114 protein-coding genes and 1 other RNA gene (2 of these 115 cut by a window edge) are annotated in these 115,343 nt (G+C 46.8%); 70 read left to right on the forward strand and 45 right to left on the reverse strand.

Annotation, left to right across the window (positions count from 1 at the left end):
• From ubiE to A3773_RS05740, 7 genes are all read right to left on the reverse strand, one after another.
• A protein-coding gene (gene ubiE, locus A3773_RS05710) for a bifunctional demethylmenaquinone methyltransferase/2-methoxy-6-polyprenyl-1,4-benzoquinol methylase UbiE (protein WP_067983966.1) crosses the window boundary here: on the reverse strand, window positions 1–128 show its start. 631 nt of this gene lie to the left of the window's left edge; the window shows 128 of its 759 coding nt (coding positions 1–128); it begins with the start codon at window positions 126–128; its stop codon lies off the left edge, out of view.
• A gap of 107 nt (window positions 129–235) precedes the next feature.
• Window positions 236–619 carry a gamma-butyrobetaine hydroxylase family protein gene (locus tag A3773_RS05715; protein WP_067983968.1) on the reverse strand — a complete coding sequence of 128 codons (384 nt, stop codon included), beginning with the start codon at window positions 617–619 and terminating at the stop codon, window positions 236–238.
• A gap of 14 nt (window positions 620–633) precedes the next feature.
• Complete coding sequence (gene hslU / locus A3773_RS05720) at window positions 634–1,974, reverse strand: ATP-dependent protease ATPase subunit HslU (protein ID WP_067983970.1); 1,341 nt, start codon at window positions 1,972–1,974, stop codon at window positions 634–636.
• Between the two features lie 14 nt (window positions 1,975–1,988).
• Window positions 1,989–2,522, reverse strand: a complete 534-nt coding sequence (hslV, locus tag A3773_RS05725; RefSeq protein WP_067983972.1) for an ATP-dependent protease subunit HslV — start codon at window positions 2,520–2,522, stop codon at window positions 1,989–1,991.
• 183 nt (window positions 2,523–2,705) lie between these two features.
• Window positions 2,706–3,353: an SPOR domain-containing protein gene (locus A3773_RS05730; protein ID WP_067983973.1), complete on the reverse strand. Its 648-nt coding sequence runs from the start codon at window positions 3,351–3,353 to the stop codon at window positions 2,706–2,708.
• 4 nt (window positions 3,354–3,357) lie between these two features.
• Window positions 3,358–5,043: an arginine--tRNA ligase gene (argS, locus tag A3773_RS05735; RefSeq protein WP_067984210.1), complete on the reverse strand. Its 1,686-nt coding sequence runs from the start codon at window positions 5,041–5,043 to the stop codon at window positions 3,358–3,360.
• A gap of 170 nt (window positions 5,044–5,213) precedes the next feature.
• Complete coding sequence (locus A3773_RS05740) at window positions 5,214–7,409, reverse strand: primosomal protein N' (protein WP_067983975.1); 2,196 nt, start codon at window positions 7,407–7,409, stop codon at window positions 5,214–5,216.
• A gap of 167 nt (window positions 7,410–7,576) precedes the next feature.
• Here A3773_RS05740 and rpmE point away from each other — a divergent pair, with 167 nt between their 5' ends.
• From rpmE to A3773_RS05755, 3 genes are all read left to right on the forward strand, one after another.
• On the forward strand, window positions 7,577–7,792 hold the full coding sequence (rpmE, locus tag A3773_RS05745; protein WP_067983977.1) for a 50S ribosomal protein L31: 216 nt from the start codon (window positions 7,577–7,579) through the stop codon (window positions 7,790–7,792).
• A gap of 14 nt (window positions 7,793–7,806) precedes the next feature.
• The gene (locus A3773_RS05750; RefSeq protein ID WP_067983979.1) at window positions 7,807–8,601 is read left to right on the forward strand and encodes a thermonuclease family protein; all 795 of its coding nucleotides are present in this window, start codon (window positions 7,807–7,809) and stop codon (window positions 8,599–8,601) included.
• Between the two features lie 95 nt (window positions 8,602–8,696).
• Window positions 8,697–9,944 (forward strand): malic enzyme-like NAD(P)-binding protein, encoded by a 1,248-nt coding sequence (locus A3773_RS05755; protein WP_067983981.1) that lies wholly within the window; start codon window positions 8,697–8,699, stop codon window positions 9,942–9,944.
• Between the two features lie 68 nt (window positions 9,945–10,012).
• Here A3773_RS05755 and A3773_RS05760 read toward each other — a convergent pair whose 3' ends face one another.
• Entirely contained in the window at window positions 10,013–12,355 is a 2,343-nt protein-coding gene (locus A3773_RS05760) for a penicillin-binding protein 1A (RefSeq protein WP_082800550.1), read from the reverse strand.
• A gap of 171 nt (window positions 12,356–12,526) precedes the next feature.
• Between A3773_RS05760 and pilM the strand changes: the two genes are divergently transcribed.
• The 10 genes from pilM (at window position 12,527) to A3773_RS05810 (ending at window position 26,833) form a co-directional block, all read left to right on the forward strand.
• Entirely contained in the window at window positions 12,527–13,588 is a 1,062-nt protein-coding gene (gene pilM, locus A3773_RS05765) for a type IV pilus assembly protein PilM (RefSeq protein ID WP_067983985.1), read from the forward strand.
• A 6-nt stretch (window positions 13,589–13,594) separates the two neighbouring features.
• On the forward strand, window positions 13,595–14,149 hold the full coding sequence (locus tag A3773_RS05770; RefSeq protein WP_067983986.1) for a PilN domain-containing protein: 555 nt from the start codon (window positions 13,595–13,597) through the stop codon (window positions 14,147–14,149).
• Window positions 14,146–14,742 carry a type IV pilus inner membrane component PilO gene (locus A3773_RS05775; protein WP_067983988.1) on the forward strand — a complete coding sequence of 199 codons (597 nt, stop codon included), beginning with the start codon at window positions 14,146–14,148 and terminating at the stop codon, window positions 14,740–14,742. Before A3773_RS05770 ends, A3773_RS05775 begins: the two co-directional genes overlap by 4 nt.
• 38 nt (window positions 14,743–14,780) lie before the next feature.
• Window positions 14,781–15,314: a pilus assembly protein PilP gene (locus A3773_RS05780; RefSeq protein WP_231902153.1), complete on the forward strand. Its 534-nt coding sequence runs from the start codon at window positions 14,781–14,783 to the stop codon at window positions 15,312–15,314.
• An 11-nt stretch (window positions 15,315–15,325) separates the two neighbouring features.
• Entirely contained in the window at window positions 15,326–17,437 is a 2,112-nt protein-coding gene (locus tag A3773_RS05785) for a type IV pilus secretin PilQ (protein ID WP_231902154.1), read from the forward strand.
• Window positions 17,438–17,443: 6 nt separating this feature from the next.
• Complete coding sequence (gene aroK / locus A3773_RS05790; protein ID WP_156473444.1) at window positions 17,444–17,977, forward strand: shikimate kinase AroK; 534 nt, start codon at window positions 17,444–17,446, stop codon at window positions 17,975–17,977.
• 14 nt (window positions 17,978–17,991) lie between these two features.
• Complete coding sequence (aroB, locus tag A3773_RS05795; RefSeq protein ID WP_067983996.1) at window positions 17,992–19,086, forward strand: 3-dehydroquinate synthase; 1,095 nt, start codon at window positions 17,992–17,994, stop codon at window positions 19,084–19,086.
• A 41-nt stretch (window positions 19,087–19,127) separates the two neighbouring features.
• On the forward strand, window positions 19,128–20,687 hold the full coding sequence (locus tag A3773_RS05800) for an AAA family ATPase (protein WP_067983998.1): 1,560 nt from the start codon (window positions 19,128–19,130) through the stop codon (window positions 20,685–20,687).
• A 191-nt stretch (window positions 20,688–20,878) separates the two neighbouring features.
• Window positions 20,879–25,330 carry a glutamate synthase large subunit gene (gltB, locus tag A3773_RS05805; RefSeq protein ID WP_067984001.1) on the forward strand — a complete coding sequence of 1,484 codons (4,452 nt, stop codon included), beginning with the start codon at window positions 20,879–20,881 and terminating at the stop codon, window positions 25,328–25,330.
• Between the two features lie 81 nt (window positions 25,331–25,411).
• The gene (locus A3773_RS05810; RefSeq protein ID WP_067984003.1) at window positions 25,412–26,833 is read left to right on the forward strand and encodes an FAD-dependent oxidoreductase; all 1,422 of its coding nucleotides are present in this window, start codon (window positions 25,412–25,414) and stop codon (window positions 26,831–26,833) included.
• A gap of 44 nt (window positions 26,834–26,877) precedes the next feature.
• On the opposite strand, the gene A3773_RS05815 is transcribed toward A3773_RS05810, so the two are convergent.
• Complete coding sequence (locus tag A3773_RS05815) at window positions 26,878–27,330, reverse strand: hypothetical protein (RefSeq protein ID WP_067984005.1); 453 nt, start codon at window positions 27,328–27,330, stop codon at window positions 26,878–26,880.
• 99 nt (window positions 27,331–27,429) lie between these two features.
• On the opposite strand from A3773_RS05815, the gene hemE reads away from it, so the two are divergent.
• Window positions 27,430–28,497 carry a uroporphyrinogen decarboxylase gene (gene hemE, locus A3773_RS05820; RefSeq protein ID WP_067984007.1) on the forward strand — a complete coding sequence of 356 codons (1,068 nt, stop codon included), beginning with the start codon at window positions 27,430–27,432 and terminating at the stop codon, window positions 28,495–28,497.
• Between the two features lie 48 nt (window positions 28,498–28,545).
• Complete coding sequence (gene can, locus A3773_RS05825; protein WP_067984009.1) at window positions 28,546–29,274, forward strand: carbonate dehydratase; 729 nt, start codon at window positions 28,546–28,548, stop codon at window positions 29,272–29,274.
• Window positions 29,275–29,367: 93 nt separating this feature from the next.
• Here can and A3773_RS05830 read toward each other — a convergent pair whose 3' ends face one another.
• Window positions 29,368–30,645: an O-acetylhomoserine aminocarboxypropyltransferase/cysteine synthase family protein gene (locus tag A3773_RS05830; protein ID WP_067984012.1), complete on the reverse strand. Its 1,278-nt coding sequence runs from the start codon at window positions 30,643–30,645 to the stop codon at window positions 29,368–29,370.
• A gap of 172 nt (window positions 30,646–30,817) precedes the next feature.
• Here A3773_RS05830 and radA point away from each other — a divergent pair, with 172 nt between their 5' ends.
• Window positions 30,818–32,197 (forward strand): DNA repair protein RadA, encoded by a 1,380-nt coding sequence (gene radA, locus A3773_RS05835; RefSeq protein WP_067984013.1) that lies wholly within the window; start codon window positions 30,818–30,820, stop codon window positions 32,195–32,197.
• On the opposite strand, the gene A3773_RS05840 is transcribed toward radA, so the two are convergent.
• Complete coding sequence (locus A3773_RS05840; RefSeq protein ID WP_067984015.1) at window positions 32,194–32,574, reverse strand: PilZ domain-containing protein; 381 nt, start codon at window positions 32,572–32,574, stop codon at window positions 32,194–32,196. The two genes, radA and A3773_RS05840, sit on opposite strands and share 4 nt — an antisense overlap.
• 214 nt (window positions 32,575–32,788) lie before the next feature.
• Between A3773_RS05840 and A3773_RS05845 the strand changes: the two genes are divergently transcribed.
• The gene (locus A3773_RS05845) at window positions 32,789–33,883 is read left to right on the forward strand and encodes a GGDEF domain-containing protein (RefSeq protein ID WP_082800551.1); all 1,095 of its coding nucleotides are present in this window, start codon (window positions 32,789–32,791) and stop codon (window positions 33,881–33,883) included.
• Between the two features lie 77 nt (window positions 33,884–33,960).
• Here the strand turns inward: A3773_RS05845 and ettA are convergent, their stop codons facing one another.
• Window positions 33,961–35,628 (reverse strand): energy-dependent translational throttle protein EttA, encoded by a 1,668-nt coding sequence (ettA, locus tag A3773_RS05850; RefSeq protein WP_067984019.1) that lies wholly within the window; start codon window positions 35,626–35,628, stop codon window positions 33,961–33,963.
• Window positions 35,629–35,948: 320 nt separating this feature from the next.
• On the opposite strand from ettA, the gene glyA reads away from it, so the two are divergent.
• The 9 genes from glyA (at window position 35,949) to A3773_RS05895 (ending at window position 43,265) form a co-directional block, all read left to right on the forward strand.
• Entirely contained in the window at window positions 35,949–37,205 is a 1,257-nt protein-coding gene (glyA, locus tag A3773_RS05855) for a serine hydroxymethyltransferase (protein ID WP_067984021.1), read from the forward strand.
• A gap of 199 nt (window positions 37,206–37,404) precedes the next feature.
• Entirely contained in the window at window positions 37,405–37,878 is a 474-nt protein-coding gene (gene nrdR, locus A3773_RS05860) for a transcriptional regulator NrdR (RefSeq protein ID WP_067984023.1), read from the forward strand.
• Window positions 37,879–37,920: 42 nt separating this feature from the next.
• Entirely contained in the window at window positions 37,921–39,021 is a 1,101-nt protein-coding gene (gene ribD / locus A3773_RS05865) for a bifunctional diaminohydroxyphosphoribosylaminopyrimidine deaminase/5-amino-6-(5-phosphoribosylamino)uracil reductase RibD (RefSeq protein WP_067984212.1), read from the forward strand.
• Window positions 39,022–39,687, forward strand: coding sequence for a riboflavin synthase (locus A3773_RS05870; protein ID WP_067984024.1), 666 nt, complete (start codon window positions 39,022–39,024; stop codon window positions 39,685–39,687).
• 16 nt (window positions 39,688–39,703) lie between these two features.
• Window positions 39,704–40,822 carry a bifunctional 3,4-dihydroxy-2-butanone-4-phosphate synthase/GTP cyclohydrolase II gene (gene ribBA / locus A3773_RS05875; RefSeq protein ID WP_067984027.1) on the forward strand — a complete coding sequence of 373 codons (1,119 nt, stop codon included), beginning with the start codon at window positions 39,704–39,706 and terminating at the stop codon, window positions 40,820–40,822.
• A gap of 19 nt (window positions 40,823–40,841) precedes the next feature.
• Window positions 40,842–41,315, forward strand: a complete 474-nt coding sequence (ribH, locus tag A3773_RS05880) for a 6,7-dimethyl-8-ribityllumazine synthase (RefSeq protein WP_067984028.1) — start codon at window positions 40,842–40,844, stop codon at window positions 41,313–41,315.
• Between the two features lie 6 nt (window positions 41,316–41,321).
• A complete protein-coding gene (gene nusB / locus A3773_RS05885; RefSeq protein WP_067984030.1) occupies window positions 41,322–41,807 on the forward strand; it encodes a transcription antitermination factor NusB in 486 nt (161 codons plus the stop codon).
• Between the two features lie 5 nt (window positions 41,808–41,812).
• The gene (gene thiL / locus A3773_RS05890) at window positions 41,813–42,775 is read left to right on the forward strand and encodes a thiamine-phosphate kinase (RefSeq protein ID WP_067984032.1); all 963 of its coding nucleotides are present in this window, start codon (window positions 41,813–41,815) and stop codon (window positions 42,773–42,775) included.
• Between the two features lie 13 nt (window positions 42,776–42,788).
• A complete protein-coding gene (locus tag A3773_RS05895; protein WP_067984035.1) occupies window positions 42,789–43,265 on the forward strand; it encodes a phosphatidylglycerophosphatase A family protein in 477 nt (158 codons plus the stop codon).
• 2 nt (window positions 43,266–43,267) lie between these two features.
• Here A3773_RS05895 and A3773_RS05900 read toward each other — a convergent pair whose 3' ends face one another.
• From A3773_RS05900 to A3773_RS05910, 3 genes are read right to left on the reverse strand one after another with little or no spacing between them, the layout of a single operon-like run.
• Window positions 43,268–45,040 carry a 1-deoxy-D-xylulose-5-phosphate synthase gene (locus tag A3773_RS05900; protein WP_067984036.1) on the reverse strand — a complete coding sequence of 591 codons (1,773 nt, stop codon included), beginning with the start codon at window positions 45,038–45,040 and terminating at the stop codon, window positions 43,268–43,270.
• 16 nt (window positions 45,041–45,056) lie between these two features.
• Complete coding sequence (locus A3773_RS05905; protein WP_067984038.1) at window positions 45,057–45,938, reverse strand: polyprenyl synthetase family protein; 882 nt, start codon at window positions 45,936–45,938, stop codon at window positions 45,057–45,059.
• A 1-nt stretch (window position 45,939) separates the two neighbouring features.
• Window positions 45,940–46,182: an exodeoxyribonuclease VII small subunit gene (locus tag A3773_RS05910; protein ID WP_067984040.1), complete on the reverse strand. Its 243-nt coding sequence runs from the start codon at window positions 46,180–46,182 to the stop codon at window positions 45,940–45,942.
• 182 nt (window positions 46,183–46,364) lie between these two features.
• On the opposite strand from A3773_RS05910, the gene pomA reads away from it, so the two are divergent.
• Together pomA and A3773_RS05920 are read left to right on the forward strand one after the other, a co-directional pair.
• Window positions 46,365–47,123 carry a flagellar motor protein PomA gene (pomA, locus tag A3773_RS05915; RefSeq protein WP_067984042.1) on the forward strand — a complete coding sequence of 253 codons (759 nt, stop codon included), beginning with the start codon at window positions 46,365–46,367 and terminating at the stop codon, window positions 47,121–47,123.
• A 19-nt stretch (window positions 47,124–47,142) separates the two neighbouring features.
• A complete protein-coding gene (locus A3773_RS05920; protein WP_067984044.1) occupies window positions 47,143–48,084 on the forward strand; it encodes a flagellar motor protein MotB in 942 nt (313 codons plus the stop codon).
• A 63-nt stretch (window positions 48,085–48,147) separates the two neighbouring features.
• Here A3773_RS05920 and A3773_RS05925 read toward each other — a convergent pair whose 3' ends face one another.
• The 5 genes from A3773_RS05925 to A3773_RS05945 all read right to left on the reverse strand — a co-directional run bounded on the left by A3773_RS05925 (window position 48,148) and on the right by A3773_RS05945 (window position 54,625).
• Window positions 48,148–48,453: a c-type cytochrome gene (locus A3773_RS05925; RefSeq protein WP_067984046.1), complete on the reverse strand. Its 306-nt coding sequence runs from the start codon at window positions 48,451–48,453 to the stop codon at window positions 48,148–48,150.
• A gap of 220 nt (window positions 48,454–48,673) precedes the next feature.
• The gene (locus A3773_RS05930; protein WP_067984048.1) at window positions 48,674–48,877 is read right to left on the reverse strand and encodes a hypothetical protein; all 204 of its coding nucleotides are present in this window, start codon (window positions 48,875–48,877) and stop codon (window positions 48,674–48,676) included.
• A 72-nt stretch (window positions 48,878–48,949) separates the two neighbouring features.
• Window positions 48,950–49,777 (reverse strand): polyphosphate kinase 2 family protein, encoded by an 828-nt coding sequence (locus A3773_RS05935; RefSeq protein ID WP_067984050.1) that lies wholly within the window; start codon window positions 49,775–49,777, stop codon window positions 48,950–48,952.
• A 74-nt stretch (window positions 49,778–49,851) separates the two neighbouring features.
• A complete protein-coding gene (locus A3773_RS05940; protein ID WP_082800552.1) occupies window positions 49,852–51,336 on the reverse strand; it encodes a diguanylate cyclase in 1,485 nt (494 codons plus the stop codon).
• 283 nt (window positions 51,337–51,619) lie between these two features.
• The gene (locus A3773_RS05945; protein ID WP_067984054.1) at window positions 51,620–54,625 is read right to left on the reverse strand and encodes a sensor domain-containing protein; all 3,006 of its coding nucleotides are present in this window, start codon (window positions 54,623–54,625) and stop codon (window positions 51,620–51,622) included.
• A 118-nt stretch (window positions 54,626–54,743) separates the two neighbouring features.
• Here A3773_RS05945 and A3773_RS05950 point away from each other — a divergent pair, with 118 nt between their 5' ends.
• A complete protein-coding gene (locus tag A3773_RS05950; protein WP_067984055.1) occupies window positions 54,744–55,544 on the forward strand; it encodes an ABC transporter substrate-binding protein in 801 nt (266 codons plus the stop codon).
• Window positions 55,545–56,705: 1,161 nt separating this feature from the next.
• Here the strand turns inward: A3773_RS05950 and A3773_RS05955 are convergent.
• The 19 genes from A3773_RS05955 to smpB all read right to left on the reverse strand — a co-directional run bounded on the left by A3773_RS05955 (window position 56,706) and on the right by smpB (window position 70,727).
• Window positions 56,706–57,278, reverse strand: a complete 573-nt coding sequence (locus A3773_RS05955) for a helix-turn-helix domain-containing protein (RefSeq protein ID WP_067984058.1) — start codon at window positions 57,276–57,278, stop codon at window positions 56,706–56,708.
• Window positions 57,278–57,727: a hypothetical protein gene (locus tag A3773_RS05960; protein WP_067984060.1), complete on the reverse strand. Its 450-nt coding sequence runs from the start codon at window positions 57,725–57,727 to the stop codon at window positions 57,278–57,280. Before A3773_RS05960 ends, A3773_RS05955 begins: the two co-directional genes overlap by 1 nt.
• Window positions 57,728–57,729: 2 nt before the next feature.
• Window positions 57,730–57,921, reverse strand: coding sequence for a helix-turn-helix transcriptional regulator (locus A3773_RS05965; protein ID WP_067984062.1), 192 nt, complete (start codon window positions 57,919–57,921; stop codon window positions 57,730–57,732).
• An 89-nt stretch (window positions 57,922–58,010) separates the two neighbouring features.
• A complete protein-coding gene (locus A3773_RS05970; protein WP_156473445.1) occupies window positions 58,011–58,799 on the reverse strand; it encodes a DUF6387 family protein in 789 nt (262 codons plus the stop codon).
• A gap of 58 nt (window positions 58,800–58,857) precedes the next feature.
• Window positions 58,858–60,081: a tyrosine-type recombinase/integrase gene (locus A3773_RS05975; protein WP_067984066.1), complete on the reverse strand. Its 1,224-nt coding sequence runs from the start codon at window positions 60,079–60,081 to the stop codon at window positions 58,858–58,860.
• Between the two features lie 194 nt (window positions 60,082–60,275).
• Window positions 60,276–60,634, reverse strand: a transfer-messenger RNA (tmRNA) gene (gene ssrA, locus A3773_RS05980).
• 65 nt (window positions 60,635–60,699) lie between these two features.
• Window positions 60,700–62,130 (reverse strand): hypothetical protein, encoded by a 1,431-nt coding sequence (locus A3773_RS05985; protein WP_067984068.1) that lies wholly within the window; start codon window positions 62,128–62,130, stop codon window positions 60,700–60,702.
• A 92-nt stretch (window positions 62,131–62,222) separates the two neighbouring features.
• Complete coding sequence (locus A3773_RS05990) at window positions 62,223–62,531, reverse strand: hypothetical protein (RefSeq protein ID WP_067984070.1); 309 nt, start codon at window positions 62,529–62,531, stop codon at window positions 62,223–62,225.
• Between the two features lie 9 nt (window positions 62,532–62,540).
• A complete protein-coding gene (locus tag A3773_RS05995) occupies window positions 62,541–63,119 on the reverse strand; it encodes a PASTA domain-containing protein (protein WP_067984072.1) in 579 nt (192 codons plus the stop codon).
• A 2-nt stretch (window positions 63,120–63,121) separates the two neighbouring features.
• Complete coding sequence (locus A3773_RS06000) at window positions 63,122–64,234, reverse strand: PASTA domain-containing protein (protein WP_067984074.1); 1,113 nt, start codon at window positions 64,232–64,234, stop codon at window positions 63,122–63,124.
• 10 nt (window positions 64,235–64,244) lie between these two features.
• Entirely contained in the window at window positions 64,245–64,892 is a 648-nt protein-coding gene (locus A3773_RS06005; protein ID WP_067984076.1) for a hypothetical protein, read from the reverse strand.
• Window positions 64,893–64,919: 27 nt separating this feature from the next.
• A complete protein-coding gene (locus A3773_RS06010; RefSeq protein ID WP_067984078.1) occupies window positions 64,920–65,810 on the reverse strand; it encodes a coiled-coil domain-containing protein in 891 nt (296 codons plus the stop codon).
• A gap of 12 nt (window positions 65,811–65,822) precedes the next feature.
• Complete coding sequence (locus A3773_RS06015; protein ID WP_067984080.1) at window positions 65,823–66,380, reverse strand: hypothetical protein; 558 nt, start codon at window positions 66,378–66,380, stop codon at window positions 65,823–65,825.
• Window positions 66,381–66,408: 28 nt separating this feature from the next.
• On the reverse strand, window positions 66,409–66,981 hold the full coding sequence (locus tag A3773_RS06020) for a hypothetical protein (protein WP_075109493.1): 573 nt from the start codon (window positions 66,979–66,981) through the stop codon (window positions 66,409–66,411).
• 28 nt (window positions 66,982–67,009) lie between these two features.
• Entirely contained in the window at window positions 67,010–67,501 is a 492-nt protein-coding gene (locus A3773_RS06025; protein WP_067984084.1) for a hypothetical protein, read from the reverse strand.
• 14 nt (window positions 67,502–67,515) lie between these two features.
• On the reverse strand, window positions 67,516–68,148 hold the full coding sequence (locus tag A3773_RS06030) for a hypothetical protein (RefSeq protein ID WP_156473446.1): 633 nt from the start codon (window positions 68,146–68,148) through the stop codon (window positions 67,516–67,518).
• Window positions 68,149–68,286: 138 nt separating this feature from the next.
• Window positions 68,287–68,817, reverse strand: coding sequence for a hypothetical protein (locus A3773_RS06035; RefSeq protein ID WP_067984090.1), 531 nt, complete (start codon window positions 68,815–68,817; stop codon window positions 68,287–68,289).
• A gap of 4 nt (window positions 68,818–68,821) precedes the next feature.
• Window positions 68,822–69,949: a hypothetical protein gene (locus A3773_RS06040; protein WP_067984092.1), complete on the reverse strand. Its 1,128-nt coding sequence runs from the start codon at window positions 69,947–69,949 to the stop codon at window positions 68,822–68,824.
• Window positions 69,950–70,253: 304 nt separating this feature from the next.
• Window positions 70,254–70,727: an SsrA-binding protein SmpB gene (gene smpB / locus A3773_RS06045; protein WP_067984095.1), complete on the reverse strand. Its 474-nt coding sequence runs from the start codon at window positions 70,725–70,727 to the stop codon at window positions 70,254–70,256.
• 189 nt (window positions 70,728–70,916) lie between these two features.
• Between smpB and A3773_RS06050 the strand changes: the two genes are divergently transcribed.
• From A3773_RS06050 to A3773_RS06060, 3 genes are read left to right on the forward strand one after another with little or no spacing between them, the layout of a single operon-like run.
• A complete protein-coding gene (locus tag A3773_RS06050) occupies window positions 70,917–72,281 on the forward strand; it encodes a sodium-dependent transporter (RefSeq protein WP_067984097.1) in 1,365 nt (454 codons plus the stop codon).
• 16 nt (window positions 72,282–72,297) lie between these two features.
• Window positions 72,298–72,729, forward strand: a complete 432-nt coding sequence (locus A3773_RS06055; protein ID WP_067984098.1) for a type II toxin-antitoxin system RatA family toxin — start codon at window positions 72,298–72,300, stop codon at window positions 72,727–72,729.
• A 9-nt stretch (window positions 72,730–72,738) separates the two neighbouring features.
• Window positions 72,739–73,050, forward strand: a complete 312-nt coding sequence (locus tag A3773_RS06060) for an RnfH family protein (protein ID WP_067984099.1) — start codon at window positions 72,739–72,741, stop codon at window positions 73,048–73,050.
• A 9-nt stretch (window positions 73,051–73,059) separates the two neighbouring features.
• Here the strand turns inward: A3773_RS06060 and A3773_RS06065 are convergent, their stop codons facing one another.
• Entirely contained in the window at window positions 73,060–73,404 is a 345-nt protein-coding gene (locus tag A3773_RS06065; protein ID WP_067984100.1) for an outer membrane protein assembly factor BamE, read from the reverse strand.
• Between the two features lie 117 nt (window positions 73,405–73,521).
• Between A3773_RS06065 and fur the strand changes: the two genes are divergently transcribed.
• Window positions 73,522–73,947, forward strand: a complete 426-nt coding sequence (gene fur, locus A3773_RS06070) for a ferric iron uptake transcriptional regulator (RefSeq protein ID WP_067984105.1) — start codon at window positions 73,522–73,524, stop codon at window positions 73,945–73,947.
• 88 nt (window positions 73,948–74,035) lie between these two features.
• Here fur and recN read toward each other — a convergent pair whose 3' ends face one another.
• The gene (recN, locus tag A3773_RS06075; RefSeq protein ID WP_067984106.1) at window positions 74,036–75,700 is read right to left on the reverse strand and encodes a DNA repair protein RecN; all 1,665 of its coding nucleotides are present in this window, start codon (window positions 75,698–75,700) and stop codon (window positions 74,036–74,038) included.
• A gap of 195 nt (window positions 75,701–75,895) precedes the next feature.
• On the opposite strand from recN, the gene grpE reads away from it, so the two are divergent.
• The 26 genes from grpE to A3773_RS06205 all read left to right on the forward strand — a co-directional run bounded on the left by grpE (window position 75,896) and on the right by A3773_RS06205 (window position 102,297).
• Complete coding sequence (gene grpE, locus A3773_RS06080) at window positions 75,896–76,492, forward strand: nucleotide exchange factor GrpE (protein ID WP_067984107.1); 597 nt, start codon at window positions 75,896–75,898, stop codon at window positions 76,490–76,492.
• A 156-nt stretch (window positions 76,493–76,648) separates the two neighbouring features.
• Entirely contained in the window at window positions 76,649–78,574 is a 1,926-nt protein-coding gene (gene dnaK / locus A3773_RS06085) for a molecular chaperone DnaK (protein WP_067984108.1), read from the forward strand.
• A gap of 140 nt (window positions 78,575–78,714) precedes the next feature.
• Window positions 78,715–79,848, forward strand: coding sequence for a molecular chaperone DnaJ (gene dnaJ, locus A3773_RS06090; protein WP_067984112.1), 1,134 nt, complete (start codon window positions 78,715–78,717; stop codon window positions 79,846–79,848).
• A gap of 73 nt (window positions 79,849–79,921) precedes the next feature.
• A complete protein-coding gene (gene cysE / locus A3773_RS06095; RefSeq protein WP_067984113.1) occupies window positions 79,922–80,725 on the forward strand; it encodes a serine O-acetyltransferase in 804 nt (267 codons plus the stop codon).
• 12 nt (window positions 80,726–80,737) lie between these two features.
• Window positions 80,738–81,544, forward strand: a complete 807-nt coding sequence (dapB, locus tag A3773_RS06100) for a 4-hydroxy-tetrahydrodipicolinate reductase (protein WP_197462729.1) — start codon at window positions 80,738–80,740, stop codon at window positions 81,542–81,544.
• 164 nt (window positions 81,545–81,708) lie between these two features.
• Complete coding sequence (locus A3773_RS06105) at window positions 81,709–82,815, forward strand: 4Fe-4S dicluster domain-containing protein (RefSeq protein ID WP_067984115.1); 1,107 nt, start codon at window positions 81,709–81,711, stop codon at window positions 82,813–82,815.
• A complete protein-coding gene (locus tag A3773_RS06110) occupies window positions 82,812–83,654 on the forward strand; it encodes an FAD/NAD(P)-binding protein (protein ID WP_067984117.1) in 843 nt (280 codons plus the stop codon). The genes A3773_RS06105 and A3773_RS06110 overlap by 4 nt, the downstream gene beginning before the upstream one ends.
• The gene (locus A3773_RS06115; RefSeq protein ID WP_067984119.1) at window positions 83,654–84,433 is read left to right on the forward strand and encodes an NADH-quinone oxidoreductase subunit B family protein; all 780 of its coding nucleotides are present in this window, start codon (window positions 83,654–83,656) and stop codon (window positions 84,431–84,433) included. Before A3773_RS06110 ends, A3773_RS06115 begins: the two co-directional genes overlap by 1 nt.
• On the forward strand, window positions 84,426–85,721 hold the full coding sequence (locus A3773_RS06120; protein ID WP_067984120.1) for a Ni/Fe hydrogenase subunit alpha: 1,296 nt from the start codon (window positions 84,426–84,428) through the stop codon (window positions 85,719–85,721). The genes A3773_RS06115 and A3773_RS06120 overlap by 8 nt, the downstream gene beginning before the upstream one ends.
• Window positions 85,718–86,206 (forward strand): hydrogenase maturation protease, encoded by a 489-nt coding sequence (locus A3773_RS06125; RefSeq protein WP_067984122.1) that lies wholly within the window; start codon window positions 85,718–85,720, stop codon window positions 86,204–86,206. The genes A3773_RS06120 and A3773_RS06125 overlap by 4 nt, the downstream gene beginning before the upstream one ends.
• A 19-nt stretch (window positions 86,207–86,225) precedes the next feature.
• A complete protein-coding gene (locus A3773_RS06130) occupies window positions 86,226–86,537 on the forward strand; it encodes a YqfO family protein (RefSeq protein WP_067984124.1) in 312 nt (103 codons plus the stop codon).
• A gap of 36 nt (window positions 86,538–86,573) precedes the next feature.
• Window positions 86,574–87,947 (forward strand): V-type ATP synthase subunit B, encoded by a 1,374-nt coding sequence (locus A3773_RS06135; RefSeq protein ID WP_067984126.1) that lies wholly within the window; start codon window positions 86,574–86,576, stop codon window positions 87,945–87,947.
• A gap of 18 nt (window positions 87,948–87,965) precedes the next feature.
• Window positions 87,966–88,568: a V-type ATP synthase subunit D gene (locus A3773_RS06140; RefSeq protein WP_067984127.1), complete on the forward strand. Its 603-nt coding sequence runs from the start codon at window positions 87,966–87,968 to the stop codon at window positions 88,566–88,568.
• The gene (locus tag A3773_RS06145; protein ID WP_067984129.1) at window positions 88,565–90,361 is read left to right on the forward strand and encodes a V-type ATP synthase subunit I; all 1,797 of its coding nucleotides are present in this window, start codon (window positions 88,565–88,567) and stop codon (window positions 90,359–90,361) included. The genes A3773_RS06140 and A3773_RS06145 overlap by 4 nt, the downstream gene beginning before the upstream one ends.
• The gene (locus A3773_RS06150) at window positions 90,349–90,795 is read left to right on the forward strand and encodes an ATP synthase subunit C (protein ID WP_067984216.1); all 447 of its coding nucleotides are present in this window, start codon (window positions 90,349–90,351) and stop codon (window positions 90,793–90,795) included. The genes A3773_RS06145 and A3773_RS06150 overlap by 13 nt, the downstream gene beginning before the upstream one ends.
• A gap of 9 nt (window positions 90,796–90,804) precedes the next feature.
• A complete protein-coding gene (locus A3773_RS06155) occupies window positions 90,805–91,488 on the forward strand; it encodes an ATPase (protein ID WP_067984133.1) in 684 nt (227 codons plus the stop codon).
• Window positions 91,488–92,177 carry a DUF2764 family protein gene (locus A3773_RS06160; protein ID WP_156473447.1) on the forward strand — a complete coding sequence of 230 codons (690 nt, stop codon included), beginning with the start codon at window positions 91,488–91,490 and terminating at the stop codon, window positions 92,175–92,177. The genes A3773_RS06155 and A3773_RS06160 overlap by 1 nt, the downstream gene beginning before the upstream one ends.
• Window positions 92,177–93,988, forward strand: coding sequence for a V-type ATP synthase subunit A (locus A3773_RS06165; protein WP_067984136.1), 1,812 nt, complete (start codon window positions 92,177–92,179; stop codon window positions 93,986–93,988). Before A3773_RS06160 ends, A3773_RS06165 begins: the two co-directional genes overlap by 1 nt.
• 190 nt (window positions 93,989–94,178) lie before the next feature.
• Window positions 94,179–97,031 carry a bifunctional diguanylate cyclase/phosphodiesterase gene (locus A3773_RS06170; RefSeq protein ID WP_075109494.1) on the forward strand — a complete coding sequence of 951 codons (2,853 nt, stop codon included), beginning with the start codon at window positions 94,179–94,181 and terminating at the stop codon, window positions 97,029–97,031.
• Window positions 97,032–97,203: 172 nt separating this feature from the next.
• Window positions 97,204–97,998, forward strand: coding sequence for a hypothetical protein (locus A3773_RS06175; RefSeq protein ID WP_067984140.1), 795 nt, complete (start codon window positions 97,204–97,206; stop codon window positions 97,996–97,998).
• Window positions 97,995–99,053, forward strand: coding sequence for a 4Fe-4S binding protein (locus tag A3773_RS06180; RefSeq protein WP_067984142.1), 1,059 nt, complete (start codon window positions 97,995–97,997; stop codon window positions 99,051–99,053). Before A3773_RS06175 ends, A3773_RS06180 begins: the two co-directional genes overlap by 4 nt.
• Window positions 99,050–99,769, forward strand: coding sequence for a sulfite exporter TauE/SafE family protein (locus A3773_RS06185; RefSeq protein ID WP_231902155.1), 720 nt, complete (start codon window positions 99,050–99,052; stop codon window positions 99,767–99,769). Before A3773_RS06180 ends, A3773_RS06185 begins: the two co-directional genes overlap by 4 nt.
• Window positions 99,769–100,377 carry a MotA/TolQ/ExbB proton channel family protein gene (locus tag A3773_RS06190; protein WP_231902156.1) on the forward strand — a complete coding sequence of 203 codons (609 nt, stop codon included), beginning with the start codon at window positions 99,769–99,771 and terminating at the stop codon, window positions 100,375–100,377. The genes A3773_RS06185 and A3773_RS06190 overlap by 1 nt, the downstream gene beginning before the upstream one ends.
• Window positions 100,367–100,768 (forward strand): ExbD/TolR family protein, encoded by a 402-nt coding sequence (locus tag A3773_RS06195; RefSeq protein WP_067984144.1) that lies wholly within the window; start codon window positions 100,367–100,369, stop codon window positions 100,766–100,768. The genes A3773_RS06190 and A3773_RS06195 overlap by 11 nt, the downstream gene beginning before the upstream one ends.
• Window positions 100,768–101,478, forward strand: a complete 711-nt coding sequence (locus A3773_RS17680) for an energy transducer TonB (RefSeq protein ID WP_067984146.1) — start codon at window positions 100,768–100,770, stop codon at window positions 101,476–101,478. The genes A3773_RS06195 and A3773_RS17680 overlap by 1 nt, the downstream gene beginning before the upstream one ends.
• A gap of 558 nt (window positions 101,479–102,036) precedes the next feature.
• A complete protein-coding gene (locus A3773_RS06205) occupies window positions 102,037–102,297 on the forward strand; it encodes a hypothetical protein (protein ID WP_067984222.1) in 261 nt (86 codons plus the stop codon).
• Between the two features lie 184 nt (window positions 102,298–102,481).
• Here A3773_RS06205 and A3773_RS06210 read toward each other — a convergent pair whose 3' ends face one another.
• Both A3773_RS06210 and A3773_RS06215 read right to left on the reverse strand, forming a co-directional pair.
• A complete protein-coding gene (locus tag A3773_RS06210; protein ID WP_067984148.1) occupies window positions 102,482–104,644 on the reverse strand; it encodes a TonB-dependent receptor in 2,163 nt (720 codons plus the stop codon).
• 143 nt (window positions 104,645–104,787) lie between these two features.
• On the reverse strand, window positions 104,788–105,327 hold the full coding sequence (locus A3773_RS06215; protein ID WP_067984150.1) for an NUDIX hydrolase: 540 nt from the start codon (window positions 105,325–105,327) through the stop codon (window positions 104,788–104,790).
• A gap of 147 nt (window positions 105,328–105,474) precedes the next feature.
• Here A3773_RS06215 and A3773_RS06220 point away from each other — a divergent pair, with 147 nt between their 5' ends.
• Genes A3773_RS06220 through A3773_RS06235 form a run of 4 tightly spaced genes read left to right on the forward strand, consistent with a single transcriptional unit; the run spans window position 105,475 to window position 107,135 of the window.
• Window positions 105,475–106,092, forward strand: a complete 618-nt coding sequence (locus A3773_RS06220; protein ID WP_067984151.1) for a CoA pyrophosphatase — start codon at window positions 105,475–105,477, stop codon at window positions 106,090–106,092.
• Entirely contained in the window at window positions 106,092–106,616 is a 525-nt protein-coding gene (locus tag A3773_RS06225; protein ID WP_067984153.1) for a gamma carbonic anhydrase family protein, read from the forward strand. The genes A3773_RS06220 and A3773_RS06225 overlap by 1 nt, the downstream gene beginning before the upstream one ends.
• Window positions 106,617–106,619: 3 nt before the next feature.
• On the forward strand, window positions 106,620–106,811 hold the full coding sequence (locus tag A3773_RS06230) for a DUF1289 domain-containing protein (RefSeq protein ID WP_067984155.1): 192 nt from the start codon (window positions 106,620–106,622) through the stop codon (window positions 106,809–106,811).
• Window positions 106,812–106,829: 18 nt separating this feature from the next.
• On the forward strand, window positions 106,830–107,135 hold the full coding sequence (locus A3773_RS06235; RefSeq protein ID WP_067984157.1) for an MTH1187 family thiamine-binding protein: 306 nt from the start codon (window positions 106,830–106,832) through the stop codon (window positions 107,133–107,135).
• Window positions 107,136–107,206: 71 nt separating this feature from the next.
• Here the strand turns inward: A3773_RS06235 and A3773_RS06240 are convergent, their stop codons facing one another.
• Together A3773_RS06240 and A3773_RS06245 are read right to left on the reverse strand one after the other, a co-directional pair.
• Window positions 107,207–108,478, reverse strand: a complete 1,272-nt coding sequence (locus A3773_RS06240) for an HlyC/CorC family transporter (RefSeq protein ID WP_067984159.1) — start codon at window positions 108,476–108,478, stop codon at window positions 107,207–107,209.
• A gap of 124 nt (window positions 108,479–108,602) precedes the next feature.
• The gene (locus tag A3773_RS06245; protein WP_067984160.1) at window positions 108,603–109,388 is read right to left on the reverse strand and encodes a cytochrome C assembly family protein; all 786 of its coding nucleotides are present in this window, start codon (window positions 109,386–109,388) and stop codon (window positions 108,603–108,605) included.
• A 238-nt stretch (window positions 109,389–109,626) separates the two neighbouring features.
• On the opposite strand from A3773_RS06245, the gene ffh reads away from it, so the two are divergent.
• From ffh to xerD, 7 genes are all read left to right on the forward strand, one after another.
• A complete protein-coding gene (ffh, locus tag A3773_RS06250; RefSeq protein WP_067984162.1) occupies window positions 109,627–111,030 on the forward strand; it encodes a signal recognition particle protein in 1,404 nt (467 codons plus the stop codon).
• 154 nt (window positions 111,031–111,184) lie between these two features.
• The gene (gene rpsP, locus A3773_RS06255) at window positions 111,185–111,433 is read left to right on the forward strand and encodes a 30S ribosomal protein S16 (protein ID WP_067984164.1); all 249 of its coding nucleotides are present in this window, start codon (window positions 111,185–111,187) and stop codon (window positions 111,431–111,433) included.
• Between the two features lie 27 nt (window positions 111,434–111,460).
• Window positions 111,461–111,994 carry a ribosome maturation factor RimM gene (rimM, locus tag A3773_RS06260; RefSeq protein WP_067984166.1) on the forward strand — a complete coding sequence of 178 codons (534 nt, stop codon included), beginning with the start codon at window positions 111,461–111,463 and terminating at the stop codon, window positions 111,992–111,994.
• 3 nt (window positions 111,995–111,997) lie between these two features.
• On the forward strand, window positions 111,998–112,747 hold the full coding sequence (gene trmD, locus A3773_RS06265) for a tRNA (guanosine(37)-N1)-methyltransferase TrmD (RefSeq protein WP_067984168.1): 750 nt from the start codon (window positions 111,998–112,000) through the stop codon (window positions 112,745–112,747).
• Between the two features lie 17 nt (window positions 112,748–112,764).
• Window positions 112,765–113,121 carry a 50S ribosomal protein L19 gene (gene rplS / locus A3773_RS06270; RefSeq protein ID WP_067984169.1) on the forward strand — a complete coding sequence of 119 codons (357 nt, stop codon included), beginning with the start codon at window positions 112,765–112,767 and terminating at the stop codon, window positions 113,119–113,121.
• A gap of 185 nt (window positions 113,122–113,306) precedes the next feature.
• Window positions 113,307–114,737, forward strand: coding sequence for an LSm family protein (locus tag A3773_RS06275; RefSeq protein ID WP_067984171.1), 1,431 nt, complete (start codon window positions 113,307–113,309; stop codon window positions 114,735–114,737).
• 47 nt (window positions 114,738–114,784) lie between these two features.
• A protein-coding gene (gene xerD, locus A3773_RS06280; protein ID WP_067984173.1) for a site-specific tyrosine recombinase XerD crosses the window boundary here: on the forward strand, window positions 114,785–115,343 show its 5' portion. The gene runs 368 nt beyond the window's last position; only the first 559 of its 927 coding nucleotides appear in the window; its start codon is at window positions 114,785–114,787; its stop codon lies beyond the right edge, outside the window.

The raw sequence follows: 115,343 nt of genomic DNA on the forward strand, positions 1-115,343 counted from the left end.
AGGTCATTCATCAGGTCATATTTTCCGGCCACGCTGTGGAATACATCGGCAACACGCTGTACCTTTTCTTCTTTTTTTACGTCTTCGAAGCCAAAGTGTGTTGTGTTGTCATTGTGCTGGTCGGTCATTTTTAGATGTCCTGATGGTGGTCTGTAATAGGGTTGTTGGAATTGTACCTATATGGATCAGTATTGTCTTGAAAATGTCTTTAAGAATTGTCGTAACGAGCGGGGTGTTAGCCCCGTCCGATGGCGATTAATCCACCATCGCGACTTTCACCGGCCGCTTTAAGTTTAGCTAAATAGGTTTCCCAGTACTGGTCGTAATTGTAGGCGAGGTCGTGTAGGCAGTCCCAGGTATAAAGGCCGCTGTCATGCCCATCGTCAAAAACGATTTTTAGGGCATAGTTGCCCGTGGGGATGAGTTCTTTAATCCCGACGAGCTTTTTGCCTGTTTGTAATACGCCATTACCTATCCCGTGACCTCTGACTTCGGCGGAAGGTGAGTGCACACGAAGGTATTCTGCCGTTAACTCGAAACGGTCGTCACCGTAGGTGAGTTCCAGCGTGCGAGATTTTTTGTGTAGCTTTATCTCGGTAGGTAATGGCGCTTTGGACATGGTTATCTCCTTGTTTACAGGATGTAGTGACTTAAGTCTTCATCCTGACTCAACTCACTGAGTTGTTGGTCAACAAAGGCTTTATCTATTTTGATGGATTGGCCGGAACAATCAGACGCCGAGAATGATAGCTCTTCTAGTAGGCGCTCCATCATTGTGTGCAGGCGACGAGCCCCAATGTTTTCAGTGCTTTCATTCACTTGGAATGCGAGCTCCGCAATGCGGTGTATACCCTCGTCAGTAAATTCAACATTCACGCCTTCGGTGTTTAACAGTGCGATATATTGTTCTGTCAGTGAGGCGTTAGGTTCTTTGAGTATGCGGCGGAAATCATCCGGTGTCAGTGCTTTTAATTCAACACGGATGGGTAGGCGGCCTTGCAACTCAGGAATGAGGTCTGAAGGTTTGGATAAGTGGAAGGCGCCTGAAGCGATAAACAGAATATGATCGGTTTTAATCATGCCATATTTAGTGCTTACCGTGCAGCCTTCAATCAGAGGAAGCAGATCTCGTTGTACGCCTTCGCGAGACACTTCGCCGCCACTGCTGTTTGAGCCGTTTTTGCACACTTTATCAATCTCATCGAGGAAGACGATGCCGTGCTGTTCGACGAGTTCAACTGCATTTTGTTTGAGTTCATCCTCTTTAACCATGTTAGCCGCTTCTTCATCGGTTAACATTTTAAAGGCTTCTTTTATCTTCATGCGGCGCGATTGTTTTTTGCCGCCGCCCATGCCGGAAAACATGCTTTGTAGCTGGTTAGTCATCTCTTCCATGCCGGGAGGGGCCATGATCTCGACGCCAACTTGAGGCTGGGCTACATCAATATCGATCTCTTTGTCGTCAAGCTGGCCTTCGCGTAGCTTTTTGCGGAAGACTTGACGTGTTGCGCTATCTTCCCGTTCGGCGGGCTGTTGATCATTAAGGTTGGCTGGGCGAGCGGGCGGGAGTAGTGCGTCTAATACGCGCTCTTCTGCCGCTTCTTCTGCGCGGAAGCGGACCTTTTCCATCTCTTGTTCGCGCAGCAGTTTGATCGACATATCGACTAAGTCGCGGATAATGGTTTCTACATCACGACCTACATAGCCAACTTCAGTAAATTTTGTCGCTTCTATTTTGATAAACGGCGCATTGGCGAGTTTTGCTAGGCGGCGAGCAATCTCGGTTTTACCGACACCGGTTGGGCCAATCATTAAGATATTTTTAGGCGTTACTTCAGTGCGCAGCTCATCGTTTAGCTGCATACGGCGCCAGCGATTTCGTAGGGCGATGGCTACCGCTCTTTTTGCTTCGTCCTGTCCGATGATATGGCGATCCAGCTCGGAGACGATTTCACGTGGGGTCATGTTAGACATAGGTTCTTAGTTCCTTAGCTGGCGACAGAATCAAGTTCTTCAATGGTTAGGTTGCCGTTGGTGAAAACGCAAATGCCTGATGCAATGAGTAGGCTTTTTTCAACAATCTCTTTGGCGTTTAGCTCAGTGTTATCAACGAGTGCGCGGGCCGCTGCTAGGGCGAAATTACCCCCTGAGCCGATTGCAATCACGCCGTCTTCTGGCTCAATAACATCCCCACTACCGGAAATAAGGTAGGTTTTTTCTTTGTTCGCGACCAGCATGAGTGCTTCTAGGCGACGTAGTACTCTATCGCTGCGCCATTCTCGCGCTAAATGGATAACGGCATTAACAATGTTGCCTTGGTGTTTCTCAAGCTGTTGTTCGAATAGGTCACGGAGGGTTATCGCATCAGCGGTAGAGCCTGCAAAGCCAGTAATTACGGCATGTTTAGCCAGAACGTTGACTTTTTTGGCGCTGCCTTTCATGACCGTGTTGCCTAAAGAGACCTGGCCATCGCCGCCGACTACTACTTTGTCTCCACGACGTACGGATACAATCGTTGTCATCTTCTGCTCCTAATGGGAGATTTAATTACCAATAACACGCAAAAAAACGATGTAGCGGGCGTGATATTGCTTTCTTTAAGGGGTTTACAGAAAGATGGTGACGCTGAGATGAATTTCAAGGCTTAATTGACTAAAAAGCCCAGCTTTATCGCTGGGCTTTCTCGTTTGTACCTGTATTGCGCCTTATTGCTTGATGCGTAGGGGTTGGATATTGAGTTGCACCAGTTTGTCATAGGCTTTTGAAAGCTTGGAGCGGTTATCAAAAGGCCCTAAGCGAACACGATACCAAAGGGTGCCGTCTTTGTTTTTACTGGTGTCCGTATGGACGCTAGGTAAGCCTTGTAGAATGAGTTGAGCGCGCATTCTTTCTGCGTCGGCTTTTACTTTGAAAGAGCCGGCCTGAAGTAAGTATGAGTGTTCAGATTTTGCGTTTTTGGGCGTGGATTTATACACATCCACTTTAGCCGTTTCAACTTCGCTCTCTTTTAGCATCTCGTAAAATTCAAAACGGTTGGTGTTTTCGGTCGTTGTGGATTTTTCGATGACGGGGGGGTTGCTGGCAGCGGGAGTTTTAGGCGCTACTTTGGGGCTGCTCTTGGGTGCGGCTTTAGGTGCAATATGAGTGATCGGGGTTGCTTCTGAGCCCGGTGTGACTTGGGTTAGTTTGAATAGCCCATAACCAAGGCCTCCCAATAAGATAAGGGTGAGTGCAAGTAGACCTGTGGGAAAGCGCTTTTTAACTTTTGCAGGCGCTTTCTTCGGTGTCGGTCTTGAGCGGCTAGCGGATGCTGCGCCGCGTTTGTTTTTTGCATAGTCCTTACGGGAGGCCATAGTGTTACATCTGCTCCGGTGCGGTTACGCCGAGTAGGTCTAAGCCGTTGGCTAAAACGTGGCGTACGGCTACCGCAAGCGTTAGGCGGGCATTACGCACATTGTCATCATCGACTAAGGTTTTTTCCGAATTATAGTAAGTATGGAAGTCCCCTGCGAGGTCTCGAAGGTAGTTAGCAATTTGATGTGGCTCACGGGCATCGGCTGCATTTTTAACGACTTCAGGGTAACGGCCTAAATTGATAATCAGATTTTTTTCTGAGTCTAGCTCTAAAGCCGAAAGGGCGGCTTTACCGGTTTCAATATCCCACGTTCGGTTGTTTTCAGCCAGTTTGCGGAAGATTGAACATACGCGAGCATGGGCATATTGAATATAGTAGACAGGGTTGTCTGCCGACTGTGAACGTGCCAAGTCGATATCAAAGGTTAGGTGACTGTCTGACTTACGTGCGGCTAAGAAGTAGCGAGTTGCGTCACGTCCTACTTCATCGATGAGATCGCGCAGTGTTAAGTAGCTGCCTGCACGTTTGGATATTTTTACCTCTTCACCGCCGCGCATAACGGTAACCATCTGGTGAAGTACGTAATCAGGCCAGCCTTGAGGGATGTCTGCCTTGAGGGCTTGAAGGCCTGCGCGGACGCGGGTAATTGTACTGTGATGGTCGGCGCCTTGTTCATTGAGTACGCACTCAAATCCACGCTGCCATTTGTCTAGATGGTAAGCAACATCAGGTACAAAGTAGGTATAACCACCATCGGTCTTGCGCATTACGCGGTCTTTGTCATCCCCAAAATCGGTAGTACGTAACCAGAGTGCGCCACCGTCTTCATAGGTGTAACCGTTTTCGATCAGTGTTTGTACTGTGCGTTCTACTTTTCCTTCCTCATAAAGGGAGGATTCAAGGAAGTAAACATCAAAATCAACGGCAAACGCTTTGAGATCGAGGTCTTGTTCGCGTCTTAAGTAGGCAACGGCGAAATGGCGAATGGCTTCTAAATCATCAGCATTTTTCGTTCCAGTAAATGACTGGTCTTCAGATTCAACGGTGTCACCGCGCATGAAACTATCAGCAAGTTCGATAATATAGTCGCCGCGGTAACCATCGGCGGGCCAGCTTGCATCATCCGGTGTTAACTTTTTGCAGCGCGCTTGTACAGATAGCGCCAGGTTGTTGATCTGTTGGCCCGCGTCGTTGTAGTAAAATTCGCGGGTTACATCCCAGCCATTCGCATCCATGATACGGCAAAGGCAATCACCGACAGCGGCTCCGCGACCATGACCTATATGAAGCGGGCCTGTTGGGTTCGCCGATACGAATTCCACTTGGACTTTGCGTCCAGCGCCTTCGTTATTACGACCATAATTCTCTTTTTGCTCAAGAATCGTGGTGAGTAGACTGCTGGTTGAGGCTTCACTAATGAAAAAGTTAATAAAACCCGGTCCGGCTATTTCGGTACGCGTCAGGTTGTCTGATTGAGGGAGGGCTGCAACCAGTTTCTCGGCGAGTTGTCGAGGATTACAGCGTGCGGGTTTTGCCAGCGTTAGCGCGATATTGGATGCATAGTCGCCGTGTGACTTGTCTCGTGTGTTTTCAACCATAATGTTTGGTTGCACGTCGTCAGGCAAAGTGCCGTTTTCAATCAATGTTTTTAGGGCAGAATCGATAAGTCCTGCAATAACTTGTTTCATTAGCGTACATACTACCGTTTGAATGATTCGGTGGGCCTGAAGGCGTTTCTGGTTTTGGCTCGGGCGATCTTCTCCCTTGCTTGTTGCCGTCATCGAAGTTAGGCCGCTGAAGAACCGCGTATTATCCCTGTAAATCGGAATTTTGTTAAGGGGCAGAAGGGCTCTTCTGTTTAAAAAGTGTCTGCTGGATCGACATCTATAGACCAGCGGACCTTTCTAGACTCTTTATTTTGCTCTAAATACCAGCATAGGTTGGCTAATAGCTGGTGAAGTGCCTTTCTGTTTTCAGCATAGATCATGAGCTGCGCTCGGTGCATCCCCGCTCGCTTTTCCATCGGTGAAGGAAACGGGCCTATCCAGTGAACGTGTTCAGGGAGGAGTAAATCATCTTCCAGTTGCTGTCTGAGCGCCCCTAGAAAAGACTCGGCGCGGTATTTTGTGGTTGTTTCGGCGCGTAGCAGGGCGTAATGGGTGTAGGGGGGGAGTTGAGCCACTTTGCGGTTATGGAGTTCCTCTTGGGCGAAGGCGCTGTAGCCGTGTTCAACCAACGTTTGTAAAGTGGGGTGATCGGCGTGATAGGTTTGCATTAAGACGGTGCCTGGGTCTTCAGCTCTGCCCGCCCGTCCTGCGACTTGGAGTATGAGTTGCGCGGTTCTTTCCATGCCTCGGAAATCGGCACTAAATAAACCACTATCGGCGTTGATTATGGCCACTAAGGTGACTTTGGGAAAGTGATGCCCTTTTGCCAGCATTTGGGTGCCCACAAGGATGCAGGGTTCACCGGAGTTAACGCGGTCCATAATGTCATGCATCGCATTTTTGCGTTGGGTACTGTCCCGGTCAACGCGGATCACTGGGGTATTAGGGAATAGTTGTTGTAGTGCTTGTTCGCTACGTTCTGTGCCGACACCTACTGGTTGGAGCTGGTCGCTATTGCATTCAGGGCAGTGGCGAGGGATGCCGTGCTGTTTGTCACAGTGATGGCAGTGCAGATGAGGAGGCTCTCTATGCAGTGTCATGTGTGCGTCGCACCGGTCGCAATCGGCGATCCAGCCGCAATCATTACAACTCAGTGTAGGTGAATAACCGCGACGATTTAAAAATACCAACACTTGAGTGCCATTGGCCAAGTGTTGGCGCATCGCGGTAATCAGTTGTGTGGAAAGTCCTTCGCTTAGTTTTTCTTGGCGAATATCCAGCAGCTTAAACGTGGGGGCGAGTGAGGTGCCAGCTCGCTGGGTTATTTTCAACCATTGGTAACGCCCCTCTTTGGCGTTGTGTAACGTTTCCAATGAGGGGGTTGCGCTGCCGAGTATGATTGGTGTTTCCTCTGCTCTAGCGCGCATAACGGCCAGATCCCTCGCGGAATAACGGAACCCGTCTTGCTGTTTGAAGGAGGGGTCGTGCTCTTCATCAATGATGATAATGCCGGGATGTTTTAGCGGGGTGAAAATAGCGGAACGTGTGCCGATCACTATTTTTGCAATACCTTCTCTGGCCTGTAGCCAAGCATCCAGTCTTTGACGGTCGGTTAGGTTGGAGTGCAGCACAACGATAGGATTATTAAAACGTTGCCTGAAACGCGTTACCGTTTGCGGCGTTAAACCGATCTCAGGGACTAAGATTAAGGCTTGCTTCCCTTCATTGAGCTTTTTTTCGATCGCTTGTAGATACACTTCGGTTTTACCCGAGCCGGTAATGCCTTCGATCAGGTTGGCGGTAAAGCCTGGTAACTTATTGATTTGGTCCAGCGCGGATTGTTGTTCTGCATTAAGGGTTAAAGGCGCTTCGTGTAGGACTTGTTCATGATGAGATGGGTGTGTGCGTTGAAAGGATTCAACGAGTTGTTTCTCTTCAAGCGCCCGTAAGGTCGTGGTATTGCCTCCTTCCGCTTTGATGGCGTCGAGGCTTATGCCGGATGGGTGTTCGTTAACTAATGCTAACAGCTCAATTTGACGGGTCGCATTACTTTTGAGTGTATTCGGGTCTGCATCAGCGACAGCACGCCAAAGTATTTCGTGTTGGTATTCACAGGCATGACCCTTTCTGAGCAGTACGGGAAGAGCTTGTTGTAAAGCATCGCCTTCAGGATGTTGATAATAGGACGCCGCCCAGCGTGCGAGTTTAAATAAATGGGCGGGTAGTGGAGGCTGTTGGTCGAGAATTTTTTTTGCCCGTTTGAGCTTGCTTCTCTCAAACTGCGTCTCGTCTGTTATTTCGACTAAAATGCCAATTAGGTCGCGGTTACCGAAAGGAACGAGCACCCTGACGCCTAGCTCTACTGTAGCCAGTTCAGTTGCTGCGGGAGGCAGGTAATCGAATAATCTGCGCAGTGGGCTAGGTATGGCGAGGCGTAATATGGTCATAATTGTTATGGCTGCTCATTTTTTAAGCGTTATTATGTTGATTAGCTGTATGTGCATGCGTATAATCCGCCGCCTACTTAACATACCGGTGATTTTCGCTGGTAGTTTAAATCAATGCGGTACCTGGCAGAAGATCAGGTGGCGGCATGAATACTATGAGGTTTACCATGAAAGCGGATATCCATCCTAATTATGTTGAAATTTCTGCTACTTGTTCTTGCGGAAATGAGATTAAAACCAAGTCTACTCTTGGTAAAGATCTTCATCTAGACGTTTGCTCTTCTTGCCACCCGTTCTACACAGGCAAGCAGAAAGAAGCAACTTCTGGTGGTCGTATCGATCGCTTCAACAAGCGTTTCGGCGCTCGCGGCGTGAAAAAATAAAAAACGCTTAGCCAATGAGAATTCTAAAAAGGGCGCTTCCGTTATGGGGCGCCTTTTTTGTTGTCTTTAGTTTACCTGTTTACTCCCAGTGCGGTTCTGACTTGGCGCTTGAGCCGGTGACTGTGGCCTATGTTTATGATGGGGATACCGTTCGGTTAAGTGATGGGCGTCATGTGCGTTTAATTGGTTTGAATGCGCCTGAGGTGGCGAAAAATGGGGCTGGTGAGCCGTTCTCGGATGCTGCTGCCGCTCGATTGGAGGCACTGTTACAGCGGGGTGATGTGTTTCTTGCGTTAGGTGAGGAGCCTCAGGATCACTATCAGCGCTGGCTTGGCTATCTTTATGTGAATCAGCAGTTGGTTGCTGAGCAGTTAATACGGGAGGGGTTGGCGTTTCATATTGCTCTACCGCCGAACGTGCAGTTTTTGGATTGTTTGAAGCAAGCAGAGCGTGATGCAGCGAAGGCGGCACGAGGGTTGTGGCGTACCTTTCCGTGGCGCGATGTTACTCAGCTAAGTCTGCGCGATGTGGGTTTTAAGTTGGTGAAGGGGCGTGTTTCTTTGGTTAAGGCCGTTAGAACTGGCTGGATTTTAGAACTTGATGGGCTGCTAGCGTTAAAGATAAGTCGCTCTATCGGTGATGATTTATGGGTGGGTGGGGATATAAACGCACTCGAAGGTAAGCTTGTTTATGTGCGTGGTTGGGTCCGCCCTAAGCGATCATCGGCGCCTTCTCACTACTTACCTTGGTCAATGACACTAAGTCATAAGTCGCATATTCTGTTTAGTGCTTTAGGTTTGGTTGAGTGAAAAAAGATCGATAGAGTAGGCCCTAAGCTTGTCCGATACAGGGGTTTTCTATATAGTTCTGGGTTCGAAATTTTAACTAGATTGGAACAGCAGCTATGTCTGATGATATGAAACAAGCAGCTCTTGATTACCATGAGTTTCCACGTCCAGGTAAGATCAGCGTTGAGCTGTCTACACCAGCTGAGTCTCAGCTTGATCTTTCTTTGGCATATAGCCCAGGTGTAGCTGAGCCGGTTCGTGAAATCGCGAAAGACCCTGATAACGCATACCGTTACACAGCTAAAGGTAACTTGGTAGCGGTTATTACAAACGGTTCAGCAATCTTAGGTCTTGGTGATCTAGGTCCGTTAGCGTCTAAGCCTGTAATGGAAGGTAAATCATTACTGTTTAAACGTTTTGCTGGTATAGACTCAATTGATATTGAAGTTGATGCAGAAAGCCCGCAGGCATTTATCGATACGGTTGCTCGCATCGCTGAAACGTTTGGTGGTATTAACCTAGAAGATATTAAAGCACCTGAGTGTTTTGAAATTGAGCGTGCGCTTATTGAGCGTTGTAATATCCCCGTTTTCCATGATGATCAGCACGGTACAGCGATTGTTACGGCTGCAGGCATGATCACAGCATTGGAAATTGCGGGCAAAACGCTTGAGGAAGCTCAGATTGTTTGCCTAGGTGCGGGCGCTGCCGCAAACGCTTGCATGAAGCTACTTGTAAGCATGGGCGCTAAGATTGAAAATATCTTTATGATTGACCGTACGGGTGTTATCCATTCCGGTCGTGAAAACCTAACGCCAGAAAAAGCAGCCTTCGCTTCAGAAACTGATAAGCGTACGCTGGATGACGCAATTGATGGCGCTGATGTTTTTGTTGGTCTATCAGGTCCGAACCTACTTTCTGCTGAGCAGTTAGCTAAAATGGCAGCAAACCCAGTTGTGTTTGCATGTGCGAACCCCGATCCTGAAATTCGTCCAGAGCTTGCTCATGCAACGCGCGATGACGTGATTATGGCGACAGGTCGTTCTGATTATCCTAACCAGGTTAACAACGTAATCGGCTTCCCATTCATTTTCCGTGGTGCTTTGGATGTACGTGCTTCTGCGATTAATGAAGAGATGAAAGCTGCTGCGGTTCGTGCATTGGTTGATCTGACAAAACAGCCTGTTCCTCAGGATGTGTTGGATGCCTATGGATTAGATTCATTGGAGCTTGGTCCGGAATATATTATTCCTAAGGCGACTGATTCACGTCTGCTTGGTGCTGTATCTACAGCTGTGGCGCAGGCGGCGATTGATTCTGGCGTTGCGCGTTTACCGCTACCAGATAACTACCCGCTTTCTTAAGCGCGTTGTTATGATAAAAAAAACCGGCCTAGGCCGGTTTTTTTGTGTCTGGAGTAAGCTTTTCCGCTTTAGAATAACTCTTCAGTTACGTTGCTTTTACCAGAGCCTGCTGGTGCCGCATAGTTTGTAGGTACATTTTTTCTTCTGAAAAACTCATAGATTGCATCGCTTTGGCCGGGGTACGCAAGCTTGCCGCTTTGTGGATCTATTTTGACACTTACAATACCTGCAGGAGGCTTAGGTGGATTCTCCGGTGTGTCCTTCAGTGCTTCGCGCATAAAATCTATCCAGATAGGCAGTGCGGCGGTTCCACCAAACTCTCGTCTGCCCAGTGTCTTGGGTTGGTCAAATCCGACCCATGTTGTTGTAACAATAGATTGGTTGAAGCCAGAGAACCAAGCGTCTTTTTGATCGTTGGTCGTGCCTGTTTTTCCTGCAATGTCTTTGCGGTTGAGTACCAGCGCTTTTCTGCCGGTACCCTTGCGAATCACGTCTTGTAAAATGTTATAGATCAAAAAGGCGACTTGCTCGTTAAATATTCTTGGGGCTATGTTTTCTGCGCCTTCTGTTTCTGTACAGGGGTTGCATGCGGCTTTGGGTTGAGCGGTGAAAAGGACTTCGCCAAAAGCGTCTTCAACACGCTCGATGAAGAACGGCTCAACTTTAAAGCCTCCGTTTGCAAAGGCGGCATAACCCGCTGCCAGTTTTAGTGGGGTGACATCAGCGCTGCCTAGGGAGAGGGATAGGTTGTTGGGCAGTTTGCTGCGATCAAAGCCGGCGAGTTCGAGGTAGTCCTGTGCTGCCGGTATGCCTATCGCTCTGAGTAACCGGATTGATACTAGGTTACGTGATTTATAGAGTGCTTTGCGAAGGCGGGTAGGCCCGTAAAATTTTCTGCTTGAGTTTTCAGGTCTCCAGTTGCCCTCTAGGGAGGTGTCGTGGAAAACAATAGGTGCGTCATTTATAAGCGAGGCGGGTGAGTAGCCTTTATCTAATGCGGCAGCATAAATAAACGGTTTAAAGTTAGAGCCTGGCTGTCGAACGGCTTGGGTACTGCGATTAAATTTATTATGTGTGAAGTTGAAGCCGCCAACAAGGGATACGATTGCACCTGTTTTAGGGTCGAGCGCTATGAGAGAGCCTTGCACGTTAGGAACTTGTGATAGGTGAAACGTGCCCTCTTTTTCGCGTACTCTAACTAAATCCCCTATTTTCAAAACGTCAGCCGCTTTTTTGGGTGCTCGGCCTGTGCGGTTAACGCTTTTATAGGGTTTGGCCCACGACATGCCTTCCCACGCTAAAGTAATTGTTTGCTTATCTTTTAGTAGTAGCTCAGCACTTTTTTCGGACACGTTTAGGACGAGCGCAGGTTTGAGTACGCCATAGCTAATAATACCGTTTAGACGTTTCTGTAATGTCGCCTGTGGTTCAGTGATATCCCAGCTATCTTCTGCGCCTAAGTAACCATGTCTTTCAGAGTAAGCAATTAGGCCATTTGAAACCGCATTGTTTGCTGTGGTTTGAAGATTGCTCTTGAGTGTTGTATATACTACATAACCGTCGGTATAAAGTGCTTCACCGTATTGTTCGTAGAGCTGCTGTCTGACCATTTCTGCTACATAGAACGCTCTTAGTTCAATATCGCTCGTATGGTATTTTGCGCTCACTGGCTCGTTTTTTGCGCTCTCTAGTTGCTGATCGTTAATGAAACTGAGTGAATGCATACGTTTGAGTATCCAGTTTCGGCGCTCAATCGCTCTATCTGAATTGGTGATTGGATTGTATGCGGAGGGTGCCTTTGGCAAGCCAGCGATCATGGCGAGTTGAGATAAGCTCAAGTTTTTTATATCGGTGCCGTAATATACATTAGCGGCTGCTTGAATACCGTATGAGCGGTGCCCCAGATAGATTTTGTTAATATAGAGTTCGAATATCTCTTCTTTAGAGAGTTCCTGCTCTATACGGAGTGCGAGTAGTATCTCCATGAACTTACGGCTAAATGTACGTTCGCGGGTTAAGAAAAAGTTTTTTGCTACCTGCATCGTTATAGTAGAACCGCCACTTTGTATATGGCCGGTGGTAGCTAACTGAAAGGCTGCGCGGACAAGACCTTTGATGTCGATGCCGTGGTGATCAAAGAAGCGACTATCTTCTGCGGCGGTGAGTGCTTGAACAAATTGAGGGGGTATATTCTCAAAGGTGATAGGTGTTCGACGCTTTTCGCCAAATTCAGCGATTAGCTTATGATCTTGGGAATAAATACGCAGCGGGGTTTGGAAACGTATATCCCGTAATGTCTCTACATTAGGTAATTGTGGAGAAAAATAATAATAAGCGCCTGCAGCGGATATAAGGCCGATGAGGAAGCAAAAAATACCTAATTTAAACAAAAGTTTGAAAAGCGAAAACATAGGTGACATGCTAATCTGATAGTTGAGGATTTTAGTAAGGGTCTATTATATAGGCAGCTTACCACTTTGCTCTAGCGTATATTGAATTTTAATTTGTTCTAATACGGGTTAGAGTTAGGGAATAGAGTAGTAAACACACATTAACGCAGTATTAAGTTAGGGAATATATTTGTGTTTGGCTTATTGGGGAATAAATCGGGAAGCTTGGTTGGGCTAGATATTGGCTCGTCTTCGGTTAAGCTGGTTGCGTTGTCTAAAAATGGACAAAGCTATTCGTTGGAAGCTTATGCCGTCGTGTCTTTGCCTCCTACTGCTGTTATTGATGGAAATATACAGGATGTAGGTGAAGTTGCTGCTACCATCGAAAAAGCGATGAAGGTTGCAGGGGGGCGAATGTCGTCTGCCATTGCTGCTGTGCCGGCGTCCGCTGTCATCACTAAACGTATAGAGATGAGTAATGCCTTTTCTGAGTTTGAATTGGAAGATCAGATAAAAGTAGAGGCTGATCAGTTCATTCCATATTCTTTAGACGAGGTCGCATTAGATTTTGAAGTGCAAGGACCTGTTGAGAATAACGATCACTTGAATCGAGTATTGCTTGTTGCCTGCCGTAAAAGTGATGTAGAACAGCGAGAAGACGCAATCAACAGTGCTGGTTTGAAGTGCCAAGTGGTCGATGTTGATACTTACGCGGTAGAGCGTACCTTTCCTCTTATCTCCTCCGAACAAAGAAGCACTGATTATTTAATTGGTGTTGTTGATATTGGCGCTGCCACCTTGACCTTAAATGTGTTTAAGGGCGGTGAGATTGTTTATAGCCGAGAACAAGCCTTTGGCGGTAATGATTTGACGAACTCTATTCATCAGCAATATGGGATGAGTATCGAAGAAGTTGAACAGTCATTACGCCTTAATGATCTCTCGCCAGAGATTAATGAGATGGTGGTCCTTCCTTTTAGGGGAACGGTAGCACAGCAAGTATCTCGTTCATTACAGTTTTTCTATTCATCGGGTGCACATAGTGAGCTTTCAGCGCTTTATCTTTCAGGCGGTACAGCAACTATTGATGGGCTTGCAGAGCAGCTATCGGAAGAGTTAGGTATAGCGACTAAAATGGCTAACCCTTTCAACTCAATGGCTATTAATTCGAGAGTTAATCGATCTAGACTTGAACGGGATGCGCCTTCATTAGTGAAGGCTTGTGGTCTGGCGATGCGTGGATTTGAGGGTTAGGGACAGATGGCAACTATCAATTTAAGACCCTGGCGTGAAGAGCGCGCAGAAGAGAGAAAGAAAAATTTCGTGATGAACCTGTTAGGAACCGCGTTGTTTGCGGGGCTTATCGTGTTTGCGGTGGGTTACTATTTTGATGCGATGAAAGATCGTCAAAATGATCGAAATGGTTACTTAAAAGCGGAAACGGCAAAGTTGGATCGTGACCTTGCTGCGATTAAAGAGTTAAAGGAAAAAAGAGCAAAGCTTTTGGAACGCTTGACGGCGATTCAGGAGCTACAGGGTTCAAGGCCGCTTATTGTAAGGAATTTTGATGAACTGGTGAGGGTGATGCCTGATGGCCTCTACTACTCGTCGTTATCACGTAAGGCTAACAATGTGGTTATAGCGGGTTTGGCTCAAGATAATTTAGATGTATCTACTCTGATGAGAAACTTGGATACCTCAATCTGGTTTGGTGAACCTAACCTCAGTGGTGTTGGTAAAGGAAAGGATAGTTTGAATACATTTAACCTTTCGGTTCCTATTGCTAAACCTAAAGCGGATGAGGCTGGCAAATGAGTGCGTTACAGAATGCGTTTAAAGGATTTGATCCTAATGATATGGACTTCAACGCCGCAGGAAATTGGCCGATTGGGGTGAAAATAGTCTGCTATCTGATGGTGATGATTGCTATCGGTGCTGCGGGGTGGCATTTCTATATTACAGACAAGCAAGTGGCTCTCAAAAAAGAGATTGCTAAAGAGAGCGGCTTAAAAGCGGTGTATGAGGAGAAAGCATTCCAGGTCGCTAATCTTGCTGCACTTAGAAAACAGATGGAAGATGTAGAAGATAAGTTCACTGAGCTGAAAAAGCAGTTACCGACTGAAAAAGAGGTACCTGGACTTTTAGACGATATTACCAACCTAGGCACGGATAGTGGTTTGGATATTGGGTCGATAAAATTGGCCGCAGAGTCGAAAAAAGAGTTCTACATTGAGCTGCCTATTAATATTAATGTTTCAGGTTCGTATCATCAGCTTGGGCAGTTTGTAAGTGGTATTGCTGGGCTACCACGTATCGTAACCTTACATGATTACACAATAAAACCCTCAGGAACGACGGTCTCTATGCAGATTAGTGCTAAGACCTATCGTTATGATGAAACTAAATAAGGGGGGCAAGGATGACGCATCATAGTAGGATTATTATCTTGTCATTATTACTTTCTTTACTCACTGGCTGCGTTGAGTGGGTAGAGGATGACAGTGATTTAAAGGAATTTGTCACTGCCGTTCAGGCAAAGCCTGCCGGCTCAATTAAACCACTCCCTGAATTCAAACCGTACCATAGCTTTGTCTATAAAGGTGCGTCGATGAGGGAGCCGTTTGTTCCGCTGATTCCATTTTCAGTGAGTGCTGATGAGGATGAAGAGGTTAATGCTCAATCTGATAATGGTATAAAGCCTGATGAAGTGAGGGCGAAAGATTATCTTGAATCGTTTGCTGTAGATCAATTGGATATGGTCGGCACGATTAATCAAAAAGCGGATAATACATTATGGGCTTTAATTCGTGATCCTAATTCAGAAATTCATCGGGTTACTATCGGTAATCATATGGGTTTGAATTTTGGCGAAATCGTTTCGCTGGATGAGCGTAAAATAGAGTTAGTTGAAATTGTAACGAATGGGCGTGGTGGTTGGATGAAACGATCACGAAACCTTGCCTTGGCTGAGCAGGAATAAGGGATATTATTGTGAAAATTCGGGTCCCCATGATGACTGATATTAAAGTACGTGTTTATAAAAACCTCCGTTGGTTGAGCATCGCTTTGGTCAGTCTTTTATTGTCGGAGTGGGCGGCAGCAGATGTTTTGATGAAAAATGCTAATTTTGTGGCCCTGCCGGGAGGGAAGATAGAACTTCGTTTTGATTTCGATTCAGCACCTCCTTCTCCGCAAGCTTATATGATCAACCAACCCGCCCGCATAGTAATGGACCTATGGGGTGTTGAAAGTGATTTAGCCAGTCGTTCACTGGATGTTAAAACAGGTCAAGTGGATGGTGTCAGCTTCGCGCAAACGGATGGTCGTTTGAGAATCGTTGCTAATCTCTATGAGCCTTCTAGTTACAACACCTTCGCTGAAGGTAATAGTTTATTTGTTGTTGTTCAGAGTAAGAACGCTGGACTACCGGTATCAACATCGGAAACATCAGATAATGTAGTCGCTAAATCAGCGGATGCAGGGGCTAAAACGTCATTCGAAGAGACTCGCTCGAAAGTTCAAGGTATGGATTTTGAACGCATCGAAGGGGGAGCCGGTCGAGTAACCATTACGATGTCTGATGATAAAGCAGGCGTAGATATTCAGGAAGAAGGTAATAACGTTGTTGTTAACTTAGTCGGTGCGGATCTCTCTCGGGCGTTGGAGCAGCGGGTTGATGTGCAGGACTTTGTGACGCCGGTCATGTTTATCGACTCGATGGCGAACGGTGGCAATACCAGTATATTGATTAAGCCCAGTGCTGAGCCTTATGAATACCTTGCTTACCAAACTGACAACCAGCTCATTCTCGATTTTAAACCGTTAAGCCAAGCTGAAAAAGACGAAAGAGCGAAAGAGTTGTTTGAGTTTACGGGTGAGCAGATAGACCTTAATTTCCAGAATGTTGAGTTACGCTCGGTTTTACAAATTATTGCAGAGGTTGCTGAGTTAAACTTAGTGGTGAGCGATAGCGTGGGCGGAAATATCACCCTGCGTCTTAAAAATGTTCCTTGGGATCAGGCACTTGATATCGTTTTGAAAACGGAAGGCCTTGATCAGCGTACGGTCGGTAATGTTTTACTAATTGCACCTGCCGATGAAATAGCACAGCGAGAGAAGGCGGAGCTTGAAAGCTCTCAGCAGGTTGAGCAGCTTGCGCCATTACGGACTGAGTTTATTCAGGTCGATTACCGCAAAGCATCCGAGATGATGGGAACGATTCAGGGCGCAAAATTGGTTTCTGAACGCGGCTTTATCATGGCGGATGATGAAACAAATGTCCTAATGGTTCGAGAGACGACTAATGCCATTCAGGAGATTCGTGATACATTGCACCGCTTTGACGTCGAGGTTGAGCAGGTATTAATTGAGGCACGCCTTGTTAATGCTACGTCCAATGTAACGAAAGACTTAGGTATTAAATGGGGCTTTGGTTATAACGATGTTGATAACGGTAAAGGCTGGATTGTAAGCCAAGATCAGAGCTCAATTGATTTCTCCAGTACATCGCCGACCAGTGGTTTGAACGTGGATCTTGGTGCTACAGCAACTAATGTAGGGCAGATTGCAATTGGCTTTGCGCCAGGTGCAAGTACATTGATCGGTTTAGAGTTGAGTGCATTAGAAGCGGACGGTAAAGCTGAAATTGTTTCTCAGCCTAAAATTCTTACAACTAATGGTAAGAAGGCATTGATTCAATCGGGTTCTGAAATCCCTTATCAAACCGTTGAAGACGGTGAAGTGAGTATTGAATTTAAAGATGTTGTACTTAGTTTGGATGTGACGCCCCGTATAAACCCGGGTGACCGGATCGCAATGGAACTTGTTATTAAGCAAGACTCTATCGGTCAGGTTTTGGCTAACGGTGAGCTGAGTATTGATAATAATGAGTTGCAAACAACCGTGGTTGTGCCTGATGGGCAAACCATTGTGCTTGGTGGCGTGTTTAAAAATGAAACGAGCGATAGTGTTAACAAAGTCCCACTGTTGGGTGATCTGCCAATTATGGGTGCGCTATTCCGAAACAAAGAGAGCACTTCTGAGAAAACGGAGTTATTGATCTTCATTACACCGAAGTTAGTACGTAATTCCTTATCTCAGTAGTTATGGTTGTGTGATTTGAATATATTTCTTGTTGGGCCTATGGGTGCTGGAAAAAGCACCATAGGCCGTTTGTTGTCCCAGGAACTTAAGCTTGAGTTTGTGGATTCTGATCGCGAGATTGAGAAGCGCGCTGGTGCGGATATTCCGTGGATCTTCGATGTTGAAGGGGAAGCGGGTTTTAGAGACCGAGAAGAGGGTGTGATTGAAGCGCTCTCTTTACGTAAGGACGTTGTCTTATCTACCGGTGGCGGTGCTGTTTTAAGGCCTGAAAATCGGTCGGTGCTTCAAGCTAATGGTACGGTGGTCTACTTAGAAACATCGGTTGAGCAGCAATTAGACCGAACATCTCGGGACAAAAATCGGCCATTATTACAAACAGAAAACCCACGGGCTGTTCTGGAAGAGTTAATGTCTATTCGGCACCCTTTATACTTGGATACCGCAGATATTGTTGTAGTCACCGATAAACGTCATCCTAAGACCGTCGTTACAGAGATCATTCGACAGCTAAAGGCTAAGTCCCCTCTCGAAGTTGAGTAGTTTAAGTAGGTAGTATGCAAACGTTGAAAGTAGACCTAGGGGAGCGTAGCTACCCTATTTTTATTGGCCAAGGATTATTAGATAGAGGGCTGATGACGCCTTATATCTCAGGTAAACAAGTTCTTATTGTTACTAATGACACCATCGCACCCTTATATCTTGAACGGCTTAAGGCCACCCTAGATAAAAAGTTTCAGGTTGATGAGGTGATTCTGCCGGATGGTGAGCAGTATAAAAATTTAGAACAGATCAATACCATCTTTAATGCTTTGCTGGATAAACGCCATAACCGTACGACAACGTTGATTGCCCTCGGTGGAGGTGTGATCGGCGATATGACCGGGTTTGCCGCTGCGTGTTATCAGCGTGGAGTCGATTTTATTCAAGTGCCGACCACATTGCTATCGCAGGTGGACTCCTCTGTCGGGGGGAAGACGGGTGTTAATCATCCAAAGGGCAAGAATATGATTGGGGCCTTTCATCAGCCTCAGTGTGTTGTGATCGATACTGATGTACTTAATACCTTACCGGAACCTGAGCTTTCTGCCGGTATGGCTGAAGTGATCAAATATGGCCTGATCTACGACGAGGCTTTTTTGTGCTACTTGGAAGATCATATTGATGGCCTTATGGGGCTACAATCAGATCTTCTTGAGCAGGCGATCTTTAGGTCGTGTGAAATCAAAGCGGAGGTTGTTGCTTTGGATGAGCGCGAAGAGGGTATTCGTGCCTTGCTTAATTTAGGTCATACCTTTGGCCACGCGATTGAAGCGGATCAAGGTTATGGTGAGTGGTTACATGGTGAAGCGGTAGGTGCTGGCACCATGATGGCGGCAGATATGTCTTACCGTCTAGGCAATATTTCGGCGGCTGATGTGAAGCGTGTGAAAGCTATCCTTGAAGCGGCTAACCTTCCTATCTATCCGCCAGAGTCCATGAGTCCTGAGCGCTTCATTGAGCTGATGGGTGTGGATAAAAAAGTAATCGATGGCAGTATTCGTTTGGTGCTCTTAAAAGATGTTGGAAAGGCGGTAGTCACATCAGACTTTGCCGCCTCAATTTTGTTGGAAACATTAAGCGCTGGAAAGAAACTTGCTACCTGTTGTTAGTATTGGTTGGGCGTTAGTTTAATGGATTTCGAACGGATAAAATGAAGAAAAATATATATTTTGAACCGCCAAGTCGTCTTCAGCTTTTAGATAAGCTAAAGCATTTTATCCGTTTTTCTGATTTTTTGTTGCTGGTTTCTGGCGATAAAGGTACAGGTAAAAGTACGCTGCTGGCTCAGCTAAAGCCGGATACAGAAGACAGTACGTTGTGTTGTTGCTTTATCTGTCCTGATGCTGGATTGAATGAACAGCAGCTCTTGTCGCTTCTGATGCAGCAATTTCCCTCGCATGAACAAGAGGGTGCCAGTTTTGCTGACCAGTTAAAAATTTTTCATCACCAGTTAAAGTCGATAAAAGCATCAGGCCAGAAGTGTCTAATTGCGATTGATGATGCTGAGCATTTATCAGAAGACGCGCTGGTGCTACTGCTTAACTTACATGTTGCTGATGCACAAGTGTTGCTGACATCAAGCAATAGCTTTGTTGAGCAGCTGTTTGAGACTGGCGGGCTTAAGCATTTGGAAGGTAGGATCCATCACCTTAAGATTGATCCTATGAGTGCGATTGAAACGGCTGAATACCTCGAACTCTGCCACCCCGCAGTATCCTCTCTTCCTGAGAAGAAAAAAAATGAGCTGATCCGTTTGTCTGAAGGCGTGCCGGGCCGGGTAGAAACCTTATTAGCCGGCGGTAAAGTCTCACTCTCTTCCGCGCCGGCTAAGCGTTCACCTTTTCCTCTTCCTGCGTTACATATGCTCGGAGTAGGGGTGCTTCTAATTGGGATTGTTGCGGTTTCTCTATGGCAGTTTCTGCCAGAGAGCGCGCCACCCGCGCCAGAGGTCGTTTCCGATGAACGGGTGTCCGTACCGCTTTCTTTAGCGGTAACTGCATCGGTTGAGGGGCAAAAGGTTGATACATTAGCCGTCGATGAAGGGGAGGGTTCAGCTATCCCCACTGATGGTCCTGAAAACGGGGAAGTAGAGCCCCCGTTAAATGAAAATGAGCTTAATGAAGCGGTTGTTAAGACTGATTTAGCGCTACGGCTACAACAGCAAGAAGCGAAAATTAATAGTGAAAATCAGATCGCCTTGCAAGAAGCATCGCCGTCTATAAAAGCTAAGCCTTCGCCGCTTGAAGCGGAGCTTAGGGCCGTTGTCACTAATAATAGTTTAGCGGTTAACGAGGCGCCAAAGGTGGCGAAAGAGCAGTCACCTTCTGCTTCTCCAGTTATCAAAAAAACGGTGCAGTCCGCACCTGCTCAGGCTAGTCCTGTGGCGAAGAAAAAGGTGTCGAGTTCCGTATCGTCTGAGCGTGATCTGTTAGCGTGGAAATCATCTGATTATACGTTGCAAATGACAGGTGCTCGATCAAAACAGAGCGCGTTAGCGTTTATTGCCGCTCAGTCGGATCCTAGTAAGTTTTACTATTTTGAGACTATTTATAAAGGATTGCCTTGGCATGTGGTCATATATGGGCAGTACCCTAATCGTGATATTGCCAATGCGGCTATCCGAAAATTGCCAAAATCCCTCCAAAATGTAAAACCTTGGGCAAGAAGTGTTCAGGGTGTTCAGCTCGACATAAGAAAGAAAAAATCCTGATAAAACAACAAGCTATGCTTGATTAGGTTTCTTCTTTTAGTGATTTAATCTTTCCTTATCGTTGTTTGGAATTTGTTCCGGACAGACTTCGCGTGTAGAATAGCTGTCCCTTTTTGCTGACTGGCGTATATATTGCAGCAGAAAGATTATTAAGATGTTGATTTCGAAGTATTTTTAAGTGGGAATGGCTTATGAGCAAAGGTCTTTATTGCCCCGGTGAATTTAAAGATAACTGCGGCTTTGGCCTGATGGCGCACATGCAGGGTCAAGCTAGTCACGATTTGCTAGATAAAGCAATCGAAGCGCTTGCCTGCATGACACACCGTGGGGGTATAGCTGCAGACGGTAAAACAGGTGACGGTTGTGGCCTGTTGATGCAGAAACCTGATAGCTTCTTGCGCACAGTTGCACAAGAAGAGTTAGGCACCGAACTAGGCGAATTTTATGCAGTGGGCATGGTGTTTTTGCCGCGCGAAGCTGCCAAAGCAGAAGCCGCGCGTGCAGCGGTTAATACTGCGATTACTAATGAAGGTCTAGGGGTTGCGGGTTGGCGAGTGGTGCCAACGGATGACTCATGTCTGGGCCCTATAGCAAAAGATACGCTTCCTCTTATTGAGCAGGTCTTTATTACGGCTGGCGATAAGAGTGAAAGAGAACTGGCTATTAGTCTGTTTATTGCTCGTCGTAAATCTGAAATTGCGATGGTTGCAGATCCTGATTTTTACATCTGTAGTTTCTCTGACAAGGTTATCTCCTATAAAGGGCTTACCATGCCAGTCGATCTGCCGGTGTTCTATCAAGACCTAGCAGATCCGCGATTAGAAACCGCGGTATGTACATATCATCAGCGCTTTTCTACTAACACAGCGCCACGTTGGCCGTTAGCTCAGCCGTTCCGGTTTTTAGCACATAATGGTGAGATCAACACAGTTGAGGGTAACCGAAACTGGGCTAAAGCACGTGCAAGCAAATTTGCTACTGACCTGTTGCCTAACCTTGATGAGCTGCAACCTATCGTAAATACGACCGGTTCCGACTCCTCCAGTATGGATAACATGTTGGAGTTCTTGCTCGTTGGTGGCATGGATATCTATCGTGCGGTACGCATGATCGTTCCACCTGCATGGCAGAACGTTGAGACGATGGATGCAGATCTACGTGCTTTCTATGATTTCAACTCTATGCATATGGAGCCTTGGGATGGTCCTGCTGGCATGGTAATGACCGATGGTCGTTTTGCTGTCTGCATGCTTGACCGTAACGGGCTGCGTCCATCTCGCTGGGTGATGACGAAGCAGGGTTATATCTGTACCGCTTCTGAGATTGGTGTATTTAGTTATAAGCCTGAAGATATTGTTGCTCAAGGTCGTGTAGGGCCAGGCCAAATTTTGGCGATAGATACGGCGACAGGCGATGTGTTGCATACGCAAGATGTGGATAATCGTCTGAAAGCGGCGCAACCGTATAAAAAATGGCTGAAAGAGAACGCGCTTCGCCTAGAACAGACAATGAACTTGGATGAGGAGTCTAAATCATTTGTAGAGATGTCTGCAGATGAAGTTAAGACCCACATGAAAATGTTCCAAGTGACATTTGAAGAGCGTGAACAGATTTTACGCCCGCTAGGTGAAAGCGGAATGGAAGCCATAGGCTCGATGGGTGATGACAAGCCGATGGCTGTTCTGTCCCATCGTGTGCGCTCCGTATATGACTATTTCCGTCAACAATTTGCCCAAGTAACCAATCCGCCTATCGATCCTCTTCGTGAGTCGATTGTGATGTCCCTAGAGACATGTATTGGTGCTGAGCGAAATGTATTTGAAGAAACGCCTGAACACGCACACCGTGTGATTTTAACGACACCGGTTCTATCGGCGAGCAAATTTAATCGTTTGCGCGATAACCGTGAGCCTGGCTTTGACGTTATTCAGATCGATCTTAATTACAACCCTGAAAAGCTCTCATTAAAAGAAGCGATTGAAGGGATTGCAGATCAAGCTGAGCAAAGTGTACGTGACGGTAAAGTTATTCTTATCCTAACTGATGCCAATATTACACGCGGTCACCTGCCGGTTCATGCGGCTTTAGCGACGGGTGCTGTACACCACCGTTTAGTCGATAAAGGGTTGCGCTGTGACGCGAACCTTATTATTGAAAGTGGTACGGTCCGTGACCCACACCACTTTGCTGTTCTATTTGGTTTTGGTGCGACCGCCGTTTACCCGTACCTTGCGTACCGTGTGTTGAATGACCTGTGCTCTACTGGCGAAATCCAGATGGAGACGCTGCATTCCCATGAAAATTACCGCAAAGGTATCAATAAAGGTTTAATGAAGATCCTTTCTAAGATGGGTATCTCAACGGTAGCGTCTTACCGTGGTGCTCAGCTGTTTGAAGCGATTGGTTTAAGCTCTGAAATTGTTAGCTTATGTTTCAAAGGCGTAACAAGCCGTATTGAAGGGGCTCGCTTTGAGGACTTCCAATTCGAACAAGGCTTGTTGGCGAAAGAAGCTTGGACTGCGCGTAAGCCGATTCAAGCGGGTGGTTTGCTGAAGTATAAGCACGATGGTGAGTATCACGCATACAATCCAGATGTGGTGCGTACCATTCACGAAGCGGTACAAACCGGTAACCCAGAAGCCTATCAGCGCTATGCCGCGTTAGTAAATAATCGTGGTTATGCAACGCTGCGTGATATGTTGGGGCTACGCAAAGACGTGACCCCTATCTCTATTGATGACGTAGAACCGGTAGAGAATATCTTTAAGCGATTTGATTCAGCTGCGATGTCTTTAGGCGCCTTGTCGCCAGAAGCTCATGAGGCGCTGGCTGTGGCAATGAATGAACTGGGTGGCCGCTCTAACTCCGGTGAGGGTGGGGAAGATCCTGCGCGTCATGGCACAATGAAACGCTCTAAGATTAAGCAAGTTGCGTCTGGCCGTTTTGGGGTTACACCTGAATACCTGTCGAATGCTGAAGTATTGCAGATCAAAGTGGCGCAAGGTGCTAAGCCGGGTGAAGGCGGACAGCTACCAGGGGGTAAGGTGAACAGCCTTATTGCTCGGTTACGTTTCTCTGTACCGGGTGTCACGCTTATTTCACCACCGCCTCATCACGATATTTACTCTATCGAAGATTTGGCTCAGCTGATTTTTGACCTTAAACAGGTTAATCCAGAAGCGCTTGTGTCGGTAAAATTAGTGTCGCGTCCTGGTGTAGGTACTATCGCCTGTGGTGTTGCTAAGGCCTATGCTGATTTAATTACCATCTCTGGTTATGACGGTGGTACAGCAGCCTCGCCAATTACCTCTATCCATTATGCGGGCTCCCCTTGGGAGTTAGGTTTAGCGGATGCGCATCAGTCGCTTCGTGGAAACCAGTTGCGGGGTAAGATTCGTCTACAAACCGATGGCGGCCTTAAAACCGGCTTAGATGTCATCAAAGGTGCAATCTTAGGTGCTGAAAGCTTTGGCTTTGGTACCATGCCGATGGTTGCGTTAGGGTGTAAGTATCTGCGTATTTGTCACCTTAATAACTGCGCAACCGGTGTCGCAACACAAAACGAAAGACTACGTGAAGATTATTTCCGTGGTACGGTTGAAATGGTTAAGAACTTCTTCCGTTTTGTTGCAGAAGAAACCCGTCAGATTATGGCTCAACTTGGTGTACGCACTATGGAAGAGCTGGTCGGTCGAGTGGACCTGCTTGAAACGTTGGAAGGTGAGACGCCTCGCCAGAAAAATTTAGACTTGAGCCCTATTTTAGGCTCAGCCGGTGATGAATTCCCGAATACCTGCCAAGTTGAGCGTAACGAGCCTTATGATACGGCTCTGTTAAACAATCAAATGATTGAGTTAACTCAGTCCGCGATTGATGCGAAACAAGGGGGTGAATGGGCATTAACGATTACCAACTGTGATCGTTCAGTCGGTGCACGTACGTCCGGTGCTATTGCTAAAAAGCATGGCAACCTAGGTATGTCGGACAAGCCTATTACCTTTAATTTCAAAGGTCATGCTGGACAGTCGTTCGGTGTATGGAATGCGGGTGGTCAACACTTGTACCTTGAAGGCGATGCGAATGACTACGTCGGTAAAGGTATGGCGGGCGGTAGAATCGTTATCCGTCCATTTGATGAAGTAACCTTCAAATCAAATGAAACAGCCATTATGGGTAATACCTGTTTGTACGGCGCGACGGGCGGCAAATTATTTGCTGCTGGTCAGGCGGGTGAGCGTTTCGGTGTTCGTAACTCCGGCGCTCATGCGGTTGTTGAGGGGGCAGGTGATCACTGTTGTGAATATATGACAGGTGGTCTCGTGACGGTTCTCGGCGCGACAGGGTATAACTTCGGTGCAGGTATGACCGGTGGTTTTGCATATGTGTTGGATGTTGATAATAACTTTGTGGATAAATATAACCACGAGTTAGTTGAAATTCAGCGTATCCATACTGAAAGTATGGAAGCATATAAAAACCATTTACGTTCAGTCATTATCGAATTTACTAAAGAGACTGGCAGTGCTTGGGGTCAAGAGATTATTGATAATCTTGATGACTATATTGGCCGATTCTGGTTGGTTAAACCGAAAGCCGCTAGCTTAAATGACTTACTGACTAGTATTCGTACACGCCCTGAATAAGTGTTACGTACCGCTTGGTATATGAAGAATAATCTGCAACCACCTCGTTTATTGGGTGGTTGCTTTTGAGAGGTGAGGATTATGGCTGACCGTTTAAATAACGATTTTCAGTTCCTCGATGTAGGTCGTAAGGGGCCTCAGAAAATTGATGCAGATATCCGTAAAAAAGGATTTGGTGAAATATACGAATCATTTGATAAAACGGATGCATCTGAGCAGTCGCATCGATGTTTAGAGTGCGGTAACCCGTATTGTTCGTGGAAGTGTCCGGTACACAACCATATTCCTGATTGGTTAAAGCTAATTTCGGAAGGCAATATTATCGAAGCGGCTGAACTGAGCCATCAAACAAACTCATTACCTGAAGTTTGTGGTCGCGTATGCCCTCAGGATCGTCTATGTGAAGGGTCATGTACCCTGAACGATGGTTTTGGTGCAGTGACCATTGGTTCGGTTGAAAAGTATATTACAGATACTGCCTTTGCTATGGGCTGGAAGCCTGATATGTCTAAAGTTACAGCGACCGATAAAAAGGTTGCCGTGATTGGTGCAGGCCCAGCAGGCCTAGCTGCCGCAGATATTCTAGCGCGTAATGGTGTTAAAGCTGTCGTATTCGATCGCAACCCAGAGATAGGCGGACTATTAACATTTGGTATTCCAGAATTTAAACTGGAAAAAGATGTAATGTCTCGTCGTCGTGAAATCTTTACTGGCATGGGTGTTGAGTTTCAATTAAACACTGAAGTGGGTAAAGACGTGCTTATGCAAGACCTCATCGATCAATATGATGCGGTTTTCTTAGGCATGGGTACGTACACCTATATGAAAGGTGGTTTCCCAGGTGAAGAGCTGGAGGGTGTTTATGACGCACTTCCTTTCTTGATCTCGAATGTAAACCATTGCTTAGGGTTTGAAAAAGACCCTGCTGACTTTATCAACCTTAAAGGTAAAAAGGTTGTTGTGTTGGGTGGCGGTGATACGGCTATGGATTGTAACCGTACCTCTATCCGTCAAGGCGCTGAAGCGGTTATCTGTGCTTATCGTCGTGACGAAGAGAATATGCCTGGTTCTAAGCGTGAAGTTGAAAATGCGCGTGAAGAGGGCGTACAGTTTCAGTTTAACCGCCAACCTATAGAGGTTGTAGGTGAAAACGGCAAAGTCACTGGTATTAAAGTGGTTAGCACTCAAATGGGTGAGCCGGATGAAAACGGTCGTCGCCGTGCTGAGGTTGTACCGGGTTCTGAGGAAGTGATTCCGACAGATGCGGTATTGGTTGCCTTTGGTTTCCGTCCAAGCCCAGCACCTTGGTTTGCTGATTTTGGTATCGATCTGCATGATGATGGTCGAGTCAAAGCACCTGAACAGCACGCTTATCCTTTCCAGACTACCAATGAAAAGGTATTCGCAGGGGGGGATATGGTGCGTGGTTCTGACTTAGTGGTTACAGCGATTGCTGAAGGTCGTAAAGCGGCTGAAGGTATCTTGGATTATTTAGAAGTGTAAACTTATCTATGATCTAAAAAAGGCCGCATTAGCGGCCTTTTTTATTAGAAGTAGGTACCTGCGGTGACGATTTTTTGATGGATCGACATTAAAAACTGACTAATGGCGACCTCATCTCCTTCCGGTGTATTGGGGTAAGTCCCTCTAATTAACTCCCTATTTTGCCGGAGTATCGACAGTTGGTACGTGCGTTTATCACTGTCCGTATTAATTTGGCTGACAATAATCAGCCCATCGGTGGGCTGGTTGGCCGGATTAACCGTTTTAATATTATGAGCACCATACATCTTAAGGCGATCTTTCAGTTTAAGATTGAAGCGTTTAATTTGTTGGCTTTTAGCCGTATTAGCACTTGATGTCGTTAACCATACCGTTTCGTGAGCAAACACAGCTAAAGGTGCTGGCGCCAGCGGCGGCGCTTTTGTTGCTTGGCTTTGGCAGCCTGTTAAAAGGCTCAAGAGTAGTAAAAAATAAAGTGACTGCTTAATCTGTGTCATCAGTTATAAAAATTGTTTATTCATTTGCAGGTAATTCCTGTCAGAAATCGTTAGAATATCGGTCAATTCGAATTTACAAGATATAAGTGGCTGACACAAATGGCTGAACTCAAAAATGATCGTTTTTTACGTGCTCTTCTTAATGAACCTGTAGATGCAACGCCTGTATGGATGATGCGTCAAGCTGGACGTTACCTCCCAGAATATAGAGAAACGCGTGCTAAAGCAGGTGATTTCTTAAGCCTTTGCAAAAATAAAGAACTTGCTTGCGAAGTCACTATTCAGCCATTGGAGCGTTATGATCTTGATGCCGCTATTCTTTTCTCGGATATCCTAACCATTCCTGATGCTATGGGGCTAGGGCTTTATTTTGAAGTAGGCGAAGGGCCGCGCTTCAAAAAAATCATCCGCACCGAAAAAGATGTCGCAGACCTGCCTGTACCTGATGCAGTCACCGATCTAGATTATGTGATGAATGCCGTAAAAGAGATTCGTCGTGAGTTAAATGGACGTGTGCCATTGATCGGTTTCTCAGGTAGCCCGTGGACATTGGCCACGTATATGGTTGAAGGTGGTTCCAGCAAAGATTTTCGCCATGTAAAACAGATGATGTATGCAACGCCAGAGGTTATGCATGGATTATTGGATAAGTTGGCTCAATCGGTGACGACCTATTTGAATGAACAGATCCGCTCAGGTGCGCAAGCGGTACAGATTTTTGATACATGGGGTGGTGCGTTAAGCGGCCCGTGCTATCAAGAGTTTTCTTTAAAGTACATGAAGCAGATCGTTGATGGCTTGATTCGTGAGCATGACGGTCGAAAAGTCCCTGTTATTCTATTTACCAAAAATGGTGGGCAGTGGCTCGAAATGATGGCCGACACCGGTGCTGATGCATTGGGTCTAGATTGGACGACAGATATAGGTAATGCCCGGGCACGGGTAGGCGATAAAGTTGCTTTGCAAGGTAATATGGACCCAAGTGTCTTATATGCACCGGCAAGCCGTATCGAGCAAGAGGTTGAATTTATTTTAGGCCAGTATGGTAATGGGTCTGGGCATGTATTTAACCTTGGTCATGGTATTCACCAGTTTGTTGACCCGAAACAGCCTAAAGCGTTTGTTGATGCAGTACATGAACTAAGTGCTAAATATCATCAACAATAATCAACATTTTAAGAGGGCTTCGGCCCTCTTTTACTATCAGATGTGACGATGAAACGGCTAACTGAACTATTAGAAAGTAACCGCCAGTGGGCGGATAAGATCAACAAGGAGGATCCACTCTTTTTTGAAACATTGGCGCAACAGCAGGCACCTGAATATTTATGGATTGGCTGTTCTGATAGTCGTGTTCCCGCCAATGAGATTGTGGACATGTTGCCCGGTGAGTTGTTTGTTCACCGGAATGTTTCAAATTTAGTAATTCATACGGATATGAATTGTATGTCTGTCATTCAGTATGCGGTTGAGGTACTGAACGTTAAACATATTATGGTCGTTGGTCACTATGGTTGTGGTGGTGTTAAGGCAGCAATAGAAACAGAGCCTCATGGTTTAATTGATAACTGGTTACGCCATATTCGCGATGTGTATAAAAAACACCGTGAGCTGTTATCGGTATGGGATCATTCACATCAGCAGCTTGATCGCTTATGTGAGCTAAATGTTATTGAGCAAGCCAGCAATGTTTGCGAAACAACGATTGTTCAGGAAGCATGGTCGAATGAGCAGGAGTTGACGGTGCACGGTTGGATTTATGGGCTAAATGATGGTCTTGTTAACGACCTTGAATTTAACGCATCGTCTGCGGATGAAGTTGATGAGCAATATGGTTTAGCGATCAGTAAAATTGAGAAGCTGAAAGAACTTGCCCAAGGCTCAGACAAAGATAATCAAAATGCCCGCTCTTTGTGGGATAAGTTACGCGCGATCTTTAATTAAGCGTTGTTTGTTAGGTTATAAAAAAAAACGGTTGGCGCTTTTGCTCTCAACCGTTTTTTTTGTGCTTAACTGCGGCGAATAATCGCGCGCTGTTTAGCTATCTATCGCTGCCAGTGCTTGATCTAAGTCTGCAATTAGGTCATCGATGTGCTCAATACCTATAGATAAACGAATCATTTCAGGAGATACGCCTGCTGAGGCAAGCTCTTCATCATTTAACTGGCGGTGAGTTGTTTCTGCTGGGATCGATGCCAATGATTTACAATCCCCAATATTCACTAAGCGTAAAAATATTTGTAGCGCATCATAGAATTTACGTGTGCCATCCCGGCCGGCTTTGACGCCAAAGCTAAGAATGCCTGAGGCTTGGCCGTTCATATATTTTTGAGCGAGCGCGTAGTCTTTGTGGCTTTCGAGTCCTGCGTATTTTACCCAGCTAACCGCATCGTGGCTTTCTAAAAAGTTAGCGACTTTACGTGTGTTTTCATTCACGCGTTCCATACGAAGGCTGAGTGTTTCGAGGCCCTGCAATAATAGGAAAGCATTCATTGGGCTGAGCGCGGCGCCCATATTACGAAGCGGCACAACTCGGCAGCGTCCAATAAACGCGGCGGGGCCAAACGCCTCGGTATATATCACGCCATGGTAGGAGATGTCCGGTGTGTTTAATAAGGGGAAACGGTCGGCGTTGTCGGCCCATGGGAAGTTACCCGAATCGATGATAACACCCCCGATAGAGTTGCCGTGACCACCGATATATTTAGTGGCGGCCTGTACAATGATATCTGCGCCGTGTTCGATCGGACGCCACATCGCGGGGCTCGGCACTGTGTTATCAACAATAAGCGGGATGCCGTTACGGTGAGCGATCTCAGCTAAGGTTTCTATGTCTGCAATACCACCGGATGGGTTACCAACGGATTCACAATAGATACCTTTAGTACGTTCATCAATTTGTGCTTCGATAGCGGCTGTATCGTCTTTATTCACAAAACGGCATTCAATGCCTTGGCGTGGCAATGTATGGGCGAATAAGTTGTATGTGCCGCCGTAAAGTTCGCTGGTTGATATAAAGTTATCACCCGTTTCGGCTAACGTTTGTATGGTGTATGTAATAGCCGCCATACCTGATGCGACAGCCAGTGCTGCAACGCCACCTTCCATCTCTGCTACGCGTTTTTCAAGCACATCAGTGGTAGGGTTCATAATGCGGGTGTAGATGTTGCCGGCTACTTTGAGATCAAACAGGTCTGCACCATGTTGAGCATCATCAAAGGCATAAGATGTGGTTTGGTAAATCGGAACTGCTGCAGATTTGGTGGTTGGATCTACTTCATATCCGCCGTGTATCGCTACCGTTTCCAGCTTCATGTTTGTCTCCTAGGGCAGGCCTGAATTATTGTTAGGCCACTGATTGTAGTGCATCTATTAAATAAATGAAGTTTGCGCGCGTTATTTTTGTCTGTCGCGTCAATGATCAGTAGGTGATAGACGCGAGGTTGGGTAAAATTCATCAATAGGTTAACAGCGATGGAGAGTATAAATGGCACGTCAAAAAACAGCTTACGTTTGTAATGACTGTGGAGCGGATTTCACCAAGTGGCAAGGGCAGTGCACTGAGTGTCATGCGTGGAATACGTTGACGGAGGTCCGTTTATCGACGGCTAAGTCGAGTGCAAATGATGCGCGTAACGTCCGTTTTGATGGCTATGCGGGCGGGGCTAAGCAGCAGGCGGTTGTTAGTCTGTCGGAGGTTGCTCTAGAGGAGATGCCTCGCTTTTCATCGGGTGCTGGGGAGTTAGACCGTGTGCTTGGTGGTGGATTAGTACCCGGTTCTGCCGTATTGATGGGCGGGCACCCCGGTGCCGGTAAAAGTACCTTATTACTGCAAACTATGTGCTATTTGGCGGAACAGATGCCTGCCTTGTATGTCACCGGTGAGGAGTCGTTGCAGCAGGTGGCCATGCGTGCGAGTCGGTTAAACTTACCGACGGGGCAGTTAAAAATGTTGTCGGAAACAAGTGTAGAGGCCATTTGTGAAACCGCGCAAGCTTTAAAGCCAAAAGTAATCGTGATCGACTCTATACAAGTAATGCACATGGCTGAGGTGCAGTCGGCACCCGGCTCGGTCTCACAAGTAAGGGAGTCAGCGGCTTACTTAACGCGTTTTGCAAAGCAGACGGGGACGGTACTGTTTTTGGTTGGGCATGTAACCAAAGATGGCTCGTTAGCTGGCCCTAAAGTGTTAGAGCATATGATTGATTGCTCGCTTCAGCTTGAGGGGTCGGCAGACTCCCGCTTTAGAACCCTGCGCTCCCATAAAAACCGTTTTGGGGCTGTGAATGAGCTCGGCGTGTTTGCCATGTTGGGAAATGGTTTGAAGGAGGTCAAAAACCCGAGTTCTATCTTCTTGAGCCGAGAAGAGGGGCCAAGCCCTGGTAGTGTGGTCATGGTGGTTTGGGAGGGGACGCGGCCTTTATTGGTAGAGATTCAAGCGCTGGTAGATCAATCCCATATGAACAATCCACGACGGGTAGCGGTCGGTCTTGAGCAAAATCGCATGGCGATGTTGTTAGCGGTGTTGCATCGTCATGGTGGTTTAATGACAGGCGATCAAGATGTGTTTGTTAACGTGGTAGGCGGTGTGAAAGTATTGGAAACCAGCGCAGACCTTGCGTTGTTACTTGCCGTTGTCTCTAGTTTTCGAGATCAAGCCTTGCCCCATGATTTGATGGTCTTTGGTGAGGTGGGTTTATCCGGCGAGATACGGCCTGTACCTAATGGGCAAGAACGGATTAGGGAGGCGGCAAAGCATGGTTTTAAGCGTGCAATTGTGCCTAAGGGTAACGTGCCCAAAGACGTATTGGCGGGAATGGAAATTGTGCCCGTAACTAAATTAACAGAGGCTCTCGAAGCACTTTAGCGGGCGTCAGTGGCAAAAAAATGATCTAGTTCCCGCTCTAATAGGGTGGGATCGCCTAGATTTAGCTCAACGAGCCTACGTAATAGGGTGAGTGAATCAAGGTCTAAGTTTTCAATTAAAAAACCGTACTCCTGTTCATTCTGGTGTGTCAGTATTACCGGGGTACGTATGGCAACATCATCGCCCTGTAAGCGGATGGTTGCGAGTGCCTCATCACCTAGCGCCAACTTCAGAGGCGTATCACTTTTGACTAAAATGCCATTAAACGAGATATCCACCAAGGTGACCATGTAAAGGTGATCACCCTTCTGTAGTTCTGTGCTGGCATCAAAATCAATGCGCGTAAAGCGGCGACGCTCGTTATCAGGTGTAGTCACAATATTGGTTCCCTATGGTCCGTAGTGATAATGTCATCTTAGTATAGACATAAAGAGAAAAGAAACAGGTGGTGTAAAAGTATTAGGGCGGATCAACAGCGTATTGCGCGTCTAGTTGTTGAATAAGTGCTTATAAACTGAGCTATATCATAGTGGTTGGGCGTGTTTGTTTTTAAACTTCCGCACTCAAAACCATAGATTAAGTAAGGTTATCATGTTTTTAGAAACTCTGTTGGATGTGTCTAGTGGCAGTCGTCATTCGCGGTATTTTAATCAAACGCGTAGCTATTACTTGTTTCGGCGTATACGGGTTATCGCCCTATTGCTCGCGCTTATTCAGCCTGCCTGGTTTGTTGTTGATTACTTCTTGTTACCTGATGATATGCTGGACGCGATCGCGCTGGCCCGCGCTATAGGTGCATTGGGTTGTTTGCTTTTAGCATTGTGGACCTTCAAACGTTATAGCTTACGATTGGCGCAAGTGCGTTTAGCGATTCTTGTCATGCTGCTGTCAGGCTTTCAAACAGCGTCGAGTTCGCTGTTGTTGATACATGGTTATGAGTCGAATGTGGCGGGCTATCACTTTTTCCCCTTTATGATTATTACGATGATGGCTATTTTTCCACTCGCCATTAGTGAGGCCTGTTGTTTTACCTTAGGTGTGTTGTTCATTGAGCTTGTTACCCAGCTATTGAGAGGAACCGCAGGGAGTGTTGAGGCGATCAATAGTTTGTGGTTACTGGCGGTTTTGGGGTTGATCGCTGGCTGGGCGGCAGTGAACCAGTTGAATATGTTACTGGGTTTGTATCGGCAAGCGACCCGAGACCCATTGACGGGGTTAGCCAATCGTCGTCAGGCGCTGGATCAGCTATCCCTTGATATATTGCAGAGTCGCGAGCAGAAACAAGCGTTAAGTGTGTTGCTGTTTGATCTGGATAAGTTCAAGCACTTTAATGATAACTACGGCCATGCGGCGGGCGACCTTGTTTTAAAGTCATTTGCCAAAGTTATGCGCAAACAAGCCCGTAAACGTATCGACTTAGTGTGTCGGTATGGTGGAGAGGAATTTTTGATGGTGCTGCCGGGCCTGAACGCGATGCAAGCTAAAGAGGTGGCAGAGGTTATTCGGTTAGCGTGCCATGATGAAAAAGTGACCGCGCCTAATGGTAATAAAATTGGCTTTACTACCAGTACTGGGGTCGCAGAATTGACGGCCAATGATGATATAGAGTCGTTGTTAAGGCGTTCAGATGACGCACTTTATGCCGCCAAAGATTCAGGGCGAGATCAGGTGTTGGTGGCGGGCTGAGCGGCGGTATGGGGCTCCGAACCTTGTTACAAAAAAAAACCGAGACAGTGCCTCGGTTTTTTTAGGTGCGTCGTGGACTAGCCTAGATCAACCATACGTTTGTATTTAATACGCTCAGGCTGGTGCTCTTTACCATAACGACGTTTGTAGTCGTCTTGATACTCCGTGTAGTTGCCTTCAAAGAACTCAACTTTAGAGTCGCCTTCGTACGCCAACATATGCGTACAAATACGGTCAAGGAACCAACGGTCATGGGAGATCACTACGGCGCAACCAGGGAAGGCCAGAATCGCTTCCTCTAATGCACGTAAGGTTTCAATATCCAAATCATTGGTTGGCTCATCGAGGAGGAGAACGTTGCCACCCTCTTTGAGCAGTTTGGCCATATGTAAGCGGTTACGCTCACCACCGGATAGATCTTTGACAAATTTCTGCTGATCGCCGCCTTTAAAGTTAAAACGACCGCAATAAGCGCGTGATGGTGTTTGGTAGTTGCCGACCGTAATAATATCTTGGCCATCAGACAGTTCTTCAAACACTGTTTTGTCGCCATTTAGGTCACGGGACTGGTTAACGTAAGCGAGCTCAACCGTTGAACCAATTTCGATCTCACCGGAATCAGGTTTTTCTTCACCGCTAATCATTTTAAACAGTGTTGATTTACCCGCGCCGTTACCACCAATAATGCCGACAATCGCCCCTTGGGGAATCGAGAAGCTTAGGTTTTCAAACAGTACTTTGTCGCCATAGGCTTTAGATATGTTGACGGCATCGATAACTTTTTCACCTAAACGCGGTCCAGGTGGAATGTAGATCTCTTGGGTTTCGTTACGTGTTTGGAACTCTTTTGAGTTCATCTCTTCAAACTGTTTTAAGCGCGCTTTTGATTTTGACTGGCGCCCTTTTTGTCCTTGGCGAACCCACTCTAGCTCAGAAGACACCGCTTTATGATGAGCAGCTTCCTGTTTGGCTTCTTGCTCTAGGCGCTGCTCTTTCTGCTCAAGCCAAGAGGAGTAGTTGCCCTCGTAAGGAATGCCGCGTCCGCGGTCAAGTTCCAAGATCCAGCCCGCCGCGTTATCAAGGAAGTAACGGTCATGGGTGATCGCAACAACGGTACCCGGATATTCCTGTAAAAAACGTTCAATCCACGCAACGGATTCAGCATCCAGATGGTTAGTTGGCTCGTCTAGTAGCAGCATGTCTGGCTTATCTAAAAGCAAGCGGCACAAGGCGACACGGCGACGTTCACCACCGGATAAGTTTTTAACCTCAGCATCCCAAGGGGGAAGGCGCATCGCATCGGCGGCACGTTCAAGTGCGGTGTCTAGGTTATGGCCATCTTTGGCTTGAATCAGGTCTTCAAATTGTGCCTGTTTTTTGGCTAATTCATCGAAGTCTGCATCCGGTTCAGCATAAGCAGCATAGACCGCCTCTAAACCATCAAGTGCTTCCTTGACATCAGAAACCGCTTCCTCGATCACTTCACGCACGGTTTTTGTTTCGTCTAGCTCAGGTTCCTGAGGCAGGTAACCGATGTTTAGGCCAGGCATTGGCTGCGCTTCGCCGATGATCTCAGTATCCAGTCCTGCCATGATCTTCAGCAGCGTTGACTTACCGGAGCCGTTTAGGCCGAGCACACCAATTTTGGCGCCTGGGAAGAAAGAGAGAGAGATGTCTTTTAGAATTTCGCGTTTTGGCGGTACAACTTTACCAACGCGGTTCATTGAATAAACGAACTGAGCCATGCAGTAACCTGTCTGTTTTGTCAGAAATTAATGATGTAATTTTAACGGAAATAGACGGTAGAAGGCTATTGTCAGAGTGAATCAATAGGGAAAAGTAGAATTTATATTTATCTTTGGCTAAGAATCGCCCTAGATGTCTGCAAGTTGAGTGTAATTGAAGTGTTTTTGAGTCTGTTTCAAGTGTAACCCCGTAAATGTTTCGTTATAATACGCGCTTTCCCAATTCTTAACGTGTTCGTAGCTGTAATTAATCAGCGGTTTTACCGTTGCTGTTTTCAGTTGAACAGAGCCCATATTGTATTCAGGGGACATAAAGTACAATGTTTAGCAAAGATATGACAATCGCTGATTTCGACGCGGATCTATGGTCTGCCATGCAGGCTGAAACTGTGCGTCAAGAAGAGCACATCGAACTGATTGCATCAGAAAACTATACCAGTCCTCGCGTTATGGAAGCTCAGGGTTCTGCGCTTACCAATAAATACGCTGAAGGTTACCCTAACAAGCGTTACTACGGTGGCTGCGAACACGTTGATGTTGTAGAGCAGTTAGCGATTGATCGAGCTAAAGCGTTGTTCGGTGCAACATACGCTAATGTTCAGCCCCATTCTGGTTCGCAAGCAAATGCGGCTGTGTATATGGCACTTTGTAAGCCTGGCGATACTATTTTAGGGATGAGCTTGGCACACGGTGGACATTTGACTCATGGTGCAGCGGTATCGTTCTCAGGTCGTATCTACAATGCTGTTCAGTATGGTTTGAACCCAGAAACGGGCGAGATTGATTACGATGAGGTTGAGCGTTTAGCGCTTGAGCATAAGCCAACTATGATTGTTGCAGGTTTCTCTGCGTATTCTCGTATTGTTGATTGGCAGCGTTTCCGTGATATTGCGGATAAAGTTGGTGCATCTCTGTTTGTTGATATGGCACATGTTGCAGGCTTAGTGGCTGCGGGTGTTTACCCATCACCAATCGGTATTGCCGATGTTGTAACAACAACAACGCATAAAACGCTAGGCGGCCCACGTGGTGGTTTGATCTTGTCGGCTCGTGCTGATGAAGAACTACAGAAAAAGCTTAATTTCGCTGTCTTCCCTGAGTCTCAGGGTGGTCCTTTGATGCATGTTATCGCGGGTAAAGCGGTTTGCTTTAAAGAAGCGATGGAGCCTGAGTGGAAAGAGTACCAAGCGCAAGTGGTTAAAAATGCACAGGCGATGGCGGCTGCCTTCATGAAGCGTGGTATTAAAATCGTGTCTGAAGGGACAGACGATCATCTTTTCCTTGTTGATCTGATCGATAAAGAGTTTACCGGTAAAGATGCAGATGCGGCGCTAGGCCGTGCAAACATCACCGTTAACAAAAACTCTGTGCCTAACGATCCACGTTCACCGTTTGTAACATCAGGTTTACGTATTGGTACACCTGCGGTTACTCGCCGTGGATTCAAAGAAGCTGAAGTGACTGATCTAACAAACTGGATTTGTGACATTCTTGATGACATTAATAACGAAGCCGTGATTGCTCGCGTTAAGTCTCAAGTAAAAGAGATCTGTGCACGCTACCCTGTTTATAAGTAATCTGGGTAACTGGCTATAACTTATAGCCGGAAAAATGTACAATCGCGGGGCTGTCCTGAACTTGTTTACATGTTCATTAGGCAGCCCCTTTTTATTCCCTGAATTTTTTATAGAGGGGAGTAAATAAACGCACCTATATTCGGAATATGACTGCCTTTATTATCGGTTATATTCCTCGCTCTTTACGCAGGAAAAGTTGATGCATTGTCCGTTTTGTAATGCCAATGAAACCAAAGTAGTCGACTCTCGTCTGGTGGCAGAAGGCCAGCAGGTGCGTCGTCGTCGTGAATGCGTAACCTGTAGTGAACGTTTTACCACCTACGAAGCTGCCGAGCTTCTCATGCCCCGCCTAATTAAAGCCGATGGTTCACGCCAACCCTTTGATGATGAAAAGTTACGTGCCGGTATCCACCGTGCACTTGAAAAACGACCTGTATCCATTGAAGAAGTCGAGGCGTCAATCAGCCGTATCAAACACCGTTTACGCGCGACAGGTGAGCGAGAGCTGCCTTCTCGACAGGTGGGTGAAGAGGTGATGTCTGAACTGCGAAAACTAGATGAAGTTGCCTATGTGCGCTTTGCTTCCGTGTATCGTAGCTTCCAAGATATAAATGAGTTTAAAGAAGAGATCGAGCGCCTGTCTGAACAACATAAATCAGAAGGTGAAGGCTAAGTGTCGGACGAATCTCAGTGGTCAATTGCTGATCGTGAATATATGTCGCGGGCCATTCAATTGGCGCGTAAAGGTATGTATACAACCCATCCCAACCCCCGTGTAGGCTGTGTGTTAGTTAAGGATGGGGTCATTGTGGGGGAGGGCTTTCATCTGCGCGCAGGTGAGGGCCATGCTGAAGTGAACGCGCTGGCCCAAGCGGGTAGTGATGCCAAGAGCGCCACCGCTTATGTCACGCTGGAACCCTGCAGCCACTATGGCAGAACACCCCCCTGTGCCGAAGGGCTGATTGCGGCGGGTGTTACGCGGGTTATCTCTGCAATGGTGGACCCAAACCCACAAGTAGCGGGACGTGGCTTAGCGATGTTAGCCCATGCGGGTATTGATACCTCTGCCGGGCTGCTCGAAAGTGAAGCGCGGGCGCTTAACCCCGGATTTATCAAACGTATGGAGTCTGGCAAGCCCTTTATTCGGCTGAAGCTGGCGTCCAGCCTTGATGGGCGTACCGCAATGGCGTCCGGTGAATCCCAGTGGATAACGGGGCCTGCAGCACGCAGTGATGTACAAAAATTAAGAGCGCAGAGCTCAGTTATCATAACCGGTGTTGAATCGATTATTCATGATGATTCTGCGTTGACGGTACGTGCTGAGCAGCTTGCGCTGCCTGAGGCGCTTGAGATCACAAAGCAGCAACCTTTACGTGTGGTTGTTGATTCAGCGTTACGCACGCCGCTGAGTGCTAAAATTCTCAAGCAACCCGGACGTACACTAATAGCAACATGTTCAACGGATCAGTTGTTACAGCGCGCCTTATCCGATGCGGGGGCTGAAGTGATCAGCCTGCCGGAAGCGCAAGGGCGAGTCTCATTACCTGCCTTACTTGATTGGTTAGTCAGCAGTGGACAGTGTAATGAGGTGTTAGTGGAAACGGGGGCGACCCTCGCGGGTGCGTTTATGGCACAAGGGCTTGTCGATGAGTTACACCTGTATTTTGCCATGAAGCTGCTAGGAAGTGATGCTCGGCCCGCATTCTCATTACCTTTTGCTAAAATGTCAGAGCAGATCGAACTGAAACAGATCGATAGTCGAATGATTGGCAGTGACCTGAAACTGGTATTAACACCTGTTTATGGAGAGCAATAGATGTTTACCGGAATAATTGAAGCGGTGGGGTCTATCGCCTTAATCGAACAGCGGTCGGGGGATATGCGCTTATATGTGCGTACCGGCAGCCTAGACCTGAGTGATGTTAAGCTAGGCGATAGTATTGCAACCAACGGTGTGTGTTTGACTGCCGTTGAGTTACCCGGTGATGGTTTTATTGCCGATGTATCGCGTGAGACGCTTGCCCATACCCGTTTCCATACATTACGTGTGGGAGAGCGGGTTAATCTTGAAAAAGCCTTGATGCCGACCAGTCGTTTAGGTGGGCATATTGTCACAGGGCATGTCGATGGCTTAGGCGAGATTATCTCCCGTAAAGAAGATGCCCGTTCTATACGTTTTACGGTTAAGGCACCGTCGAACTTACAACGCTACTTAGCGGCAAAAGGGTCAGTGACGGTTGATGGTATTAGTTTGACGCTGAATGCTATTGACGGTGAGTACTTTGAATTGAATATTGTGCCTCACACTGCGCAAGAAACAATTATGACCGAGTATGTTCCGGGACGTTTGATCCATATTGAAGTGGATATTATTGCGCGCTACTTAGAGCGTTTGCTCGGGCATACTCCGGCGACTAATAATGAACAAAGCGATCAGGGTTTAACAATGGAAACCTTGATGGCTTGCGGCTTTAACCGCTAACGATGGTATAAATTAGATGAAACTGAATACACCCGAAGAGTTATTGGAAGATATACGTCAAGGTAAGATGGTTATCTTGATGGACGACGAAGATCGTGAAAATGAAGGTGATCTGATCATCGCTGCCGAAATGGTTCGTGCTGATGATATTAACTTCATGGCCACACATGCGCGAGGGCTTATCTGCTTAACATTGACCCGTGAGCGCTGTGAGCAATTAAAGCTTCCGCTGATGGTCCAGAGTAATGGTGCCCAGTTTGCGACCAACTTTACGTTATCCATTGAAGCCGCTGAAGGTGTGACAACGGGTATCTCAGCAGCGGATCGTGCACACACGGTAAGAACTGCAGTGAAAGCGAATGCAACCGCCGATGATATTGTGCAGCCGGGTCATATCTTTCCTTTGATGGCGCAACCCGGTGGCGTATTGAGCCGAGCGGGACACACTGAAGCGGGTTGTGATCTTGCGCGTATGGCGGGTTTCACGCCCGCGGCGGCCATCGTCGAAGTGATGAACGATGATGGCACTATGGCACGTCGTCCTGATCTAGAAGAGTTTGCGCAAAAGCACAATTTGAAGATCGGTACGATTGCAGATTTGATCCACTACCGTACAGCGAACGAACATACCGTACAGCGTGATGAGGCGGGTGTTATATCTACAGAGTATGGTGATTTCAACTATATTACCTACAAAGACGAGATTCAAAACTGCACACACTTAGCGATGACGCTGGGTGAGATCAAAGAAGACCAACCTACCTTTGTACGTGTACACAACCGTAATGAAGTCTTGCGCGATGTGGTGGGTGCGGTAGCGCCGGGTGAAGAGCCTAAATGGACGATGCGTAAAGCATTGGCGCGGGTAGCGAAAGAAGGCCAGGGTGTTGTGTTGTTGCTCGATAATGGCGAACTGGTTGATATGGGTGATTCACTTGAGCTTATGCTTAAAGGTCATCAAAAATCAAAAGTAGATGTGAGCGCATCGGGCGCCTACTTAACGGTAGGGACTGGTTCGCAAATACTGCGTGACCTGGGTGTCGGTAAAATGAACTTACTCAGTGCACCAATGAAGTTTAATGCGATCTCTGGTTTTGACCTTGAGATTGAAAAATATATTCCTTGTGAAGACTAATTAGACCGGTACTTGAATCATGGCTGTGAAAACCATTGAAGGTGATTTTGTTAACGCTGACGGCAACTACGCTATTGTAGTGGGTCGCTTTAACGCATTTGTTGTAGAAAGCCTATTAGAAGGCGCAATCGATACACTTAAACGTCACGGCGTAAGCGAAGATAAAATTCGTGTTATCCGTGTTCCTGGTGCTTTCGAAATTCCTTTGGCTGTTAAACGTATTGCTGCACAGAAAAAAGATGATGCAATTATTGCATTAGGTGCGGTTATTCGTGGTGGCACACCGCATTTTGAATATGTATCAGGTGAAAGCTCTAAAGGTGTTGCTCAAGTATCCCTAGATTACGATCTACCGGTTGCTAACGGCATTCTGACGGTGAATAGTATCGAGCAAGCGGTTGAACGCTCCGGTACTAAAATGGGCAATAAGGGTGCTGAAGCTGCGCTATCTGCCATTGAGATGGTTAGCCTGCTTAAGCAGCTTGAGGTTTAAGTTTACATGAGTGACAACGACAACAAACCGGTATCAAAGAAAAAAGCCTCCCTAACGACTCAGCGTCGTAATGCCCGTAGTTATGCGCTACAAGCGCTCTATCAATGGGAGATTGCAGGGCAGCCGGTACATGAGATAGAAGCACAGTTTAGAGTGGATAACGATATGCGTGATACGGATATCAAACTCTTTTCTCAGCTTTTACATGGCATTGCCGGTGCTAAGAGTGATTTGGATAAATCATACTTAGATTTTCTTGATCGCCAAGTTGAAGAGCTTGATCCTATCGAACTAACCGTACTTCGTATCGGCGCGTTTGAGCTGGCTCAACGCATCGAGGTACCTTACCGTGTTGCTATCAACGAGAGTGTTGAACTAGCGAAGAAGTTTGGCGCGACTGAAAGTCATCGTTACGTTAATGGTGTGCTGGATAAATTGGCTCAGCGTGTACGTATGGCTGAGATTCGAGATCAACGTCAGCGTAAGTCTTAAGCTTCATGTCACTGAGTGAGTTTGAGCTGATCCAGCGCTATTTTGCAGAAGCATCTACGGATGCTTCTGTTGCGTTGGGTATAGGTGATGATTGTGCCGTGCTGTCGGTGCCGACAGGGCAGCAACTCGCTGTCTCCATTGATTCCTTAGTGCAAGGGACTCACTTTCTTGAAGGAACCCCCGCCGATCTGCTGGCCAGCCGCCTTTTTGGTTCGGCATTAAGTGATCTAGCGGCGATGGGGGCGACACCGGCATGGTTGACCTTAGCCCTCACACTCCCAGAGCCCGATGAAGACTGGCTACAGCTATTTAGTAGCCGTTTAGCGCAGCTGTGTAATGAATACCATGTGTCGTTGGTGGGAGGGGATACCACAAAAGGTCCGTTAACATTATCGGCACAAGTACATGGTTTTCTACCGCGTGATCATCGCTTAACCCGTGCGGGGGCAAAGGTCGGTGATCTTATCTGTGTCAGTGGTTGTTTGGGAGATAGCCGAGGTGGTTTAGACGGTTTACTGAATGGTTTTGAGAATCATACAGAGGCTGGCTATCTGCTCGAACGCTTTTATGCGCCGACACCACGTATTGAGCTGGGAAAAATACTGTTAGGCAAGGCCAATAGCTGTATTGATATCTCCGATGGGCTATTGTCTGATCTGTCACATATTCTAAAAGCGAGCGGTGGTTTAGGGGCGCGTTTACAGTTAGAGGCTGTGCCGATCTCCTCTCAGCTTATCGCTACGTTTGGCGAGGAGAGTGCTCGACAATGGGCGCTGACGGGGGGAGAGGACTTTGAGTTGTGCTTTACGCTTCCGCCTAACTACCTCGCCCTTTTGTCGCAGCTACCGGTTCCTGTTACTGTCATAGGCAAAGTGACGGATCGGGCGGATATCGAACTATTTCTTCGTGGCGAGCCTTGTCAGATACAGGGCTCCGGTTACGATCATTTTCAGCGAACAGATGACTAAATGAGGAGTGTACGTGAATAAAGTACCGGCCAGTGTCTGGAAAAACCCTATCCATTTCTTAGCGTTCGGTTTGGGGAGTGGGGCAGCCCCTTGGGCGCCGGGCACGTTTGGAACACTTGCTGCCGTTATTCCTTATTTCTGGTTTCAACAGTTAAGCCTGCCGTGGTATCTGTTGATGTTAGTGGTAACGACGTTGATCGGTATCTGGCTGTGTGACCGTACCAGTAAAGATATTGGTGTGCATGATCATGGTGGTATTGTCTGGGATGAGTTTGTTGGGTTTTGGATTACGATGACATTAGCACCGGCGGGTGTGTTGTGGATTGTGATTGGTTTTGTGCTCTTTCGACTATTCGATATTATCAAACCGTGGCCGATAAAGTGGGCTGACCAAAAAGTGTCAGGCGGGCTTGGCGTGATGCTAGATGATGTTATTGCCGGTATTTTTGCCGCGATTGTCTTGCAGTGTATCGCTTTCTTCTGGTTGTAAACTTAGCGGGTCAACGCTTTCTCTATCGCTTGCGCTATGCCGGCTTGATCTAAACCGCATTCAGCCAGTTGCTCTTCTCGGGTAGCATGGCCTATCCATTTATCAGGGATACCTAAGGTTAACAGTAGCGTATTGCTTTGTATATGGTGTAAATGCTCACTTACCTCTGATCCTGCTCCACCTATAATGCTGTGATCTTCTAATGTGACTAGAAGCTGGTGGTTGTTCGCCAGTTTTTCCACCATCTTGCCATCAAGGGGCTTAACAAAACGCATATCCACTAAGCTGTAATTCTGGCTGTCGGCAACCGCCTGTGCTGTTTTGAGTAGGGGGCCAAAATTAAGTAGCGCGACCTTTTCTCCTTTACGTATTTGCAGGCTACGGCCAATCTCGAGGGGCTCCATTTCGCCTTCGACATGGGCGATCGCGGACCCTCTAGGGTAGCGTACAGCGGCCAATCCCTTGTAAAGAAACCCGGTGTATAACATGTTGCGTAGCTCTTGCGCACTTGAGGGCGTCATGATCACGGCTTTAGGTAAGCCGCGTAGCATACTGATATCGAGGACGCCGCTATGGGTTGCACCATCCTCACCCACTAAGCCTGCTCGATCTATGGCCAGTAGAAGGTCCAAGTCTTGAATCGAGATGTCATGGATTAACTGGTCATAGGCCCGTTGTAAAAAGGTAGAGTAGATCGCGACAACCGGTTTTATCTTTTGGCATGCCATACCTGCGGCAAGGGTAAGCGCATGTTGCTCTGCGATGGCCACATCAAAAAAGCGATTAGGGTATTGGGTGGCAAACGCAACAAGGTCAGACCCCTCTTTCATAGCGGGTGTGATCGCTGTTACGTGTGGGTTTGATTGCGCGATCTCACAGATCCAACGGCCAAAAATGTTGGAGTAGGTGACTTTTTTCTCTTTTGGCTGGTGGATAGGGCTTATTTTAGTAATTGCATGGTAACCCACAGGGTCATCTTCGGCGGGTTTAAAGCCTTTACCTTTTTTGGTGATGAGGTGGAGAAATTGTGGGCCGTCTTTGCTCAGGACCGCTGAAAGTTTTGACAGTAGCGTTGGTAGATCATGGCCATCTACGGGGCCGGTATATTCAAAATCTAAAGCTTCAAAGAGCGCTGCGGTGGTTTCGCCTTCACTTTTTTGTTTGATGTTTTTTGCTAAGTAGGTCGCCAAGCCTCCCTCATTATGTGATATCGACATATCATTATCATTGAGGATAACCAACAGATCGGTGTCGGTATGGGCGGCATGGTTGAGGGCTTCAAATGCCATCCCAGCGGTCATGGCACCATCACCAATGACGGCAACTGTTTTACTTTTTTGCCCGCGGAGTTTGTCCGCGATCGCCATACCCAACGCGGCGCTAATCGAGGTGCTTGAGTGGCCTACACCAAAGTCGTCATAGGGACTTTCTGATCGTTTCGGGAACGGGGAAGGCCCTCCTTTTTGACGGATATGGAGCATGTTTTCCCGTCGTCCCGTTAGTATCTTATGGGGGTAGCATTGGTGTCCTACGTCCCAAACGAGATGATCGTCGGGTGTGTTTAATAGGTAATGTAAGGCGATTGTTAATTCGACAACGCCTAAGCCCGCGCCAAAATGTCCACCACTTTGCCCAACGCTATAGAGTAAATATGCCCTCAACTGTTCTGCGAGCTCAGGTAGTTGGTCCGCAGGGAGTTGGCGAAGTTGTTTTGGATCATTAACCTGATCTAGTAGTGGAGTACTAGGACGAGACGCGGGGATCGTGAGAAACATAAAGGGTCTTTTAAAGTTAATGATCGCGGTGAACGATAAAATCAGCCAGTGCGTTTAATTCCGATGCGGATGAACCGAATGGGGCTAAGGCTTGGGTCGCATCGTCGTGTAGCTGTTGTAGTTTCAGCTTAGCACTTTCAAGCCCTAATAGGGCAGGATAGGTCGGTTTTTTTTGTGCTAGGTCTGAGCCTTGGGGTTTGCCGATAACTGCAGAGTCGCCCTCAATATCAAGAATGTCATCTTGCACTTGGAATGCTAAGCCTATGGCTTTTGCATAATCGGTTAACGCGCTGAGCTGGGCTTGGCTCGCTTTACCGCTGATGATAGCCCCCATAATAACTGAGCATTGTAAAAGCGCACCGGTTTTGTGTTGGTGCATGGCTTCTAATTGCACCAGATTCAACGGTTTTCCTACATTACGCAGGTCAAAGGACTGGCCTACCGCCATGCCTTGATAGCCCGAGGCGATACTTAGCTCTTTCACTAACGCGACTTTATCCTCAGCGTTAAGGTAGGGATCAACGGCGATCAGTTCAAAGGCGAGGCTCTGTAGTGCATCACCCGCCAGAATTGCGGTTGCCTCATCATAGGCGATATGACAGGTTGGCTTACCCCGTCTTAGGTCGTCATCATCCATAGCAGGCAGGTCATCGTGAACGAGGGAGTAGCTATGGATACATTCGATCGCGGCGGCGGCACTGTCAGCGTGACGCATATCGCCACCTAACATTGAATTTACCATGTGCACTAAGGTGGGCCTAACGCGCTTGCCGCCATTAAAAAGTGAATACAGCATCGACGCCTGTAAAATGGGGTCGATACTTTCTTGGCTGATGCATGTTTTAAGGTAACTATCGACACGCTCGCTGTATTGGTTGAGCAGGCTGCGAATGTCCAAGTTAGCTACCCTCTTCAGGATCAAAGGGTTCGGTTTTTAGCTCACCGCCTGATTCCATCAATAGTTGAACCTTTTGTTCTGCTTGGGCAAGGATATTTTGACATTCGCGTGTGAGGCTTACCCCTTCTTCAAATGCTTTAAGAGAGTCCTCTAAAGACAGCTCACCTTGTTCCATCTGTGTAACGATTGATTCGAGATCTTGTAAAGATTGCTCGAAATCGGTTGTTTTCTTTTTACGAGGCATGGGAATGAATCCACATTGAAAGGGCTAAACTTACCGAAGCATCGGTCTAGAATCAATTATACCTAAAGAATAACTGTTAAACCTATGAAGAGTGGGTGATTGTTTGTGCTTTTTTGCTATGATAAGCAGTTCGTTAGATAGGGCATGAACAGTGTTCATTGGCTGGTATGAGGGAGTACTGAGTGGATATAGCTACGCTCGTCGGTTTATTAGGCAGTTTCGGTATTGTCATCGCTGCGATTGTCACGGGTGGTGATCCAGGTGTTTTTATCAATCCACCGTCATTATTGATTGTTATTGGCGGTAGTATTTTTGTTGTGTTGATGAAGTTTACCTTAGGCCAGTTTTTAGGTGCAGGTAAAGTGGCCGCTAAGGCCTTCATGTACAAGTCTTTAAACCCTGAAGATATTATTGCTGAAACCGTTGAGTTAGCGGATGCTGCGCGTAAAGGCGGGTTGCTTTCGTTAGAAGATAAAACGGTTAGCAGTGATTTTATGCAGCGGGGTATTCAGTTATTGGTGGATGGCCATGATCCTGAAGTAGTTAAAACACTGCTCAAAAAAGAAGCGAAACTTACCAGTGATCGCCATGAATTTGGTGCGTCGGTCTTTTCTGCCGTTGGGGATGTAGGTCCTTCGATGGGGATGATCGGTACACTCGTTGGTTTAGTGCAGATGCTATCTAACATGAGTGACCCAAAATCCATTGGTCCCGCCATGGCGGTTGCGCTGTTAACAACGCTTTATGGGGCCATGCTCGCAACAATGGTTGCGCTTCCTATGGCAGATAAACTCAATGTCAGAAAAAATGAAGAGGCGCTCAATGCGTCTTTAGTGATTGATGGCTTATTGGCTATTCAAGCAGGTCAAAACCCGCGCGTGATCGAGCAGATGTTGAGAAACTATCTGCCAGAGAAAAAACGTGTGGCGGCTGAAGGTTAATTCGGTAAGGAGCTGAGCAATGAGTGATGATACCGAAGAGCAAGAATGCCCCCCCTGTCCTGCAGGGTTACCTGGTTGGTTAGCAACCTTCGGCGACTTAATGTCGCTGTTGATGTGTTTCTTTGTTCTACTTTTATCCTTTTCGGAAATGGACGTCTTAAAGTTTAAACAACTGGCGGGCTCCATGCGTGAAGCGTTTGGTGTGCAAAATCAAATTAAAGTTGAAGACATACCTAAAGGCACCTCGATTATTGCGCAGGAGTTTAGCCCCGGTCGTCCTGAACCTACGCCCTTGAACGAAATCCGTCAGATGACGGTCAATAATGATATGAATACATTAGATGTTCGTTCAAAAGAGGGGGAGAGTGATACACCGGATCAAGAAGCAGGCATTGATCAAGCACTGCAAAAAGAACAAGAGCAACAAGCAAAAGAGGATGCGGTCGAGTTCGCCGCCGCTTTAGCCGAAGAGATTGGCGAGGGCAGTGTTGAAGTTGAAACGGATGGTAAGAAAATTATTATTCGTATTAAAGAGAAAGGGTCTTTTGACTCAGGTTCTGCCGAACTGAAATATGAGTCCATTCCTGTCTTGGCGAAAATTAGAGATGTATTGCTGGATGTGAAAGGCAATGTCGCTATCGAAGGCCACAGTGATAATATTCCCTATGCGGGGCGTCGCTTTGAGTCTAACTGGGACCTTTCTGTTGCCCGTGCTTTAGCGGTGGCGCATGAGTTATTTGGTGACCCTCGGATTGAACAATCCCGCTTTAGGGTGTTGGGTTATGCGGATACAAAACCTTTAGTGCCAAACAGCACGCGTGAAAATAGAATCAAAAATCGCCGTGTAGAAATTATTGTGCAGAAAGGAAAAGACCAAGAGTTGTTAGAGAAATTGCAGGCGAGTCCCGAGGGCGATCCTAATGGTCAGTTGCGAGACTTATCGCCAACCGATATTTTTTAACAGTACTATAGAGACAAAAAAAAACCGCCTATTAGGCGGTTTTTTTATGCATGTAAATAACGCTTATTTAGAGTTATCTAACATGTACTGGATGGCTGCTTTAAGTTCGTTATCGTTACAGTCCATGCATAGGCCTGAAGGAGGCATAGCGCCTTTACCTTTTTTAGCTGTTGCCAATAGTGTATCAATACCCTGAGTCGCACGTGCGCCCCAATCCGCCGAATCACCTAGTTTAGGTGCGCCAGCATTACCTGAAGCATGACATACGCCACATTTAGTGTTGTATACCGTTAGACCATCACGCTCAGCCATGGCTGCTGCAGGTAACATCAGAGTCGCAGCAGCTGCTGCAATAAGTACTTTTTTCATTGTAATTTTCCTATAAGTGCTCATCAATTTTTTATTGGGACTAACGGGCTTTCCCCACAAAAATCAGCCTGCTACATCGTTAGGGATGTGTTTGCTTGTCCCTAGTAGCTAACATTAATACACCAAACAAGGTGAATTGTATCTGAATGAAATCAATAGAAGAAATGAATAATGCTAAAGAATATAGGAAAATGGTTCATAGGTAGGGTAGGTGGTTAAATTAACCACCTAAGCGCATAGCAAAATTTGCTTGGTTATGCTGTGTACGCAATGTTTGATCTTGAATCCGCTGATCTGCGTTGTATTCTGAAATAGCTTGATCGACTAAATGCTTGGGTGCAATGCCTAGATTAAGCACATCAATTTCTGAGTAACCACGATTCAGCAACTGTTTCAGCTGAGTTTTTAACGTATTTTCTGTCATTTATCTTCGCCTCTTTGTAAGTGAGGCTAATGATGCCAACGGATTGTTACAAAATTATGGCAGTGGCGCGGGTTAGTCTGATATCTTTATGCCTAAGGCTTGATAAGCCTCGCGAATCACGTCTGGGTCCACCGGTGGTGGGCTAATATCCATACCGTCGGATAGTTGAGCCGCGATGGTTTTTAAAACCTCTGTACGGGCATACCATTTATGGTTGGCGGCGATAATATGCCAAGGTGCCGCTTGGGTGGAGGTGTATGTGAACATATCGTTCATTGCCTCATGATATTCAGGCCACTTCATGCGGTTTCTAATATCTTCTGTGGTGAGCTTCCAGCGTTTAACCGGGTTGTTGAGTCGTTCGTCAAAGCGTTTAAGTTGCTCGTCTGGGTCGATATGCATAAAGATCTTAATGATCTTTGCGCCATCATCAATCAGGCTACGTTCAAATTCGTTAATCTCTTGATAAGCCCGCTGCCATGCGTGTTCTGATGCAAATCCTTCTACGCGCTCGACTAATACTCTGCCGTACCATGAGCGGTCAAAGATAGCGATGGTGCCGGCTTCAGGTAAGCGCGCTTGAAAACGCTGTAAGTAATGTTTGCTTTGCTCTTCAGGCGAGGGGGCGCTAATGGGGTACACTTTAACGCCGCGAGGGTCTAATTTTTCTGTTAAACGGCGGATGGCTCCCCCTTTACCGCTGGCATCCCAGCCTTCAAACACCAAAATAGCTCGACGTTTTTGATGGTAATAGGCTTGCTGTATGCTCAATATCTTCTTTTGTAGTTTTTTCTGTGTCTTTAAGTAGGCTTGCTTATCGGTTAACAGTGCATCGGTAAAGTCGACAGTATTCAACGAGGGCGGGTTTTCTTGCAGAATGATAGGACTAGGTTGATGCATGTTATGACTCCATAAAGGGACATCGGCGCTTGTTCAGGGTGCGTGTTTTATTTTACTGAAGAGTTTACGGCGCTTCAGCGCGTTGGTGTCTCTTTGTCTTTGTACATAGAGATATCCGCGTGGGATATCCATTGTTGAATATCAGTGATGCTGGAGTCGATCTCATAGACCCCATAGGAGATCCCGATAGAAAGTGGTGTACCTGAGAGGTTACAGGTCACGTCAATACTATTGCCCACTCGTGTATAAAACTCTTTAGCGTCACTGGCTGAGCTGTTATTTAACAGCACAACAAACTCATCACCGCCATAGCGCCCTAATACATCGGTCTGTCTAATGTTAGCGGATAATACCTTCGCTAACGTGACCAAGGTGTTGTCGCCGGTAATATGCCCGTGATTGTCATTAATCTCTTTGAACTGATTCAGGTCGATAAAAATTAAGGTTGCTGGGGTTTGATAACGGTTAAAGCGCTCATAAGCATCGCTTAAGTGCTCAATAAAGGCTGAGCGGTTTAAAGCACCCGTTAAGCCATCTTTCTGAGACAGTTCTTCTAACGCTTTGTAGGCCGCTTCCAATTTAAGTAGGGACTCATCTAGCTGCTGCTGACGGTTCATAATATCGGTGCGGTCGACCGCGGAACCAACCAGAAAGAGGGGTTCGCCATTTTGTATAATACCAAAACCGACATTATGGATATGGCGTATCTCACCGTCGTCACGAACAATACGGAAATCGATATTCCAGTTGCTGTCAGGGCTGAGGCTAAAGATCTCTTCGACGGCCTGTTTGTCGTCGGGGTGAACAATATCTAAAAAGCTTTTTGGGTCTTGATAGAGGGAGTCGACCGAGCGTCCCCACTGTTTCTCATAACCTTGGTTTACATAAAGCATCTCACGCATGCCGGTGGTCGACATCCAGATGACAACTTCATCAGAGACCGCCTCTACGATCGTTTTAAATTTCTCTTCTGATTGGCGAAGAAGCATCTCTGTGCTTTTTAGCTCGGCTATATCTTGAATGGAGGAGACAAAGTAATCGGGTTCGCCGCGCTCATTTTTAACCAGTATTGTAGTGAGTTTTGCCCAGATTAAACGTTTATCTTTATGGTAGTAACGCTTGATTTTAGAGAACTCCTCAACCTCTTCCCCCGCCAAAGCCGCTCTTATCCAGCGAAAACTGTCTTCTAGGTCTTCCGGTAATGAAAGGGCTTGAAACGTTGTAGCGAGTAGTTCGTCTTCGGTATAGCCTAAAAAACGACAAAGGTTGTTATTAACACGGATGAAACGGCCTTTTTTGTCAACATGGGCGAGCCCTATAGCCGCCTTCTCGAAGGTGTCTTGGAAGGATTTGTCGGGTTGTTGTTCTGTGTTGTTGGAGAGTAACCGGCGCGTTTTTTTAGAAAAATAATAATGGGGTAATAAACTGCTAGTGCCAGCAGCGATCAGTATTAACGAGGCGAACGAATCTTGGTGACTGATGTTTAAATACAGTCCCGCCATGACCATCAAAGCGCTCATTAGGATAAATGTGAAGCTTACAATGCGTCCACTATCCATGGTTTAACCGGGTGATTAACCTGCTGTTATTACTCAACGAGATATGCATCCTGTATATCTGATTTATCTACAATAATTATATTGTAGTAGCGGTTCAATAATTATTAACGAATACGTCGTTAATATGTGGGGTTAAGCGTGTTGATCTAGTGTGCCATGCTGAGTCAATGGTGCCCTACTCAATAGGCTTTCAGCCTGTTAGCTAGCTGAGAATATCTATAGGGCGATGACTAAGCTCGCGTCGTGCTGGTTTTAGTCATCATAATGTATCACTTAGTTTACGTTATACATTGTTTCTTAGTAGCTCAAGCATTTGTTCTTCTTTAACCGGCCGTGAGAAGAGGTACCCTTGTATCATTGGGGAGCCTAATTTTTTCAGTGTGGCTAATTGTGCTTGGGTTTCGACCCCTTCAATCACCGTTGATAGGGATAACGAATTGGCTAACGATAAAATGCCCGACACTAAGGCCAGATCATCAACATCAGTGACAATCTCATCGATGAATATTTTATCAACTTTTAGTCGTTTAATGGGGTATTTTTTTAGATAACTGAGTGATGAATAACCCGTTCCAAAATCATCTATGGCCAGCTCAACGCCCAGTGCAACAATGTTTTTAAGTTGCAAATAGATATCTTCCTGGTCGGAAAGTAAAAGATTTTCAGTAATCTCAGCGATTAAGTTGGCCCCTTTTAGGTTATTGTTTTCGAGTTCTCTTTTAATGATTTCAACAACGCCCCCTTTCATAAACTGAGCGCTTGAAATGTTGACGCTGATTGAGGGAGGGGTACCGCCTTCTAAGCTAATTTTGCGCGCAAACTTACAGGCTTCTTTAATGACCCATTCGCCGATTGCGATGATCTGTCCGGACTCTTCTGTGATCGGTATAAAGTCAGCGGGGGAGATGAGTCCACGGGTCGGGTGCTGCCACCTAATTAGGGCCTCAATTGAGTGTATATGCTGCCCATCAATGGACCAGATAGGCTGGTAGACGAGGTGAAACTCGTTTCGTTCGATGGCGCAGTAGATATCTTTTTCAAGTAAATTACGCTCTCTATTTTTGGCATTTAATGCTTCATCAAAAAATTCGTAGCGATTGCGGCCTTTGGTTTTGGCTTTGTACATTGCGCTGTCGGCGTTATAAATCAGCTCTTCCAATGAAATGTTGTCATTTGTATGCACCACGATACCAATGCTGCATGAGATGTATGCGTGGTTGCCATCTAAGACAAAGGGTTCGGTTAAGCTTGATAATATTTTCTTGGCAATCTTTTCAACCAGAATGGCGCTGCTGAGCTCGGGGATAATAATTGCAAATTCATCGCCGCCTAATCGCGCGACGGTATCACTTTTACGAATACAGGCGGTGAGGCGGGTTGCGACTAATTTAAGGAGCGTATCGCCTGCAATATGACCGAAGGTGTCATTCACATACTTAAAACGATCTAAGTCGAGAAAAAGAAGGGCGGCTTCTGTTTTATTTCTATCGCAGAGGGTTTTAGATTGGATTAGCCGGTCTTCAAAAAGGTTACGGTTCGGTAAGCCCGTTAGGGCATCGTAATTGGCTTGGTGGGTAATGACCGCTTGGTCACGTTTTCGTTTCGTAATATCACTAAAGAGAGCAACATAGCCCTCGATATTACCGTCTAAATCAAAGCGGGAGGAGATAACCAGCCATTCGGGATACACTTCACCGTTTTTACGCTTATTCCAAATCTCACCTTCCCAGAGGTGATGGGTCTTGAGTTGGTTGTAAATATTTTCATAAAACTCGGGGCTATGTTTTCCTGATTTTAACAGTGAGGGTGTTTTACCCAGAACGTCGGCTTCAGAGTAGCCCGTAATTTTTTGGAACGAAGGGTTCACCATCTGAATACGGTTATTCTTATCCGTAACTAATATCGCTTCGGCCGCCGTATTGAAAACATCAGAGGCTAAACGTAGCTTGTCTTGGAACTCTTTTTCTTCGGTGATCTCTTGTTTTAATGCAATAAAATGAGTGATCTCGTTATGATCATTAATCAGAGGGCTGATGGATGCCCTTTCCCAATAAAAGCGCCCGTCCTTACGTTTGCTCTGTAGCTCTCCGTGCCAGCTGTTACCGGTGTTAAGTGTGCGAGACATTGCCGCGTACTCTTGTTCTGACATCTCGCCGGACTTAAACATACGCGAGGTTTGACCTAGCACCTCGTCCTTTTTGTATCCGGAAATCGCTTCAAAACTATTGTTCACATATTGAATCTGGCCTTCGCGGTTTGTAATGATAATAACCGTAGGATTATTCTCGACCACCTCCGATAACAGGTGTACTTCCTCTTTCATTTCTAGCGCACTGTTATTGATTCTGACGATGTAGACCGTGCCAATAATCAGTGTTGCGATTGCCGCGCCTAATATTAATAAAAAGATGCGTTTTTGCTCGATCCATACAGCAAATGAACCCTTAAAATCGGTGACAATCGATACGGCGAGAGGGTACTTGGTTAGTAGACGAGTCGTGGTGATGTTGAGGGGGAGGATATCGTATGCCGTTGTACTGACGCCTTCATCCTTTCCGCTATGTAAAATAGTCGTTAAGTGAGCGATAACATTCTCTCTATTCGGGCCATACAGGCCTGTCTGGAGAAGAGCGTTTCCCTGAAAATCGGTTAAATACACCTGATTGTTATCATCGAGCTGTAAGTCAGTGATATAGCGTTTTACGTAGTGTGAGTTAAATGCTGCAACGATAAGTACCTTTTCACCCGCGTTAGTTCGGGTCCAAAAGCCAATGGGGATAAACTCTAGTTTTATTGACTCGTCTGGGTATGAATCGCGTAGGGGTAAAAACCGACCATGGAGGGCGGTGCCAATATGAAGGCCTAACGAATACGCATGGGGTGAGGGGGCTTGTAAGCCTAAGATACTTAAATTGATATTTTGAGGCTGGGACTGCTGAGTATCAATGAGGGTGTTGCTATCTTTAACGATGACGATCTGCCTAAGCTGGGGCGCAAAGGCTAAAATTTTGAGGGCTTTCTCACGAAGGCTTTGTAGATGAGAGGGGCTTAACTCGCCACCTTTTAAATCATCAGATAACGAGTGTAAACTGATCTCCAGTGCCTCAAAGGTTCTTGTCACTGTGCTTTCAATCATGCGAGCGTGAAGGACTGAGCGTTCAGTTCGTTCAGTGATGCTTTGAATGAGGCTAAACCAAAGTACACTGCCAATTAATAAGATTGAGCTTAAAACACCTGCAAAGATCCAGTTTGAAATGGATTGAGGGTTTATGACTTTATAATCTTTCATGCAGACTGAGCTCGCTAATAACTACCTTGGTAGTATAACGAAGAAATATCTTGTTGTGTTTACCAAAAGCAGTGAGCGCTAAAAAATATAACCTAAGGCTATTTGGAGCTAAGTTGTAATGTATTTCGGGCATAAAATCATTCATCTGGTGGTACTCCTGACTATCCTGTTATTCACACATACGACTGCCGCCAGTGTTCGAAGTGAGCAGATAATCGAACGAGGGGAGCTTAACGTTTGTTACTGGCCTGACTACTTTGCCATTAGTTACAAGAATCCTCGGACCGGTCGTTTAGAGGGGATCGATATCGATATGGCGAGGGAATTCGCCGTCTCAATGGGGGTAAAGCTGACGTTTGTTGAGAGCTCTTTTTCAAATCTAATAGAGAACTTAGCGAACAATGCCTGCGATATCGCCATGCACGGTATTGGGATAAGAGACAACCGTAAACCCTATATGACCTTTTCTACCCCTTACCTGGTGAGTGGTATTTACGCGGTTGGGGTAAAAGATAACCAGTATATAGCGAGCTGGGATGATATCGATAAACATGGTCATGTGGTGGTTGTGCAGCAGGGCACCTTTATGGAGCCCGTTATAAAACGCTATATTAAAAACGCCCAAGTGACCGTTGTGGATAGTTTTAAAGCGCGGGAGCAAGAGGTGCTGAGTGGCCGGGCCGACGTATTTATGGCGGACTACCCCTACGGAAAACGCATGACACAGCTCACCTCATGGGCGGTGCTATTTAAACCGAAGCAACCACTCGCACCCACTGAATATGCCTATGCTGTACCTAAAGGTGAACTAGATTGGTTGGCGGAGGTTAATGCCTTTTTGTTAACCATGAAACAAACCGGCAAACTTGCAGCGTTCGCTGAAAAAAACGGCCTGAGTGAAATTGTTGTGAATGATTAAAAGGTGATGGCCTAACCGCATTAAGCGTAGAACGCAGTGTGTGAGATAGGATCACCTCATTCCCATGCTCCTGCGTGGGAATGCACGTCAGCATCGGCTACCACGCAGAGCGTGGGAGACAGGTCGAAATTCAGGTTCACCTCGTTCCCATGCTCCTGCGTGGGAATGCACGTCAGCATTAGCTACCACGCAGAGTGTGGGAGCTAGGTCGAGATTCAGGATCACCTCGTTCCCCTGCTCCTGCGTGGGAATGCAAGTCAGCATCGGCTACCACGCAGAGCGTGGGAGCTAGGTTGAGATTCAGGTTCACCTCGTTCCCATGCCCCTACGTGGGAATGCACGTCAGTATCAGCTACCACGCAGAGCGTGGGAGCTAGGTCGAGACTCAGGTTCACCTCGTTCCCATGCTCCTGCGTGGGAATGCACGTCAGTATCAGCTACCACGCAGAGCGTGGGAGTCAGGTCGAGATTCAGGTTCACCTCGTTCCGGTGCTCTTGCGTGGGAATGCAAGTCAGCATCGGCTACCACGCAGAGCGTGGGAGCGAAGTTGTGTGTGAGTGTTTGAGATAGGCTAGATAACAAAAAGCCCCGATTAACGGGGCTTTTTGCGGTATTTGGTGGGATGGCGTCTAACGAATAACCTTTATAACTACATGTTTTAAAATAGATATGCTTGTTTTTTATTGTGCTTGTACCCCCAAATGTACCCCCAGCTTTGTATGGCTACCTACTTATTAGCTGCTTTCTTTTTAAAAAATGAATTCGCTGGTGGATGTCACAAAGTCTTATAAATTTACTGACTGTATCCGCTGGGCGGGTCTACGCCCTCGCATGGTTTTAAGGTTGTAGGAAGAACCTACTAGGGGGCTGGTGTTAATGTTGCATTGCTAGTGCTACGTTGCTTTGGTCTCGTTTGGATTTAATTTTTAATTTTGTCCATGTAAAAATCTATCTACAGTGGCGGTGTCCGAGTTGTAAGCGTATAGAGATTCTATCCCCCCCCATACCTTATTGTGTACGCTCGCTGATTCTATGTGCCTATGTGTTTGTAGATGATCGGTTCCTCATGTTGAGTAACCGTTATTACGTTTTGTTTTAGTTGGTTGTATAGAGTAAAAAGCACCACGAACCTGAAACGCTTGAAAGGCAGGCTGTAGCTATTAGAGAGCCTTCTTTAGTTCGTCCCATGACGGTGGTGCCGTTTTCTTTTGTACTGTGTTTGATGTCTCTGTCGGTAAGTGTATGGATTCGTTTTGTGGCTGGTGCTGAACGACTTCACTTATCGATTCTATTCTTGATTCTATTCTTGATTCGGGTGACATGGTGTCAGGGCAGGGATGACAATTTGTCACCCCTTCGGACATACTGTCACCCCTTAAAGACAAATTGTCACCCTTAGATTTGTTTGCCTGAGTTGGTGAGGGATGACATTTTGTCATCCCTACAGCACCCGCTGATTCACGGTAATCTATATTGAGTTTGTATCTTGTGGACCTCTTCCCCTTTCCTTTTTCAAGGACATCAATATATTTTAGCTTTACTAGCTCTTTGAGTATCCGAGGGATATTTCTCTCACTCATTCCGGAAAGTTTGGCAAGTCTTGAAGTGCTAGGCCAGCATTCAAGGTGTTCTCTTTGATCGTTCACATGTTTGGCGATGGCTAATAAAACCATTTTTGGTCCATGTTTAAGCCTAACGTTTTCCATGATGTGATCTTGTGATAAATAGCCCATCAAAGCAGGTCCTTAGCTGTTACGGATAGGGGCAGTTCGGGATTTGTAAGGGCGGACGGGTATTGAGCTAATAAGCTCGTGGTTTCAGCCCTATCTAAATGGGGTTCTCCACGCTTGCTTCGTAGTTGATTTAACATCTCTAAAGCCTGCTCTGCTTCTCTTTTACTTGGGAACCAGTACCAGCAAAATGGGCTATTACCACCAGATGTATTTATATGTGGTCGTTTCTCGCGTTCAATTATTAGCTTTCGCTTTAACCCAAGTTCAGAAATTGTCGTGTTTAGACAGGTATCATGATAAGTGTTCAGGACTATCAGTTGATTGATACCATTAGTTCCGGCCCTCAGTAATTCATGAATACATAGTTCATGCTTAGTAGGGGTTGAGGTAGACTTTTTTTGATTGTTTTTTCTGGTGGCACCTGTGGTAGGAGTTGCTGGCTTATTCATCGTTACGCCCCCCCTGCTTCTTCAATGCGTGCTTTGATCCAATCCTGAATATCTTGCTCAAGCCAGCCAACTAATCGCCCACCTAAAGGTACTGGCTGAGGGAATGTTCCTTGCTCGAGTCTTGAATAGATAGTGCTTCTGGATAATCCCACCAGCTTTTCAACTTCAGGGCGTCTTAGAATTCGAATAGTCATGCTCTGCTTTCCTATGTTGTTATCGGAAGAGAGCTAATACTAAAATATCTAAACTGTATGGATGTACAGATAAAAAGTGATCATTTTTTTTAGGTATGTATTTGGTTTATAGATATATGACTGCGTAGGTCGCTAAGAAACGGCTCGCTGATAGCCTCTCGAGCAAGAGATATGTAAACATCATTAAGCTTGTCGTAATCCACGCTCAAAAGCCTAGCAACTTCACTAGGTTTTATTGTGTGATTTTGTGTTTCTTGCCATATGAGTAGATCTAAAATAGGTAAAACATAGTATCGGCTAAGGTTTTGCAGTTTGTTGCCAATTGAAGGGGTTTTTGCTTTTGGGCCTTTTGACTTTAATTGTCTAATATATTTCTTAAATGCTTTTTCTAAAGTTGTATTTGGAAGTGATAAATCAACCTTCATGTAGTGTTCGTCATACGGGTAGCACATATAGCCTATGCGCATGCTTCCGTGCTTAGCGTGTTCATAAATATAATCATCAATACATTGTCGTCTATCGTGCCCTCCGTTATCTCTATAGGGGCCTTTATTTGTAATCCCTTCGCTTTCTGTTTCGCCTCTTTCCTTGATAATATGCTGTCCCATAACATGAACGAAACTAGTTCGAACGGGTTGAATTGGTGAAGTAAAAAAAACATCGTGCTTTTCAGGGTTTCTGGTTATAACTTCGAATTGTAATGGGTTGTTTAAATGATTCAGGAACCCTTCCACAAAGATTCCCTGCGTCCCAGTTTCTACTTCCCTTAATGCTGATCGCCTGTCACTTAAGGCAAAAAACCAATCCACTGGCGTATAGCTTTTTAGAGCATCATATTTAGATAAACTGAACCAGTCAGGAATAGATAAATATTCCATACTCATTTTCCATGCTTATTTTTTGGTAACAGCTTTGAGGTGGTTTTACGTTTCATCGCTAAGCCTTCCTAAAGTTGGCAGTAATAACGTTACCCGCCAACGCTTGAGCTTTAAGCTGATCTAAGTAATCGGCCCAACGTTGCATCATTTCGGTACGTTGTTCTAAGTGTTTAGTTCGGTTGTAGGCTCGCCCGTTGGCGTCTTTAACCGCATGGGCTAATTGCTGCTCTATCCATTCCACACGGTAGTTCAATGCTTCATCTAATAGCGTTCGGGCCATTGCTCTGAAGCCGTGAGGGGTCATGGTGTCGTTGTCATAGCCCATTGATCTAAGGGCAACCCTGATTGCGTTTTCAGACATACAGCGACTACGGCCACGGGCGGATGGAAAAATATATTCTCCCTTACCTGTGATGGGGTGGAGGTCCTGAAGTATTGAAATAGCCTGTTCACTTAATGGGATAATATGTTGCTGGTGGGTTTTCTCTGCCACCAGCTCAATGCGTAATTCATCATGGTTTATATCGGACCATTTGAGGTGACGAAGTTCGCCAGGTCGACAGAAGAAGAGAGCTGAAAGCTTTAGTGCTGAACGGACTACCTCAGTGCCTTGAAATAGGTCGATAGCGGCCATTAACTGACCAGCTTCTTTTGGTGTGGTGATCGCTGAAAAGTGTTTGGTTTTAGCTGGTTTTAAGGCCCCTTTTAGATCGGGGGTGGGGTCTCGTTCAGCTCGTCCGGTAGCAATGGCATACCTGAACACTTGCCCAGCAATTTGTTTATCTCTGTGGGCGGTTTCTATTGCGCCTCGATCTTCGACCTTTCTAAGGGCTCCAAGTAGCATGGGTGCTGTTACTTCGTTTATGGGGGTATCGCCAATAGAAGGGAATAGGTCGTGTTCTAGGGCGCGTAAAACTCGTTTTTGGTATCCAAGGGTTTTATCGCTTTGTTGTGTTTCAAACCATTCAAGAGCAATAGACTGAAAAGAATTAGTGGCTCGTAGTTTCTCAGAGGCTTTGTTTGCTTTCTTGTGGGCGGATGGGTCAATACCGTCAGCTAACAGTAAACGGGCTTCGTCACGCTTTTCTCTGGCTTTCTTTAGTGTTATTTCAGGGAATACGCCAAATGATAAAAGCTTCTCTTTCCCTTGGAAGCGGTACTTCATGCGCCAGTATTTAGCACCGTTAGTTTTGATCAGTAAAAACAAGCCTTTTTCGTCAGATAGCTTGTATTCCTTTTCTCTTGGAGTTGCTGCTTGCGCTTCTTTTACTGTCAGCGGCATACCCACGCCCTCTTGTGGAAATATCCGATTTTGGGGGTACCAACTTTTGGGGGTATAAAGTACCCCCAGATGTACCCCTAGATACGTGTTGTAGTTGGGGGTATAAGATGGAATTCATAGGAAGAGAGAATAGACCGCAAGCCTTGGTATTTCAAGGCCTGCGGGACCTGTTTGGAAGTTACAGGATTTGCGTTTGGTGGAGATGGCGGGGGTCGAACCCGCGTCCGTCAATCCTCCGCCTCAAGATCTACATGTTTAGGCTTCTCTATTTAATTAACCCGTCACGACCCGAGAGCCAGGGTGTTATGGGCGAGCTTCTTTAGTTTTAACCGTTCGGCTTGAAGCAAAGCGTCCGGGCGATTCTGTCTCGAATGATACCGCAAAATCCTTTAGTTACAGACACCTGAAGGAGCGGCACAAGCCGGCTTAAGCGGCTAGAGCGTAGTTATCGTCGTTTGCAACTATAACTGTGTAGTGAGGGATTTACGAGAATCACTACATTCTCGACATGCACCTAAGGTTTTGTAATCAGCGTCGAAGCCAAGTCATCCCCAGATGTGCGTATTATAGCGGTTGTTTCCGTTTGTGCCTAAGTCTTTCTTTAATAAATTTATTTATCTATTGCTGACGACCTAATTGGTCGCAATAGCTTTCTAGGTCTTTACTCGCTTTTGATGCGGTTTTATCCAGTGAGGCTAAGTTATTTTCAACAAAGGCGGCAAGTACCGCAGGTCTGGCGCTTTGTGGAATATTTTTCTGTTCCATAACGGTATCGAAGGCGGTTGAGAGCTCTTCGCGCTTTTCGGGTGTCATCGAATTAAGCTTTTCCCAAAGGGCAGTGAAGCCTGCGCTTTCGCGGCTTGAGGGGGCCAAAGCGCCGACCGCTTCTAGAATAGTAGATAAGGTCGCGCCGGCAATCTGGCCTCCTACATTTGATGTTTGGCCAATGAAGCTTCCCACACCGTTAGGAATTAATATGCCGGCTATGTAAGTACCGGTAGACCAGTTTTGAGACGAGGTTGCGCGCTCTATGGCTTGGTCGTCCATGATACCAGAGGCTTCGCCAATGCGGGCTTCATCGACTGCGCGGATAGATTGCAGTAAACCGGGGAGACCCATGACAGCACTGGTGCTAGCCCCTGCGAGTAGGCCTAGTACTAAAGGCGTGCTTGCCCCTCCTGTAATGATACCTACCGCTATGCCGGCCGTGATACCAGAAATTGACCGTACCCAACTTTCGGTACTGAGTTGTGATTCACCTCGGCTGACGGCTTGATTGATACAGAGAACAATAAAGCTGCTTTGGCTCGCGCCGAGTGAGCGGATAAGGCTCTCTTTTGCGCCGGGAAGCTGGGAGATAGTTTTAAACAAGTTTTGCGGGGCGATAATACGAAAGTTTTCGAGGGTGTCAGTTATAAGGCGGCTGGTGGCGCGAATGCCGCTTGCCATTCTATCGCTGCTGTCGAGGGCGACGACTGATTCTATTCCTAGCCCATCCATCAGCTGTTGTCCTGCTTGTTGCGTGGTTGGGTTGGATGAGGTGACCATGGCTCTTAGACGGTCTCTCCATGTGCTGAGTTGAGCTTCATTAGATGCCAGCGCATTGAGTGATCTAACTGCTTGATCCATCATGCTGACCGCTTGGGAGTGGGTTTCCCAGGCGAGTTGACCGCTTAACGAGTCTCTAACTTTATCGCGTAGGAATACATTAAGGGTGCCCCGATGATCTTGACTCATGTTCGCGTAGCGGCGTCCGATGGCATTCCAGATGTTATTGTTGACTTGGTCTTGAGTGTGGCTGGCCGCAAAGGTTCTAAATGCTTGGGCGCGAAGGGCTCGGTTAAATGAATCGGTATGGTCGACGTAGTGTTCAAGGCTGTTAACCGAATCCCAGAAGTAACCCTCATCAATAGGGTGCGCACTAAGCGTGGCGACAATGCGATCAAATGCATTAATCGTGAGTGATTGTTGGGGCGTAATTCGGTTGTTTAAACCATCGCTACCGGCGCGGGATAGGGCGGCCGAAACGTCGTGTCCTGGATTGCACATGTTGCCTCCTTATGGCGATTTATAGCCAAAATTTTTATCGTTTTTTACTGCATTTGATCCATCAATGTTGTGCTGAAAATGTTTCGTTTTAGCTAGTCAGTTATCTGTCCATTATTAATGGCGCGCTCTATGCTCGGTGTTAATTGCTCAGACAGTGAGCTGAGTTGGGACGCGTCTAAATTACTTAAAGCACTTAGTTTATGTAGGGAACCCTGTAAGGCTGAGCTGTCGGCTACGTCGTTTTGTCTAGGGTCGGAAAATGTAGTGCCAAGTGAACTTAATAGTTGTTCGACATTGGGTGTTGGCGGGCTCGATCCGTTTGGGCTTTGTGCGGGTTGCTGCGATGGGTTGGCAAGGCGGCGTAGCAGGTTAGCGAGCTGAGGGGCTGAAATATTCATCATATACACTCGCTAAATCTTTAGGGTTAAGACCTGATCAGCTTCTATCAGTTCACCTGCCTGAGGATCGGTGGTGGTGACGATTTTGCTATCAGATACGTTTTTAGGGCTGAAGTTGTAACTAATACCTAAGCGTTGGAGTAGCACTTTTGCGGTGGCTAAAGGTTGCCCGATTATATTCGGGACAATGTTAAGATCATCCACCTGTGTGGGGGCGGGCACCGGTAGGAATTTAATGGTTAGTTTGCTACTGGCCTGTACATTAAAATCATATTGATTCTGGTAGCTTGCATCGACCGTGGTGCCTTGTAGTTCAGTAGTTGTTTTACCATTGCTGTCTAAGGTTTGTCTAAGTGAGAGCGCCATATTGATCTCAGCGGTGGCCTCTGGAATGACATACCATGTTGGGCGATAGCCGATGTTTCTTAACTCAGTGATGGTTTCGTCATCACTGCGGTAGATTTCCTTCATGTTCTCAAGTGTTCTAGCATCGATGGCGTACTGAGCATTTGCGATGCCTGTACCAATTTCGGCGACCATGTCACCAAGGGGTGCTGCTAACACATCCTGAAAGATATTCTTTTGTGACATGTTTAAGCTCCTGTACTGGGGGAAACCCCGATAATTAACATGATTTCAGTGTCGGGATCGATTGCAGCGCCTGCTTTTGGCGCTTGGCTAATAATTTTTCCGGTTTCACTTTGTTGCTCTTTTGTCAGTTGCTGGTTGTACCACTGGGCATCGAGCTGCATCTCTTCGAGTCTTCGGTTTGCCAAGCTGCGGGTGTAGCCTGTTAAATCCGGCATTTTGGTTTTGTGTGGCGTAACCGTTTCTTGATGGCCTGGCACGTCTAAGTCGAGTATCAGTGTTGAGAGCATGGCGGGGTCAATTAGGGTCAGGCTGTTCGAGTCTTTAACCAGTCGTATTTTGTCTTTGCTGCTGCCGGGCAGTACTTTTAGATCCATGCGTGCACTTTTTAACTGGAAACGCCCGTTATTGTCATGGTCCGCTTTGTTCAGGGCGGCCATGGCGGATGAGATCATTTCGTCTTTACTGAGCTCTTCTGTTTTTAAGGTTGCTTTGGCATTGGGGTCGATTCGTTCGAGCTCTTTAATACGGTTCTCTTTGCCTTTGAGCTGTTCGGTTAGGTTTTTGTTGTGTAGCTGAAGCGTCGACAGTTGCTTTGTTAGGGCAGGGTCTATTTTTGGGTTTTGAGTGACCTTTCGTAACTGGTCAATTTCAAGTTTTAGCGTAGATTCCGCTTTTTTACTGGCTTGTAGCTGTTTTTCGAGTGTTTGATTAGAGACTTTAAGCGTGTTTAGTTGTTTTAGGCTTTCGGGGTTAGCTTTAGTTGTGACGCCAGTTATTGATGATGGAATCGTATGAAAGATGGTGTTGGCAACGGTTAGAACGGGGGTGAAGCTGACTTTTACGTTTCCAAAATCCAGTTTGCTGCTGCTGTAGCTTTTAGGTGTGTTGGTGAGATTTAACCAGTTGTTCTTATGCAAGGTACGAAGAAGTACACGTGGTAAGTAATCACTTACTTTCGTGCTGCTTTGGGCTTTAAATTGACCATTTGCTAGGGTTTTTCCTGAGGCTATACTTTTTATACGGCCGTTTGCCGCGTAGAAACAGACATCTACTGTGGCATTGTTTAAGGCTTTGCCGTTACTATCAAGAAGTTTGGCTGTAATTGTCAGTGCCATTATTTATCTCCTATTGATGTCTGTATAGCAGTGTTTCGGTTTGCGAAAACAGGTCGGCGCTGATGGCGATAATCTGGTTTTTGGGTTCGGTCTTGGCTATGTTGAGTTGGCATGAGGCGTAGCCTTGGGCGTCCAGTGTTAATGTGGCCAAACTGAGCTGAGTCCCTCTATTTAGCCCGCCTCGCTGCTCCTGTTTGTTGAGCTTTGCGGAGAGTTCGCGGTCGATATTTATTTCGACCACACTGTTACTTAACGGCTCTCCTAAACTGTTGCGGCCACGTACTTCTAATTTGACGCGGGAGGTGGATGATTTTTCCGCTGATAATATGATGACCGGGGTTGGGCGACCTGAGTCTATAGGGGTGGCGACCATGACGCCGCGAATGACACTGCTGGCGCTTTGGGTCTGGTTTGTGGGTGATGATGGCCTAAACGCCAGTTTTGTTTTACTGCTTTGTTTTGCGCTCGATGATGAGGTTGAGGTCATATCTAGCTTTAGCTCAAATTCCATTTTGGGAATATGGTAAACCAGTGCCTCTTGACCGTATGCATTGAGTACAGGTGCGCGATTAAGCCGACTTTGCGCTTGGGTTAGGCCGTCAGCCAAGTTGATCAGGAAATCATCTAAATTTTGCCCTTGGGCAACCTGATTTGACATGTTATCTACTCCACCAATTCATTGGATCTAAAATCCCCAGCGGGCACTTTCAGCTCGCTTGTCCATGTGTTTTTGCAGTGCGCGTTGTCGCCGTTTCTCATCGTTTAGCTGCTGTTGGCGCTCTTCTTCTTTTCTGCGAGCTACGCGTTCTTGATGTCTGTTTTGCCGTTGTTCGAGTTCTTTATCCGCCGTCATTTTTTTAGTGTCGAGTGCAGAATCGATCGGTTTTTGTTTGAGCCTTTCTTCCCGTAGTAGGTAGTCGGCTAAACGTTGTTTGTTTTCTAATGCCACTTTTTGCGCTTGCTGTTTTTGCATCTCTATACGTTGTTGCTCAGCGGCAATACGTTTTAATGCGTCCTGTCTTTGTTGCGCGAGGCGTTGCTGCCGTTCTCGCTGTAATGCTTCGTTGCGTTGTCGTTGCAACTGTTGTTGACTTAGGGCCTCACGTTTTAGCTGATCCAGTTTTTGCTGGCGCTGTTGTTTGTTTTTATGCTCAATTTTTTTGCGAATGAGCTGGTCCATCTTTAGGGCTTTCGCTTGGTTCTCTTTTTTCTCTTCTTGCTTACGTTTTAGCTTTAATTGTTCCAGCCACCTTTTTTTCTGCTCGGCTTGTAGTAGTTCTATTTTTACCGCTTGCTTGTCTTTTAGGCGTGATTTAGCTGTGTGAACGGGCATGGGGAAACGTAAGCTGTCCCAGCTGTTCTCCTCTGCTTTTGATCGGCCTAATAACTGACCCATCTCCTGCTCAAGGGTTTGGTGGTGAGCGATGAGTTGTTTTAGCTCATCTGAAACCTGATCCAGTTGAAGTAGGTCTGAGAGTGACTTTTTATCGCTGTCGCCAGGTAGTGCAGGCGAAGAGAGAGGGGAGGGGGTACCCTCCTCTTCCAGCAGGTCGTTCCAGTCTAGATAATCACTCATCGTTTCGACTTCTTACTCTGCGTCAGGTTTGTTACGTTCAACAATCGCCCTAATGCGTTCTTCTAAAACGGCAGGGGGCGGTGTCGGCATAATGCGGCTTCGCATTAAGCTAGAGCCTTCTGCCGAGTAGTTGTATTTGTTGGCATAGCGAGCACTGACGGAGGTGGTTCTCACTTTGGCATGTGCGCCTATGATAAAACCGGTCGCTGTCGCGCTTACCGATTTGCTCGAACTCTTACGTTCGAACTCGGACTGTTCGGTAAAACTGATCGAGATTTTTATCTCTATGGTGGTGTCGGTAAATTGATAAAATGTTGGGGTGAAACCAAGTTCAATTAAGGACATTTTCTGGCCATCAAAATGAACAAGGGATTCCTTTTTGGTGACGGATGTGGTGCCTGTAATGGGATCTATTTCGGTGACTTCATATTCACCGCTCATCATCTGGGCAAGGCGTAGACCGCTTTCATCCATGGCATATTGTGCTTCTGCGATCGCCATTCCCATACCGGTGATCATTTCACCAAAAGGGACATCACTCAATTCACGTCCAATGCTTCTGCGAGGCATAATCTATTGCTCCTATATTAGTTTGACATTAGGTCTCATCGGATAGGTTGTCATTATCGAGTAGCGCACGAACACGCTCTTCAAACATAGCCGGTGCAGGAATTGGGACTAAGTTACAGCGCAGTAAACTGGCCCCTTCAGCGCTGTAGTTGTATTTGCTTGAGTAGGTGGCATCGACGGTGGTTGTCCCCACTTTTGTTTTACTGCCAAATAAGCGACCAAAGAAACTTGAGCTTTTTTTGTAGTTGTCTCGGCTGCTATTGGTTGTGGTTGTACGTTCAATTTCACGGGACATTTTGATCGCAATTTTTACTTCAATAATATTGTTGGTGAACTGGTAAAAGGTCGGCGAGAAACCGAGCTCCATCATGCTGAGTTTTTGTGATTTACCCTCTTCATCTTTACCAAAATAAACCCGCGTATCTTCTGTGCCGGTGATGTTGCCGTTGTCATCGAGTATAGGTAATCGTCCGCCCATCATTTGGGCTACATGTACACTGGCTTGGTCGAGTTCATATTGTGCATCGGCAATGGCGAAAGCCATCTCTCGGATCATCTCCCCCATGGGGACATTTAGTAGATCTCTTCCTATGTTTGACATGATTTAACTCCTGTAAATATGCGCTAATTTATTCGTTAGTATCATTATTGGTTGAGGTTGATTGCCGACTGGCAAGCCAGTTTTGAAAAGCGTTTGGCGGTGGAATGGATGAAATACGTGCTGTAATTGAGCTGCTTGCTTCAGAAGAAAAGCTGTACTTGCTACTGAAGGATGCGCTCACGGTTGCAGCAAACATGACGAAATAGGCGGTTCCTCCGGCCATAACAGAGGTGCCAAAACTGGCTTCTGTGGTGGTTGAAGAGGAGAGGGATACTTTTAGATCGATGGTGGCTTCGGTGAAGTGATAAAACACGGGGGCAAAGCCAAGGCTAATCAGCGATTGTTTTTCGCCATTACCGACATCGACACCGTGACCTTCAGCATCGCCGAGTTGCATCGCCATATTAATGGAGTTGAGATCAAGCTCACGCTGCGCTGATGCGATAGCCGTACCTAATTGGTTAAGGAGACCGGGCAGTGGAGATTGTTCTAAACTTGCCATCACTTTGTTATGTGACATTTTAGTGCTCCAGGTTAGCCGTCGGTATCCGTGTCGCCATTGTCGGTCGGTGTGTCGTTATCTGCAGGTGTATCACTATCAGCTGGGTTAACCGGAATAGGGTCAACTAATGGCGCAGGGTTTGGCTCGGCTGAAATACGGCCACCGCCGTTGGCTGCGTGTGTTTTTATCGCATCCAAAAATGCTTGTGGAGGTGGTACTGAGCGCATGGTGGTTTTAATACGGGAGACGGCTTCCATATCAAACTCATATTTGTGGTGTAGGTCGAAAGAGATGCTGCCTGCAAATGCGACAGGGAAGCTTGAGTTTTCTTGTGTACCTGCTTCGAGCTCACCACCAATATCTATCCCAGATTCAACGCGTACTGAAATGGTAACTTTGAACTCCATCTCTGTTTCAGTGAAGTGATAGAACTGTGGGATAAAACCGAGCTCAAGTAAGCTCCTGTCGCGAGGTACGCCTTGGGCATCGTTAAAGGTGACTTGTGTTTCACTAAGGAGCGTGGCGGCGCGTACTGAGGTTGCGTCAAGCTCATATTGTGCGGAGGCAATTGCTTTGGCTGTGTTCTCTATCAGTTTAGGGATAGGCACGTCCATGAGGGCCTGCCCCGGTGTCATGCCGGCGACTTCATTATCAAAATTCATCATACTCTCCCTTTCTTGATCAGCGCGGAGCTAATCGCTTGATCTATACAGATCAATTGCGTTTGTTACTGCGGGTATGCAGTAAGAGAAATCCTTTCTACAGCAATGTATACATTCGTTTCAGCGCAAAAGCTGATAGGGCTAACTAAATGCTTTTGCGCCCTCCCGAACAAGTTGGTCGGAGAGATGGAATAGCCCCAAGCTTTGTTGTTCTTGTGTTAAACGGCCAGAGGATGCACTGCTATATCGGTTGATACGATTGATTACGGGTTGCAAACTGGTTTGTTGTTGAGCATTGCAGAGCGACAGAAGGTGTTTGTTTTGTGTGCTGAGTTGATTACGCATATCAAGTTTTATCAGCAAACACAGTTTTCTCATCTCAAGTGCAATGAGGTCTTTTTGGGCTTCGGCTGACAGTTCATCCGGCGCGTCTGTGTATTGGGCTAGGCTGTGTTCACAAATGTCGAGCGCGGTGTTCAGCTGCCCGCACAGCTCTAAAGATTCCATGCTCAATTCGGCCAAGTAGCGTTGCAATATTAGTTGAATGTTTTGCCGCATTGCCGCTTGGCTAAGTACATGAATGGCTTGTACTGCGGGCTCGTACTGTCGTCTTTTTAACAGCGAGGCGATCTCTTCTAGTGCCTTCGCGAATGTATTGGGTTTGGCATCCATGACACTATCTCCCTTTTTTCTCATTGGACGGAATTAAGCGCGCCTGCAAGCCGGTTTTTTTAGCTTCATGGGTAATCCAAAGGCCTTGGTGGGTATTGGCGGATAACGGAATGAGCTGCGGGCTTTCGCCTGTTTTTGTTATAGGGATTGTTCGTCCCATGATGCTATTGCATAAGTGCTCTAAGGCTGGCTTTACCTCGGGGGGTAGGGCTTTAAGTTCGATATTGTATTTCTCGCCTGCGACCGATATGGCGCTGCCTTTACAGCCGAGGGTATGCATTTCGGCAAGTCGTTGTTGTGCTTTCTCAAGGGGAATTGAGCGTTCTAATATAATGGGCAGGGCGTTTATCAGTTTGTTATGTATTTGGGTCGGGATCGAAAAGCTGTCGGTTAACCATTGGGATAGTTGTTCAGTGTTGATGTCGGTTGATGTGCTGTCCATCGATAAGTTGAACCGGAAGTAGTCATGATTTTGAATAATGACGGGGAGGTGAAGTGCGCTTGCTTTTTGCCATATAGCTTGCGCTGAGGCGTAACTTAAATTATTAGCCGACCATTGTTCGCAGGTGATTTCGTTGTTGTTTGGTTTAAGGCCGAGGCTAATGTATTGGCTTCGGACCGACTCGTTGTAGCTGGGCATAAAAGCCATCACGGTATAAAGCGCGGTTGCGGGGGCGGATGCAATGAGTTCTATGCCCGGCCTACTGAAGCGCTCTATGAGGTCATCAGCCACGGTTTTGGATAGTCGGCCTAAAAGGATGGCGGGGACTTGGGTTAAGCTTTTAATGATCTCTTCGCCGGTTTGCCCTGTGAAGGCTGCTATCTCAGCGGCAAATTCGGCGGCGTAATCAAATTTTGTGATGTGTGCTGCGAGTTCGTAGCGCGCGTTGTCTGTGGTAACGGTGGCATCATTGTCGACGATCTCGCAAGGGAGCTTAAAATCGCTTAGGGCCGCTTTTAGTTGTAGTGCGCGCTCTTTGCTTAAGTTTGACTGCAAGATTGAAGGTGAGGTGAGAATGCGTTGGATACACTCTTGTTTTGATAGGCCGAAGTGATCATGGGCTGCACTAATCGTAAGTGCATTGGCGTCACCTATTCCGTTGACCTGTAATTGGTATCCTTGTGATTGCACAGTATTCTCCCTGAATTCCCGAGTGCAGTCAGCCTGCTGGGGTGCTCGTTATGGAGTAAACTATTGCACTAGAAATAACCAATATCAAGAAAGGTAAACGTTTATTTAAAACAGGTGTTTTGTTTTTTTGTGAGGTACTTTTAACGAAAGCGGAAGGAGATTTTATTAAGTTGTTGATTATTCGACGGGTTGTAGATTGTTACGTTGCAGTGCAGCGTGACTCGTCTTCATTAGATCGGAGGATGACGTGAGAAAAAAGATACTTGGCAGATGTTAGGTGCCCGAGTGAGCACCTTGACCGATTTTATCGTGCAGACATGAGGCGTTGTTTTTGCAGAGCCCAGTCTTTATCTTTATCCGCAGCACGTTTGTCATGCTGCTTTTTACCTTTGGCTAAGGCGATTTCACATTTAATGTGATTACCTTTCCAATAGAGCGCAAGCGGGACGCAGGTAAGGCCCTTTGCATTGATTGCGCTAATGATCTTAACCAACTCTCGGTGATTTAAGAGTAGCTTTCTTTGACGTGTAGGATCAGCGACCACATGGGTGCAGGCTGTCTTTAACGGTGTGAAATGGGCGCCAACAAGCCACGCTTCTCCCTTATGAATATTCACATAAGATTCAACGAGCTGTGCGCGACCTTCGCGTAAACTTTTTACTTCCCATCCGGTCAGCACTAAACCCGCCTCGAATTTATCCTCAATAAGGAACTCGTGACGTGCTTTTTTGTTTTGACAGATGGTGTTGCCTGATGGGGCTTTTTTCTTTTTAGCCATGGCGGGCGATTATATAGTGAGGCTCACAGCAAAGAAAGCAGTTCTAATAATATTTACCGTTGTGTTAAATGGCGTTGCTGTACTTTATTTAATGGATGGCAGTGATTATTTTTCGTTGTGCTTTTGAGGTATAGATGAAAGAATTTCGCTATCTGTTGATCATAAGAAGAAATAGAGAGCTATCAGCTTATGCAAGACAAAACATCTATTCATGGTGCTTGGACATCTCGTTGGATCTTTATATTAGCGGCTACGGGATCGGCTGTAGGCTTAGGTAATATTTGGAAGTTTCCCTATATTACGGGTGAAAACGGGGGTGGGGCGTTTGTTTTAGTTTACCTCTGTTGCATTCTGCTGGTGGGGGTTCCCATCATGATGGCCGAAGTGCTTGTGGGCCGTCGTGGTCGTCAAAGTCCTATCAATGCAATGAAAGATGTTGCCCTTGAGGCGGGGCGCTCCCGTTACTGGTCGTTGGTGGGCTGGATCGGTGTGCTGGCGGGCTTTATGATTTTTTCTTTCTATTCGGTTGTCGCTGGTTGGGTGTTGTACTACATCGCCGGTATGGGTGTGGGCGATTTTATCGCTATCGGTAGTGACGATGCGAACGGGGTGTTTAATGATCTTTTAGCTAATCCGCAGACCTTAATTATCTGGCATTCTATCTTCGTTATGATGGTGATGTTGGTGATTGTTGGGGGGGTTAAAAAAGGATTAGAAAACGCTGTTAAGTTTCTTATGCCTGCGCTATTTGTGCTGCTGTTGGTCATGCTTGCTTACTCCTCTCAAACCGAGGGTTTTGCCGCAGGTTGGGATTTTCTGTTCCATTATGACCCTTCGGAGTTAACTGCAGAATCTGTGCTGGTGGCGCTAGGGCACTCCTTCTTTACCTTGTCTTTAGGTATGGGAGCGATCATGGCCTATGGGTCATATATGCCGAAGAAAACATCCATAGGCAGTGCCGTCATCTGGATCGCCATCATGGATACGCTTGTTGCGTTAATTGCCGGGTTGGTTATTTTTCCCATTGTCTTTACCAATGGCATGGACCCCGGCAAAGGCCCTGGCCTGATGTTTGTTACCTTGCCTGTTGCGTTTGGGCAGATGCCCGGCGGTCAGATCTTTGGTTTTGTCTTCTTCCTGTTAGTGGGGGTTGCCGCATGGACGTCCGCGATCTCTTTGATGGAGCCCGCAACGGCTTGGTTGGTCGAGAAGTTTAACTGGCACCGAGTGCCTGCCTGTATTGTCCTTGGTCTTATTGTCTGGGGCTTAGGTGTTGCGGCGTTGGGCTCATTTAACTTTATCTCCGATGTGAAATTGGCCGGATTTAGCATCTTTGACTTCTTAGATTTTGTGACGGCGAATATCATGCTGCCGTTGGGTGGTCTGTGTATTGCGATCTTTGTTGGTTGGATTATTACACGTAAAATGGCCGCCAATGAGTTGGCAATCTCTTCCCCTCTGCTGTTTAATGCGTGGTATATTGCGCTGCGTTTTATTGCGCCAGTAGGCGTGTTGGTGATCTTTATTTTCAGCTTAGTTGAGAAGTTTAAGTAAGGGGCGTTTTGCAGGTATGGCTCAGGTAGATCGCAGTGCATTGGTATTGCACACAGCAGAACAGATGTTTGATCTTATTAATGATGTAGAACGATACCCTGAGTTTTTACCTTGGTGTGCAAAGACCGAGGTTGTTAGCCGCTCTGATGATGCAGTGGTGGCAACGCTTTACTTAGCTAAGGCGGGACTTAAATACAGTTTTACCACACGGAATCAGCTAAAGCGGCCTGTTCAAATGACGCTGGAGTTGGTCGAGGGGCCATTTTCTTCTCTTGTCGGCGTTTGGGACTTTAAAGTACTCAGTGATGAGGCTTGTAAGGTCAGCCTTAATCTTCAGTTTGAATTTTCTGGTAAAATTGCGGCGATGGCGATGGGAAAAGTCTTTAACCAAGTAGCGACCACGCTGGTTGATGCGTTTGTCAGTCGCGCTGATGAAATTTACGATTAAGAGCTCGATATGATTGTAGAAGTTGCGTTTGCCCTACCTACCGAACAAAAAATCATCTCTTTGAATGTGCCGGACGAGTGCACCGCTTATGAGGCCGTGATTAAATCCGGCATTGTTGATTTTTTTCCTGAGATCGACCCCGAAACAGCGCCTATGGGGATTTTTGCTAAAGCGATTAAAAATCCTAAGGAGACTGTTCTGCGTGAAGGACAGAGAGTAGAAATTTATAGGCCGTTAATTGCCGACCCCAAAGAGGTGAGAGCAAAACGCGCAGCTAAGATGAAAGCAAAAAAAGAGGCTGAAGAAGCCGCTGCGCGTTAGTGTGTGAAATTAGTTTTCGCTTTTACCACCTGGGCGGAAGTCGCCATTTAGGCCGGATAGTTTGCCGTCAGTGAAGTAAAGGGATATACGTTCGCGGATATAACCACCATCGCCTTCTGACCCGCCTTTCTTGCTATATAAATAATCCCAGCGGCCTTCGTGGAAGGTGTCGGTCATAAGCGGGCTGCCCATAATGAAACGGACTTGGTTTTCAGTCATTCCAGGACGTAATTGGTCAACCATCTCTTGGTTCACAACATTGCCTTGTGGAATATCAATTTTATAAACCCCAGGAAAACCGGAACAGCCAGACAGTGCTATAGTGAGTACTGCGACAATAAGTAATTTTTGCATCTGTTTTTGCTTCCACATTTGTGCGTAAATGCGGATAATAAAGTTTCGTACGCATTTGAACAAGTTATTAAGCTTGTTATGCCTACTTGTTATCACCAAATAGCCTAGAGAATTATTATGTCACTTGAAAATCAGGAACTTCGAAAAGCAGGCCTTAAAGTTACCCTGCCTCGTGTAAAAATCTATCAAATACTGGAAAAGGCAGGTGAGGGCGATCATTTCAGTGCTGAAGATATTTATAAGTTGCTGATGGAAAAGGGGGAAGATGTTGGCTTAGCGACGGTTTATCGAGTACTCACTCAGTTTGAAGCCGCCGGTTTAGTGACACGCCACCATTTTGAAGGTGGGCACTCTGTCTTTGAATTAGCGCGCGATGAAGCCCATGATCACATTGTGTGTGTTAAAAGCGGTATGGTAAGAGAATTTAACGACCCTCGTTTGAATGTTTTATTAAACGAAATCGCCGAGTCTATGGGATTTGTTGTGACAGATAGAACACTTTATCTTTATGGCATCCATAAAGATTCTATCGGGAAAAAATAAGCAGCAAGCTCTCAGCTACGGTGAACACTAAAAGACCAGCGATTATGCTGGTCTTTTAGTATCTACTATAACCTTCTATTTCATAAGGTTAAGATTGTAGGTCTAGCATCTCTCTCGCATGTTCTATTGAGCGTTCCGTAATGGATATGCCGCCCAGCATGCGTGCGATCTCTTCTATCCGTCTTTCTTCTGTTAATTGATCTATCTGTGTATGGGTCTGCTGCTTGTCGCTACGCTTGCTAACAAACAGGTGCTGATGCCCTTGGGATGCAACTTGTGGTTGGTGTGTGACGCACAGGATCTGAGCGCTCTCCCCAAGTTTTTTCAAAAGCTTCCCGACAACTTCAGCGATCGCGCCGCCGATACCTACATCCACCTCATCGAAAATGAGTGTTGGCGTGGTGGATGTTTGTGCGGTGATGACTTGAATAGCAAGACTGATACGGGATAACTCACCGCCGGACGCTATTTTTCCTAGCGGTTTAGCGGGCTGACCTTGGTTGGTTACGATTAAGAACTCCACATCTTCCATACCGTGGGCGGTTGGTCGCTCAAGGGGTGATAGTTGCACGGTGAGGGAGGCGGCCGGCATACCTAAGCTATGAAGTTGTTGGTCTACTAATTTGCTGAGCTGTTTAGCCCCTTTGCGTCGTTTTTCACTCAGTTTATTTGCGCACTCAATCAGCTGGGCATAAGTGGTTTCGACCGCTTTCTCTAACTGCTCAAGCTCTTCATCGGTGCGGCTAAGGGATGCAAACTCCTGTTGGAGAGTTTGGTGGAGTGTCGTAATCTCGTCCGGTTTAATGCGATGTTTGCGCGCGATCTCAAAAATGGTTGAGAGGCGTTCTTCAACCTCCAGCTGGCGCGTTGGGTTAACCTCTACTCTTTCTAAGTAGTGGCGCATCTCAGTGCTAGCTTCCTCGACTTGGATTAGTGCGGAATCGAGCATCTCAGCAGCTTGGCGTACGGAGGGTGATTCTGATTGAATATTGGCAAGAAGTTGGCGGCACTGGTTGAGTGACTGAACGCAGTTACTGCTTTCGTCTTCGCTTGCAAGACTAATAAATTGGTGGCCCGTGCTGAGGATCTCGCCAGCATTGGCTAAGGTTTTTTGTTCTTGCTCAAGCTGCTTTAGCTCATTCTCGTGTAACGCCAGTTGATCGAGTTCTTCAATTTGGTAGCTGAGTAATTGAATGCGTGCTGTCTGTTCTGTGCTTTGTTCAGAAAGATGGGTGAGCTCTGTATTGAGCTTTGACCAGTGTTGAAACGCCTGACGGGTTTGTTCAGCGAGCTTTGTGAGCCCAGAAAAGTCGTCAAGGAGTGTGCGGTGGTGATCTTTCTTTAATAGCCGCTGGTGCTCATGTTGTCCGTGAATAGCGATTAAGTGTTCCCCCAAGGCTTTAACGCTATTGGCCGGTGAGGGTCGACCATTAATGTAGCAGCGAGAGCGCCCCTCTTTTGTGATGACGCGTCTTAATATGCATTCGCCGCAGTTATCAAGATCATTATCACGTAACCACTGTTCAGCACTTGGGATCTCAGCAATATTAAAGCTTGCTGTAATGTCCGCTTTTTCGGCGCCTAAACGAACGGTGCCGGTTTCTGCGCGGTTGCCCAGCGTGAGGCCTAGCGCGTCCAGCATGATGGATTTACCGGCTCCTGTTTCTCCGCTCACCACGGTCATGCCTTGGTTAAGTTCTAAGTCAAGGCTTTCAACAATTGCAAAGTCACGAATAGTCAGTTGATTCAGCATAATTAATTACATGTGTTTTTATACAGTACTTTTATATAAGCTTTTTTTGATAGTGATGCAATATTTATCTGTTTTTTACTTAAAAAAAGCGCTTTTAAGTGTTGAAAGGTGTGTTTATGACCCCATATATGCTGCAAATGAAATTAATACCTAGACTTCCCGTGGTATTAACACGGAGCTGGCTGGAGAGTACCAATGGCACATGAAGAAAAGACACCACAAGATGAACAGCAAGCGAAACCGGTAAACGATGAGCAGGCTGATGCCGTAGAGGCTTCAGCTGAAGCACCGGCTGAGGAGGGCGCAGCAGCCGACGAATCAATGGATGCTGAGCAACTGGCTAAAGAGTTGGCCGCTGCGGTTGCAGAGGTTGAGTCTTTAAAAGATCAGATGCTTCGTACCCATGCTGAGGCTCAGAATGTTCGCCGCCGTGCTGAACAGGATGTAGAAAAAGCGCATAAGTTTGGTGTAGAAAAATTTGCCAATGAGATGCTGCCTATTGTGGATAGCCTTGAGCGCGCAATAGAAGCGTTTGGCGATGATGAAGCATTGCAGCCTATGCGTGAAGGCGTTGAGATGACGATGAAGATGTTCTTGTCGGGGCTGGAAAAGTTCAAGATGGAACAGGTTACTCCGTTAGGGGAAACGTTTGATCCCGCATTACATCAAGCAATGTCTATGGTCGATGCACCCGATGCAGAGCCAAACAGTGTCATTGCAGTAATGCAGAAAGGCTACACATTACATGGTCGTTTAGTACGTCCTGCAATGGTTGTTGTTGCCAAAGGATAATAATTTTTTCGTTTTGTGCCCTTGAAACCTCACAAAACGTACTTATATAGATTGCATAGCATGAGAGATAGTTGGGAGCACATATGTGCAACTATCTATTACACGTATTAAAGACTGCTCGTCATACTCGGGCAGCGCGAATTGGAGCAGATACAAATGGGTAAAATCATCGGTATTGACTTAGGAACCACAAACTCTTGTGTTTCTGTTTTAGATGGTGACACAACTAAAGTTATTGAAAACGCTGAAGGCGATCGTACAACACCTTCAGTTATCGCTTATACAGAAGATGGCGAAATCCTAGTAGGCCAGCCGGCTAAACGTCAGGCGGTTACTAACCCAAACAACACATTGTTTGCGATCAAGCGTTTAATCGGTCGTCGTTTCAAAGATGAAGTTGTACAGAAAGACATCAAAATGGTGCCGTACAAAATTATCGAAGCAGACAACGGTGATGCTTGGGTTGAAGTAAAAGGTGAAAAACTAGCTGCACCTCAGATCTCTGCTGAGATTCTGAAAAAGATGAAGAAAACAGCTGAAGATTACTTAGGCGAAGCGGTAACTGAAGCCGTGGTTACAGTACCTGCGTACTTTAACGATGCTCAGCGCCAAGCTACTAAAGATGCGGGCCGCATTGCCGGTTTAGACGTTAAACGTATCATTAACGAACCGACTGCCGCTGCACTCGCTTACGGTATGGATAAGTCTAAAGGCGATAAAACAATCGCGGTTTATGACTTAGGTGGTGGTACGTTTGATATCTCTATCATCGAGATTGCTGAAGTTGATGGCGAGCACCAGTTTGAAGTGCTATCAACCAACGGTGATACATTCCTTGGTGGTGAAGACTTTGACTCTCGCTTGATCGAGTTCTTAGCAGCAGAGTTTAAGAAAGACACAGGTATTGACCTGCACAATGACCCTCTAGCGCTACAGCGTCTTAAAGAGGGTGCAGAGAAAGCTAAAGTTGAACTGTCATCTGCACAGAGCACTGATGTTAACTTGCCATACATCACAGCGGATGCATCAGGTCCTAAGCATCTTAATGTTAAAATTAGCCGTTCAAAACTTGAATCTTTGGTTGAAGAGCTGGTTGAGCGTTCACTTGAGCCTTGCCGTCTAGCACTTAAAGACTCTGGCTTGAGCATGTCTGAAATCGACGAAGTTATCCTTGTTGGTGGTCAGACACGTATGCCAATGGTTCAGGCGAAAGTATCTGAGTTCTTCGGTAAAGAGCCACGTAAAGATGTTAACCCTGATGAAGCAGTCGCTATGGGTGCTGCAATTCAAGGTGCGGTACTTGCGGGTGATGTTAAAGACGTTCTACTACTTGACGTAACACCGCTAACACTGGGTATCGAAACAATGGGTGGCGTTGCTACGCCAGTTATTGAGAAGAACACGACTATTCCTACGAAAAAGTCTCAGATCTTCTCAACTGCAGACGACAACCAGAACGCTGTGACAATCCATGTTGTTCAGGGTGAGCGTAAGCAAGCGGCACAGAACAAATCACTAGGTCGCTTTGACTTGGCTGAGATTCCACCGGCACCACGTGGTGTTCCACAGATCGAAGTAACATTTGATTTGGATGCCAACGGTATCTTGAATGTATCGGCTCAGGATAAAGCAACAGGCAAGCAGCAATCGATCGTGATCAAGTCGTCTTCAGGTTTGAGCGATGATGAAATTGATCAGATGGTTAATGATGCTGAAGCGCATGCTGAAGAAGATAAAAAGTTTGAAGAGCTAACTCAGGCTCGTAACCAAGGCGATGCCATGGTTCACTCCGCTAAGAAAACAATGGAAGAAGCGGGTGATAAAGCGACTGAGGAAGAGAAAGCGGCTGTTGAAGCAGCGACTGCTGAGTTGGAAGAAGTCTTGAAAGCGGATGATAAAGACGCGATCGAAGCTAAAACCACGGCATTAACTGAAGCGGTCTCCACTGTTGCACAGAAAATGTATGCAGAAGCAGCACAACAAGCTGAAGCAGCTCAAGGTGCGGCAGGAGAGGAACAGACCGGCGGTAACGATGATGCAGTAGATGCTGAATTTGAAGAAGTGAAAGACGACAAAAAATAAGTCGTATTGACGCTGATTTAAAGGCTCTATTTAGCATTGGCTTTCCGGTTTTTATAGCCGGAAAGCAGATTTACTCGGCACCGCGGGCTTTATGCCCGCGTTGTCATATCCGGCATTAAGCCCTGACAAGTGTTGTGACCATGTCGAAACGAGATTATTACGAAGTATTAGGTGTTTCCCGAGATTCATCTGATCGGGATATCAAAAAAGCTTTTCGCCGTATGGCGATGAAGTATCACCCGGACCGTAATCCGGATGATAAAGAGTCCGAAGATAAGTTCAAAGAGGTGAACGAAGCCTACGAAGTCCTTTCGGATGCGCAGAAAAAAGCAGCTTATGATCAATACGGTCATGCGGGTGTCGATCCGAATATGCGTGGTGGTCAAGGTGGCGGCTTTGACGGTAACTTCTCAGATATCTTCGGTGATGTCTTTGGGGATATCTTTGGCGGCGGTGGTGGCCGTGGTGGTCGTAGCTCCGTGCAACGTGGCGCTGATCTACGCTACAACATGGAGATGACACTCGAAGAAGCGGTACGCGGTGTTGAGAAAAGCATTCAGATTCCTACGCTGGTGGCCTGTGAAACTTGTGACGGTACGGGTGCTAAACCAGGAACCTCTGCCAAAGTGTGTGGTACCTGTGGCGGCCAAGGCCAAGTGCGTATGCAGCAAGGCTTCTTCTCAGTACAGCAAACCTGTCCTACCTGTCATGGTGAAGGTAAGGTTATCTCTGATCCATGTAATGACTGTCATGGTCATGGCCGTAAAGAGAAAACTAAAACCTTATCCGTTAAGATCCCAGCAGGGGTTGATACCGGCGATCGTATTCGCTTAGCGGGTGAAGGGGAAGCGGGTACACATGGGGGCCCTGCGGGCGACCTATATGTACAAGTGCATGTTAAAGATCATCCGATCTTTGAACGTGACGGTAAGCACCTTTACTGTGAAGTGCCGATCAGTTTTGTTGATGCCGCCTTGGGTGGCGAACTTGAAGTTCCAACCTTAGATGGCCGTGTTAAGCTGAAAGTGCCGACCGAAACTCAAACCGGAAAAATGTTCCGTTTGCGTGGTAAAGGAATTGCACCGGTACGCGGTGGATCTGTTGGTGACCTATTGGTTAAGGTTGTTGTTGAAACACCGGTTAAACTAAGTAGTCGTCAAAAAGAGTTGTTGCGTGAGTTCCAAGATGAGATGGAGCAAGGTACACGTAAACACAGTCCTAAAAAGCATGGCTTCTTTGATTCCGTGAAGAAATTCTTTGAAGACATGACCTAATGTTGTCCTAAATACTCAAGTGGGTAGACGTTGTTCTACCCACTTGAGTATTTACTAGATCATCGGAGATGGCATGAGCCTGAATCCAGAATGCCGAGATTGGCTTTGGCAAGAGATTACCGCAGAAGCCGAACAGGAAGTTATTGATGAGCCTGTTTTAGCGGGTTACTACCACGCCAATATATTGGGCCATCAAAGCTTATGCTCTGCACTTGCCTACCTATTAAGTCGAAAACTCTATGACGACGCAGTACCTGCAGTCACGTTCCGTTTAGTCATCGAAGAGGTTTTTCGTGATGCGCCGGAAATTATCGCGGCTGTTTGTGCTGATATAGCGGCGGTACGTACACGTGACCCTGCTATCGATAAATATTCTACTGTTTTACTCTACCTTAAAGGGTTTCACGCTATCCAAGCCTACCGTGTTGCGCATTATATGTGGAAGCAGGGGCGTAAGAGCATGGCAATGTATATTCAAAGCCGTGTCAGTAGTGTGCTTCAGGTGGATATACACCCCGGTGCAATCATCGGCCAAGGGGTTATGTTTGACCATGCAACCGGTATTGTTGTGGGTGAAACGAGTGTGATTGAAAACGATGTATCGATTTTACAGTCGGTTACTTTAGGTGGTACGGGTAAAGCTACGGGCGATAGGCATCCTAAGATCCGCGAAGGTGTCATGATCGCTGCAGGTGCAAAGATTTTCGGTAATATTGAAATCGGTGCAGGTGCTAAAATTGGCGGCGGGAGTGTTGTGCTTGATGATGTCGCTGCACATACCACTGTTGTTGGCGTACCCGCACGGGCTGTCGGTCATCCATCCTGTGATAAGCCCGCACTGGATATGGATCAAAATATTCTGCATGACAAAGACTAATGGAATTAACGCATGATTAAAGTAGCAGTGACTGGCGCAGCTGGTCGAATGGGTAAAGCGAATATTGAAGCTATCCAAATGACTGAGAATGTAGAATTAGGTGCGGCGATTGTCGAGCCTACAAGTACATTGATCGGTGCGGATGCCGGTGAAATGGCCGGTGTAGGTAAATTAGGCGTCACCATTAAAGGCTCTTTGGCTGATGCGGTCGATGACTTTGATGTGCTTATCGATTTTACGGCACCTGAAGTAACACTGCAGAATGTGGATTTTTGTGTCGAAAACGGTAAACAGATTGTTATCGGGACGACGGGTCTAAACGATGAGCAAAAAGCGATATTACAAGATCGCTCGAGCAAGGCTGCGATTGTTTTTGCACCGAACATGAGTGTCGGCGTGAACTTATGCTTTAAGCTGCTAGAAGTTGCCGCTCAGGCATTAGGCAATGATGATTATGATATTGAGGTGATCGAAGCCCATCACCGTCATAAAGTGGATTCCCCTTCCGGCACTGCATTACGTATGGGTGAAGTGGTAGCCGACGCACTCGGTCGAGATTTAAAAGAGTGCGCAGTTTATGGTCGTGAAGGAATTACCGGTGCGCGTCCTCGTGGCGAGATCGGCTTTGAAACCATCCGTGCAGGTGACGTTGTGGGTGATCATACAGTGCTGTTTGCTACGGAAGGTGAGCGTATTGAAATTACTCATAAAGCCAGCAACCGACTGACCTTTGCGAAAGGTGCAGTACGTGCCTGTAAGTGGTTAGAGGGTAAAAAATCCGGCCTGTTTGATATGCAGGATATTTTAGGCCTGAAATAAAACAGACAGATAATAGATAACGAAAACCGCTTTTTAAGCGGTTTTTTTATGCCTGCTGATGGGGATTTTAAAAATTAGCTAAATCTAATCTTCTTGCGCTTAATTATGGCCAATGGGGTAGGAGTAGTTTACTCTCAAAGAAGATACAAACTTGGGAGTCGTTTATGGAGAGGCAAGCCCCACGTTTTTTAGCCCGTCAGAATTTTCCACTACTGCTTGAGCAACTGGTGGAACATGGCTATCGCTTACACGGCCCTCAAGTGCGTGATGGCGCGATTGTGTATGATACCTTTCACTCGGTTGATCAGCTGCCTAGAGGGGTTCAAGATCAGCAGCAGGTTGGCTCATATCGCCTTATAACATCCTCCAATAAGCGCCTCTTCCATTGGGCCAACGGCCCGCAAGCGTTAAAACCCTTATTGCAGCCCGCACGTGAGGTCTTATGGCAAGCGAAGCGTGATGCCAACGGCGCTTTGGCGTTTATGGTTCCTGAATCGTCTATCGCTAAGGTTGCTGTTATTGGTGTTAAGGCCTGTGATATGGCGGCATTAGCGTTACAAGATCAGCACTTTTTACAGGGTGAATATGAAGATCCCGGGTACAGAGCGCGCAGGGAGGGTTTGTTTCTTGTAGCGGTTGATTGTAGCTATGCCGCAGACACCTGTTTTTGTGCGTCAACGGGCGATGGCCCCTCCGCTCAGACCGGTTTCGATCTGGTATTAACGGAGCTTGAAACGGGCTATCTCATCGCCGCAGGGTCGGATAAAGGCCTGTCGATTTTACCTCATCTACCTTTACTCGATGCGCAGCCTCAAGATTTGGATATAGCACAACAGCAGCATGCCGATGTTGTCGCGATGCAGTCCCGTGCCCTTCAGCCTATCCCCATTGGTGGGCTTGATCGTCAGCGTGGGCACCCGCAATGGCAAGATATTGCAGATCGTTGTTTAGGTTGTGGTAACTGCACTATGGTTTGTCCTACGTGTTTTTGTCACCATCAAAAAGATGAGTTGGCGATAAAAGGGGATGAAAGCCAGCATGTGCGTGAGTGGGATAGTTGTTTTGGTGAGTCCCATGGTGAACTGACGGGGTTTCAAGTTAGAAAAACCATTAAACATCGTTATCAACAGTGGATGATCCATAAACTCGACAGTTGGCAGGAGCAGTATGGACGTTCGGGTTGCACAGGGTGTGGTCGTTGTATGAGTTGGTGTCCCGCTGATATCGACTTTGTGAAAGAGGCAAACGTGCTGGGGGGTGGGTCGGAATGAGTCGCGACTATCAGACGCAGACGCCTATCGCTGCCCGTGTGGTGGAATTTATCCAAGAATCGGACGCTATTTTTACCTTACGTTTACAGCTAGAGGATGCCGCTGAACGGGCGCGTTACCAGTTTATGCCGGGGCAGTTCAACATGTTGTATCTGTTTGGTGTAGGCGAGGTCCCCATCTCTATTGTGTCTGATCCGTTAGATGACGACATTATTGATCATACTGTCCGCGTTGTTGGTCGTGTTACACGGGGTTTGGCACAGTTAAAAAAAGGGGATCGCTTAGGTTTGCGGGGACCCTTTGGTCATGGTTGGCCGTTAGCACTTGCGAGGGATAAAGATCTTTTAATTGTGACGGGTGGCTTGGGGTGTGCGCCGGTGGTATCGGCGATTAATTATGCCCTTAAACGCCCAGAACATTATCGAAAGCTAAGTATTGTGCAGGGGGTTAAGCATGCGAATGATCTTATTTGGCAGCACCGCTATGATGATTGGCGTGAACGGGAGGGTGTTGAGGTGCTACTTGCCGCAGATGAAGCGGGGCCCGCGTGGCCGTTTCATGTAGGACGTATCACGGAGCTGCTGGATCATGTGACAACGGCGTATGACAACTGTGTGGTGATGATCTGTGGACCGGAAGGGCTTATGCAGCGCGCGGCTGAGTTGTTGCTTGAAAAAGGGGTGCCGCCTTACAGTATTTACCTGAGCATGGAGCGGAATATGCAATGTGCTGTTGGGCATTGCGGCCATTGCCAGTTAGGTGCTGATTTTATCTGTAAAGATGGCCCTGTGTTTGTCTATCCGGATATACGTGAACGGCTATTACAGGAGGGCGTTTAATGGCGACAAAACCCACCGTTGCGATCCATAAGTTCAGCTCCTGTGATGGCTGTCAGTTAGCCCTATTAAATATGGGTGAGGCATTGGTCGATCTTACGGGCAGGGTGGATATTAAACATTTTGCCGAAGCGGGGGTGTTGGATGAATCCGCCCATGTGGATATCGCTTTTGTTGAGGGCAGCATCGTTACAAAATTGGATACCCAACGTATTCAACAGATTAGAAAAAACGCCCGTTACCTCATCACTATGGGGGCGTGTGCCACATCGGGTGGTATTCAAGCACTTAAAAATCTAGCCAAACATCCGGCCTCCTGGCCTGCCGATATTTATCCACAACCTGAATTTATTGACAGCCTTGACCGTTCCGAGCCGATCAAAGCCCATGTGAAAGTTGATTTTGAACTGTGGGGCTGTCCGATTAATAGCCGTCAGATATCGGCGGCAATTGGCGCTATGTTAGAAGGTGTCATGCCTCGAGATGATCGGGAAAAACTCTGTATTGAATGTAAGCGTCAAGGGCATGTCTGTACTTTGATTACCCAAGGTGAGCCGTGTATGGGACCGGTGACACGTACAGGGTGTGGTGCGTTATGTCCTGAGTTTGGGCGGGCTTGCTACGGCTGTTATGGCGAGTCTGAACTGCCGAAAAATGCAGTTTTAGCACGTCGTTTTTTGGGACTTGGTTTGTTAACCGATCAGGTTGAAAGGCGATTCCAGCTGATTCACCCAGAGCCTGAGCGGACGCTGGGTTTAGGTCATGGGGGGCAAGATGACTGAGCGACGAGTAACAATAGATGTGCCCTCATTGGCCCGCGTGGAAGGGGAGGGGGCGCTTCATCTAAAAATTGAACAAGGGACGTTACAGCACCTGCAGTTCAAAATTTATGAGCCACCACGCTTTTTTGAGAAGTTTTTAGAAGGGCGTCACTACTCTGAAGTGCCAGATATTGTTGCCCGTATCTGTGGTATTTGCCCCGTGGCATATCAGGTCAGTGCCGTGAATGCGTTGGAGTCACTCTTTGAGGTGGAGCTGACACCGTGGATAAAGCAGATGCGCCGTTTGCTCTATTGCGGGGAGTGGATTCAAAGCCACAGTCTGCATATTCACCTGTTGGCTTTACCCGATTACTTTCATGAAACCACTGTATTAGGTTTAGCTGCTAAGCAGCCGGATGCGGTGAAACGGGGCTTTTTTATTCAGGAGGCGGGTAACCGGTTAATTAAATTTTTGGGTGGCCGCTCTGTACATCCGATTGGTTTACAAGTGGGCGGCTTTCATAAAGCGCCGAGCCTTGCTGAGGCCGCAGAGTTACATAGGTATATTGAATCGGCCCTGCCAGAAGCGATCGCCATGGCGGAATGGGTGGCACGTCTTGATATGCCGGATGAGCAGCAATCGTTTACGAGTGTGGCTTTAACCTCTCCACATTACCCGTTAGAAACGGGGCGCTTAAAAAGTGATAGGGGACTGGATATAGGGGTCGATGATTATGAAACCTACTTTACTGAGTCTCAATGCCCCCATTCCACTGCCTTATGGAGTTTATTAAAGGGCGAAAACTATCTTGTTGGCCCGTTAGCGCGTTTAAATCTTAATGTTAACGGCTTGCCGCCATTTTTAGATAGGTTATTAGCGAAACTCGGTAACCCTTTCCCAAGTCAGAATATGTTTCATAGCATGTTGGCTCGGGCTGTTGAGATCTGTTTTGCCCTGCATGAGGCCTCTGAGCTCCTGCGTAACTATAAGGTGCCTGATACTCCCTCGGTTCCGGTTCGTGTTAAGGCGGGGGAATGTTGTGGTTGGAGCGAGGCGCCTCGGGGCTTGTTGTGGCATCGTTATCAGGTGGATGCTGAGGGTATTATTCGGGCAGCAAAAATAGTGCCGCCAACCAGCCAAAATCAAGCGCGCATTGAACAAGATCTCGCTCAGTCATTACAGGCGTTTGGGTTAGAGCACTCGGACGAGGCGTTGCGTTTACACAGTGAGAAAGTGATTCGTAATTATGACCCCTGTATCTCATGCGCAACGCACTTCCTGCGCTTTTCGGCGGAGCGAAGCCCTTGACTATCGGTGTAATTGGGGTGGGTTCTGCCCATGGGGATGACCAAATCGCTTGGTATCTTATTGATCAATTAGCCGCGCGAGGGGTGGCCGATAATATTCACTTAGAGAAGGTGCTTGCGCCCGCTGTATCCCTTATCCATAGTTTGCAGTGTTATGAGCGGGTCATTCTTATTGATGCGGCTGATATGGGGTTAGGCGCGGGTGAATGTACCGTTATCTGTGATGGCGCTAATGTTTTATCAAGCCAACTTCAGGGCGCTGAGTGTCATTTTAGTAGCCACCATATGGGGGTCGCTGAAATGTGGCAACTCGCGCAGCAACTTGAGTTATCAATGCCGCAGATCAATTTGTTTGCTGTCCAGATCGAGCACACTGAGACCCTATCGCCTATCTCTCATACGTTGCGTGATAGGCTTCCTCAGTTAGGGGTTGAATTAGACGCATTATTGGGTAGCTTACAAGCAGGGCTGGCCCATCAACGTTGAGATAAAAAGGTAACGATGCGTGTATAAACTGAGTTTTTTTGTACCAGAAGATTATCTTGAAACCGTTAAATCGGCCATATTTGCAACCGGTGCTGGTCGTATTGGTAACTATGATCACTGTTGTTGGCAGGTGTTAGGTCAAGGGCAGTTTAGGGCCTTAGAGGGGAGCGATCCTTTTCTTGGTCAGCAGAATAAGTTAGAAATAGTAGCTGAATGGAAGGTTGAACTGGTGTGTAGTGATGAGTTGATTCAACCGGCCGTAAGGGCACTCAAACAAGCACACCCTTATGAGGAACCGGCTTATGATGTGTGGAAGCTGGAAGTATTTTAACCTCATTATTTGTACAGTCGTTATAGGGAGAGCGCGGTGACGCAATTACTGGTTAGGTACTCACGAATTCTTGAAATCGTGGGCGATATAGTCAAAGTTCATGTGCCGTTGTCTGACGAAGGGATATCGCCTATCTGTTTCGGTGATTTGGCGTTGATCGAAAATGATGAGAATCGCGGTCAGCACACCAGTTTGGCGCAAGTTATTTTACTTGATAGGGATGAAGTCTCCCTTCAGGTGTTTAGTGGCACCAAAGGCCTGTCTACCCACTCTGTTGTTCGCTTTCTCGGTCGCTCAATGGAGGTGACTTTTTCACCCAATATTCTGGGCCGTGCGTTTTCGGGCACAGGCCGGACGATCGATACCGGCCCTGCGTTAACGGAAGAGCCAAAAATTGAGATTGATGGGCCAACGGTTAATCCTGCGCGACGCGTATTAGCGTCACATATGATTCGTACCGACGTGCCGATGATCGATGTATTTAACTGTTTAGTTGAAAGTCAGAAGATCCCTATTTTTTCGGTAGCGGGTGAACCTTATAACCAACTGTTAGCGCAAATCGGCACCCATGCTGATGCTGATATCGTTGTGTTTGGCGGTATTGGTTTAATCTTTGACGATTATTACTACTTTCGCCAAGCCTTTGAAGAAGCGGGGGTGCATGCGCGCACGGTCATGTTTGTGCACCAAGGGTCGGACCCTACCGTTGAGGCGTTGCTTGTCCCTGATATGGCGTTAGCGGTAGCGGAGCGCTTTGCCGTTGAAGAGGGTAAACGGGTACTGGTCTTACTGACGGATATGACCGCTTATGCCGATGCATTAAAAGAGGTGGGCATCTCTATGGAGCATGTGCCTTCTAACCGTGGTTATATTGGTGATCTTTACTCACAGCTCGCGCGTCGTTATGAGAAAGCATGTGATTATAAAGGTGCAGGCTCTGTGACAATCTTATCGGTAACAACGATGCCCGGTGATGATGTGACTCACCCTGTGCCTGATAACACCGGTTATATAACGGAAGGTCAGCTCTATTTACATAATGGGGTGATTGATCCATTTGGCTCCTTATCACGCTTAAAACAGCACGTTATCGGCAAAGTGACCCGTGAAGACCACAGTCAGATTATGAATACGATGGTGCGTTTTTATGCCGAGGCCAAAGACGCAGCTCAGAAGCAGGCCATGTCATTTGAGCTGAGTGAATACGATGAACGCCTGTTGAAGTTTGGCGACCTTTTCCGTGAACGGTTTATGGGTATCGATGTTACGTTGCCGCTAGAGGATGCGTTAGATCTTAGTTGGGCAACCTTAGCTGAATGTTTTCATGACCACGAGCTGCTCATGAAGCAGGTGCTAATTGATAAATATCTTCCGAAAACGGCCCCTGTGCCTAATCGTGAAACCCTTTAAGCATCAGGTGGATAGAGAGTGGCAAAGTTAGCGCTGAATAAAACCACGCTTAATAATGAGGGGCGACGCCTAAAGGCGTTTAAACAGTTTGTGCCTGCGCTGGATCTGAAGCGTAAGCAACTGTTATCGGCTCGACAAGAAGCGGTTGCCGCGTTAGCGCATAATCAAGCGCAATTGGCGCAGTTACAGCAGGAGGTTGTTGAACAGTTGCCTATGTCTGCTGACTCCGCCATCGACCTTAATGCGTTGATCCAGATTAAAACGTTAGATATTCGTTATGCCAACCTTGTTGGGCTGGAGCTCCCTAAGCTGGCGGCATTTGAGGTTGAAATCGCTAATTATTCAACGCTGCTCCTTCCCCATTGGGTTGATGCCTTCTTAAATCTACAGAAAAAAGCATTAAAAACAGAGATCGAAGTTCAGGTCTATCAGCAACGGTTAGCACTATTGGAGGCGGGGTTACAAAAAACCACTCAACGCCTAAACCTGTTTGATAAAGTGCTGATCCCTGAAGCACAAAAAAATATCCGCAAGATTCGCATCGCCCTCTCCGATGCAGAAAGGGCGGGGGTTGTTAGAGCAAAAATTGCGAAGAACAAGCGCAGGAGAATACAGCTATGAGTATTCTGGCGTTAAAGAAAGCCACCTTGGTTGGGTTAACAGAAGACAAAGCTCAGATATTGGATCAACTCCAAGCGTTAGGTGTAATGCATATTATACCGCTGCAAAAGCTGACATCGTCGACCCCCTCTTCACACCTTAATACCGACGGATTAAACGTAAGCCCAGAGCAACTGTATGAAAGTTTACATTACCTCTTAAACTGCAAACAAAAGCGTAAGCAGGTGATGAGCGAACGTCATTTCAATCTGCTATCGGTGATTCAGCAGGTAGAGAAAAACCGTCGTCTTCGTCTGGACCTCGTTGAGCGGTATGATTTTTTACAAAAAAGGATCGAGGATTTAACCCCGTGGGGCAGTTTTATCTTACCGGCTGAAAACGAATTTTATGGCCAGCGCTTTTGGTTTTACTTAGTGCCTAATTTTCGGATGAAAGAGGTACAGAAAGTCGATCTTCCTTGGCAGTTGGTACATCGCGATAACCGGCATAGTTATATTGCGGTGATCGCAGAACATGAACCGGGGATCAATGCGCTGCCTGTCGTTCGGACACACACCGGCGCGATCCCTCTTGCCCAGCTCAAACGGGAGTTAGAGGACATTGAAATTGAGCTTGAAACCATTGAGGCAGAGCGTGAAGGTTTTACACGCTGGATCTATCTATTGCAGCGCTCAATCGCCGGTACCGATGATGCCGCACAGTTGGCTGAAGTCTCTAGCCAAACCTTAGATCGGGATGAAATCTTTGCTGTTCAGGGGTGGTTAGCTGAAGAGGATGTGGAGCAGTTGGCCTCGTTGGCTAAGGCGCAGGGGCTTGTGCTTCAACTTGAAGCACCTAGCGAGGATGAGCTTCCCCCCACGTTACTCGATAACCCTACGGCTGTGGCAGGCGGCGAAGAAGTCGTTAATTTTTTCCAGATGCCAGGCTATCGCAGTTGGGACCCTTCGCGGGTTGTGTTCTTCTCCTTTGTGTCGTTTTTTGCCTTGATTATGTCGGATGCTGGCTATTCCTTATTACTGGCCGCCATCCTGCTCTTTTACTGGCAACGTATGGGTATGACCGAGAGCGGTGTGCGATTACGAGCGATGGGGTGTGCATTAGCCCTCGCTGGTTTTATATGGGGTGTGCTGGTCGGGAGTTATTTTGGTGCCCACGCGCCATTTGAGTGGTTACAAGGTTTGAAAATGTTAGACCTTAATGACTTCGATAGCATGATGTTGCTGTCTATTACCGTGGGTGCTCTACATCTCATTTTAGGTAATTTAATGATGGCGTGGGTGCGCAGACGCTCCCTACAGGCGTGGGCTGCAATCGGCTGGGCAACAAGCCTAGCGGTGGCATTAGCGGGATGGATTCAAGGGTTTACGCCGGCGCATTGGGTGTTTTTTGCCGCAGGACTGGTGCTTGTTTTATGTTTCTCTTCCGCCCGCAGCGGTTGGAGCGGGATGCGCTTGGTGGATGGTTTGTTAGCGTTGACCGGTATTACTAAGCTGTTTGGTGATGTACTGAGTTATCTGCGCTTATTTGCCTTAGGTCTGGCCAGTGCTTCACTTGCCATGACCTTCAACAAGCTGGCGGTGGATGTTGCCGCGGCGTTACCGGCCATTGGGCTTCTTTTTAAGGTGTTGATTCTATTGGTCGGGCACCTTTTGAATTTCGGGCTGACGGTGATCAGTGGAGTGATCCACGGTTTACGTCTAAATTTGATTGAGTTTTATAACTGGAGTTTGGCTGATGAGGGATACGCCTTTCAGCCGTTCGCTAAACAGGAGGTTTCACCTTGGATAACCTAATCATTGCTTTGGGTTGGGCTGGTTTATATGGGCCTATGGCGTTGGGCGCTATTGGTAGCATGATAGGTTGTGCCCTTGCAGGACAGGCTGCATGCGGTGCGCTGTTAGAAACAGAAACGGGGCATGGGCGATACATTGGTATTGCTGCGATGCCGTCATCGCAATCGATCTACGGTATTGTGGTGATGTTTGCCTTAAATCGAGAGATTACCGTTGCGAATGCCCCTGGTTTAGCCGCGATTGGTCTGCTGTGTGGTTTAGCGCTGTTATTTAGTGCTGCGTGGCAAGGGCGCTGCTGTGCGTCGGCTATTAATGTCGCAAAAATCCGACCGGAAATTTTTGGTATGTCGTTAGCGCCCGCTGCGATTGTGGAAGGCTTTGCTGTTTTCGCGTTTATTTTTGCATTAGTTATCAGTGCCGGTGTGCCAGCTTAGGTGGTCAATATGAATGACGAGCATAAAACACAGGCCTCCTCCGGTGTTGAGGAGCTGATTGAAAAGTTACGCCTACAAGGTGTGCAGAAGGGTCAGCATGAAGCGGAACAGCTGGTGGAAGAAGCTGAACGTCGCGCCGATTGGTTGTTAGCTCAGGCCAAGCAGGAAGCTGATCTTATTGTCACTCAGGCGAAGAAGGAGGCTGCCCAGCTTAAGCAAGCGGGCGAGGATGCCCTACGCATTGCTGTTAGGGATATGCACCTTGAAGTCAGGGAAACGCTGTCCCACACCTTTACTGATCAAGTCGAACGCTTAGTCTCCACTCAAATGGATAATGCCGCATTTATGCGTAGTTTGATCTTAGAGCTGGTGGCGAAGGTCAGCCATGACCAAGGGATTGAGCAAGCGAAAAATATCGATGTGTTACTGCCGGAAGACTTTATCGGTTTAGATGAGCTGCGCCGTAACCCTAAAGAGTATCGGGAAGGTAAGCTTAGCCAGTTTGTACAGTCGTTGGCGGCTGAGCAGATGCGAGAAGGTATTAATTTTGAAATCCATGATGGCAAAGGGATTCGAGTTTGCCTAAGTGGACAAGAGGTTGAAATTGATCTCAGTAGTGAAGCGGTCGCTCAGCTTCTGTTAAAGCATTTGCAGCCTAGGTTTAGGGCGATCATTGAGGGAGTGATTCGATAGTGTCGGATTACTACACGCTAATGACTGCACTGCCGTGGCTGCCGGATCTGGAGCAGTGTACTCAGCTGCCGATTTCGCGCATCGCTTTAGATCGTCGCCTAACGATGCTGTCAGAACATGACAGTGAGCAGTTAAGTAAAATTGAAGCAGTTTTTAACCCTATTATTGATCAGCATATTAGTTTGACGGATAAGGATTTTATAACCCAGTGGAAGGCGACGGTACAGCAGGTTGAGTCGCCGAGGATGTTGGCATTAATCAATGATCAAATGGAGTTAAAAACCTTGCTGGCGGCTTTAAGGTGTCGGGCTGGAGGCTTAGAAGATCCCTCTCAATTTTATGGTGCAGGGCGTTGGGTGCAGTTAATTAAGAAACATTGGTTTGAACCTGGTTTTGGATTAGATCGTGTGTGTCCGCAACTGTTGCAGTTGCAACGCTTAATGGCGAAAGAGAAGCCGATGCTGGTTGAAGACTATTACAATCAGCAGCTCTGGACGCGTCTGCGCCAAGCAGAACATTGTGTTCAGTTTAGTTTTGAGGCCTTGGTCTGTTTTGTCCTACGTTGGTCAATTGCGGAACGCTGTCTTCGATATGATGGCGATAAAGCCGTTGATACGTTTAATCGTTCGCGCAGTGCATTGTTAGATCGTTCGGGTTTGAATCAGCAGTTATTACAGGGGAATCGTTAGTGAGTCAGCATATTACAGCGCAAGTTGTGGCCGTCAGGGATGATATTGTTACTGTCAAACTGCTCAAAGGGAGCGATGGCGATTATTACCCTATTTTAAAAAACGAGATGGTTCATATCTGTCCGACACGGCGCGGAAAAAAGGGTCGGCAGGAAGCGCTACAAGCGGAGGTGCTCCGTGTACGCCATGGTGAAGCGGATGTGCAGGTCTTTGAAAATACGCGTGGGGTTGCTGTCGGGGATGATGTAAGGCAAAGCGGCCATATGCTCTCTGTGACTTTAGGACCGGGCCTATTGGGCCAAGTTTATGATGGTTTGCAAAACCCGCTTGAGAAGATAGCGTCACAGCATGGCTTCTTTTTACCGCGAGGTTTAGAGGTTGATGGGATTGATCGACAACAGCATTGGGCATTCCAACCGAGTGTCAAAATTGGTGATTACGTAGACGCCGGCGATGTTATTGGGCATGTCCAAGAGGGGCGCTTTAAACATCATATTATGACGCCTTTTGATTTGCAGGGACGTGCGGAGGTGAGCTGGATTCAGGAAGGCTCGTTCACGGTGGATACCCCCGTTGCGCGTCTGCGTATTGAGGGCGAGGCTGAAGAGATCGAAGTCTCTATGCAACAAAAATGGCCAGTCCGTGTACCGGTTAGCCAGCCCCTATTGAGAAACGGTAAAAGTGTACGCCAATACCCAGATGAGCCGTTGCTAACATCAATACGGTTGATCGACACCTTCTTTCCAATCGCACGGGGCGGCACTGCCTGTATCCCGGGGCCATTTGGTGCGGGTAAAACGGTATTACAAAGTTTAATCTCTCGCTTCTCTGATGTGGATATTGTCGTCATTGTTGCCTGTGGTGAGCGTGCGGGTGAGGTGGTCGAGACTATCACTGAGTTCCCCAATATGCCCGACCCTAAGGGCGGCTCTCTTATGGACCGTACCGTTATTATTTGTAACACCTCCTCTATGCCGGTGGCCGCGCGTGAAGCCTCTATTTATACCGGTATCACCATCAGCGAATACTATCGACAGATGGGGTATAACGTCTTAGTGATTGCCGACTCAACCTCCCGTTGGGCGCAAGCTATGCGAGAGACGTCCGGTCGTTTAGAGGAGATCCCAGGTGAAGAAGCATTTCCTGCGTACTTAGACTCTGCTATCCGTGCGCTTTATGAACGCGCTGGGGTTATCCAGAATAATGCAGGGGATTTAGGCAGCCTAACGTTGATCGGAACGGTTTCCCCTGCGGGGGGGAACTTTGAAGAGCCGGTGACGCAATCTACACTACGTACCGTAAAAGCCTTTTTAGGTTTGAGTGCGGAACGTGCTTATAAACGTGCTTATCCCGCCGTTGATCCTTTGATCTCATGGTCACGTTACTTAGATCAGGTCTCTGGATGGTATCAAACCCACTTAGGTGAAACTTGGGTGGATCAAGTTAAGGAGATGCAAGGGCTACTGCAAGAGGGCGAATCGGTTCAGCAGATGATGCAAGTTACCGGTGAAGAGGGGGTTACGTTAAGTGACTATGTGCTCTATCACAAATCCATCTGTTTAGATCAGGTCTACCTGCAACAGGATGCATTTGATCCGGTTGATATCTCTGTGCCACTGTTAAGGCAGAAAGACACGTTCCAGCTTTTGCGGGCCTGTTTGTTTGCACCGGTGACGTTCAACGATAAAGATGAGGTGCGTGAGCACTTTGTTAAGTTGACCAGTTTGTTTAAAAACTTAAACTACAGTCGCTCGGATGGCCCCGATTTTCGCCGTTATTATGCAGAGATAGAGCACTTTACAAAGGCCTAGTCGGCTTTCGTTGATCTATATCAATAAACAAACCGACCATTCATCCTTAGTGTGGAGCGCTTCTGATAGAATCGCAAATTCGGGCCTGCATAAAGCAGATCTTAAACGCGCGCAGGAAGCGTGTTTAATAAGGCTGTTATCGTAGAAACGACATTAAGCTGCCTTTATTGGATCGGTGTTCTATTAATTTATGCCTCAAAGTCAATTACATACTTTTCCCCGATTCCTAATGCTGGGTACTGTGGCGATCGCCGTCGCACTATTGGTCATTGTTGCGTCCCACTTTCTGCTGAAAAATCATGCGGATAATAGCCAGCGTTTAGCTGCGCTGGAGCAGGAGTTTCTGCAAAAGGGACAAGACCGTGTGGTGCAGGAGGTAGAGAGTGCGCAGGACTATATACGTTACTTTGTTGCCCAAGCCGAAACGGTTCTGAAAGAGCAAGCCCGTGCTGAGGTTTTAAAAGCCCATACCATAGCAACCACCATTTATGCGCGCGAGCATGACCGCCGACCTGAAGCGGAAGTTAAAACGTTAATTACCGAAGCCCTACGCGGCATTCGCTTTTTTAATGGCCGTGGTTATATCTTTATAGATGATAGCGCTGGCACCTGCATCCTATTACCGACCTCGCCTTCGGTTGAAGGCACCTCCCTCTACGACAGCCAAGATGATACGGGCCATTACATTATGCGGGGGTTGCTGTCTGCGGTTGATAATACACAAGGCGAAGGTTACTCCCGTTACCGTTGGTATCCCCCTCAAAGCGAAGAGCAGATGCTTGAAAAGCTGACGTTCGTGAAAAAATTTGAACCTTATGGTTGGGTGATGGGGGCGGGTGATTATCTTGCCCATATTGAAGGCGACCTAAAAAAACAGGCGATAGAACGTTTGCAGGCGATCCATTTCGGTAAATATGGTTATATTTTTGTCATGAGTCAGCAGGGGGAAATACTGTCGACGTCAGGGGTAAGTTATCAGGTTAGTGAACCTTTGAATAAAGAAGCCCAGTTATTAGAAAAACGAATTATTGCTAAGATCCGCAATAAGGCAAAACAGGGCGGTGGTTTTATTAATTACGACTGGTTTCTGCCAAATGGTGAGGGGCCTTACCCTAAAATATCCTTAGTAAAAAACATTGAAGCATTGGACCTGATCCTTATTGCAGGCTTTTATCCACAAGAGGTTAAAGAGCTGCTTCAGGAACAGGTGGAACTTCTATCCCAAACTCAGCAAGAAGACCGGGATCAGTTATACCTTTTCCTCATCATTGTCGCCGTTATAACCTTAGCCTTATCGTTTATTTTTTCCCAATGGATGAAGCAAAAGTTTGCGCAATACCATCAAGATATAGAGCAAAAGAAGCGCGAACTTTACCGAAATGAAGATCAATTACAGTTAGCCTCACGGGTGTTTGATAATGCCAGTGAGGGGATTATGGTGACGAACGCGTATAACCGAATTATTGCGGTTAATGACGCCTTTGTGGCGATTACCGGCTATTCGTCCCATGATGTGATGGATAAAAAACCTAACTTTCTTGGCTCAGGCCGACATGATGAAACCTTCTATAGCGATATGTGGGCACGGTTAGAGCGCGATGGGCAGTGGAGCGGTGAGATCTGGAACCGACGCAAGAACGGTGAAGTATTTCCACAGTGGTTATCGATTAGCACCTTTTTAGATGAGAAAGGTCAGGTACGTAACTACATTGCCTCGATTGCCGATTTGACGGAACGCAAAGCGGTTGAGAAAAAGTTAGAGTTTCTGTCCGATTACGACCCTTTAACCAACCTCCCTAATCGACGCTTGGTGGGTCATCGGGTTGATCAAACGATCAACGTGAATAAGCAGAATAATGCGAAACAGTTTGCACTGCTCTATATAGATTTAGACCATTTTAAGAATATTAATGATAGTTTGGGCCATGGCTTTGGGGATGCAATCCTACAAAAAGTGGCTAAACGGTTAAAATCTCTGCTTAGAGAGGGGGATACGGTCAGCCGTTTAAGTGGGGATGAGTTTATGATCCTCATGTCTGATTTAGACTATGTGGAATTAGCGGTTAATCTCTCTGAGCGCATTCTGCACGAAGTGTCTAGACCATTAGAAAATGATAGCCATTTAACGGTGACGCCGAGTATTGGTATTGCGGTTTATCCTAATGACGGTTTAAGTTTTGATGAGCTATTAAAAAATGCAGATGCAGCGGTTCACTTTGCTAAAATGCAAGGCCGTAATAACTATCAATTCTTTACCACCGAGATGAATCATCAGGCCTCACAGCGCCTGCATATAGAAACTGAACTTCGTAAAGCGATAAAGAACAACGAGTTTGAGCTTTTTTATCAGCCCCAGTTTGATTTAAAAAATAATCAATTAGTTGGCTGCGAAGCGTTGATTCGTTGGCAGCACCCTGAGCAGGGGCTTGTCTCTCCCGATGCGTTTATTCCGTTGTCAGAAGAAACCGGGCTGATTATTCAAGTGGGTCGTTGGGTCTTACAGCAAGCGTCTATGCAGGGGGCTAAATGGATCAGCCTGTCCCAAACGATGGTGACCATGTCTGTCAACGTTTCGGTGCGCCAGTTTAGACCTGAGCTGGTGGATGAGGTACGCAGTGCTTTGATGGAATCAGGGCTTCCTCCCCATGCATTGGTGATTGAAATTACAGAAAGCACCTTGATGCATGATGAAGAAGCGACCTTAGTGCTACTACAAGAGCTGAAAAATATTGGTGTACAGTTATCCTTAGATGACTTTGGAACAGGCTATTCAAGTATGGCGTACTTGAAGCGCTTTAATCTTGATCAGCTTAAAATTGATCGAGCCTTTATCAGTGACCTACCGAATGATAAAGATGATGCGGCGATTACCTCTGCGATTATTGATGTTGCACATCACTTTGGATTAGTGACGGTGGCTGAAGGGGTTGAGACACCTGAACAGGTCGCGTTTCTTGCTAATGTGGGATGTGTCGAAGGCCAAGGCTTTCTGTACGAAAAACCTATCCCTGTAGGGGTATTTGAAGAGAAATATTTCGCGTAGTAATACGTCGCCGTATGACTCACTGTTATAACTCGCCACACCGCTTCCTGCTATCGCGGAACAGCGTTTAATGTTGGCTGTGACCAATTGTCACATGTGGCATTGGGTCACATTTCTAATGGATGATCTTTAGTTAAAATCGCCGCAACTTAACTGTTGTGGTTGTTTTTCTATGGGTCAATATCTTGCGTGTCTTCTTCTTTTTGTAACAACGTCTTCCATGGCCAATATCTATTGGCAGCCGATCAAACAGGATCATTCTGGGGGGCATGGGCGTCAGGCTAAACAGTTTCAATTAAAGGGAGAGCAGCCTGCGCTTAACACCACCATTGAGTTTATCCACTCGGACCTAGAATCCGCAGCGTTAGAACAGCAGGATGGAATCGTTACGCTGAAACCGACCGGTAAAAATAACTACCATGCCCTTATCGCACGTCAAACGAGCGCTGATTTTCAGGGGTTAGCGGTGCGTTATATTTACAATAATGGCCGCCCAGTTAATACCTCCCCCTCAGATCTTTTAGCGCTTGAATTAGGTGGACTACAGATCACTCCTTCGCCGCTACCGCGAGAGCACTGGGAGTATGAGAGCCTTAAAACCTATTATTTTAAGGTGATGCTAAACGGCCGCCCTTTGGCTAATCATCCGCTGTTAGCGACCACCGCATTGGGCAGCAATAAGGTCGTGCATACCGATGAGGGCGGTGTCGTAGCGCTGCTGATTCCTGAAGATTTCCCCACCATTACTCCCCAGCGACGGGCCACCCCGCCTGCCGAGTTGCAGTTGTTTAGTTCCCTCGAAAAAGATGGAATAACCTATGAAACAAGCTTTACGTCGGCCTATCACGCCAGTGAAACCAGTTGGAAAAGTGTCAGTTTAGGGGCCGGTGTCGCGTTTGCTGGGCTGCTGTTTGGTTTTGTTGTTAATCGCCGCTTACCTGAGCATAGCCGGAGAAAAGCGAAGTGAATGCATTGAAAAATTTAACCGTACTGCGCCGTTTTGTGCAGTTATTCATGTTTGTTTTTTTGGTTTATGGATCGACGGTCGTTGGCTTTTACGCGGCAGACAAACTGTCGGGTGCGCTGCCATCGTTGAGTTGTGCTTATGACACAATGAATGCGGATTACTGTGCTTTGATCCCGTTGCAGCATCAATTTCATCATCGCTTAGGCCCTGCGGTTGATAGCGGTGACTATTTGAAATTATTGCTACCGGTCGGCACTACGATTGTGACCTTCCTGATGATGTTTGTCCTTTTAAATAAGGCGTTTTGTGGTTGGGTTTGCCCGTTAGGTTTCTTCCAAGAGGTGATGCAACTGATTGGACAAAAACTCGGGCTACGCAAAGTGGATAGTTTGTCCCATGGGGCTGTGGATAAGGTTAGGCCGATCAAATGGTTGATGCTGGGCGGGCTTGTGTTTGGCTTACCCGCGCTGACCAGCTTGGGCTTTCTTAGTGATGAGTGGGGTGACCCGTTCTGCCAGATATGCCCCAGTCGGATTATGACCACGCTTTTTACCGGCAGTGATGACGAGTTATTTGTGGATACCTCTACGCCGAGTTATATGGTGCTGTCTATTTTAGGTGATTTTCTGTTTGGTCTGGTTATCGCGATGTCGATGACACTGCGCCAGCCGTTTTGCCGTATCTGCCCTTTATTAGCGATGCACGCGGTATTTAGGAAAATAGGGTTTGCGCGGTTGGTTAAAAAAGGCAGCGCTCGTTGTGATAAATGTGGCCTGTGTGCTGAGGCTTGTCCTATGGATATTAGAGAGCTGCAGACCGACCATAACGCAACCGATAAGGTTAAGGACATTACACTGCCCGACTGCACCTTGTGTGGCCGGTGCGTAGAATTTTGTCCCGATAAAGATGTATTGCAGATTCGTTATCTAAATATTCCTGTATTTAGTGCTACGCCCCAGTATTTTAAACGACGTAAAAAGGCTCAGACCGAATGGGACAAGGTTAAGCTCATTGGTTTTGATCATCGTTTGGCTAAACCGGTAAAAGTAAAATGATGAGTACAGAGCTGTTGCAGTTAGGCTTTGTCGCGGCGACCTTTTCCGCTTTTTTAATAGGCCTTAGTTTTGGTACGGGGCCATGTAACTTAAGTTGCTTACCTTATTTGGGCCCCGTGTTACTCGGGCCTGGGGCGCAGCGACCGTTTGTTGAAGTTGTACTGCCTTTTATGTCAGGTCGGCTTTTGGGTTACCTATGCATGGGGACGAGCGCCGCACTGCTTGGCAGTATCATAAAGAGCTACCTTGCTCACCCCTTAGTACCCATTTTCGCGGCGGTGGTTAGCTTATGGCTGGCCTTAAAGATGTGGCGACAAGCGGGTGAAAAGCGCTGTTCTAGTGAGAAAGTACACCGCCCCTCTCCCTCTAAACAGAGCAATCTTATCGCCTCTGATGCACAGCCAGTAAGTGAACGTAACGCATGGCAGTTAAGTATGCTCGGCTTCTCCTTGGCCTTAAATCCTTGTATCCCCTTGTTGGGTTTGCTGGCGGCGGCTGCGCAAAGTGCCGATCCGGTTTGGGGTGGGGCGATCTCTCTCAGCTTTGGTTTAGGCGCCATTGTGATCCCTAGTTTATTGGTGCGTTATGGCGTGGCTTTACTGGGTAAAGAGTTGAGGGCGCAGTTAGTACAGTGGCAGGCGGGTTTAACGCGCACGGGGGCATTGATGTTGGTCTTGGTAGCGATTAATACAGCATGGCGGGGTATTCCGGGGTGATGTGGATAGATAAAGGTGGTCCAATTGTATGGATTTTAGTGGCGTACTCTGTGATTGGTTTCTCCATTCTGGCGGGGCGTTATTTACAACTCATGTTTACCCGGCGGGCAAAATTAGCAAAGCCTGTTGAGCAGTGGAAGGAAACGGCCGAGAAGAGAATCGTTGTTAAATTGCAGCAGAAGCAAAAACGCCATGGTCATGGTCCTGAGCTTCGAGCCGCCGCAACTCATCTGATTTATAAAGAGATGAAGGTGTTTGAAACAGGCCTTAAAACCGTGTCAATCTTAGCGAATACCGCTCCCTTGTTAGGTTTGCTGGGTACCATTTCCGGCATGATCAAGGCGTTTCAAGTGATTGAAAATGCAGGGGGAAAGGTTGATGCAACGGCGTTAGCTGGGGGAATATGGGAGGCGATGCTGACAACGGGTGTTGGGCTAGCGGTGGCGATCCCTCTGTTGATCTTTTTACACTTTCTTGAATCTGCGCTGGCGCGCTACCATTGGCGGCTGCAAAAAGCGGCGGCACTGGTATTAGATCATCATGAACCGCAGGCGTTAGGTTCGTCGAGTCTCCCGGAGCAAAATGAAGGGCCTGCCGGTGCACTATAAATCTCCTGTACAACAGCATGCGATCCTAAATTTAACCCCCTTAATTGATATTGTTTTTCTGTTGTTGGTGTTCTTTATGTTGACCGCGCATTTTGTCGATGAAAAGCAGATTGCGCTGCAATTGCCTAATGCGGACAGTGCGACAGACCTGAGTGTTGAGTCGATTATCACCGTGAGTGTTGACGTTGCTGGGATCTATTACATTAACGGCGAAGCAGTCCATGCTCATGCATTACGTGAGCGGTTAACTGTGGAGTATGGTAAAAATCCTAAGCTTATTTTGCAGTTAAAAGCTGATCAACAGGTGAGCTATCGTCACGTTGTTCATCTGTTAGATGATGCGCGGTTGGTGGGAATAGCTAATATAGATATAGTGACAGAGTCGCCTTAATGCTGGGTTCTGCTAAACGTTACCGCCGCCTGCTCTTTGCTGTGGGTGTTCTCTTGTCACTTGGAACCCATGGGGTGATTGGGTACAGGTTACAACGTACTGATCTGGATAAGACACCCGATCTGATGCCCAGTTATGCTGCGGTGCGCATCAATATGTCTACCACAGCGCCGAATGAGGCTGTGCCGGTAAAAAAAGTGACTCCCGTTGCTGAGTTGCCGCCCAAAATTGAAAAGCCAAAGCCAAAGCCAAAGCCAAAGCCAAAGCCAAAGCCAAAGCCAGTCGAGCCGTTAAAGCCTAAAGATAATCGGGCTGTTCAGCCTCAGCCTCAGCCTCAGCCTCAGCCTCAGCCTCAGCCTCAGCCTCAGCCTCAGCCTGCGCCCATGGTGCCGAACGAGATGCCGATTATGAGTAAGGCGGAACACCGCGATCGTTTATTGGCCGAGTTGATTAAGCGAATAGATAACAATAAAGAGTACCCCCGCCGTGCGCTTAAACGCGGTATTCAGGGCCGTGTGGCGTTTCGGTTAACGTTGAGCAAAGAGGGGTACTTGCAGCATTTCCAATGGCTAGAGGGTAATCGTCTGTTTTATAAAAGCACCTTGGCGTCGATTAAGCGCTCTCTGCCGATCACTATCCCTGCTGAGTTATCCGGCAGTGCAGCCGCGTTTAATTACGAGTTGGCACTGCAATATACCATCGTACAATAAGGGTTTAACGCTGAACGCGTGTTGGTAAGTGCGACCGATAGTCGCTTATAGACGGGTGTTCTCGTGGCTATTTTTGCTGTTCTGTATCGTTTTGTTCTACTCGCGTCTCTGCACGGTTCTTCTACATACTTCTTCTACATAGTTTCCTTGCATTGTTGGTCGGGGCTTTTCGTCGTTTCTTTTCCGCCTTATTCCTTTTCTATCGTGGTTCTGCTCTTCGCTTCTTCTCTTCCTTTCCCTTTTTCATGGCTATCTTGATATTAATTTTGTTTTGATTATTCATAGCTATATTTTGACTGTCCTTTATTTACTTTTGCTCATTCTTTTTGTCTTTTTGTTGAAAATGTTTCAACTCATCCCGCCTCATTTAAGTCCTTATATTTCAATAGGTTACGTGTGTACATGAAATCCACCCTTTTAGGTTAATGACTTTGTTTTTTCTTGTTTAATTTCAATGGGTTACGTTCGGCAAACGGTCTTTGTTTAATTGTGATTATTCATTTTTTAATATATAATAATCATATTAAAATAAAGACAATTCATTAAGGAGTTATGGAGATGCAAGAAAAGGAAGTGAGGCTGTTATTTAAGGCAGGAGTGTTTGATTCATGCCAGGCAATACCCATTTCTATGGCACGGGGATGGACGCTGAAATTTGTTACAAAGCAGGAGGAGGTTTTTACGCTGGAGCTTCAACGCTCTAAAAAAGAGCGTGAGTTTAAAAGCTTAGATGGTGCAGCGGCCGTGGCTAAACGAATAGGGTTTGAGTGGTTAAAAGTTCAGATTGGCGATCTTGAATGGCAGGAGAAAGTTAAATAGGTGGGGTATTATTTTATGCCACGGCTTAGGGGGTATGATGCTTTTATCGCGCGGGTTGGGCGAGGCCGAATGGGTTGTGTCGGTGCGTACGGCGTCGGTTTGTAACGCGAACGGTATTGTTAATAAGGTCATAAAAAAAGCCACCGTAGTGGTGACTTTTTGGGTGGGGGTTTAAGGGTACGGTTTAGAACTGATAACGATAACTCAGCATGGCTGATCGCGGCGCACCGGGTGTGAAGGTTTTGTCACCACTGGTGTCTTTTTGCGCTTCAACGGCATAACGCTTATCGAATAGGTTCTGGATATTTAGGCTGACGTCATGGGGCCCTTTTGTGTAGCCAATATTAACGCTCGTGACAAAGTCATAACCGCCGTATTTTTCGCTATTGGCGTTATCGAGGTAGTATTCGCCCCAGCTATCAGCTTGTAGACGTGCTTTTATGCCTGATGGATGGGTGTAGTTTGCATTGATGCTGTAGTAGTGTTTAGGCACAAAAGGTAGTTGATTGCCGGAGCGGTCAAAGTTGCTCGGTGGGCCCATGCTGTAAACGACTTCTGAAAATTCATTATAGGTATAATCGCTGTAGGCGTAGTTAAAGCCTAGCGATAGCACGCCCGGTAGCTGCTCTTTGAATACCTCCAGAGCGCCGCTGAACTCGATCCCTTTTTTGTCTGTACTGCCTGCATTTTGATAGATACTTTCGCCATTGGTGCGGACGTTAATAATCTCATCTTCCACTTCACTGACGTATGCATTTAGGTCGAACTGCCACGCTGCAGCACGACCTTTTAGGCCAACTTCAACGCTACGGCTGACGGAGTTTTTAAGGTCTGAATTACTCTCCAACTCGCTTGCAAATGGGACCTGTTCACCTTGGGCTATATTGCCGAACAGGGTGAGGTTTTTATTCAACTTGTAGCTGACGCCAATACGAGGGGAGAAGAGGTCGAAGCTGTGCTTCATCTCACTGTTGCCGCCGCTTCCCGGAACCGTTAGATAGCCACCCATGCCATAATTATAGGCGGTGTCGCTATTCCATGTTTTCTGTTCAACGCTAATGTGATCGAAGCGGAAGCCGGCATCAATCAATAGTCTATCGTTCGGGCGTAGGTTTTCTTGCAAGAAGAAGCCGTGAACCGTATTGATCTCATCTTGCTCTTCGAGCAGTTCGCCTTTTCTGCTGGATAAGGTGCTGACCAAGGCTGGGCCAGCCGTGACTATATCTGCGTAAGCATATTTCTGTGCGCCGATATTACGGTCTTGGCGGTAGGTGATGCCGCTTACCAGGCTGTCTTTACCCACTAAATTGTGGTCATAGGCGAGTTCTAGATCGGTTCCCCAGATATCGACGCCGGGGGTGTCATTGATGACGCCGGTAACAGGATGAAAGTGACTCCAGTGGTTGTAGTAAACCCGTGGTTTTAGCGTGAGCGCACCTAAATCAACGTTAAGCCGGCTGTTGAAAAAAAAGATTTCGGAGTTGCGAGCTGAGTTTTTAAAGGCGTCGTTGTTATCGGTTTGTTTGCCGGTCTGTTTATACGCTTCAAACTGACTTTCGCTCATGCTGCCGGGCAGGTTGAGTTGTGCTTTTGTGTAACTGAACTCCGTTTCTAATTCGCTGTTATCTGAAGGGAGCAGACCGCCCTTAATACTGAACTGATTCGATTCGAAATCATTATGGTTACGCCACTCATTATCGGCCTTGCGGTGGGAGGCGGTAATGGCAAGGGCGTTACCCTCTTCGGACATGTAGGATTTGCGTAGGTGGAGGTTGCGTTGTCCAAACTCACCTGCGCCGAGTCTAAGCTGATCACGGCGATCATCAAAAACCGATTTTGAGATAATATGAATAGCTCCGCCGGTGGACCCCGCAGCATAAATATTCCCCGGACCTTTACTCACTTCTATCTGTTCAATATCTTGGGTATCGATAAAGTCCATGCGGGTAAAGCTATCAGGGTCAGTAATGGGCACGCCATCCCTAAGCACCATGATTTCTCGTATGCCGTACTGTGCTTTTAACCCAGCTCCGCGCACAATCATGCGTGAGCTGTAACCTCCGCTCGTCGATTCAATCAAGACGCCCGGTGTGCCTTTAAGGGCGTCGGCGATGTTGGTCATCTTTTCCTGTTCAAGTCGCGTTTGGTCAATGATCGCAATACTCTCTGGAACCTCAGCCGAGCTTCTTTCTGCGCGGGTTGCGGTCACGGTAATCGTATCGGGGATTGTCTCAGCGGTTGTGTCTGAACGCGATTCCTCCTCAGCCGCTACGGATAGTGGGGCAATCATCGTGGCGATTAACATAGCTATTTTTCGGGTAGGGAAGGGTGGGTGACGTCGTGGCATGTGATTTCCGTCCTAAATATATATTGGCGCGGAAAATAGGTGATTTTTAAGCGTTGGACAATGTGGCACAGTGTCGCGCGGCATCCTGCCGCATGTGGCTTTTTGCCACGTTTATGAGTGGTTGTTGCAGCGGCAGAGGTGATTTAATCGTTATTACTGTTTAGGGTGATTTCTCGTAAAGGGAACTTTCCGAGCCGTCGGTCTTCAAAGTAGAAGTTGAGGGCGTTTTTAATAGTGGAAAAAGCTAATTCATCCCACGGAATATCTTTCTCGCTGAAAAGCTGAACATCGAGTGATTCATTACTGGGCGCGTATTCAGGTTTTTCCATATGCGCGAGGTAGATAAGCTGCACCTGATTGACGTGAACAATAGAGGTTAAGGTGTAGAGATGGCTGATTTCGACGTGAGCATTGGCTTCTTCGTAGGTTTCCCGTAACGCGCCTTCCATGGTGGATTCATTATTCTCCATAAATCCTGCGGGCAGTGTCCAGTAGCCTTTTCTGGGTTCAATTGCGCGTTTGCAGAGTAAGACCTTATCTTGATAAACCGGTAAACAGCCGGTGATAACTTTAGGGTTGTGGTAATAAATTGTATCGCAGTTATCACAAATGTGACGTGGTAGATTGTCTTCGTCGGGGATGCCTAAGCGAAGAGGGTTTGCGCAATTGGAACAAAATTTCATCCTACATCCTTAAGCGTGCTGCTGAGTGGTTTGCGAGTCTATAGGTTATAAATATCGCAAAGAGATAGAGAGTCTATAAAATCTTACTTAATTTGTCGCTGTGCTTAGGGGTATGATTAAAGCATAGCGAATAATAATGATATTTATATGATAACGACCATACGAAAACGTTTAACTGAATTAACCCCTGCTCGGTTTCCATCAAACCGGCCGCAAGCGAGTGTGCTTATCGCACTCACTGATCACGATGATCCGGAAGTGATTTTAACCAAACGCGCCGCGACACTCTCAACCCACAGCGGCGAAATCGCATTCCCCGGCGGTAAATATGATGAGACCGATACAGATCTGCTGTTCACCGCTTTGCGTGAAGCCCATGAAGAGGTGGGTTTATTGCCCTCATCGGTCGATGTGATTGGCCCGTTAGGACAGGTGCTTTCTAAGCACGGCTTACAGGTGACGCCTTGGGTTGGCGTGGTGCCTAAAACGGTTGAGCTGGTGCCGAACCCGGGTGAGCTTGATGAGGTTTTTAGTGTGCCTTTAAGCTTTTTCTTGGCGGATCAGCGTTACTCAACAGATGAGATCCGTTTTAAAGGTAAATCGCTTTATGTCCCCGCATGGGAGTATCAAGGGCACATTATCTGGGGGCTGACGGCGTATATGCTGGTTGAGCTTTTAAATGAAGGGTGTGGTGCTGACATTCCCATGAAGCCAAGACCTGAATATGCAGTGAGACGTTTTTTACGTGAGTCGGAGGAGCAATAATGTTGTATTCCCTTGAGGGGCAGACGGTCGCGTTGCTGGGTGACGAGCATTTTGTGGCACCGAATGCGACAGTCATCGGTAATGTTGAACTGCATGATTGCAGTAGTGTTTGGTTTAATGTGGTGATTCGTGGCGATAACGATCCCATCATTATTGGCTCAGGTTCAAATATTCAGGACGGTGCGGTTTTGCATACGGACCCAGGGTTTACCTTGCGTATAGGGTCAAATGTGACGGTTGGACATCAGGCGATGTTGCATGGTTGCGAGGTAGGCGATGGCTCCTTAATCGGTATTAATGCGGTTGTTTTAAATGGAGCGAAAATTGGTAAAGGTTGTTTGATTGGGGCGAATGCGCTGGTCACTGAAGGTATGCAGGTTCCAGATTACTCTTTAGTGGTTGGTTCGCCGGCAAAAATAAAACGGACCTTATCTGCTGAGCAAGTGGCGGGGTTACAAGAGAATGCTCTGCATTATGTTGAAAATATGCGCCGTTATAATCGGGCGTTAGAACCACAAGGGTAAATTATGACAGATCTGAGTGATAAGCCTGTTCCCAATCCTTGTGTTGGGGTCTGTGCGCTTGATGAACATGATATTTGTATTGCGTGTCAGCGGAGCGGTATCGAAATTGCTGAGTGGGGTGTTTTTACCCATGAAGAGAAGCTTGAAGCGTGGCAGAAGATTAAGCAGCGAGAAGCGGGTGATTTTTCTGAGTAGGTTGAGTGGGTGTTGGTGATGAATGTAATGATTGATATTTGTATCGTGCCTCTAGGTGTCGGTGTTTCAGTTTCCAAATATATAGCGGCCTGCCAGCGCGTTCTTGACGATGCTCAGCTAGCGCATGAGATGCACGCCTATGGTACCAATGTGGAAGGGGATTGGGATAGGGTCATGGCGGCGGTTAAGCGTTGCCACGAGGTTGTACATCAGATGGGCGCACCGCGAATCACAACCTCTATGCGTTTAGGTACCCGCACAGATCGTGAGCAAACCATGGACGATAAAATCCAAAGCGTAAAACTGAAGTTGGCGTCTGAATAAGGCGGGGTTGAGTGCTGATCATCGAGCACCGTGTTCGTCGGTGCTCAACTTTTAGCTAAACCGGATGAGGATTAATCATCCTGCTTTTTTTTGAAGGCGATGATTCGCGCCGTCTTGATGACATTATCGCTGACTTGAAGGGTCTCTATACGATAATGCATTAACTGCAAACAGACATTGGCTTCAGGAATCGACTCCAACGTTTCTGTAATTAAGCCATTCATGGTTTTTGGCCCATCGGTGGGTAAATTCCAATCCAGTGCTTTGTTTACATCACGAATGTAAGCGCTACCTTCAATGTAATAGCTGCCATCCTCCTGCGGGAAGATATCTTGGTCGGCATCCCGAGGACTCGAGGATAGCTCGCCAACAATCTCTTCTAATATATCCTCTAAAGTCACGATGCCTTGAATATCGCCATATTCATCCACCACTAAGCCGATACGACGGTTTTGTGACTGAAAGTGTACCAGTTGGGTTTCAAGGGGTGTGCTTTCAGGTACAAAGTAAGGTTCGCGTATCACTTGAAGAATCGCTGCTTTTGTTACTTTCCCCTCATGGAAAACCTGTGCAAGGTTCCGCATATGGAGAATACCAACCACTTTGTTAAGCTCACCTTGGTAAACCGGTAAACGAGTGTGCTCAGTATTGCTCAAGCGCCCGATGATCGTATCAATATCATCATCTAAGTCGATCCCCATCACTTCGTTTCGAGGGATCATAATGTCGTTAACGGTGACTTCAGATAGCTCTAAGACCCCTAACAGCATACTTTGGTTATTTTGTGGCAGTAATGCACCGGCTTCGTTGACGAGGGTTCTAAGCTCCTCGGTGCTGAGGTGATGATTGTTATCACCGGTCACATTGATGCCAAAGATGCGTAAAAAGGTGTTTGTAATACCGTTAATCACCCAAACGAGAGGGTAAGAGATCTTTAGCAGTGGGGCTAATAGGTACGCGGCGGGAAACGCCACTTTCTCAGGGTAAAGGGCCGCCAAGGTTTTTGGCGAGACTTCAGCAAAGATAAGAATAATAACTGTTAGGCCAAAGGTGGCGATCATAATGCCGGTGTCGCCCCATAGGCGTACGCAAATAACAGTCGCGATAGCAGAGGCTAAGATATTAACAAAGTTATTACCTATCAGAATAACGCCAATCAGCCGGTCTGGGCGCTCTAATAGTTTACTGGCCTTACGTGCGCCACGGTGCTTTTTCTTGACGAGATGTTTCAGCCTATATCGGTTGAGCGACATCATCCCCGTTTCTGAACTAGAGAAGAATGCAGAGCATAAAATTAAGAAACAGAGTATTCCAAGGAGGAATCCTATCGATGCGTCTTCCAAGACGGTATGCCTATCTTATGAATGGAGCGTCATTTTCAAATGTGGCCCCTGACCTGTCAAGGGCTATTACCCCTACATTTTGTCTATTTAGACGAATATAGGTCGTTATCTCGCATAAGTCGGCTTACATGAGTAATTCAATCACTAATTTACTGCCAAAAAATCCGAGGGCGAGTGTAATAAAGCTCGCAATTGTCCAGCGTACGGCTGTGTTGCTACGCCAGCCAAAACTGATACGTCCAAATAATAAGGTCGCGTATAGACACCAAGCGCAGATGGAAAAGGCGGTTTTGTGAACCAGATGCTGAGCAAACAGGTCATCAAAAAAGATAAAACCGGTCACCATTGAGGCGGTTAATAGCACAAGGCCGGTCCATACCATCTCAAACAGTAGGCACTCCATAGTCTGTAGAGGCGGGAGAGAAGATACAAGCCCGCGCGTATGGTGCTGTTTAAGCGCGACGATCTGGCGAGAGAGTAATATGGCTTGCAGCGTTGCAACGGTAAAAATACTGTAGGCTAAAATCGATAATAAAATATGGGCAATCACACCGCCAGTATAGACTTTTCCCTCGCCTACGCCGGTCACCAGTGTAGCGAGCGCCGCGATGGCCGCCATAGGAAACACACCGATAAAGAGGTTGTCTACATTTTGGCGTAGGCTGCTCAGCAGAACGATACTGGCGACAAGCCATGAGATAAGTGAGCTAACACTAAAGAAACTTAAGTTGATCCCGTTGGGTTGATGCAGGACTATATACAGCGCCAACGTGTGTGAGCATAAGCCGAGTAGACCAAGTAATTGGTTGAAATGGCGCGGCTGTTGACGACGTCCACGCATAACTTGCCACTGTAGGGTTCCAGCAGCGCTATAAAGCATGACGGCAACAAGTGTTGATATAGCTAGCATCTAAGTCTCTTCTGTCCAGCGTTCAAGTAGAACAGTGTTATGGCATGAGGCGATAGTTTGTCACAGAAAGACCTTGGATTAAAGAAGTGCAATAGAGATACAAAGAGTAATTTAAGGGGGCTGCTCAGGATGGCCCTTGTACGGTATAATGCATCCATAATTAACTTAGTTTATCTTTTTCCCTTAATTGTAGGCTGATCTACACAGCGCTTTCGCAGGGGGAGAGTCGAGGCAGGACATGTTTGAGAATTTAACAGAACGACTTACGCATACGTTACGCTCAGTGACCGGTCAGGCGAAACTGACGGAAGACAATATTAAAAGTACTCTGCGTGAAGTGCGTATGGCTTTGTTGGAAGCCGATGTTGCACTCCCTGTCGTTAAAGAGTTTGTTAACAGCGTTAAAGAGCGGGCTGTAGGGACAGAAGTTACTAAAAGCCTTACGCCGGGACAGGTCTTTGTAAAGATCGTCAATGAAGAGATGGTCAAGGTGATGGGGGAGGCGAATGAAAAGCTGAACCTGGCTGCCGTCCCTCCAGCTGTTGTTATGATGGCCGGCCTTCAAGGGGCGGGTAAAACCACCTCTGTTGCAAAACTGGGTCGCCACCTGCGCGAGCGAGAAAAGAAAAAAGTCTTAGTGGTGTCCGCTGACGTATACCGTCCCGCTGCGATTAAACAGCTTGAAACCCTTGCGGCGGAAGTTGAGGTTGATTTCTTTCCCTCATCTGCAGATCAAGACCCTGTCGATATAGCGAATGCAGCAATTGCCCATGCGCGTATTCAACACCACGATGTTGTCTTGGTGGATACCGCAGGCCGTTTGCATGTTGATGAAGACATGATGGGTGAGATTAAACGCCTACATGAAGCGCTTAATCCGATTGAAACCCTGTTTGTTGTCGATGCGATGACCGGTCAAGATGCGGCCAATACAGCAAAAGCCTTTAATGAGGTGTTGCCGTTAACGGGTGTGATCCTAACTAAAACCGACGGTGATGCCCGAGGTGGTGCTGCACTGTCTGTACGTCAAATCACAGGCAAACCGATTAAATTCTTGGGTGTGGGTGAAAAGGTTGATGCCTTAGAACCGTTCCACCCTGACCGCGTTGCGTCCCGTATCTTAGGTATGGGTGACGTACTTTCTCTGATTGAGGAAGCGGAACAGAAGATTGATAAAGCGAAAGCTGAAAAATTTGCCCAGAAGATTAAAAAGGGTAAAGGCTTCGACCTAGAAGATTTCCGTGAACAGATCACCCAGATGAAAAACATGGGGGGTATGGCGGGCATGCTCGATAAACTTCCCGGCATGGGGCAATTGACCCAAGCGGCCAGTGCCGCGAATGCTGAGAAGGGGATGCACCAGATGGAAGCGATCATTAACTCAATGACCGCGATGGAACGACGCAAACCCGATATTATTTCCGGCTCTCGTAAAAAGCGTATAGCGAAAGGGTCGGGTACCCAGATTCAGGATATAAACCGTCTGCTTAAACAGCACAAACAGATGTCGAAGATGATGAAAAAATTCAGCGGCAAAGGCGGTATGACAAAGATGATGCGGGGCATGAAAGGCATGCTACCACCAGGTATGGGTGGTGGTCCTGGCGGCATGGGCGGTCCTGGTGGCTTTCCAGGGATGTGATCCTTTTTAATTAATCGCTAAAAAGACTTTATTAGGGCGGGTAATTCTAGTAGAATTTCCGCCCTAATTTTTAATGGTGCAGTCTGCCTCAAAAACAGATTGTTTTTCTAACTGTGGGCGATATTAAAACCCACTCAATAAAGGGATCTAACGCATGGTAACTATTCGTTTGTCTCGTGGTGGCGCTAAGAAGCGTCCGTTCTATCACATCTCAGTAGCAGACTCGCGTAATGCGCGTGACGGTCGCTTTATTGAGCGTGTGGGCTTTTTTAACCCAACAGCACGTGGTCAAGAGGAAGGTCTTCGTATCGATCTTGATCGTGTTGAATACTGGCAGAGTAAAGGCGCACAGCTATCTGAGCGCGTTGCTAAGCTGGTTAAACAAGCTAAAGCAGCTAAATAATTTTTAGGTTTTTGGTCAGGGTTAAAGATGAGCAGTGATCCAAGTAATGAATATCTCATTGTCGGAACGATTTCTGCAGTCTACGGGATTAAAGGTTGGGTAAAAATTTACTCAAATACCGACCCGATAGATAACATCTTTTCCTATAAGCCATGGTTAGTAAAAATTAACGGTGTATTAAAGCCTCTTGAGGTGGAAACCGGTAAGCGCCATGGCAAAGGGCTAGTTGCAAAACTGGTTGGAGTAGATGATCGAGAGATAGCGCGCAAATATTGTGGGCTGGAAATTTCGGTCGATGCAAGCCAGCTTCCTAAATTGGAAGCCGGTGAGTACTACTGGAGTCAGTTGCAAGACCTATTAGTTTATACCGAGTCCGATCAATTATTGGGCAAGGTAAGCCACCTGTTAGAAACTGGCTCAAATGATGTGCTAGTTGTGAAGGGAACGGCTGACAGTATCGATCAAAAAGAGCGACTGTTGCCCTATCTTCCTGACCAGGTGATAAAAAATATTGACCTTGAAACAGGTACCATGCGGGTCGATTGGGACCCGGGATTCTGAACCATGTGGTTTGGTGTGGTGACTCTTTTTCCTGAAATGTTCGATGCAATTAGTTGCTACGGCGTGACGGGGCGAGGAGTAAAAAATGGTTTGATACAGATGCAGTGCTGGAACCCTCGGGATTTCACGCACGACAAGCATAAAACTGTAGATGACCGCCCTTATGGTGGCGGCCCAGGTATGTTGATGAAAGTTCAACCGCTTAGGGATGCTATTCATGCGGCAAAAGACGCTGCGGGTGATGAGGTAAAAGTTATTTACCTATCCCCACAGGGACGACGTATGGATCATAAAGGGATGCAGGAGCTAGCTTCTCGCAAGAGGCTGATTCTGGTAGCAGGGCGTTACGAAGGTATTGATGAACGCCTGATAGATGCAGAAATTGATGAAGAGTGGTCGCTAGGTGATTTTGTACTTAGTGGCGGGGAATTACCCGCGATGACCATGATTGATGCAGTTTCCCGTTTAGTTCCTGGTGTTTTAGGACATCAAGATTCAGCTACCGAAGATTCCTTTTGTGATGGGTTGTTAGATTGCCCGCATTACACTAGGCCAGAGCAGTATGAGGATATGCAGGTACCTGAAGTGTTGCTGAGCGGCAACCATAAAGAGATCAGACGCTGGCGTCTGAAACAACAGCTGGGAAGGACTTGGCAACGCCGACCTGACCTGCTCGAATCTCTTGAGTTAGACGCTGAGCAAAAGTCATTGTTAACCGATTTTATCCGGGAGACCCAAGGGTCCGAAGGTTGAATGTTTAGGAGCAAGCGATGAGCGGCAAAAACCTAATTATTCAGCAGCTTGAAGCTGAACAAATGAATAAAGATATACCAGAATTTGCACCAGGTGATACTGTTGTAGTTCAGGTAAGAGTTGTAGAGGGCGAGCGTACTCGTCTACAGGCGTTTGAAGGTGTAGTTCTAGGTAAGCGTAACCGCGGCCTAAACTCTGCATTCACAGTGCGTAAAATTTCTCACGGTGTGGGTGTTGAGCGTACTTTCCAAACTTTCAGTGCTACAGTTGATAGCATCGAAGTTAAGCGTCGTGGTGCGGTACGTCAGGCTAAACTTTACTACTTGCGCGAGCGTAGTGGTAGATCTGCACGTATTAAAGAAAAGTTGGGTTAATCGCCTTTCCTTCTTTAGCAAAAAAGCGACTTCGGTCGCTTTTTTTGTGTTTGCCGTTTACCTGATCTCAATATCTGTTATAAACATGAGATAAAGTTGAGTATCTGCAGTCATCGTATTAGGGTTGACGTACAGACCCGTTTTACAGGTTGTTGGATACAGGGAACCTACAATTAGGTCAGTTTATGCAAAAAACTATCATCAAGCGTATCGCCTTAATCTGTGCTGTTATTTTAGTGCCTGTCATACTGTTCGCCGGAGCGTACGGATTCGTTTGGTGGAAAGTATCTGAATTTGCCGATGATTTTTCCCGTGATATCTCCCCCTATGCAGAGATGAGCTATCAAGGTGTTTATATCGACCTGTTTCAATCCGAGGTTGGTTTGCGCGGTATGCGTTTTACTCCGGCAGGGATGAAAGGCGACATAGGTATTGATGAGACAACCTTAAAAGCGCCGTCATGGGGCTTTATTCTGAGCTTAGATGAGCAGTTATCCCAAGGTGAGCTGCCCGAATCATTTAATATTGATATCAAAGGGATCGACCTGAACCTGCAAAGTGGTTATATGCAGGACTGGGGGCGCATGGCCGCCGATATGCAGCGCCAAAGCGGACCAAGCTACGACACCTTAGCATGTGGTGATCGACACTATTTCTCCATCGCTGATATTCGAAAAATGGGCTATAACCATATTCGCAGCGACCTCTCTATCCAATACAATTTTGATCGTATCGACAAACAACTCAATTTTAATATGCAGAGCAAAACGGCGAAGATGGCCGATGTGAGTATGTCGTTGAGTGTGGGTGTAACAGGCGATACTTTGAATATGCAGACCTTAGCGTTTGCTCAGCCTCAATTAAAACGTATCAAAACCCGTTTTTATGATCGTGGCTATAACCTACGCCGAAACACCTTTTGTGCTGGGCTAAATAAAGAGCCGGTTAAAGAGTATCGTCAACGTTATAGCACGCTGCTAAATAAGCGTTTAAGTTATGAAGGGTGGACAATACCTGATCCGCTTTTTGACGCGATCGATAGCCTCAATAATCCCGGTGGCTCTTTTTATCTACGCGTCGATATACCGCAAGGGTTTGGTATGCAATCTATGGCTTTGATCCAACAGCCAACCGATCTGTTAGATGCGTTAAACCCGTACATTGAATTTAACGGTAAGGCGGTATCCTGGGAAGGTACTATGTGGTCGGAGCCCGACCCTGAAGGTCGTCGCTTACTGCATGAGTTGAATATTGGTACCGGTGTTGAGGACGATGATAACAGTGATGTCGCTGCTATCTCTGATGATGACGCTGAGCCGCAAGAATCAGACAAGTTTGCACATCCCGTTTATGAGCGCCGCAGTGCTTATGCGCAGCGCCGGGCAAAAAACAAAAAAGATGAAAAAGCCTTTAAAGTCGTGGACGTGCCTAATTTAGCGGCACACCTTGGTGAGCCGGTTATCTTATATACTTATTTTGGCCGTAAAGTTGAAGGTCGATTGATCGATGTGGACGATAAGGTGATTACCGTTGAGCATCGTTTGGTGGATGGGCGCGGAACGGCTACCTACCCGATTTCCCGTGATAAAGTGCAAAGTGCGCGTCTTTATTACTAATCAACATTGTCCGTTTATGTATCAACCTCTTTTTGGACGGGGTAGCTATGCCTGCCTCGCCTAAACGTTCGCGCGTGCTAGATGAGCGTGATCGTCAAATCATTGATACATACCTCGATGCCATATGGATGGAGAAGGGGTTAAGTGAAAACACCTTATCCTCTTACCGCCGTGACCTTAATCAATTTGGCTTATGGCTGAACCAGCGCGGAGGTCATTTGATCGCCTGTGTTCGCTCTGAACTACAGCAGTATTTAGGCTGGCGGGTAAAAGAGCGTTTACGTGCCAGCTCCACCTCGCGCATGCTCTCCTGTTTACGGGGATTTTATCGCTACCTTTTACGTGAAGAGTTAATTAGCGAAGATCCGGTGCTGTTAATTGATAGCCCGAAAAAAGGTCGGAATCTGCCTAAGACGTTAACGGAAGATGATGTTGAGCGGCTGTTAGATGCGCCCGAGCTAAATGATCCGATTCATTTTCGTGATCGCGCCATGTTGGAAGTGCTATACGCCACAGGTTTGCGCGTCACTGAATTGGTCAGTTTGCAGCTGTTTGAAGTGAACTTAAATCAGGGCGTGATTCGCGTGATGGGTAAAGGTGGCAAAG

This window comes from Neptuniibacter pectenicola, assembly GCF_001597735.1.
GTDB lineage: Bacteria > Pseudomonadota > Gammaproteobacteria > Pseudomonadales > Balneatricaceae > Neptuniibacter > Neptuniibacter pectenicola.

Excerpts from the sequence above, each read along its gene's own strand:
- A3773_RS06275 (WP_067984171.1), top strand. The coding sequence starts at position 113,307 with ATGCAAAAAACTATCATCAAGCGTATCGCCTTAATCTGTGCTGTTATT.
- A3773_RS06235 (WP_067984157.1), top strand. The coding sequence starts at position 106,830 with ATGAATGTAATGATTGATATTTGTATCGTGCCTCTAGGTGTCGGTGTT.
- A3773_RS05965 (WP_067984062.1), bottom strand. The coding sequence starts at position 57,921 with ATGACTATTCGAATTCTAAGACGCCCTGAAGTTGAAAAGCTGGTGGGA.
- argS (WP_067984210.1), bottom strand. The coding sequence starts at position 5,043 with ATGAAACAAGTTATTGCAGGACTTATCGATTCTGCCCTAAAAACATTG.
- A3773_RS05920 (WP_067984044.1), top strand. The coding sequence starts at position 47,143 with ATGAGTGATGATACCGAAGAGCAAGAATGCCCCCCCTGTCCTGCAGGG.
- A3773_RS05925 (WP_067984046.1), bottom strand. The coding sequence starts at position 48,453 with ATGAAAAAAGTACTTATTGCAGCAGCTGCTGCGACTCTGATGTTACCT.
- ribBA (WP_067984027.1), top strand. The coding sequence starts at position 39,704 with ATGAAACTGAATACACCCGAAGAGTTATTGGAAGATATACGTCAAGGT.
- A3773_RS05845 (WP_082800551.1), top strand. The coding sequence starts at position 32,789 with ATGTTTTTAGAAACTCTGTTGGATGTGTCTAGTGGCAGTCGTCATTCG.
- A3773_RS06215 (WP_067984150.1), bottom strand. The coding sequence starts at position 105,327 with ATGAAATTTTGTTCCAATTGCGCAAACCCTCTTCGCTTAGGCATCCCC.
- A3773_RS06025 (WP_067984084.1), bottom strand. The coding sequence starts at position 67,501 with ATGTCACATAACAAAGTGATGGCAAGTTTAGAACAATCTCCACTGCCC.
- dapB (WP_197462729.1), top strand. The coding sequence starts at position 80,738 with ATGATTAAAGTAGCAGTGACTGGCGCAGCTGGTCGAATGGGTAAAGCG.
- A3773_RS06205 (WP_067984222.1), top strand. The coding sequence starts at position 102,037 with ATGCAAGAAAAGGAAGTGAGGCTGTTATTTAAGGCAGGAGTGTTTGAT.
- fur (WP_067984105.1), top strand. The coding sequence starts at position 73,522 with ATGTCACTTGAAAATCAGGAACTTCGAAAAGCAGGCCTTAAAGTTACC.
- A3773_RS06220 (WP_067984151.1), top strand. The coding sequence starts at position 105,475 with ATGATAACGACCATACGAAAACGTTTAACTGAATTAACCCCTGCTCGG.
- A3773_RS05870 (WP_067984024.1), top strand. The coding sequence starts at position 39,022 with ATGTTTACCGGAATAATTGAAGCGGTGGGGTCTATCGCCTTAATCGAA.
- A3773_RS06230 (WP_067984155.1), top strand. The coding sequence starts at position 106,620 with ATGACAGATCTGAGTGATAAGCCTGTTCCCAATCCTTGTGTTGGGGTC.
- rpsP (WP_067984164.1), top strand. The coding sequence starts at position 111,185 with ATGGTAACTATTCGTTTGTCTCGTGGTGGCGCTAAGAAGCGTCCGTTC.
- ribD (WP_067984212.1), top strand. The coding sequence starts at position 37,921 with ATGTCGCGGGCCATTCAATTGGCGCGTAAAGGTATGTATACAACCCAT.
- A3773_RS06115 (WP_067984119.1), top strand. The coding sequence starts at position 83,654 with ATGGCGACAAAACCCACCGTTGCGATCCATAAGTTCAGCTCCTGTGAT.
- A3773_RS06225 (WP_067984153.1), top strand. The coding sequence starts at position 106,092 with ATGTTGTATTCCCTTGAGGGGCAGACGGTCGCGTTGCTGGGTGACGAG.
- A3773_RS06210 (WP_067984148.1), bottom strand. The coding sequence starts at position 104,644 with ATGCCACGACGTCACCCACCCTTCCCTACCCGAAAAATAGCTATGTTA.
- A3773_RS05815 (WP_067984005.1), bottom strand. The coding sequence starts at position 27,330 with ATGACACAGATTAAGCAGTCACTTTATTTTTTACTACTCTTGAGCCTT.
- A3773_RS06055 (WP_067984098.1), top strand. The coding sequence starts at position 72,298 with ATGGCTCAGGTAGATCGCAGTGCATTGGTATTGCACACAGCAGAACAG.
- A3773_RS05730 (WP_067983973.1), bottom strand. The coding sequence starts at position 3,353 with ATGGCCTCCCGTAAGGACTATGCAAAAAACAAACGCGGCGCAGCATCC.
- A3773_RS05810 (WP_067984003.1), top strand. The coding sequence starts at position 25,412 with ATGGCTGACCGTTTAAATAACGATTTTCAGTTCCTCGATGTAGGTCGT.
- hslV (WP_067983972.1), bottom strand. The coding sequence starts at position 2,522 with ATGACAACGATTGTATCCGTACGTCGTGGAGACAAAGTAGTAGTCGGC.
- rpmE (WP_067983977.1), top strand. The coding sequence starts at position 7,577 with ATGAAAGCGGATATCCATCCTAATTATGTTGAAATTTCTGCTACTTGT.
- gltB (WP_067984001.1), top strand. The coding sequence starts at position 20,879 with ATGAGCAAAGGTCTTTATTGCCCCGGTGAATTTAAAGATAACTGCGGC.
- A3773_RS05740 (WP_067983975.1), bottom strand. The coding sequence starts at position 7,409 with ATGACCATATTACGCCTCGCCATACCTAGCCCACTGCGCAGATTATTC.
- trmD (WP_067984168.1), top strand. The coding sequence starts at position 111,998 with ATGTGGTTTGGTGTGGTGACTCTTTTTCCTGAAATGTTCGATGCAATT.
- A3773_RS05940 (WP_082800552.1), bottom strand. The coding sequence starts at position 51,336 with ATGGATAGTGGACGCATTGTAAGCTTCACATTTATCCTAATGAGCGCT.
- A3773_RS05935 (WP_067984050.1), bottom strand. The coding sequence starts at position 49,777 with ATGCATCAACCTAGTCCTATCATTCTGCAAGAAAACCCGCCCTCGTTG.
- A3773_RS06170 (WP_075109494.1), top strand. The coding sequence starts at position 94,179 with ATGCCTCAAAGTCAATTACATACTTTTCCCCGATTCCTAATGCTGGGT.
- A3773_RS06105 (WP_067984115.1), top strand. The coding sequence starts at position 81,709 with ATGGAGAGGCAAGCCCCACGTTTTTTAGCCCGTCAGAATTTTCCACTA.
- A3773_RS05990 (WP_067984070.1), bottom strand. The coding sequence starts at position 62,531 with ATGATGAATATTTCAGCCCCTCAGCTCGCTAACCTGCTACGCCGCCTT.
- A3773_RS06050 (WP_067984097.1), top strand. The coding sequence starts at position 70,917 with ATGCAAGACAAAACATCTATTCATGGTGCTTGGACATCTCGTTGGATC.
- A3773_RS06020 (WP_075109493.1), bottom strand. The coding sequence starts at position 66,981 with ATGTCAAACATAGGAAGAGATCTACTAAATGTCCCCATGGGGGAGATG.
- A3773_RS06000 (WP_067984074.1), bottom strand. The coding sequence starts at position 64,234 with ATGGCACTGACAATTACAGCCAAACTTCTTGATAGTAACGGCAAAGCC.
- nusB (WP_067984030.1), top strand. The coding sequence starts at position 41,322 with ATGAGTGACAACGACAACAAACCGGTATCAAAGAAAAAAGCCTCCCTA.
- A3773_RS05830 (WP_067984012.1), bottom strand. The coding sequence starts at position 30,645 with ATGAAGCTGGAAACGGTAGCGATACACGGCGGATATGAAGTAGATCCA.
- A3773_RS05755 (WP_067983981.1), top strand. The coding sequence starts at position 8,697 with ATGTCTGATGATATGAAACAAGCAGCTCTTGATTACCATGAGTTTCCA.
- A3773_RS06110 (WP_067984117.1), top strand. The coding sequence starts at position 82,812 with ATGAGTCGCGACTATCAGACGCAGACGCCTATCGCTGCCCGTGTGGTG.
- A3773_RS06035 (WP_067984090.1), bottom strand. The coding sequence starts at position 68,817 with ATGGATGCCAAACCCAATACATTCGCGAAGGCACTAGAAGAGATCGCC.
- A3773_RS06155 (WP_067984133.1), top strand. The coding sequence starts at position 90,805 with ATGAATGACGAGCATAAAACACAGGCCTCCTCCGGTGTTGAGGAGCTG.
- A3773_RS06120 (WP_067984120.1), top strand. The coding sequence starts at position 84,426 with ATGACTGAGCGACGAGTAACAATAGATGTGCCCTCATTGGCCCGCGTG.
- A3773_RS05960 (WP_067984060.1), bottom strand. The coding sequence starts at position 57,727 with ATGAATAAGCCAGCAACTCCTACCACAGGTGCCACCAGAAAAAACAAT.
- aroB (WP_067983996.1), top strand. The coding sequence starts at position 17,992 with ATGCAAACGTTGAAAGTAGACCTAGGGGAGCGTAGCTACCCTATTTTT.
- A3773_RS05975 (WP_067984066.1), bottom strand. The coding sequence starts at position 60,081 with ATGCCGCTGACAGTAAAAGAAGCGCAAGCAGCAACTCCAAGAGAAAAG.
- hslU (WP_067983970.1), bottom strand. The coding sequence starts at position 1,974 with ATGTCTAACATGACCCCACGTGAAATCGTCTCCGAGCTGGATCGCCAT.
- A3773_RS05930 (WP_067984048.1), bottom strand. The coding sequence starts at position 48,877 with ATGACAGAAAATACGTTAAAAACTCAGCTGAAACAGTTGCTGAATCGT.
- A3773_RS05995 (WP_067984072.1), bottom strand. The coding sequence starts at position 63,119 with ATGTCACAAAAGAATATCTTTCAGGATGTGTTAGCAGCACCCCTTGGT.
- ribH (WP_067984028.1), top strand. The coding sequence starts at position 40,842 with ATGGCTGTGAAAACCATTGAAGGTGATTTTGTTAACGCTGACGGCAAC.
- A3773_RS17680 (WP_067984146.1), top strand. The coding sequence starts at position 100,768 with ATGCTGGGTTCTGCTAAACGTTACCGCCGCCTGCTCTTTGCTGTGGGT.
- A3773_RS05970 (WP_156473445.1), bottom strand. The coding sequence starts at position 58,799 with ATGGAATATTTATCTATTCCTGACTGGTTCAGTTTATCTAAATATGAT.
- nrdR (WP_067984023.1), top strand. The coding sequence starts at position 37,405 with ATGCATTGTCCGTTTTGTAATGCCAATGAAACCAAAGTAGTCGACTCT.
- A3773_RS06065 (WP_067984100.1), bottom strand. The coding sequence starts at position 73,404 with ATGCAAAAATTACTTATTGTCGCAGTACTCACTATAGCACTGTCTGGC.
- A3773_RS05955 (WP_067984058.1), bottom strand. The coding sequence starts at position 57,278 with ATGGGCTATTTATCACAAGATCACATCATGGAAAACGTTAGGCTTAAA.
- rplS (WP_067984169.1), top strand. The coding sequence starts at position 112,765 with ATGAGCGGCAAAAACCTAATTATTCAGCAGCTTGAAGCTGAACAAATG.
- A3773_RS05910 (WP_067984040.1), bottom strand. The coding sequence starts at position 46,182 with ATGCCTCGTAAAAAGAAAACAACCGATTTCGAGCAATCTTTACAAGAT.
- A3773_RS06145 (WP_067984129.1), top strand. The coding sequence starts at position 88,565 with ATGAGTATTCTGGCGTTAAAGAAAGCCACCTTGGTTGGGTTAACAGAA.
- ffh (WP_067984162.1), top strand. The coding sequence starts at position 109,627 with ATGTTTGAGAATTTAACAGAACGACTTACGCATACGTTACGCTCAGTG.
- radA (WP_067984013.1), top strand. The coding sequence starts at position 30,818 with ATGGCACGTCAAAAAACAGCTTACGTTTGTAATGACTGTGGAGCGGAT.
- A3773_RS06015 (WP_067984080.1), bottom strand. The coding sequence starts at position 66,380 with ATGCCTCGCAGAAGCATTGGACGTGAATTGAGTGATGTCCCTTTTGGT.
- A3773_RS06010 (WP_067984078.1), bottom strand. The coding sequence starts at position 65,810 with ATGAGTGATTATCTAGACTGGAACGACCTGCTGGAAGAGGAGGGTACC.
- A3773_RS05950 (WP_067984055.1), top strand. The coding sequence starts at position 54,744 with ATGTATTTCGGGCATAAAATCATTCATCTGGTGGTACTCCTGACTATC.
- cysE (WP_067984113.1), top strand. The coding sequence starts at position 79,922 with ATGAGCCTGAATCCAGAATGCCGAGATTGGCTTTGGCAAGAGATTACC.
- recN (WP_067984106.1), bottom strand. The coding sequence starts at position 75,700 with ATGCTGAATCAACTGACTATTCGTGACTTTGCAATTGTTGAAAGCCTT.
- A3773_RS05715 (WP_067983968.1), bottom strand. The coding sequence starts at position 619 with ATGTCCAAAGCGCCATTACCTACCGAGATAAAGCTACACAAAAAATCT.
- A3773_RS05945 (WP_067984054.1), bottom strand. The coding sequence starts at position 54,625 with ATGAAAGATTATAAAGTCATAAACCCTCAATCCATTTCAAACTGGATC.
- A3773_RS05775 (WP_067983988.1), top strand. The coding sequence starts at position 14,146 with ATGAGTGCGTTACAGAATGCGTTTAAAGGATTTGATCCTAATGATATG.
- hemE (WP_067984007.1), top strand. The coding sequence starts at position 27,430 with ATGGCTGAACTCAAAAATGATCGTTTTTTACGTGCTCTTCTTAATGAA.
- smpB (WP_067984095.1), bottom strand. The coding sequence starts at position 70,727 with ATGGCTAAAAAGAAAAAAGCCCCATCAGGCAACACCATCTGTCAAAAC.
- A3773_RS05750 (WP_067983979.1), top strand. The coding sequence starts at position 7,807 with ATGAGAATTCTAAAAAGGGCGCTTCCGTTATGGGGCGCCTTTTTTGTT.
- dnaJ (WP_067984112.1), top strand. The coding sequence starts at position 78,715 with ATGTCGAAACGAGATTATTACGAAGTATTAGGTGTTTCCCGAGATTCA.
- glyA (WP_067984021.1), top strand. The coding sequence starts at position 35,949 with ATGTTTAGCAAAGATATGACAATCGCTGATTTCGACGCGGATCTATGG.
- can (WP_067984009.1), top strand. The coding sequence starts at position 28,546 with ATGAAACGGCTAACTGAACTATTAGAAAGTAACCGCCAGTGGGCGGAT.
- thiL (WP_067984032.1), top strand. The coding sequence starts at position 41,813 with ATGTCACTGAGTGAGTTTGAGCTGATCCAGCGCTATTTTGCAGAAGCA.
- ettA (WP_067984019.1), bottom strand. The coding sequence starts at position 35,628 with ATGGCTCAGTTCGTTTATTCAATGAACCGCGTTGGTAAAGTTGTACCG.
- A3773_RS06190 (WP_231902156.1), top strand. The coding sequence starts at position 99,769 with ATGTGGATAGATAAAGGTGGTCCAATTGTATGGATTTTAGTGGCGTAC.
- A3773_RS06185 (WP_231902155.1), top strand. The coding sequence starts at position 99,050 with ATGATGAGTACAGAGCTGTTGCAGTTAGGCTTTGTCGCGGCGACCTTT.
- A3773_RS06245 (WP_067984160.1), bottom strand. The coding sequence starts at position 109,388 with ATGCTAGCTATATCAACACTTGTTGCCGTCATGCTTTATAGCGCTGCT.
- A3773_RS05800 (WP_067983998.1), top strand. The coding sequence starts at position 19,128 with ATGAAGAAAAATATATATTTTGAACCGCCAAGTCGTCTTCAGCTTTTA.
- A3773_RS05900 (WP_067984036.1), bottom strand. The coding sequence starts at position 45,040 with ATGTTTCTCACGATCCCCGCGTCTCGTCCTAGTACTCCACTACTAGAT.
- A3773_RS05985 (WP_067984068.1), bottom strand. The coding sequence starts at position 62,130 with ATGTGCAATCCAGGACACGACGTTTCGGCCGCCCTATCCCGCGCCGGT.
- A3773_RS05760 (WP_082800550.1), bottom strand. The coding sequence starts at position 12,355 with ATGTTTTCGCTTTTCAAACTTTTGTTTAAATTAGGTATTTTTTGCTTC.
- grpE (WP_067984107.1), top strand. The coding sequence starts at position 75,896 with ATGGCACATGAAGAAAAGACACCACAAGATGAACAGCAAGCGAAACCG.
- A3773_RS06060 (WP_067984099.1), top strand. The coding sequence starts at position 72,739 with ATGATTGTAGAAGTTGCGTTTGCCCTACCTACCGAACAAAAAATCATC.
- A3773_RS06175 (WP_067984140.1), top strand. The coding sequence starts at position 97,204 with ATGGGTCAATATCTTGCGTGTCTTCTTCTTTTTGTAACAACGTCTTCC.
- A3773_RS06030 (WP_156473446.1), bottom strand. The coding sequence starts at position 68,148 with ATGATGAATTTTGATAATGAAGTCGCCGGCATGACACCGGGGCAGGCC.
- rimM (WP_067984166.1), top strand. The coding sequence starts at position 111,461 with ATGAGCAGTGATCCAAGTAATGAATATCTCATTGTCGGAACGATTTCT.
- A3773_RS05770 (WP_067983986.1), top strand. The coding sequence starts at position 13,595 with ATGGCAACTATCAATTTAAGACCCTGGCGTGAAGAGCGCGCAGAAGAG.
- dnaK (WP_067984108.1), top strand. The coding sequence starts at position 76,649 with ATGGGTAAAATCATCGGTATTGACTTAGGAACCACAAACTCTTGTGTT.
- A3773_RS06005 (WP_067984076.1), bottom strand. The coding sequence starts at position 64,892 with ATGTCAAATCAGGTTGCCCAAGGGCAAAATTTAGATGATTTCCTGATC.